At 44.2% G+C, this 114030-nt stretch carries 128 protein-coding genes, 2 riboswitches and 1 other annotated feature (2 of these 131 cut by a window edge); of the genes, 83 read left to right on the top strand and 45 right to left on the bottom strand.

Features of this window, described 5'->3' with window-relative positions; genetic code table 11:
• Window positions 1-765 carry the 5' portion of a TIGR04053 family radical SAM/SPASM domain-containing protein gene (locus tag ACTHPA_RS02885; RefSeq protein ID WP_440498553.1) on the bottom strand. The gene continues 372 nt to the left of window position 1, outside the view, so only the first 765 of its 1137 coding nucleotides appear in the window; the start codon lies at window positions 763-765; its stop codon lies beyond the left edge, outside the window.
• A gap of 220 nt (window positions 766-985) precedes the next feature.
• Between ACTHPA_RS02885 and ACTHPA_RS02880 the strand changes: the two genes are divergently transcribed.
• From ACTHPA_RS02880 to ACTHPA_RS02870, 3 genes are read left to right on the top strand one after another with little or no spacing between them, the layout of a single operon-like run.
• Window positions 986-1186, top strand: coding sequence for a PLD nuclease N-terminal domain-containing protein (locus ACTHPA_RS02880; RefSeq protein WP_440498552.1), 201 nt, complete (start codon window positions 986-988; stop codon window positions 1184-1186).
• On the top strand, window positions 1183-2085 hold the full coding sequence (locus ACTHPA_RS02875; protein WP_440498551.1) for an ABC transporter ATP-binding protein: 903 nt from the start codon (window positions 1183-1185) through the stop codon (window positions 2083-2085). The genes ACTHPA_RS02880 and ACTHPA_RS02875 overlap by 4 nt, the downstream gene beginning before the upstream one ends.
• Window positions 2082-2864: an ABC transporter permease gene (locus tag ACTHPA_RS02870; RefSeq protein WP_440498550.1), complete on the top strand. Its 783-nt coding sequence runs from the start codon at window positions 2082-2084 to the stop codon at window positions 2862-2864. The genes ACTHPA_RS02875 and ACTHPA_RS02870 overlap by 4 nt, the downstream gene beginning before the upstream one ends.
• Before the next feature lie 114 nt (window positions 2865-2978).
• On the opposite strand, the gene ACTHPA_RS02865 is transcribed toward ACTHPA_RS02870, so the two are convergent.
• Window positions 2979-3206, bottom strand: a complete 228-nt coding sequence (locus tag ACTHPA_RS02865) for a hypothetical protein (RefSeq protein WP_440498549.1) — start codon at window positions 3204-3206, stop codon at window positions 2979-2981.
• A 138-nt stretch (window positions 3207-3344) separates the two neighbouring features.
• On the opposite strand from ACTHPA_RS02865, the gene ACTHPA_RS02860 reads away from it, so the two are divergent.
• A complete protein-coding gene (locus ACTHPA_RS02860) occupies window positions 3345-3842 on the top strand; it encodes a general stress protein (protein WP_440498548.1) in 498 nt (165 codons plus the stop codon).
• Between the two features lie 49 nt (window positions 3843-3891).
• Here the strand turns inward: ACTHPA_RS02860 and ACTHPA_RS02855 are convergent, their stop codons facing one another.
• Window positions 3892-4092, bottom strand: a complete 201-nt coding sequence (locus ACTHPA_RS02855; RefSeq protein WP_440498547.1) for a CsbD family protein — start codon at window positions 4090-4092, stop codon at window positions 3892-3894.
• A gap of 207 nt (window positions 4093-4299) precedes the next feature.
• Here ACTHPA_RS02855 and ACTHPA_RS02850 point away from each other — a divergent pair, with 207 nt between their 5' ends.
• The gene (locus ACTHPA_RS02850) at window positions 4300-4695 is read left to right on the top strand and encodes a hypothetical protein (RefSeq protein WP_440498546.1); all 396 of its coding nucleotides are present in this window, start codon (window positions 4300-4302) and stop codon (window positions 4693-4695) included.
• A 44-nt stretch (window positions 4696-4739) separates the two neighbouring features.
• Here the strand turns inward: ACTHPA_RS02850 and ACTHPA_RS02845 are convergent, their stop codons facing one another.
• Together ACTHPA_RS02845 and ACTHPA_RS02840 are read right to left on the bottom strand one after the other, a co-directional pair.
• Window positions 4740-5558 (bottom strand): flagellin N-terminal helical domain-containing protein, encoded by an 819-nt coding sequence (locus ACTHPA_RS02845; protein ID WP_440498545.1) that lies wholly within the window; start codon window positions 5556-5558, stop codon window positions 4740-4742.
• 67 nt (window positions 5559-5625) lie between these two features.
• Window positions 5626-6657: a PQQ-dependent sugar dehydrogenase gene (locus ACTHPA_RS02840; RefSeq protein ID WP_440498544.1), complete on the bottom strand. Its 1032-nt coding sequence runs from the start codon at window positions 6655-6657 to the stop codon at window positions 5626-5628.
• Window positions 6658-6786: 129 nt separating this feature from the next.
• Here ACTHPA_RS02840 and ACTHPA_RS02835 point away from each other — a divergent pair, with 129 nt between their 5' ends.
• Genes ACTHPA_RS02835 through tatC form a run of 4 tightly spaced genes read left to right on the top strand, consistent with a single transcriptional unit; the run spans window position 6787 to window position 10364 of the window.
• Window positions 6787-7539, top strand: coding sequence for a gluconate 2-dehydrogenase subunit 3 family protein (locus ACTHPA_RS02835; protein ID WP_440498543.1), 753 nt, complete (start codon window positions 6787-6789; stop codon window positions 7537-7539).
• A 14-nt stretch (window positions 7540-7553) separates the two neighbouring features.
• Window positions 7554-9266 (top strand): GMC family oxidoreductase, encoded by a 1713-nt coding sequence (locus tag ACTHPA_RS02830; RefSeq protein ID WP_440498542.1) that lies wholly within the window; start codon window positions 7554-7556, stop codon window positions 9264-9266.
• Between the two features lie 18 nt (window positions 9267-9284).
• Window positions 9285-9482: a twin-arginine translocase TatA/TatE family subunit gene (tatA, locus tag ACTHPA_RS02825; RefSeq protein ID WP_060205402.1), complete on the top strand. Its 198-nt coding sequence runs from the start codon at window positions 9285-9287 to the stop codon at window positions 9480-9482.
• 12 nt (window positions 9483-9494) lie between these two features.
• Window positions 9495-10364: a twin-arginine translocase subunit TatC gene (gene tatC, locus ACTHPA_RS02820; protein WP_440498541.1), complete on the top strand. Its 870-nt coding sequence runs from the start codon at window positions 9495-9497 to the stop codon at window positions 10362-10364.
• Between the two features lie 67 nt (window positions 10365-10431).
• Here the strand turns inward: tatC and ACTHPA_RS02815 are convergent, their stop codons facing one another.
• Both ACTHPA_RS02815 and ACTHPA_RS02810 read right to left on the bottom strand, forming a co-directional pair.
• Window positions 10432-10629, bottom strand: coding sequence for a hypothetical protein (locus tag ACTHPA_RS02815; protein ID WP_440498540.1), 198 nt, complete (start codon window positions 10627-10629; stop codon window positions 10432-10434).
• Between the two features lie 138 nt (window positions 10630-10767).
• Complete coding sequence (locus ACTHPA_RS02810) at window positions 10768-10908, bottom strand: hypothetical protein (protein ID WP_440498539.1); 141 nt, start codon at window positions 10906-10908, stop codon at window positions 10768-10770.
• Between the two features lie 186 nt (window positions 10909-11094).
• Between ACTHPA_RS02810 and ACTHPA_RS02805 the strand changes: the two genes are divergently transcribed.
• From ACTHPA_RS02805 to ACTHPA_RS02790, 4 genes are all read left to right on the top strand, one after another.
• Complete coding sequence (locus ACTHPA_RS02805; RefSeq protein WP_440498538.1) at window positions 11095-12144, top strand: ATP synthase beta subunit C-terminal domain-containing protein; 1050 nt, start codon at window positions 11095-11097, stop codon at window positions 12142-12144.
• Window positions 12145-12242: 98 nt separating this feature from the next.
• Complete coding sequence (locus ACTHPA_RS02800; protein ID WP_440498537.1) at window positions 12243-12818, top strand: nucleotidyltransferase domain-containing protein; 576 nt, start codon at window positions 12243-12245, stop codon at window positions 12816-12818.
• Entirely contained in the window at window positions 12815-13342 is a 528-nt protein-coding gene (locus tag ACTHPA_RS02795) for a topology modulation protein (RefSeq protein WP_440498536.1), read from the top strand. Before ACTHPA_RS02800 ends, ACTHPA_RS02795 begins: the two co-directional genes overlap by 4 nt.
• A gap of 223 nt (window positions 13343-13565) precedes the next feature.
• Window positions 13566-13901: a L,D-transpeptidase gene (locus tag ACTHPA_RS02790; protein ID WP_440498589.1), complete on the top strand. Its 336-nt coding sequence runs from the start codon at window positions 13566-13568 to the stop codon at window positions 13899-13901.
• A 51-nt stretch (window positions 13902-13952) separates the two neighbouring features.
• Here ACTHPA_RS02790 and ACTHPA_RS02785 read toward each other — a convergent pair whose 3' ends face one another.
• Entirely contained in the window at window positions 13953-14270 is a 318-nt protein-coding gene (locus ACTHPA_RS02785) for a winged helix-turn-helix transcriptional regulator (RefSeq protein WP_440498535.1), read from the bottom strand.
• A 103-nt stretch (window positions 14271-14373) separates the two neighbouring features.
• On the opposite strand from ACTHPA_RS02785, the gene ACTHPA_RS02780 reads away from it, so the two are divergent.
• The 3 genes from ACTHPA_RS02780 to ACTHPA_RS02770 all read left to right on the top strand — a co-directional run bounded on the left by ACTHPA_RS02780 (window position 14374) and on the right by ACTHPA_RS02770 (window position 17066).
• Window positions 14374-15222, top strand: a complete 849-nt coding sequence (locus tag ACTHPA_RS02780; protein ID WP_440498534.1) for a VOC family protein — start codon at window positions 14374-14376, stop codon at window positions 15220-15222.
• Window positions 15223-15393: 171 nt separating this feature from the next.
• The gene (locus ACTHPA_RS02775) at window positions 15394-15960 is read left to right on the top strand and encodes a sigma-70 family RNA polymerase sigma factor (protein ID WP_440498533.1); all 567 of its coding nucleotides are present in this window, start codon (window positions 15394-15396) and stop codon (window positions 15958-15960) included.
• Complete coding sequence (locus ACTHPA_RS02770; RefSeq protein ID WP_440498532.1) at window positions 15957-17066, top strand: DUF4179 domain-containing protein; 1110 nt, start codon at window positions 15957-15959, stop codon at window positions 17064-17066. Before ACTHPA_RS02775 ends, ACTHPA_RS02770 begins: the two co-directional genes overlap by 4 nt.
• 62 nt (window positions 17067-17128) lie before the next feature.
• Here the strand turns inward: ACTHPA_RS02770 and ACTHPA_RS02765 are convergent, their stop codons facing one another.
• A complete protein-coding gene (locus ACTHPA_RS02765; RefSeq protein WP_440498531.1) occupies window positions 17129-18004 on the bottom strand; it encodes a helix-turn-helix domain-containing protein in 876 nt (291 codons plus the stop codon).
• 190 nt (window positions 18005-18194) lie between these two features.
• Between ACTHPA_RS02765 and ACTHPA_RS02760 the strand changes: the two genes are divergently transcribed.
• Window positions 18195-18347 (top strand): hypothetical protein, encoded by a 153-nt coding sequence (locus tag ACTHPA_RS02760; protein ID WP_440498530.1) that lies wholly within the window; start codon window positions 18195-18197, stop codon window positions 18345-18347.
• Between the two features lie 197 nt (window positions 18348-18544).
• On the opposite strand, the gene ACTHPA_RS02755 is transcribed toward ACTHPA_RS02760, so the two are convergent.
• Complete coding sequence (locus ACTHPA_RS02755) at window positions 18545-19663, bottom strand: RNA-guided endonuclease TnpB family protein (RefSeq protein ID WP_440498588.1); 1119 nt, start codon at window positions 19661-19663, stop codon at window positions 18545-18547.
• Between the two features lie 182 nt (window positions 19664-19845).
• On the opposite strand from ACTHPA_RS02755, the gene ACTHPA_RS02750 reads away from it, so the two are divergent.
• From ACTHPA_RS02750 to ACTHPA_RS02720, 7 genes are all read left to right on the top strand, one after another.
• Window positions 19846-20922: an AI-2E family transporter gene (locus tag ACTHPA_RS02750; protein WP_440498529.1), complete on the top strand. Its 1077-nt coding sequence runs from the start codon at window positions 19846-19848 to the stop codon at window positions 20920-20922.
• A gap of 189 nt (window positions 20923-21111) precedes the next feature.
• Window positions 21112-22299 (top strand): MFS transporter, encoded by a 1188-nt coding sequence (locus tag ACTHPA_RS02745; protein ID WP_440498528.1) that lies wholly within the window; start codon window positions 21112-21114, stop codon window positions 22297-22299.
• Between the two features lie 213 nt (window positions 22300-22512).
• On the top strand, window positions 22513-23628 hold the full coding sequence (locus ACTHPA_RS02740) for a GAF domain-containing sensor histidine kinase (RefSeq protein WP_440498527.1): 1116 nt from the start codon (window positions 22513-22515) through the stop codon (window positions 23626-23628).
• Between the two features lie 12 nt (window positions 23629-23640).
• The gene (locus ACTHPA_RS02735; protein ID WP_440498526.1) at window positions 23641-24288 is read left to right on the top strand and encodes a response regulator; all 648 of its coding nucleotides are present in this window, start codon (window positions 23641-23643) and stop codon (window positions 24286-24288) included.
• A gap of 189 nt (window positions 24289-24477) precedes the next feature.
• Window positions 24478-25206, top strand: coding sequence for an SDR family NAD(P)-dependent oxidoreductase (locus ACTHPA_RS02730; RefSeq protein ID WP_440498525.1), 729 nt, complete (start codon window positions 24478-24480; stop codon window positions 25204-25206).
• Complete coding sequence (locus ACTHPA_RS02725; RefSeq protein WP_440498524.1) at window positions 25206-26240, top strand: S-adenosylmethionine:tRNA ribosyltransferase-isomerase; 1035 nt, start codon at window positions 25206-25208, stop codon at window positions 26238-26240. The genes ACTHPA_RS02730 and ACTHPA_RS02725 overlap by 1 nt, the downstream gene beginning before the upstream one ends.
• Window positions 26240-26590 (top strand): VOC family protein, encoded by a 351-nt coding sequence (locus ACTHPA_RS02720; RefSeq protein ID WP_440498523.1) that lies wholly within the window; start codon window positions 26240-26242, stop codon window positions 26588-26590. The genes ACTHPA_RS02725 and ACTHPA_RS02720 overlap by 1 nt, the downstream gene beginning before the upstream one ends.
• A gap of 76 nt (window positions 26591-26666) precedes the next feature.
• On the opposite strand, the gene ACTHPA_RS02715 is transcribed toward ACTHPA_RS02720, so the two are convergent.
• Window positions 26667-26984 carry a CHY zinc finger protein gene (locus tag ACTHPA_RS02715; RefSeq protein ID WP_440498522.1) on the bottom strand — a complete coding sequence of 106 codons (318 nt, stop codon included), beginning with the start codon at window positions 26982-26984 and terminating at the stop codon, window positions 26667-26669.
• A 69-nt stretch (window positions 26985-27053) separates the two neighbouring features.
• On the opposite strand from ACTHPA_RS02715, the gene ACTHPA_RS02710 reads away from it, so the two are divergent.
• Window positions 27054-27332: a hypothetical protein gene (locus ACTHPA_RS02710; RefSeq protein WP_440498521.1), complete on the top strand. Its 279-nt coding sequence runs from the start codon at window positions 27054-27056 to the stop codon at window positions 27330-27332.
• Here ACTHPA_RS02710 and ACTHPA_RS02705 read toward each other — a convergent pair.
• A complete protein-coding gene (locus ACTHPA_RS02705) occupies window positions 27329-28039 on the bottom strand; it encodes a hypothetical protein (protein ID WP_440498520.1) in 711 nt (236 codons plus the stop codon). The two genes, ACTHPA_RS02710 and ACTHPA_RS02705, sit on opposite strands and share 4 nt — an antisense overlap.
• 97 nt (window positions 28040-28136) lie before the next feature.
• On the opposite strand from ACTHPA_RS02705, the gene ACTHPA_RS02700 reads away from it, so the two are divergent.
• The 7 genes from ACTHPA_RS02700 (at window position 28137) to ACTHPA_RS02670 (ending at window position 35290) form a co-directional block, all read left to right on the top strand.
• The gene (locus ACTHPA_RS02700; protein WP_440498519.1) at window positions 28137-29408 is read left to right on the top strand and encodes an acetyl-CoA hydrolase/transferase family protein; all 1272 of its coding nucleotides are present in this window, start codon (window positions 28137-28139) and stop codon (window positions 29406-29408) included.
• A 258-nt stretch (window positions 29409-29666) separates the two neighbouring features.
• Window positions 29667-31064: an MBL fold metallo-hydrolase gene (locus tag ACTHPA_RS02695; RefSeq protein WP_440498518.1), complete on the top strand. Its 1398-nt coding sequence runs from the start codon at window positions 29667-29669 to the stop codon at window positions 31062-31064.
• A 14-nt stretch (window positions 31065-31078) separates the two neighbouring features.
• Window positions 31079-31432: a rhodanese-like domain-containing protein gene (locus ACTHPA_RS02690; RefSeq protein WP_440498517.1), complete on the top strand. Its 354-nt coding sequence runs from the start codon at window positions 31079-31081 to the stop codon at window positions 31430-31432.
• A 177-nt stretch (window positions 31433-31609) separates the two neighbouring features.
• Complete coding sequence (locus tag ACTHPA_RS02685; protein ID WP_440498516.1) at window positions 31610-32431, top strand: ABC transporter permease; 822 nt, start codon at window positions 31610-31612, stop codon at window positions 32429-32431.
• Between the two features lie 4 nt (window positions 32432-32435).
• Window positions 32436-33224: an ABC transporter ATP-binding protein gene (locus ACTHPA_RS02680; protein ID WP_440498515.1), complete on the top strand. Its 789-nt coding sequence runs from the start codon at window positions 32436-32438 to the stop codon at window positions 33222-33224.
• Window positions 33225-33262: 38 nt separating this feature from the next.
• Window positions 33263-34336: an ABC transporter substrate-binding protein gene (locus ACTHPA_RS02675; protein WP_440498587.1), complete on the top strand. Its 1074-nt coding sequence runs from the start codon at window positions 33263-33265 to the stop codon at window positions 34334-34336.
• Window positions 34337-34537: 201 nt separating this feature from the next.
• The gene (locus tag ACTHPA_RS02670) at window positions 34538-35290 is read left to right on the top strand and encodes a DUF4184 family protein (RefSeq protein ID WP_440498514.1); all 753 of its coding nucleotides are present in this window, start codon (window positions 34538-34540) and stop codon (window positions 35288-35290) included.
• Window positions 35291-35304: 14 nt separating this feature from the next.
• Here ACTHPA_RS02670 and ACTHPA_RS02665 read toward each other — a convergent pair whose 3' ends face one another.
• Genes ACTHPA_RS02665 through ACTHPA_RS02650 form a run of 4 tightly spaced genes read right to left on the bottom strand, consistent with a single transcriptional unit; the run spans window position 35305 to window position 39153 of the window.
• The gene (locus tag ACTHPA_RS02665; RefSeq protein WP_440498513.1) at window positions 35305-36264 is read right to left on the bottom strand and encodes a DMT family transporter; all 960 of its coding nucleotides are present in this window, start codon (window positions 36262-36264) and stop codon (window positions 35305-35307) included.
• 12 nt (window positions 36265-36276) lie between these two features.
• Window positions 36277-37503 carry a peptidase T gene (gene pepT / locus ACTHPA_RS02660; RefSeq protein ID WP_440498512.1) on the bottom strand — a complete coding sequence of 409 codons (1227 nt, stop codon included), beginning with the start codon at window positions 37501-37503 and terminating at the stop codon, window positions 36277-36279.
• A gap of 37 nt (window positions 37504-37540) precedes the next feature.
• Window positions 37541-38200, bottom strand: coding sequence for a lysoplasmalogenase (locus ACTHPA_RS02655; RefSeq protein ID WP_440498511.1), 660 nt, complete (start codon window positions 38198-38200; stop codon window positions 37541-37543).
• Window positions 38201-38259: 59 nt separating this feature from the next.
• Window positions 38260-39153, bottom strand: a complete 894-nt coding sequence (locus tag ACTHPA_RS02650) for a LysR family transcriptional regulator (protein WP_440498510.1) — start codon at window positions 39151-39153, stop codon at window positions 38260-38262.
• 110 nt (window positions 39154-39263) lie between these two features.
• Between ACTHPA_RS02650 and ACTHPA_RS02645 the strand changes: the two genes are divergently transcribed.
• A complete protein-coding gene (locus ACTHPA_RS02645; RefSeq protein ID WP_440498509.1) occupies window positions 39264-40259 on the top strand; it encodes a YeiH family protein in 996 nt (331 codons plus the stop codon).
• A 124-nt stretch (window positions 40260-40383) separates the two neighbouring features.
• On the top strand, window positions 40384-41025 hold the full coding sequence (locus ACTHPA_RS02640) for an HD domain-containing protein (RefSeq protein WP_440498508.1): 642 nt from the start codon (window positions 40384-40386) through the stop codon (window positions 41023-41025).
• An 88-nt stretch (window positions 41026-41113) separates the two neighbouring features.
• Here the strand turns inward: ACTHPA_RS02640 and ACTHPA_RS02635 are convergent, their stop codons facing one another.
• Window positions 41114-41344 carry a DUF2187 family protein gene (locus ACTHPA_RS02635; protein ID WP_440498507.1) on the bottom strand — a complete coding sequence of 77 codons (231 nt, stop codon included), beginning with the start codon at window positions 41342-41344 and terminating at the stop codon, window positions 41114-41116.
• 354 nt (window positions 41345-41698) lie between these two features.
• Here ACTHPA_RS02635 and ACTHPA_RS02630 point away from each other — a divergent pair, with 354 nt between their 5' ends.
• From ACTHPA_RS02630 to ACTHPA_RS02600, 7 genes are all read left to right on the top strand, one after another.
• Window positions 41699-41962 carry a metal-sensitive transcriptional regulator gene (locus ACTHPA_RS02630; RefSeq protein ID WP_440498506.1) on the top strand — a complete coding sequence of 88 codons (264 nt, stop codon included), beginning with the start codon at window positions 41699-41701 and terminating at the stop codon, window positions 41960-41962.
• 76 nt (window positions 41963-42038) lie between these two features.
• Window positions 42039-42518 (top strand): DsrE/DsrF/DrsH-like family protein, encoded by a 480-nt coding sequence (locus tag ACTHPA_RS02625; protein WP_440498505.1) that lies wholly within the window; start codon window positions 42039-42041, stop codon window positions 42516-42518.
• Window positions 42519-42533: 15 nt separating this feature from the next.
• Window positions 42534-42830 carry a rhodanese-like domain-containing protein gene (locus ACTHPA_RS02620; protein WP_440498504.1) on the top strand — a complete coding sequence of 99 codons (297 nt, stop codon included), beginning with the start codon at window positions 42534-42536 and terminating at the stop codon, window positions 42828-42830.
• 50 nt (window positions 42831-42880) lie between these two features.
• A complete protein-coding gene (locus ACTHPA_RS02615) occupies window positions 42881-43450 on the top strand; it encodes a sulfurtransferase TusA family protein (protein ID WP_440498503.1) in 570 nt (189 codons plus the stop codon).
• A gap of 28 nt (window positions 43451-43478) precedes the next feature.
• Window positions 43479-44606: an MBL fold metallo-hydrolase gene (locus ACTHPA_RS02610; protein ID WP_440498502.1), complete on the top strand. Its 1128-nt coding sequence runs from the start codon at window positions 43479-43481 to the stop codon at window positions 44604-44606.
• Between the two features lie 29 nt (window positions 44607-44635).
• Window positions 44636-44866 (top strand): sulfurtransferase TusA family protein, encoded by a 231-nt coding sequence (locus tag ACTHPA_RS02605; protein ID WP_440498501.1) that lies wholly within the window; start codon window positions 44636-44638, stop codon window positions 44864-44866.
• 53 nt (window positions 44867-44919) lie between these two features.
• Window positions 44920-45693 (top strand): sulfite exporter TauE/SafE family protein, encoded by a 774-nt coding sequence (locus ACTHPA_RS02600; protein ID WP_440498500.1) that lies wholly within the window; start codon window positions 44920-44922, stop codon window positions 45691-45693.
• Window positions 45694-45795: 102 nt separating this feature from the next.
• Here the strand turns inward: ACTHPA_RS02600 and ACTHPA_RS02595 are convergent, their stop codons facing one another.
• Entirely contained in the window at window positions 45796-46323 is a 528-nt protein-coding gene (locus tag ACTHPA_RS02595) for a DUF4871 domain-containing protein (RefSeq protein ID WP_440498499.1), read from the bottom strand.
• A gap of 181 nt (window positions 46324-46504) precedes the next feature.
• The gene (locus tag ACTHPA_RS02590; RefSeq protein ID WP_440498498.1) at window positions 46505-47128 is read right to left on the bottom strand and encodes a glycerol-3-phosphate acyltransferase; all 624 of its coding nucleotides are present in this window, start codon (window positions 47126-47128) and stop codon (window positions 46505-46507) included.
• 428 nt (window positions 47129-47556) lie between these two features.
• Window positions 47557-47672: riboswitch (SAM riboswitch) on the top strand.
• Window positions 47673-47793: 121 nt separating this feature from the next.
• Between ACTHPA_RS02590 and ACTHPA_RS02585 the strand changes: the two genes are divergently transcribed.
• Window positions 47794-49086, top strand: a complete 1293-nt coding sequence (locus tag ACTHPA_RS02585) for an O-acetylhomoserine aminocarboxypropyltransferase/cysteine synthase family protein (protein ID WP_440498497.1) — start codon at window positions 47794-47796, stop codon at window positions 49084-49086.
• 53 nt (window positions 49087-49139) lie between these two features.
• Entirely contained in the window at window positions 49140-50126 is a 987-nt protein-coding gene (locus ACTHPA_RS02580) for a homoserine dehydrogenase (RefSeq protein WP_440498496.1), read from the top strand.
• Window positions 50127-50173: 47 nt separating this feature from the next.
• Here ACTHPA_RS02580 and ACTHPA_RS02575 read toward each other — a convergent pair whose 3' ends face one another.
• Window positions 50174-51691, bottom strand: a complete 1518-nt coding sequence (locus tag ACTHPA_RS02575) for a BCCT family transporter (protein ID WP_440498495.1) — start codon at window positions 51689-51691, stop codon at window positions 50174-50176.
• Window positions 51692-51957: 266 nt separating this feature from the next.
• Window positions 51958-52188, bottom strand: a complete 231-nt coding sequence (locus tag ACTHPA_RS02570; RefSeq protein ID WP_440498494.1) for a helix-turn-helix domain-containing protein — start codon at window positions 52186-52188, stop codon at window positions 51958-51960.
• A 102-nt stretch (window positions 52189-52290) separates the two neighbouring features.
• Here ACTHPA_RS02570 and ACTHPA_RS02565 point away from each other — a divergent pair, with 102 nt between their 5' ends.
• Window positions 52291-52593, top strand: a complete 303-nt coding sequence (locus ACTHPA_RS02565; RefSeq protein WP_440498493.1) for a DUF2512 family protein — start codon at window positions 52291-52293, stop codon at window positions 52591-52593.
• Window positions 52594-52709: 116 nt separating this feature from the next.
• On the opposite strand, the gene ACTHPA_RS02560 is transcribed toward ACTHPA_RS02565, so the two are convergent.
• Window positions 52710-53195 (bottom strand): QueT transporter family protein, encoded by a 486-nt coding sequence (locus tag ACTHPA_RS02560; protein WP_440498492.1) that lies wholly within the window; start codon window positions 53193-53195, stop codon window positions 52710-52712.
• A gap of 6 nt (window positions 53196-53201) precedes the next feature.
• Window positions 53202-53246: riboswitch (PreQ1 riboswitch) on the bottom strand.
• A gap of 127 nt (window positions 53247-53373) precedes the next feature.
• Here ACTHPA_RS02560 and ACTHPA_RS02555 point away from each other — a divergent pair.
• The 4 genes from ACTHPA_RS02555 (at window position 53374) to ACTHPA_RS02540 (ending at window position 58035) form a co-directional block, all read left to right on the top strand.
• A complete protein-coding gene (locus ACTHPA_RS02555) occupies window positions 53374-55548 on the top strand; it encodes a YhgE/Pip family protein (protein WP_440498491.1) in 2175 nt (724 codons plus the stop codon).
• Between the two features lie 104 nt (window positions 55549-55652).
• Window positions 55653-56654, top strand: coding sequence for a hypothetical protein (locus ACTHPA_RS02550; RefSeq protein ID WP_440498490.1), 1002 nt, complete (start codon window positions 55653-55655; stop codon window positions 56652-56654).
• Window positions 56655-56671: 17 nt separating this feature from the next.
• Window positions 56672-57085, top strand: a complete 414-nt coding sequence (locus ACTHPA_RS02545; protein WP_440498489.1) for an SRPBCC family protein — start codon at window positions 56672-56674, stop codon at window positions 57083-57085.
• A 71-nt stretch (window positions 57086-57156) separates the two neighbouring features.
• Window positions 57157-58035 (top strand): DMT family transporter, encoded by an 879-nt coding sequence (locus ACTHPA_RS02540; RefSeq protein ID WP_440498488.1) that lies wholly within the window; start codon window positions 57157-57159, stop codon window positions 58033-58035.
• A 13-nt stretch (window positions 58036-58048) separates the two neighbouring features.
• Here the strand turns inward: ACTHPA_RS02540 and ACTHPA_RS02535 are convergent, their stop codons facing one another.
• The 6 genes from ACTHPA_RS02535 to ACTHPA_RS02510 form a co-directional block, all read right to left on the bottom strand.
• Window positions 58049-58939, bottom strand: coding sequence for a lysostaphin resistance A-like protein (locus tag ACTHPA_RS02535; RefSeq protein ID WP_440498487.1), 891 nt, complete (start codon window positions 58937-58939; stop codon window positions 58049-58051).
• 30 nt (window positions 58940-58969) lie between these two features.
• The gene (locus ACTHPA_RS02530; protein ID WP_440498486.1) at window positions 58970-59530 is read right to left on the bottom strand and encodes a hypothetical protein; all 561 of its coding nucleotides are present in this window, start codon (window positions 59528-59530) and stop codon (window positions 58970-58972) included.
• Window positions 59523-60380, bottom strand: coding sequence for a hypothetical protein (locus ACTHPA_RS02525; RefSeq protein ID WP_440498485.1), 858 nt, complete (start codon window positions 60378-60380; stop codon window positions 59523-59525). Before ACTHPA_RS02525 ends, ACTHPA_RS02530 begins: the two co-directional genes overlap by 8 nt.
• Before the next feature lie 181 nt (window positions 60381-60561).
• On the bottom strand, window positions 60562-62208 hold the full coding sequence (gene metG / locus ACTHPA_RS02520; protein ID WP_440498484.1) for a methionine--tRNA ligase: 1647 nt from the start codon (window positions 62206-62208) through the stop codon (window positions 60562-60564).
• Window positions 62209-62261: 53 nt separating this feature from the next.
• Window positions 62262-62521: a binding site (T-box leader), on the bottom strand.
• Between the two features lie 54 nt (window positions 62522-62575).
• Entirely contained in the window at window positions 62576-62755 is a 180-nt protein-coding gene (locus tag ACTHPA_RS02515) for a hypothetical protein (protein WP_440498483.1), read from the bottom strand.
• Between the two features lie 59 nt (window positions 62756-62814).
• Window positions 62815-63264 (bottom strand): hypothetical protein, encoded by a 450-nt coding sequence (locus ACTHPA_RS02510; RefSeq protein ID WP_440498482.1) that lies wholly within the window; start codon window positions 63262-63264, stop codon window positions 62815-62817.
• Window positions 63265-63824: 560 nt separating this feature from the next.
• On the opposite strand from ACTHPA_RS02510, the gene ACTHPA_RS02505 reads away from it, so the two are divergent.
• The 3 genes from ACTHPA_RS02505 (at window position 63825) to ACTHPA_RS02495 (ending at window position 68039) form a co-directional block, all read left to right on the top strand.
• Window positions 63825-64514, top strand: coding sequence for a response regulator transcription factor (locus ACTHPA_RS02505; protein WP_440498481.1), 690 nt, complete (start codon window positions 63825-63827; stop codon window positions 64512-64514).
• 156 nt (window positions 64515-64670) lie between these two features.
• Window positions 64671-66878, top strand: coding sequence for an ATP-binding protein (locus ACTHPA_RS02500; protein WP_440498480.1), 2208 nt, complete (start codon window positions 64671-64673; stop codon window positions 66876-66878).
• A gap of 126 nt (window positions 66879-67004) precedes the next feature.
• The gene (locus ACTHPA_RS02495; RefSeq protein WP_440498479.1) at window positions 67005-68039 is read left to right on the top strand and encodes a potassium channel family protein; all 1035 of its coding nucleotides are present in this window, start codon (window positions 67005-67007) and stop codon (window positions 68037-68039) included.
• On the opposite strand, the gene ACTHPA_RS02490 is transcribed toward ACTHPA_RS02495, so the two are convergent.
• On the bottom strand, window positions 68008-68658 hold the full coding sequence (locus ACTHPA_RS02490) for a CPBP family intramembrane glutamic endopeptidase (protein WP_440498478.1): 651 nt from the start codon (window positions 68656-68658) through the stop codon (window positions 68008-68010). The genes ACTHPA_RS02495 and ACTHPA_RS02490 overlap by 32 nt on opposite strands.
• Before the next feature lie 190 nt (window positions 68659-68848).
• Here ACTHPA_RS02490 and ACTHPA_RS02485 point away from each other — a divergent pair, with 190 nt between their 5' ends.
• Window positions 68849-69151, top strand: a complete 303-nt coding sequence (locus tag ACTHPA_RS02485) for a hypothetical protein (RefSeq protein ID WP_440498477.1) — start codon at window positions 68849-68851, stop codon at window positions 69149-69151.
• A 71-nt stretch (window positions 69152-69222) separates the two neighbouring features.
• Entirely contained in the window at window positions 69223-69687 is a 465-nt protein-coding gene (locus ACTHPA_RS02480; protein WP_440498476.1) for a DinB family protein, read from the top strand.
• Window positions 69688-69736: 49 nt separating this feature from the next.
• Here the strand turns inward: ACTHPA_RS02480 and ACTHPA_RS02475 are convergent, their stop codons facing one another.
• Entirely contained in the window at window positions 69737-70570 is an 834-nt protein-coding gene (locus ACTHPA_RS02475) for a TetR/AcrR family transcriptional regulator (RefSeq protein WP_440498475.1), read from the bottom strand.
• 99 nt (window positions 70571-70669) lie between these two features.
• Between ACTHPA_RS02475 and ACTHPA_RS02470 the strand changes: the two genes are divergently transcribed.
• Together ACTHPA_RS02470 and ACTHPA_RS02465 are read left to right on the top strand one after the other, a co-directional pair.
• The gene (locus ACTHPA_RS02470) at window positions 70670-73756 is read left to right on the top strand and encodes an efflux RND transporter permease subunit (protein ID WP_440498474.1); all 3087 of its coding nucleotides are present in this window, start codon (window positions 70670-70672) and stop codon (window positions 73754-73756) included.
• Between the two features lie 156 nt (window positions 73757-73912).
• Window positions 73913-75724, top strand: coding sequence for a mechanosensitive ion channel (locus ACTHPA_RS02465; protein ID WP_440498473.1), 1812 nt, complete (start codon window positions 73913-73915; stop codon window positions 75722-75724).
• Between the two features lie 214 nt (window positions 75725-75938).
• Here the strand turns inward: ACTHPA_RS02465 and ACTHPA_RS02460 are convergent, their stop codons facing one another.
• From ACTHPA_RS02460 to ACTHPA_RS02440, 5 genes are all read right to left on the bottom strand, one after another.
• Window positions 75939-76571: a response regulator transcription factor gene (locus tag ACTHPA_RS02460; RefSeq protein ID WP_440498472.1), complete on the bottom strand. Its 633-nt coding sequence runs from the start codon at window positions 76569-76571 to the stop codon at window positions 75939-75941.
• On the bottom strand, window positions 76549-77592 hold the full coding sequence (locus ACTHPA_RS02455; protein ID WP_440498471.1) for a sensor histidine kinase: 1044 nt from the start codon (window positions 77590-77592) through the stop codon (window positions 76549-76551). Before ACTHPA_RS02455 ends, ACTHPA_RS02460 begins: the two co-directional genes overlap by 23 nt.
• On the bottom strand, window positions 77589-78290 hold the full coding sequence (gene liaF / locus ACTHPA_RS02450; protein ID WP_440498470.1) for a cell wall-active antibiotics response protein LiaF: 702 nt from the start codon (window positions 78288-78290) through the stop codon (window positions 77589-77591). Before liaF ends, ACTHPA_RS02455 begins: the two co-directional genes overlap by 4 nt.
• 325 nt (window positions 78291-78615) lie before the next feature.
• Window positions 78616-79251 (bottom strand): PspA/IM30 family protein, encoded by a 636-nt coding sequence (locus ACTHPA_RS02445; RefSeq protein ID WP_440498469.1) that lies wholly within the window; start codon window positions 79249-79251, stop codon window positions 78616-78618.
• Window positions 79252-79264: 13 nt separating this feature from the next.
• Window positions 79265-79618: a lmo0954 family membrane protein gene (locus tag ACTHPA_RS02440; RefSeq protein ID WP_440498468.1), complete on the bottom strand. Its 354-nt coding sequence runs from the start codon at window positions 79616-79618 to the stop codon at window positions 79265-79267.
• 199 nt (window positions 79619-79817) lie between these two features.
• Between ACTHPA_RS02440 and ACTHPA_RS02435 the strand changes: the two genes are divergently transcribed.
• From ACTHPA_RS02435 to ACTHPA_RS02385, 11 genes are all read left to right on the top strand, one after another.
• Window positions 79818-80966 (top strand): thiolase family protein, encoded by a 1149-nt coding sequence (locus ACTHPA_RS02435; protein WP_440498467.1) that lies wholly within the window; start codon window positions 79818-79820, stop codon window positions 80964-80966.
• Window positions 80967-81234: 268 nt separating this feature from the next.
• Window positions 81235-82002, top strand: a complete 768-nt coding sequence (locus ACTHPA_RS02430; RefSeq protein ID WP_440498466.1) for a 3-hydroxyacyl-CoA dehydrogenase — start codon at window positions 81235-81237, stop codon at window positions 82000-82002.
• A 12-nt stretch (window positions 82003-82014) separates the two neighbouring features.
• Window positions 82015-83163, top strand: a complete 1149-nt coding sequence (locus ACTHPA_RS02425) for an acyl-CoA dehydrogenase family protein (protein ID WP_440498465.1) — start codon at window positions 82015-82017, stop codon at window positions 83161-83163.
• A 108-nt stretch (window positions 83164-83271) separates the two neighbouring features.
• Complete coding sequence (locus ACTHPA_RS02420; RefSeq protein WP_440498464.1) at window positions 83272-84894, top strand: long-chain fatty acid--CoA ligase; 1623 nt, start codon at window positions 83272-83274, stop codon at window positions 84892-84894.
• Between the two features lie 205 nt (window positions 84895-85099).
• Window positions 85100-86383 carry a DUF4139 domain-containing protein gene (locus ACTHPA_RS02415; protein WP_440498463.1) on the top strand — a complete coding sequence of 428 codons (1284 nt, stop codon included), beginning with the start codon at window positions 85100-85102 and terminating at the stop codon, window positions 86381-86383.
• 346 nt (window positions 86384-86729) lie between these two features.
• Window positions 86730-87341 carry a DedA family protein gene (locus ACTHPA_RS02410; protein ID WP_440498462.1) on the top strand — a complete coding sequence of 204 codons (612 nt, stop codon included), beginning with the start codon at window positions 86730-86732 and terminating at the stop codon, window positions 87339-87341.
• Between the two features lie 3 nt (window positions 87342-87344).
• Window positions 87345-88172 (top strand): undecaprenyl-diphosphate phosphatase, encoded by an 828-nt coding sequence (locus tag ACTHPA_RS02405; RefSeq protein ID WP_440498461.1) that lies wholly within the window; start codon window positions 87345-87347, stop codon window positions 88170-88172.
• A 241-nt stretch (window positions 88173-88413) separates the two neighbouring features.
• The gene (locus ACTHPA_RS02400) at window positions 88414-89115 is read left to right on the top strand and encodes a response regulator transcription factor (RefSeq protein WP_440498460.1); all 702 of its coding nucleotides are present in this window, start codon (window positions 88414-88416) and stop codon (window positions 89113-89115) included.
• On the top strand, window positions 89105-90448 hold the full coding sequence (locus ACTHPA_RS02395; protein ID WP_440498459.1) for an ATP-binding protein: 1344 nt from the start codon (window positions 89105-89107) through the stop codon (window positions 90446-90448). Before ACTHPA_RS02400 ends, ACTHPA_RS02395 begins: the two co-directional genes overlap by 11 nt.
• A gap of 58 nt (window positions 90449-90506) precedes the next feature.
• A complete protein-coding gene (locus ACTHPA_RS02390; RefSeq protein WP_440498458.1) occupies window positions 90507-91238 on the top strand; it encodes a PepSY domain-containing protein in 732 nt (243 codons plus the stop codon).
• An 87-nt stretch (window positions 91239-91325) separates the two neighbouring features.
• The gene (locus tag ACTHPA_RS02385; RefSeq protein ID WP_440498457.1) at window positions 91326-92150 is read left to right on the top strand and encodes a PepSY domain-containing protein; all 825 of its coding nucleotides are present in this window, start codon (window positions 91326-91328) and stop codon (window positions 92148-92150) included.
• Between the two features lie 88 nt (window positions 92151-92238).
• On the opposite strand, the gene ACTHPA_RS02380 is transcribed toward ACTHPA_RS02385, so the two are convergent.
• A complete protein-coding gene (locus ACTHPA_RS02380; protein WP_440498456.1) occupies window positions 92239-93273 on the bottom strand; it encodes an AI-2E family transporter in 1035 nt (344 codons plus the stop codon).
• Window positions 93274-93474: 201 nt separating this feature from the next.
• Window positions 93475-94209 carry an MBL fold metallo-hydrolase gene (locus ACTHPA_RS02375; RefSeq protein WP_440498455.1) on the bottom strand — a complete coding sequence of 245 codons (735 nt, stop codon included), beginning with the start codon at window positions 94207-94209 and terminating at the stop codon, window positions 93475-93477.
• Window positions 94210-94303: 94 nt separating this feature from the next.
• Here ACTHPA_RS02375 and ACTHPA_RS02370 point away from each other — a divergent pair, with 94 nt between their 5' ends.
• Window positions 94304-94546: a glutaredoxin family protein gene (locus tag ACTHPA_RS02370; protein ID WP_440498454.1), complete on the top strand. Its 243-nt coding sequence runs from the start codon at window positions 94304-94306 to the stop codon at window positions 94544-94546.
• A 226-nt stretch (window positions 94547-94772) separates the two neighbouring features.
• Here the strand turns inward: ACTHPA_RS02370 and ACTHPA_RS02365 are convergent, their stop codons facing one another.
• Entirely contained in the window at window positions 94773-95855 is a 1083-nt protein-coding gene (locus ACTHPA_RS02365; RefSeq protein WP_440498453.1) for a CdaR family transcriptional regulator, read from the bottom strand.
• Between the two features lie 130 nt (window positions 95856-95985).
• Here ACTHPA_RS02365 and ACTHPA_RS02360 point away from each other — a divergent pair, with 130 nt between their 5' ends.
• From ACTHPA_RS02360 to ACTHPA_RS02315, 10 genes are all read left to right on the top strand, one after another.
• A complete protein-coding gene (locus ACTHPA_RS02360; protein ID WP_440498452.1) occupies window positions 95986-97122 on the top strand; it encodes a glycerate kinase in 1137 nt (378 codons plus the stop codon).
• 3 nt (window positions 97123-97125) lie between these two features.
• Window positions 97126-98472 carry a GntP family permease gene (locus ACTHPA_RS02355; RefSeq protein WP_440498451.1) on the top strand — a complete coding sequence of 449 codons (1347 nt, stop codon included), beginning with the start codon at window positions 97126-97128 and terminating at the stop codon, window positions 98470-98472.
• Between the two features lie 242 nt (window positions 98473-98714).
• Window positions 98715-99182: a flavin reductase family protein gene (locus tag ACTHPA_RS02350; protein ID WP_440498450.1), complete on the top strand. Its 468-nt coding sequence runs from the start codon at window positions 98715-98717 to the stop codon at window positions 99180-99182.
• Between the two features lie 156 nt (window positions 99183-99338).
• Window positions 99339-100886, top strand: a complete 1548-nt coding sequence (locus ACTHPA_RS02345; RefSeq protein WP_440498449.1) for a 4-hydroxyphenylacetate 3-hydroxylase family protein — start codon at window positions 99339-99341, stop codon at window positions 100884-100886.
• Window positions 100883-101734, top strand: coding sequence for an alpha/beta fold hydrolase (locus ACTHPA_RS02340; protein WP_440498448.1), 852 nt, complete (start codon window positions 100883-100885; stop codon window positions 101732-101734). Before ACTHPA_RS02345 ends, ACTHPA_RS02340 begins: the two co-directional genes overlap by 4 nt.
• Window positions 101727-102434: a carboxymuconolactone decarboxylase family protein gene (locus ACTHPA_RS02335; protein WP_440498447.1), complete on the top strand. Its 708-nt coding sequence runs from the start codon at window positions 101727-101729 to the stop codon at window positions 102432-102434. Before ACTHPA_RS02340 ends, ACTHPA_RS02335 begins: the two co-directional genes overlap by 8 nt.
• A gap of 1 nt (window position 102435) precedes the next feature.
• The gene (locus tag ACTHPA_RS02330; protein WP_440498446.1) at window positions 102436-103122 is read left to right on the top strand and encodes a CoA transferase subunit A; all 687 of its coding nucleotides are present in this window, start codon (window positions 102436-102438) and stop codon (window positions 103120-103122) included.
• Window positions 103106-103762 (top strand): 3-oxoacid CoA-transferase subunit B, encoded by a 657-nt coding sequence (locus tag ACTHPA_RS02325; RefSeq protein WP_440498445.1) that lies wholly within the window; start codon window positions 103106-103108, stop codon window positions 103760-103762. The genes ACTHPA_RS02330 and ACTHPA_RS02325 overlap by 17 nt, the downstream gene beginning before the upstream one ends.
• Window positions 103743-104858 (top strand): muconate/chloromuconate family cycloisomerase, encoded by a 1116-nt coding sequence (locus ACTHPA_RS02320; RefSeq protein WP_440498444.1) that lies wholly within the window; start codon window positions 103743-103745, stop codon window positions 104856-104858. Before ACTHPA_RS02325 ends, ACTHPA_RS02320 begins: the two co-directional genes overlap by 20 nt.
• A 27-nt stretch (window positions 104859-104885) precedes the next feature.
• Entirely contained in the window at window positions 104886-105677 is a 792-nt protein-coding gene (locus ACTHPA_RS02315; RefSeq protein WP_440498443.1) for a dioxygenase family protein, read from the top strand.
• 285 nt (window positions 105678-105962) lie between these two features.
• On the opposite strand, the gene ACTHPA_RS02310 is transcribed toward ACTHPA_RS02315, so the two are convergent.
• Entirely contained in the window at window positions 105963-106181 is a 219-nt protein-coding gene (locus tag ACTHPA_RS02310; protein ID WP_440498442.1) for a hypothetical protein, read from the bottom strand.
• 70 nt (window positions 106182-106251) lie between these two features.
• Between ACTHPA_RS02310 and ACTHPA_RS02305 the strand changes: the two genes are divergently transcribed.
• The 5 genes from ACTHPA_RS02305 to ACTHPA_RS02285 all read left to right on the top strand — a co-directional run bounded on the left by ACTHPA_RS02305 (window position 106252) and on the right by ACTHPA_RS02285 (window position 109289).
• Window positions 106252-107319 carry a hypothetical protein gene (locus tag ACTHPA_RS02305; protein WP_440498441.1) on the top strand — a complete coding sequence of 356 codons (1068 nt, stop codon included), beginning with the start codon at window positions 106252-106254 and terminating at the stop codon, window positions 107317-107319.
• A gap of 21 nt (window positions 107320-107340) precedes the next feature.
• A complete protein-coding gene (locus tag ACTHPA_RS02300) occupies window positions 107341-107628 on the top strand; it encodes a YciI family protein (RefSeq protein ID WP_440498440.1) in 288 nt (95 codons plus the stop codon).
• 82 nt (window positions 107629-107710) lie between these two features.
• A complete protein-coding gene (locus ACTHPA_RS02295; protein ID WP_440498439.1) occupies window positions 107711-108034 on the top strand; it encodes an ArsR/SmtB family transcription factor in 324 nt (107 codons plus the stop codon).
• Window positions 108018-108716, top strand: coding sequence for an SRPBCC domain-containing protein (locus ACTHPA_RS02290; protein WP_440498438.1), 699 nt, complete (start codon window positions 108018-108020; stop codon window positions 108714-108716). Before ACTHPA_RS02295 ends, ACTHPA_RS02290 begins: the two co-directional genes overlap by 17 nt.
• Window positions 108717-108743: 27 nt before the next feature.
• Window positions 108744-109289, top strand: a complete 546-nt coding sequence (locus ACTHPA_RS02285) for an HAD-IIIA family hydrolase (protein ID WP_440498437.1) — start codon at window positions 108744-108746, stop codon at window positions 109287-109289.
• A 21-nt stretch (window positions 109290-109310) separates the two neighbouring features.
• On the opposite strand, the gene ACTHPA_RS02280 is transcribed toward ACTHPA_RS02285, so the two are convergent.
• Window positions 109311-109745, bottom strand: coding sequence for a hypothetical protein (locus ACTHPA_RS02280; protein WP_440498436.1), 435 nt, complete (start codon window positions 109743-109745; stop codon window positions 109311-109313).
• 140 nt (window positions 109746-109885) lie between these two features.
• Here ACTHPA_RS02280 and ACTHPA_RS02275 point away from each other — a divergent pair, with 140 nt between their 5' ends.
• Complete coding sequence (locus ACTHPA_RS02275) at window positions 109886-110446, top strand: carbon monoxide dehydrogenase (protein WP_440498435.1); 561 nt, start codon at window positions 109886-109888, stop codon at window positions 110444-110446.
• A 103-nt stretch (window positions 110447-110549) separates the two neighbouring features.
• Here the strand turns inward: ACTHPA_RS02275 and ACTHPA_RS02270 are convergent, their stop codons facing one another.
• From ACTHPA_RS02270 to ACTHPA_RS02250, 5 genes are all read right to left on the bottom strand, one after another.
• Entirely contained in the window at window positions 110550-111257 is a 708-nt protein-coding gene (locus ACTHPA_RS02270) for a hypothetical protein (RefSeq protein ID WP_440498434.1), read from the bottom strand.
• 31 nt (window positions 111258-111288) lie between these two features.
• A complete protein-coding gene (locus ACTHPA_RS02265) occupies window positions 111289-111834 on the bottom strand; it encodes a hypothetical protein (RefSeq protein ID WP_440498433.1) in 546 nt (181 codons plus the stop codon).
• A 220-nt stretch (window positions 111835-112054) separates the two neighbouring features.
• Window positions 112055-113065, bottom strand: coding sequence for an LCP family protein (locus ACTHPA_RS02260; RefSeq protein WP_440498432.1), 1011 nt, complete (start codon window positions 113063-113065; stop codon window positions 112055-112057).
• On the bottom strand, window positions 113055-113582 hold the full coding sequence (locus tag ACTHPA_RS02255; RefSeq protein WP_440498431.1) for a sigma-70 family RNA polymerase sigma factor: 528 nt from the start codon (window positions 113580-113582) through the stop codon (window positions 113055-113057). The genes ACTHPA_RS02260 and ACTHPA_RS02255 overlap by 11 nt, the downstream gene beginning before the upstream one ends.
• A gap of 206 nt (window positions 113583-113788) precedes the next feature.
• A protein-coding gene (locus ACTHPA_RS02250) for a class I SAM-dependent methyltransferase (protein WP_440498430.1) crosses the window boundary here: on the bottom strand, window positions 113789-114030 show its final stretch. The gene runs 508 nt beyond the window's last position; the window shows 242 of its 750 coding nt (coding positions 509-750); the start codon falls outside the window, past its right edge — the gene reads right to left on this strand; its stop codon occupies window positions 113789-113791.

The following is a 114030-nucleotide window of genomic DNA, read 5'->3' as shown; positions in this document are numbered from 1 at the left end:
TTTACTTTCTGCATTTTGTTCTTCCTGTAGGAATACGCGCCGGTAGTGCGGAGCCTCGGTCGTTTTTACTCCATAAGGCATTGTTTGTTGTATTTGATACAACCATTTCATCACCTTCTCATGTTCATCAGCACTGATCATATCTTTTTCTTGGCCTCGGCCTGTCGGTACGAGGAAAAATGTACTCCAAAGAACAGCTCCCATATCTTTCACTTTTTCGGCAATTGCTTCGAGATCATGAAGATTGTAATTAGAGATTGTTGTATTCACTTGTATCGGGATATTCAGTTCTTTTAAATACTCGATTCCTTTCATCGTCCGATCAAAGGAACCTTTTGTTCCCCGGAAATGATCATGGATCTCTGCGCAGGAGCCGTCCAAACTGAAAGCCCAGCGCGATAATCCGACCTCCTTCGCTTTACGAATTGCTTCACGTGTCACTTTTGGTGTGGCGCTAGGCGTCATCGATACTGGAAGGTTTTTTTCTTCGATTGCATACTTGGCGAGTTCAAACAAGTCAGGTCTCATTAAAGGATCGCCGCCAGTAAACACAAATAACGGATTATCCATTAATGCGATTTCATCAATCAGCTTTTTCCCCTCTTCAAACGACAATTGCCATGGATTTGGTTTGTATTGTGCTTCAGCACGGCAATGCAAGCATTTTAAGGCGCAAGCACGAGTCACTTCCCAAATGACGATGAAAGGATACTTATTATAGTCCCTTCCATGTTGAATTTTTCGATCCTTGAATAAAAGGTTCATAAATAGCACTCCTATTTTATAGTTGTGACTTTTTGATTCATAAGATGAGAAGGATTTCTTTCCCCACCATCATAAGAGAAGGGAACACGGCTTGCTGTGATATTCGTCACATCTAGTTAGTCAAAACGGGATCTTCAAAAAATAATCGGATTTTGTTATGTACAATGTATAACAGTGGTGTTATACTTAGTGTATAACAAAGGGAGAGGTTGTGACATTCATGTCTGAGCTTGAAAACATACCTTGGAATCTTATTTTGCCGATACTTGTACTTCAATTGATCTTGATGGTTGTCGCTCTAGTTGATGTCATAAGGCATCGGCGGACGAATGGACCGTTCATCATGTGGATTTTCATTATATTGCTAGGGAACATTATCGGATCAATTTTGTACTTCATTTTTGGGAGGCGGCAAGAATGACGCAATTGCTGCAAGTGAATGATCTAACAAAGATATATGGAAGTCATAAAGCTGCAGAATCGATTTCATTCGAATTGGAGGCAGGAACTTCAACAGCATTGATCGGTCCGAATGGGGCGGGAAAGACGACGACGCTTTCCATGCTTGCTGGACTTGTTACGCCAACAAGTGGTTCGATTTTATTCAGGGGGCAGACGAAGTCGGATATACGGTCTTCCATCGGCTACCTACCTCAATATCCAAAGTTCTTTCCTTGGTTGACTGCCCTGGAATTCACGGAGATGGCTGCCGTGTTGAGCGGAGTTGAAAAAAGGCAAGCATTGGCGGAAGCGAAGAAGACGCTCGAGTTTGTCGGCCTTGGAGATGCTATGAAGAAAAGAACTGGAACGTTTTCTGGAGGGATGAAGCAACGGCTTGGATTGGCACAGGCGATTGTCCATGGACCTGAGCTGCTCCTGTTAGATGAGCCAGTATCAGCTCTTGACCCTGTTGGACGAAGGCAAGTGATGAACTTGTTGAAGGAACTCCAACAGAAAACGACAATTTTATACTCAACCCATATTTTGAACGATGCAGAAGAAATGACAGACCAGCTGCTATTCCTTCGGAAAGGTGTCCTTGTCGAAAATGGATCGCTGGATTCCATCCGAGAGAAATACGCCAACCCACGTATTCTTATCGAGTTTGGATCAGTCGAAGAAGCAGAACGGTTTACTGCATTGTCACCATGGAAAGTTAAAGCGGAAAAGAAGCAAGTGTCCATTGATGCTTTGAAGGAAGAGATAGGTACGTCTGAAGTTATCGCATTACTGCATGCAGAAACCCTTCATATTCGGAAGGTGGAATTGCAAACGGCAAGCTTGGAAGAAATCTTCATGAAAGTGGTGATGGGGGAATGAGCAGCTTCAATGTATTGCTACGCAAGGAATGGCGTGAAAATGTCCGTAATTTCAAGCTGTATTGGATTCCAATCGTGTTTGTCATCTTTGGAGTGCTCGAGCCGATCACGAATCATTTCCTTCCTGAAATTATGAAGAGTGTCGGCAACTTGCCGGAAGGGACAAATTTTGCATGGCCGGAATTCCGAGGGGAAGATATTTTCGTCTCATTGATGAGCCAATACCAGACGATCGGCATCCTTGTTATCATCCTCGCTTTCATGGGTTCCATTTCAGGTGAGCGAAAATCCGGTACGGCAACGCTTCTATACGTGCGTCCAATGTCGTTTGGACAATATTTCCTTAGTAAATGGGTAGTCGTCAATGCAATTGTATTAGCTAGCGTTTGGTTAGGTTTTTTCGCGGCGTGGTACTATATTCAAATTTTATTCAATTCAGTGTCGGCAGGGGAAGTCTTTACGTTTTTAGGGACATATAGTTTGTGGTTGGTTTTCGCTGTGACAGTCGTTCTTGCATTCAGTGCTTGGACGTCTACGGGAGGGGTTGCCGGGCTATCTATCTTAGTCCTGCTCGTTTTCCAAATCATCGACGGAGTCGTCGGCGCATATTGGACAGTGACTCCTTGGAAGTTGAGCACATATGCATCATATGCATTCAGCGCATCTGGAGATCAATCAGCCTATTGGATGAGTGTAGGGTTGACGGTTGCCCTTATCATTTTGTTGATCCTTTTTGGGATGTATATGTCGAAAAAGAATGCAGCAAAGACATTAGTATAACAGGAATTAGACAGGGTATAATTGAAGTTTACTGACATTTCCCGGGGAATATCGACAGGTGACGACAAAAGTAGAGGATTGGAATTTCACAGATTCCACCTCTACTTTTTGTGTTTATTTATATTTTTCTTCGCTGGACGAACTGCTTTTTGTTTTATGGTGATGTTCTTCCTCATATTCTTCCAATCTTACATCCTCTAATGGAATTGGATCGACATTTTGCATATCCTCGTGCATATCGTAGATGCTTTCCTTGTCAGTCGGCAAGTTTTCCGGATTGTCCATGAATGAGCCTTTGGCGTCTTTCCGATCCTCTGAAGTAAAAGGTTTTTTCTTATCCAATGAAAGCACTTCCTTTCTGTTCTTATTCTATTCACGCGATTCATTGAGACTAAACATGGCGCATATTTCATAGAAAGGTGTTTCCCGTGGATTCTAAGGGTAGAGTAATGAAAACAAAGGAAAAAAGGAGTGTTTAATTTGGAGAAAAGATACGTTGGTACGTTGAACAAAATTGACGCGGCATTGTATAAGATTACAGAACTGACCTCTCAAGGCTATTCAGAAGACCAAATACACGCCGTCGCAAATACGGATGACGATTTAGCACAATTGCGCAGGCAAACGTTTGTCGCCTTGGACGGGAGGGAAGAAGAGAACTTTCTTGATCGGTTCAAGGGGATGTTTATTGACGATCAGCCGAAGCAGCAAAGATTATTCGAAGAGATGGGCTTCTCTAAACAGGAAGCAGAAACCATTTATAATGAAATGAAAGATGGAGGCATCGCGATTTTTGTCGATAATGTCGAACCAGATGTATCGATTGAGGGACGTGGAAGTGGAGAAGTCAAGGACACAGAAAGAGATATAAGAGCAACAATGATCGATAGGGAAACTATGGTGCCCGCTGATGATATAGTAGAGCCGAAAGATGAGTATGGAGACTCTGTTCCACGAATCAACACCGACAATTTATAATGAAGGAAGGCTGTCTTCCAGATTAGGAAGGCAGCCTCCATGATACCTTTTAACGCTTCTGATTCTTGTAATTGCCAAAACGATCCTTGAATTCGCCGACTTCTTGTTGTGCTTCACCTTTCAATTTGTCCAATTTGCCTTCCGCCTGCAGCATTGCATCATCCGTCGCATTACCATATTGGTCTTTTACTTCACCTTTGACCTTATTGACAGTACCTTTGATCTTGTCTGAATAGTTGTTGTCTTTCATAATAAAAACCTCCTTAAAGAGTAGTAGTTTTTAAATACCCGATAGGGAAAAAGGCAAACGTAAAGAGAGGAATGACACGAAATTTTAACCTGACAAGAGTGTAAAGTCCTTGTGAATTATGTCGAAAATTTGGTTAAACTTACCTGTCCCCATATTTCCTGGCTTTATATAATAGAGGCATACATAGCATTTCTTGGAGGAGATGGAATGATAAGAAAAGGTCGTTTTGCGGTTTGGAACGGTAAAGAATATCCCATCGTATCCCAACGACGCACATATTATTTGCAATCCGATAATCCGAAAGATAAGGAAATAGGGTTTGTCGAAATGGATGCGAACGGACATTTTTTCAAGGAAGTTAGCACTGATGAATTGGCAGACGCTTATGAAGTGTTTCCCTATGCGATCCTATCAGGTTATCGCTTTGCTTTGGAGAGTTATGAGCAGGAGAGCGGCATGGCGATGCTTGTGACGAATAATCCGTTTGCTCAAAAGAAAGTTGCAGTCAGCCCTTATGGCAAAAATGAATTTCGAATTGATCTTCCGATAGAAGAAGTCACCATCTTGGAAGACTGCGTTCCTATTTTAGGATTTGAGAAGTGAAGAACAGGCTGTCTGAAAGTTGAAGTTTCTTATCGGACAGCCTGTTACGAGTGTTTCAGCAGCTGAAGGACGGATTGAGCCTGTTGCATATGCAAGGAGAGGATATACTGGCTAGCTTGCAGAAGAATATTTGCTTTCGTCAGCGCCATCATTTCTTTAGCGATATCAACATCCCTAATTCGTGACTCGGCAGCAGTCAGATTTTCTTCCATTGTAAGTGCATTATTATAGCTGTGTTCCAACCGATTCACATAAGCGCCCATTTTGGAACGTTCGGATGAGACGGTCTGAATGGCTTTATCCACTGAAGCTATTGCTTTGTCGGCATCCTCCCGGGTGGCGATAGAAGCATTCGTCAGTGAAAGAGCGTCAATACCCATATTACCAATAGAAAATTCGATCGATTGTCCAGCATTCGCTCCTGCTTGTGTTTTGAATGAAGAACTCGACCCATCAAGCAACTTTCTCGTATTGAATTCCGTATCTGTCGATGTGCGTTGAATCTCTTTTTTAAGCTCCTGGAATTCCTGATTGAGCAACTCACGATCAGCTTCCGTCAATGTGTCGTTTGCTGCCTGAACACTTAGTTCCCGCATGCGTTGAAGCATAGCGTGAGATTCATTCAACGCGCCTTCCGCCGTCTGAAACAATGAAATACTATCTTGGATATTACGCTGTGCCACTTGCAGTCCGCGAATTTGAGCGCGCATCTTTTCAGAAATAGCCAAACCAGCGGGATCATCTGCGGCTCTGTTGATGCGCATACCGGAAGAGAGCCTTTCCATCGACCGCATAACTTGATTATTATGCATAGTCATATTGCGAAGGATATTCAACCCCATCGCATTCCAATTACCGAGCAATTATATCCTCCTTTCTTCTTATTATTTATATCGGAATATTTCAGAAAAATTTAAGAACTATTTACGCTTATTCTAAAATAACCGTCATCTCGTGCGAGCCGATTTTATAGAAAATGTCATCCGATTCGGTTGGATTCCCACGGCCATCCGTGTTATTTGTAATGAAGAACAGCGATTCACCGTCGGAATAGATGTCTCGAATCCGACCGTATCCATCGATTTTGTCTATAATTTCCATACGATCGGGATCGATCACCAATATTGCTTTCCCCCGTAGCGCAGCGACATAAAGCAAACCGTCGTGAAATGTCATCCCTGATGGGGCCCAAGTTTCGTTCGCCCCCGAAGTAAGCAGAGGGGAATACATGCCTTCCTTACTTTCATTTCCTTCAATTTCCGGCCAACCATAATTCCCGCCTTGCACAATCTTGTTTATCTCATCATTTGCTGATTGTCCATGCTCTGAGGAATAAAGTTCACCTTCCGAATTCCAGGCGAGTCCTTGTGGATTCCGATGCCCCATGCTAACAATGTTGAAACTACCATCTTTTTGTATTTTTACAATTTTTCCGTTGGGTAATTCGGGATTTTGTGCATTTTCAGGAGTTGCTCCGTCACCAATCGTGGCAAATAAAGTTCCTTCCGGTGACATGGCAAGTCTCCCTCCATGATGGACTGGTCCCGACTCGATTCCGTCCAAGAGGATGTCCGTCTCCCTCCACTCCCCTTCCTCATACTGCAACCTGACAATCCGATTGATAGGAGCTCCCGCAGAGTCGTACGTGTAGTACGCATAGGCGAGTCCAGATTCATCAAAATCATCCTGAAGAACAAAACCGAGCAACCCAGCCTCTGCGGCATCCGAAAGCGGTTCGGAGAGATGCACTTCTTCACGTATCATACTGCCATCCGCCTCAACCTTCACAATCGTCCCATTCCGTTCTGTAATGAAAAAACGATCGCCGTCTGAATCAATGGACCAAGGGGATTCTAATTTTGTAGCAAGTTGCTGTGTAAGAGTGGTAGAGGTAGTCGTTTGTTTGTTCATTGAACACCCCGCCAATATGATCAACATGAAAACAAATAATAAACGCTTCATTAGAAAAACCTCCTTCCAAAAGATTTGTTTTAAACAATATATCGTAATTGGATAATTATTGCTCAACTTGTATGAAACACATAAGAAGACGGACATGCTAGATGACATATACAGGGAGGAGGAAACAATATGGCTGAAGAACAAAAAGGTTTGTCGAGACGCGATTTCCTAAAAACGACAGGAATCGCCACTGGAGCATTGGTAGGGGGAGGATTGATTGGAGGTCTTGTTGGTTACAACGTCAATAAAGACGGCGCAAAAACGAAAAGCGGAACGCAGAATGCGGAAAATCACGATGTAACATCGGTCAAAGGCTTAATGTTCTTTACGAATCATGCTGATTTCAATGTGCTTTCCCAGGCTGTTGAGCGAATATTCCCGGAGGATGATCTCGGACCGGGAGCTATCGGACTTGGCGTGCCCTATTTCATAGACAACCAATTGGCAGGAAGTTATGGCAACAATACACGGGAATATATGCAAGGCCCGTTTTTTGCTGGAGAAGCGACACAAGGCTACCAGAGCAGGCTGACGCGTGCCGAGATGTTCAGACAAGGAATTGCCAAGTTTGAGGAAGAGGCACAAAAACGCTATCAAAAGCCGTTTGTTGAGCTGGATGGAGGTCAAATGGATGAGATCCTCACTGCATTCCAAAAAAATGAAGTGGAGATGAAGGGCGTTTCATCTGAATTCTTTTTCCGTGTTCTTCGGCAAGCGACATTGGAAGGGGCATATGCTGACCCGATCTACAACGGAAACAACAATATGGACGGCTGGAGGATGAAAGGATTCCCAGGCCACCAATTTGCGTATATCAATATGATTGAAGATGAAAAGTTTCAAAAGATCGAACCAAAATCAATTAGTACGATGCAACACTGACGGAGGGATAACAAGTGGCAAAAACATTGGATAAAGTGAATGTCGTAACAGTCGGAGTCGGTTGGATGGGAGGCATCATCGCAGCTGAATGTGCGAAGGCGGGAATGAAAGTACGCGGTTTGGAAAGAGGGAAACCGCGGAGCACGGCTGATTATCAAATGATACATGACGAATATCGTTATGCAATCCGCTATGAGTTGATGCAAGATTTGTCGAAGGAGACCATCACATTCCGTAATCACCGCAAAATGCGCGCGCTCCCGATGCGGCAGTTGGGTTCATTCCTCCTTGGTGAAAATCTCGGTGGTGCTGGAACGCACTGGAATGGCCATACGTTTCGCTTCTTGCCGTACGATTTTCAAATTAAGACAATGACCGAGCAAAAATACGGGAAAAACAAACTTTCATCAGATTACTTGCTGCAGGATTGGGGCGTCACATACGACGAATTGGAGCCATATTTCGATAAATTTGAAAAGACGGCAGGCATATCGGGAGAAAATACAAATCCTTTTGCGGGTAAACGTTCGAATGAATTTCCGACCCCTCCGATGAAAAAGACTCCGATTCTGAAAAAGTTTGAAACTGCCGCTTCATCCTTGGGCTATCATCCATACATGCTGCCTTCAGCAAACCTCTCAGAGGCATACGAAAACCCGGACGGCGAGACAATTGCTGCTTGCCAATATTGTGGGTTTTGTGAACGGTTCGGCTGTGAATATGGGGCAAAAACATCACCTGAAATTACTGTAGTACCGACAGCAATGAAAACAGGAAACTTCGATGTGACATTCCACGCCAACGTCGTTGAAGTCCTGAAATCTGGCAATAAAGTGACTGGAGTCAGGTATGTGGATACGCAATCCGGTGAGGAGTTCATCCAACCTGCTGATGTCGTCGTCTTGACAAGCTATGTGATGAATAATGCAAAATTGCTTATGGTATCAAAAATTGGTGAACAATATAATCCCGAGACGGGAAGAGGAACTTTAGGCAAAAACTATGGCTATCAAATTTTGCCGGGCGTGACTGGATTTTTCGATGAACAGATGAATGTGTTCATGGGTGCAGGAGCTTTGGGCATGACGATTGATGACTTCAATGGCGACAGCTTTGACCATTCGGATCTTGATTTTATCCATGGGGCGAGCATTTCACTTACGCAAACAGGTTATAGACCGATTCAGACAAACCCTGTTCCGCCGGACGTACCAGCTTGGGGAGCTGAATTTAAAAAGGCTTCAATTGAGAATTTTACTCGCATGTTATCGATTGGCGGCCAAGGAGCTTCCATGCCACATAAAGAAAACTACATGTCGCTTGACCCTGACTATAAGGATGCATACGGTGTGCCGCTATTGCAGCTGACGTACAATTTCACCGAGCAGGATCGGAATATGCATAAGTACCTTACAGACAGGATTGCGGAAATTATGAAAGAGATGGGTGCGAAAACTGTAGTTCCTGGAAACCCGATTTCTGACTATGACATAGTTCCTTACCAAACGACACATAATACGGGTGGAACAATTATGGGTTCGGATCCCGCAAACAGTGTTGTTAACACATATTTGCAACATTGGGATGCGGAAAATCTGTTTGTCGTCGGAGCGGGGAACTTCCCGCATAATGGCGGTTATAACCCGACAGGCACAATCGGAGCATTAGCATATCGCACAGCAGAAGCCATACAGAAATACAGCAAAACGGGAGGCTCTCTCGTTTAAGAAAGGGAGAATTTCGCTATGAGTTTAGCGAGTATCGGCGTACCGGGGTTAATTATCATCTTAGTCATTGTCCTCATCCTATTCGGACCGCGCAAACTACCGGAAGTCGGGTCAGCAGTAGGCAAGACGTTGGCAGAGTTCAAAAAGTCCGCACGCGACATTTTGGATGATGAGGAAGTCAAAAAGGAACCTTCGAATAAAACGGATCATTCATAAGTAGGTGGAGACATGGATCCTTATGGTGATCACCAGCGGAAAATTCTTAGCCCGCTTGATAAAAAGAATAGGACGGAACAAAATCAGTTAGTTGGTGAAGGAGAAACGGAGAAAGTGGTTGTGGTCGAAGCCGAGACTACAAAAGAGATGGCGGCAATGAAAGCAGAGGAAACGATAAGTGGAGATCCTCCGCTAGTCGAACATCTCACTGATTTGCGCAAACAGCTCATTAAAAGTGCAGTCATATTTGCAACTTTTTTTATCGGTGTATTCGCGACAGTCAATCTATGGTTTCCTATTGTTACAAGAGGGCATGAGTTGATAGTCCTTGGACCGATGGAAGTTGTCGTCTTTTACATGTCCATCTCGACCGCATTAGCATTTGGTCTGTCGCTGCCGTTTCTTTGCCACTTTTTGTGGCAATTCGTTAAGCCGGGTCTTAACCCGAAGGAGACACAGTTTTTAAGTCTCTATTCACCCATCATGTTCTTCTTGTTTCTAGGTGGTTTGGCGTTCGGCTACTTTGTCGTCAATCCGTTGAGCTATAGCTTCCTCATATCACTAGGAGCGATGAACTTCAATGTGATGGTGTCAGCCCAGGAATACGCCAAATTTCTGCTAATGACAACGATGCCGATCGGCCTCTTGTTCGAGCTGCCGATCGTCGCCATGTTTTTAGCCGCAATCGGTGTATTGACAGCTGATACTTTGCGAAAAGTGAGGAAGTGGTCATACTTGACCTTGGCCGTCGTCTCCGCGCTGATTACACCGCCCGACTTCGTCAGCCAACTTATCGTCCTCATTCCGATGATCTTGTTGTATGAGGCTAGCATTTTCATCGTTCTCTACATGGAAAGACGTCATGTCGCAGTTAATGAATAATTATTTTCGGCAAAAAGGAGAGGCCGCACTCGTAAATGCGCCCTCTCCTTTTAGTGTTTTACTCGATTTAGCTGAAAAGACCGCCCAGTAATCCTTTGTTCCGACCATTGGAAGTGGTCGTGGAAGTGCGGGAGCTTTTATCGCCTCTCATCGGTGTAGATCCGAATGACTCAAATTGCTTAGATAGTTTGCTTCTCGCATCCTTGTTTCTCATTAAATACGCTGCACCTAAACCGAGAGCGGCGATTGCCATTTTATTTTTCATAATCGTTACCTCCTAATTTTTTGCTTATAGTCTACTTTCCCGATTTGAAAGAGCCTAAACTACGAGTTTTTTAGCTCCATTATCAGTATTAAAAAAACGACATCCAAAAGGATGCCGATTTTCCCGTGAGAAAGATTTTTATGAACGCATTGATCCATTTTTTGAGGTGAATGGTTCTGCGAGCGATTCGAACTGCTTCATCAGCTTTCCTCGGACATTTTTATTCCTCATGAGAAACGCCGCTCCAATTCCTAATGCCGCTATTGCCATCTTATTCATAAAAACGTCACCTTCCTCACATTGGTTTTTGGATCATAGTTAAGATTCCCTACTTCGTGATTTCTATCCACTTAAAAGGAATTCAGTAGATCTCTTCTTGTTTGAAAAATAAATTACGTTGAAGAGTAATTTATTGTTGCTTTAGGGTGTAAAATAAATTACTATACAAAGTAAGGGGTGAAAAATATGGAAAGAGACAATCTTCGATTAAATGTTTCATTATTGAGGAGAAAAGTGCCGAACTTGACGAGCGCCGCCAAAGCAGTCGGTCTTCGGCCAGCAACCGTTTCGAATTTGTGTACAGGGAAGATTTCTGTGGGGAAGTCGGAAGTAAGAACGCTTGTGGCACTTGCGGATTTGGCGGAGTGCAGTTTGGATGAATTGATAATTCGGGGGGAGAAGATTGAAATGATTGAAACGAAAATTAAAGCATTGGATTTATTTGCACCATTAGCGAAAGGCGGGACAGTCGGACTGGTTGCACGGAAACAAATGGGTCAACTTGTTGTAATGAGTGAATTATTTTATCGGCTAAAGAGCGAGGGCTATACGACATTCCTGTTAATGCCCGAGGGGAATTATCCTGAGTTGGAAGATATATTGGAGAATGTAGACGTGACGACGAAAACTATTGACGAAACGTATGAGAGAATGGCAGCTCTCGGCCTTGAAAAGGAAATTGCGTTTGCAGCAGACAAAAGTCATGTAGTAGCTGGTGGAATTTATGAGTTGCAAGAGCGCTTGCAGCAAATCGGAATGGAAGCTGTCACTACGTTCCTATTGGATTTAACGGGAGAGGCAGTGGACGAGGAGCTTCCATACGGCCCACTTGAAACGCTTTGGCAGTTCGACGCCGATTTGGCGGCAAGGCACCGATATCCGGCAGTGAACCCGATTGCTTCCACTTCATCTGTACTGGAAGGCTCACATATGGATCAAAACCATTTCTTCATTCAACAGAGAGCACAAAAGCTTTTACGGCGTTACCGGGAATTGCGTTCACTTGTTGCTGTAGGCGGGGAAGAGAAGCTGCCGGCTTCCGAAGCGCAAACGTATAAAAGAGGAGAACGTTTGGAATCGTATTTGACTCAGCCGTTCTATGTAGCGGAAGAGTTCACGGGGCAAAAGGGAAAATCCGTTAGTCTTCAGGATACTTTGAAAGATGTGCAGGCTATATTGGATGGGGCATTTGATTCCCAAGATGTTGAAAGTTTAAGCTTTATCGGGAAATTGTAAAAATAGTTTGAAATAATATCGGTGTTCAGATAAAATGAGGTTTACGAGGAGTGACTGTGTCGCTCCTTTTTTCGCGTTAATTTATGAGGGGGATGAAAATGTTGCGCTCATGTCGAAAAGTAGCAGAGTGGATGAGTGGCTATAAACGTCCTTGGGGAATTGCGGGCGGTTGGGCAATTGATCTGTTTGTGGGGGGCCAAACCCGAGACCATTCCGATATCGAAATTGCCATCCTTCGGGAAGATCAACATGAGATGCGTGGGGCATTAGCCGATTGGTCCTTTCAAAAAGCGGTGAAAGGGAAGCTCTTGGAGTGGGGATCGGAGACATTGAAACTGCCGATCCATGAATTGCACGGCGTTAACCGAACAGGGGAGCACTTGGAAGTACTATTGAACGAAGTAGAAAATGACCAATGGATATTTAGACGAAATCCGGCAATTGCTTTCCCCAGCTCAACACTATTGTTAACTTCCAAGGAAGGCATTCCTTATTTGCATCCGGCAGTCGTTCTTCTATATAAATCGAAAAATCCGCAAGAGAAGGATCACGCTGATTTTCATGCTGTGAAGGACTTGCTAAGTGAAGAAGATCAGCAATGGTTACAGCATTCACTGAAGATTCATGTCCCAGACAATGAATGGGTATCCCAATTGCGAGGAATGGTGGAATGAACCGAGTCATGGTCATTGGCGTTTCAGCAGGAGTAGGAAAGTCTACGTTCGCACGCGCGTTAGGGAAGTTGACCAAAATTGGGGTCACTCATCTTGACCGATTGTATTGGAAATCTGGCTGGGTCGAAGCGCCGGCTGAAGAATTTTCATCGGCACAACGGGAAATTGTCAAACGGGATCAATGGATAATCGAAGGCAATTACACATCTACTATTGATATTAGGGAACCGCATGCTGACACGGTCATCTACTTGGAACTTCCATTGCGAGTCTGTCTTTATCGGGTCGTCAAACGACGGATTCAATATCACGGAAAAACTCGAGAAGATCTGACGGAAGGTTGCCCTGAAAAAATAGATTGGGCATTCATCAAATTCATCTTAACTACGTACGGTAGGCGAAAGAGGAAAATGCTTGAACGAATGCAGCGTTACGCAAATGAAGGAAAAACGGTCCATTATTTGAAATCATCTGCACAAATTCAAGGATTCTTATCAACCTTTTCTAAAGGAGAAGTAAGATGAAATTGGCGGGGCGTCCAAAACAAGTCGTTTCGCGACCAAAGTAGTCATCTATGCGTCCAAAGCAGCTATCTATGCGTCCAAAGGGAATCCCCCTGCGACCAAAGTTCGCATGAAGACGTCCAAAGCTGCCCTTCCCACGTCCAATGTAAGCTCTCAAGCGCCCAAAGCATACGGTTTCCCGCAAGTATCTTATAAGAACAAATCTTTTTATTAAGGCGGGAAGCTGATGCGTTGGGTTGATGTTTCTATCAGTAAACACGAATTAAAGCTGTATGAAGGAAAGAAACTACTGAAAAAGTATCCGATCGCCGTAGGGAAGATGTTGACGTCTACACCACAGGGGACATTTAGGATTATTAATAAACAGCTGAATCCAGGAGGACCGTTCGGTGCATTTTGGATGGGGCTATCTAAACCTCATTATGGAATCCATGGGACCAATAATCCTTCATCCATCGGGAAAAATGTGTCGCATGGATGCATCCGAATGCATAACAAAGATGTCTTTGAGCTGTCATCCCTCGTGTTGCTAGGAACTACGGTAAAAATCCATAGATGAATAGCCGGTTGCTCAGTTCAGTTGAGCAACCGCTTTTCGTTGAAAATTATCCTATTCCTCGATTGTAACCCATTCCTTCGACCACTCTTCAATCTCTTTCATGATCGGCGTCAATGATTTCCCTTTCTCCGTCAAAGAGTACTCAATACGGACTGGCGTTTCAGGGAATACTTCACGAACGACGAAGCCACGCTGCTCCAAATCCTTTAACCGTTCTGTCAATGTTTTCCCGCTCACTCCCAATTTTTCAGTCATCGTGCAGAAACGCTGTGGACCGGACATGAGCTGATATAAAATCAAAGCGGTCCACCTTTGGCTCAATATAGACACGGCTTTTTCGAAGCGAGGACAAAGCTCGAATTCATTCATATGCCAAAATCCTTTCGTATAAAAATCAATAGTTGTTGACAAAGTATAGTATAACATATAAAGTTAGTTACATAAAGTAATTTACTTACCAGGAGGTATAAATATGAAATTTCATCAACCACCACATATATATACAGGGGAAGTCGTTTTGAAAGTGACGGACCTAGACAAACTAACAAGTTTTTATACGGAAACTATCGGATTCCGCATACTCGAAAAAGGGGATAACCGAGTTGTATTAACAGCAGATGGTCAAAAACCATTGCTTGTCCTCGAACAACCGGAGCATATTTTTTCGAAAGAGGCAAGACGTACAGGTCTTTACCATTTTGCCCTATTGCTGCCGACGCGTGCAGATCTCGGAAAAGCAATCAAACATTTTTCAAGGAACGAAGTGCGTCTTGGAGCTTCCGATCACCTCGTGAGCGAAGCGCTATACTTATCAGATCCTGATGGAAACGGAATTGAAATTTACCGCGACCGGGAACCGGAAGCATGGACATGGCAGGACGGTTTTGTTGGAATGAGCACAGACCCGCTTGATGCAAGAGCGGTTGTTGAAGCAAGTGGAAATGAAGAATGGGATGGTCTGCCTGTGGGCACAGTCATGGGACACGTCCATTTGCACGTTGCGAATCTCGCTGAATCGCAAGCTTACTACGAAGCGCTTGGATTTGAAGTAGTTACTCCTTATCCACAAGCATTGTTCATGTCTACAGGTAAATACCATCATCATATTGGAATGAATACTTGGAACGGGGCAGGCGCGCCTCGTCCGTCCAAAGAAAGTGCCGGACTCGAAGCGTTCACACTTGTATATCCTGAGCAATCGACATTAGATGCGGCGATCGAGAGGATCAAAGAGCTTGGTGCAACTGTTGAATCAGCAGCAGAACATTTTGTGACAGAAGATCCGGCAGGAAATGGAGTTTTCTTGCGCATTCACCAATAACATTTGAGGATTACTATGAAATAAAACAATAAAAGAAATCGATTCCCACGCTACAGGGAATCGATTTTTTATATATAAACTAGAAAAAAGTAATGTGCATATGAGAGATAAAATTTTTTGGCTCGTTGTATAGGGTGTAAAAGCTTTTACAACAAATAAGGGGAACTGCAAATGAAATCTACTAGTGAAAATTTTATACGTCGGTTGCAGAAACATAAAGAAGATGCATTGGAATTCATCATCGATACATACTTGCCATTGATAAAAGGCATTACGCACAAAGTGCTATCGCCACTTGGAAATGAAGGATTAGTGGATGAATGTGTCAACGATATCTTTCTGTCGATCTGGGACAATGCGGACAAATTCCGCGGGGATTCAACAGATTTTAGGAAATGGATTTGCGCGATTTCAAAATACAAATCAATTGATTATTATCGCAGGGCAACGAAGCGAATGGAAGTTACCTCCGAACATATGGACATGAATGTCGAAATGTCGGTGGAAGACGAATTAATCAGAGTGGAAGACAAAACTGAACTGATTAAGCTAATCAACCGACTGGAACCGCTCGATCGAGACATCTTTTTAATGAAATTTTTCTTAGGTTACAAGACGGCGGATATATCCCGAAAAACCGGCTTAAGCATAACGGCGATTGATAACCGGGTGTTCAGAGGAAAAAAGAAACTGTTTAAAGAGGCACAAAGTTTGAGTGCGGGAGGCTTTGTATTATGAAAGAAAAAGATATTTATCAACTGCTAAATGAACTGGATATTGATGAAAAAGATGTTGAGGAAATAGAAGTTAGCGATTTTGATAAGGCAAAAGTGAAAAAGGAAATAAAAATGGCACTACGTAAAAAGAGGAAGAGGCATAGTTGGAAAATGAAAGTCGCTGCAGCTGTCGCTGTAGGTGGTTTATCAGTATCCGCGCTTGGCATTGCCTTTCCGGCCTATGCGGGGAATGTACCTGTTATCGGCGATATTTTCAGGTTTCTGGACAATGGGAGAACAGGAATCTACGATAATTATCAGGAATATTCAAGTACGGTTAATATGATGAAGGGAAGTAACGGCGTTAAAATCACAATTAATGATGCGATTTATGATGGGAAAACCGTTTTATTGACCTATTCAATCGAAAGCGAGCGGGATTTGGGCGATCAACCGCTTATCGACGGCTATTTGGATATAAAAGAAACGAGTGGGGGTTCGGGAAGCGACCAGATTACAAAAGTTGGAGAACATCAATATGTGGGCTTAATTACGGGCAGCAGATTGGACGAGAAGGACTTGGATACTGTGAGAGTGAAATGGAAAGTGGATAGCATTTCAATTGACGGCACAGGAGAAAAGGTCAAAGGGAACTGGAACTTCTCTCTTTCTTTACAAGCATCCGAAAATGAAGTTCAGCTTGTTGATCAAGGGACAGAAAAAAATGGTGTTACTGTATCCGTTGATAAAATAACAGTTACACCGATGTCTTTCATTGTGTATTACGATCAATTGGTCTCCAAAGAAGTCCTCGATAAATGGCATGGGATCGATGTGGAAATCGAAATTAAAGATAACTTGGGCAACCATTACGCGGGCGATGGAAATGGCGGCTTCGGTCAGGAAAATCATATGCGCTGGAGCAAGACGTTTAAAAAGCTTGATCCCGATGCGACGAAGCTTATTATTACGCCTTCAGCCAGATTATTTGAATATACATCTGAGAATCATGGCGGCGTCGAGATTACGAAGAACGGAGAAACGAAGGTCATCGCCACACCAACGAAAGAAGGAAAAGGTAGTGAAGAGTTTCAAATGGATGATATTGTTGTTGATTTGGTAAAATGAAATTCGGGAATACAACATACGGAAAAAATGGACCGTTGGCTTCACAGCCTTGGTCCATTTTTCTATTCTTCAAATGATAGGTTCACTGGTTCATCCAGTAACTCGGGCATTACTTCCAAATTTGTGGTGGATGAAGATTCCGGGGCTTCTTCGAATTGAAATTGATTCACCCATAGCTTTCCTTTCCCTTGCAAAAGCACTCCAAACGAGATGGTCTTGCTTTCGGATGGAACGTCAAGGACAAGTGAATAATAATTCCAATCGAGCGTCCCTTGGAGAGGGCGATTGCTCATATTATCGAATTGCAGCACATCTCCTAATTGATTGTCGATGCGCATCCATGCGCCAGCGAATTGTTCTACGTCTTCACATTTGAGAAAACAAGATAACTTCACCCGTTTGCCAATATACTTGTCTGCTTTAAATTGCTGCATCATCGTTGCAAATTCTTCATGTCCCGTCACAAATTCTGACTGGATGTATCCAGAAGCTTTTCCTGTATGTACAACCTGCCGATCAATCCCCATCTTGAAATGATTCGGGTGACTTCCGCTTAAAAACCAGCCTTTCATTACTTGCATAAAAAATTCCTCCTCTTGTTTGATTGTAACGCTCCTCATAATCCTTCGATATTCACCTGGTGCTAAATGGTATGTTTTCTTAAACGCTCGGCTGAATGCTTCTTGGGAGCTGAATAAAGCGTTAAGGGCAATATCAAGGATCCGATCATCCGAGTGGATTAATAAAACAGCTGATGCTGCCAGTCTTCGTGTGCGAATGTATTGATCCACACTCATATGCAAAACAGATTGAAACATCCGGTGAAAATGAAACTTTGAATAGCCGGAAAAACTAGCTACATCCGCCAGTTGGATGTCCTTGTGTAGATTTTCTTCAATCCATTCAACAGTTCTTTGGATTATCTGTTCGCCTTCCATGAACTCATCCCCCTTTAGCACAAGTATAGCGCGGGTAAGTATACGCGTTTTGATAAAAATTGCGATTCTCCCAATTCCAAACCGCAATTTCAAATCAAAATAAACATCATGATTGTTGGTATCGTTATGGAAAGACAAATGAGGAGGAATACTTATGTGAAACGTCAACATCGTGATTGGAAGTTTATTAATGGCTTTACTTGTCGTAGGAATGCATAATCTCGTCCAATTTGTGTTCACGAAAGAAATGCCAAGTTTATTGGAGACGAGAAAAATAATTTTATTTGTAATCGTATTTATTAGCTGCATCGGATTATCAAAGAAAGAGGCTAGCAATAAGTAGTATTACTAACAAAATGATTGTAGATAAATGAAACTTCTTTTCGACACCGAACGTAATTAACCGTATACGTGAACTACCCACCACTTAACGCTTTGCGGTTGAAGTGTAGGCTTCTCGACTTATCGCCGCTTTTACTAGCCAACGAAAACTGACCGAGCTAACCCTCTTGTTCCAAAAGTTTGGTTTTTGTTTTGACTTCATGGTAATGCTAACATCAATTCCCCTTCATTTCTGATATTGATAGCGGCATTCCAATCCCGATCGATAACGAATCCGCAATCGCAATTGAACGTTCGTTCGGAAAGGTGTAAGGCAGCATTTACATGACCACAGGCCGAACAGGTCTTGGATGAGGGGAACCATTTGTCGATCTTGATGAGGTGCTTGCCTTGTTCATCTAGTTTATAACGTAGGAATGTTGTGAACATCCCCCATCCATTGTCGGTAACGCTTTTGCCGAAACGGAAGGCCTTCGACATTCCCTTCATATCAAGATCTTCGATGACGATACAATCGTATCTATTCACCAATTTCCTTGATGCTTGGTGAAGAAAATTTTTTCGTTGGTTTGCCACTTTTTCGTGGAGTTTGGCGACTTTGACTCGTTGCTTTTTCCAGCGGGAGGAGCCTTTCATCATGTTGGACAATTTTCTTTGCTCTTTTGCCAGTTTTTCTTCTGCCTGTCGATAGAACCGTGGATAATTGGCTTTCTTACCCTCTTCGCTCTCGACAAAAAGTCCATTCATGGCAAAATCCAATCCGATGACATGGTTGATTTCTTTTTTGCCCGGATTGTGTTCGTACTTTGTGAGTATGGAAATATGGTACTTTCCAGTGGCTGAACGGGAAATGGTGCATGACTTGATGACATGATGAGATGGGATTTCGCGATGCTGTTTCATTCTAAGGGGTGTGAGTTTCGGTAGTTTGATGTGGCCATCCAGAATCTTGATATTTCCGTTGACCATGTTGGTCGTGTAGGATTGTTTCGACTTGCGATGCTTGAATTTTGGATACTTCGACTTGCCTGAGAGGAAATTGGAGAACGCCGTTTGCAGATTCAACTGGGCGTTGGCCAGTGCCAGGCTGTCAACCTCCTTGAGCCACTCAAATTCTATTTTGTATTTGGCGGGCGTCGGAAGCTTCTGCTTCCTCAGTAATGCCTTGTTGTCTTTGAATTTTTCATAGGTTTCCTTGCGTTCTGCCAGCATTTTATTGTAGACAAATCGAACACATCCAAATGTCCTGACCAAAAAATCTTCCTGCTCCTTTGTCGGGTAGATTCGAAATTTGTATGCTTTATTTGCCACTCCAATCACCTCATTTCAGATTGGGAATACCTGTTCCTATTATATCGATCAAAAGAGGTGTTGGCTAGGGCCAACCGAAATTCATCTCGCTCTTACGTTGGGATTCACCCTTCACACGCTCGAAGAGGGAGACTTCTTTCGGAAATCTGTTAAACTATTAGTAACTGAACGGTAAAGGACGTGGGAAATTGACGAAGAAGTTATGGTTCCAAGTTGGCGTAGGGATCTTGTTATCAATATTAATCATTAAATATTTCATGGAAATCAGCTTCATATTCGCGCCGATTGTCATCATTATTAAAGCAATAATCTTACCTTTGCTACTTGGCGGGGTGCTCTATTACATGACCGAACCGATACAACGTTTTTTGGAAAAACGGAAAATTCCTCGTTGGGGAAGCATTTTGATCATCTTGGCGGGTCTCATCGTTGTCATTGCAATCTTCATCTCCATCATAGGTCCACATGTGTCAAAACAGGTAAATACTCTCGTTGAAAATGCACCGACGTTGGGTAAGGAATTTGAGAATATGAAAGATATATTGCCTCAAAAAGAAGACTTGCCTGAAAGTCTGCAAAAATCACTCGACAGTGCTGCGGATTCGCTTCAAACAATTGCAGTGAATTTTGGAAAATGGGTCGTTCAGTTTTTGCAATCCTTCTTCCAAGCTGTATTTCTGCTCGTGTTGGTGCCATTCTTCTTCATTTTCATGCTGAAGGACCATGAGAAATTTGCACCGATCATCTATAACCTGTTCAGCGGCGAGCGCCGTGATTGGGTGAAGAAGACTTTGAGTGACATCAACAATGTTCTTCGTTCTTATATCCAAGGCCAGTTTCTGATCAGTGCTATCCTTGCGTCACTCATATTGATTGGATACATGTTTCTAAAATTAGAATATGCATTGTTACTTGCGATTTTTGCGCTATTCATGAACTTGGTGCCGTTCATCGGACCATGGATTGCTGTGACACCGGCATTGATCATCGCCTATATACAAGACCCTAAGCTTGTCATTGGCGTTGCAATCGTTACACTTATTGCCCAGCAGATTGACAGCAATCTCATCACACCGAACGTCATGGGCAAATCGCTCGACATTCACCCGCTCACCGTCATTACTATCATTCTGGCAGCGGGCAACATCGCAGGCTTCGTCGGCATCATCGTCGGAGTGCCTGTGTACGCGGTCTTGAAGGTGATTGTGCGGAATATTTATGAGCAGCGCAGGAGTATCAAAGACGCTGCTACGAAGAATGTGTAGGGATATGTAAAGCAGATGGAGGAGTTCCTTCATCTGCTTTTTTCATGGTGAATTATTGGGCGGTTGCAACAGGACAACTTATTCCTTTTAAGGGTAAGGAACCTTCAAAACTAGTATTTACACAACTGTAAGCAACAGATTTCGAATGGTATAATGAGAGCAAATAGGCTGACGACTGGATGTGGGAAGATGCAACCTGATGGCTACACAATAAGAGATCTTCAATTTTGGAAAATCGTGCTCGGCTTAGGGTTTGCCTCGGTTTTCATCTTTGCATCGATGTATTCAATGCAACCACTCCTTCCTTTATTTACAACAGAATTCGGCATTTCGGTTTCGTATGCAAGTATGGCCATGTCGATGACGACGATTGGGCTTATTGTTGGGCTCATTGTTCTAGGTTTCTTCTCAGATCGAAATGGCCGTAAGGTATACGTATACCTATCCCTGATTGGATCAGTCATTCCGTTTCTCATTATCGCAAACACGGAATCCTTCCTTCTTATTGTTATCCTGCGTTTCGTGCAAGGTTTTGCGCTCGCCGGCGTACCGGCTGCGGCACTCGCGTATATTAGCGAGGAAGTACATAAGAATTTTACAAACATCGCAACTGCGCTCTACATATCTTTCAACAGTTTGGGAGGCATGGTCGGTCGATTCATGACGGGTTTCATAGCTGAACAGGCTTCGTGGCAAATGTCTTTATACATCCTCTCGATTTTCGGAATGGTGCTATTTATCGTCCTACTGCTAGCTTTGCCGAAATCAAGGAATTTTGTGCCAACTGATACGACCTTCTTAAAAGATATTGAGGGGATTGTATTTCATCTAAAAAATCCAAGCCTGCTCGTCGTCTTCGGCTTAGGCATCATCCTTCAATTATCATTCACAGGAGTATGGACGTATTTACCGTTTCATCTGATCGATCCACCGTATTCACTATCTCTTGAAACAATTTCATACTTATATTTGGCGTATGGATTCGGGGTCGTCGGTGCTCCGCTTGCAGGGTGGCTCTCCGGCAAGTTCGGTCTTCGTAATGTCAGGTTTGTAGGAATCGTTTTACTCGTTTTGGGCATAGGAGTGACAGCATTTTCGTCTCTTATCGTCACTATTATTGGCCTTTGTATCGTCTGTTTAGGGTTCTTCACTGCTCATTCCTTGACGGCTGCATCTGTCAGCAAGGAAGCGACGCATCATAAAGGCAGTGCAGCAAGCCTTTACTTAGTTTCTTATTATATTGGTGTAGCAATGGGCAGTACGTTGCTCAGCCCACTGTATGGGTCGTTCGGATGGGGTGGACTCGTTGCATTTACTGCAATACTGCCGATTGTTTATGTGGGGATGATCCGTTTAAAGCGAATGAAAAAGGCATAGTGAATAAAAACAGGGCAGTCAGTGATTGAGGCATGTCCTGTTTATTCATTTACTTTAGACAAAGACCAACTTATACGGATCGGTTGAGTAGACAGCAATTCTATAACACCGAAAACGAAAGATTTCAGAGGGTATATTCAGCAAAAGTATGGGGCGGGTAGATTCATGGAGTGATATTATGTAAATTATATATAAGAGGATGGAGGCGCTGCTATGCATCCAACAGAATTTTTGAATGTCCGATTGTTAAAGGAAATTGCTGAGTTTATAAATGAAGAAACTGAAATAGAAGCGATGTTATCCGGCGCCCTTCGAAAATTCATAAATGGAACAAACTTCGAAACAGGTTGGATATTTTTCATTTCTGACAACGGTAAGCAACAGCTAATTGTCAATGAAAATCTGCCTGAAGCTCTTGCTCAAAATAGATGCAGCCAATTGAAAAATGGGGGCTGTTGGTGTGTATCCAAATATCGTGAAGGCAAGTTGGAGAAAGCGTCAAATATTATTGAGTGCCAACGTATTGAAAACGTGATTGCTGCAAAGATCGGGGATAATGGAGGGATTACACACCATGCAACGGTCCCGCTCCAATCAGGTCAAGAACGCTTTGGGTTGGTGAATGTCGCTGCATCGAATACGGTTATTTATTCTAAAGGAGAGCTCGCATTGCTCGAATCACTTGCATTCCAATTAGGATCAGCGATTAAACGGATTCTCTTAACGAAACAAGAGCAGGAGATGGCCTTATTACAAGAGCGAAATCGTTTAGCGAAGGACTTGCATGATTCAGTTAACCAGCTTTTATTTTCCGTGACATTGACGGCAAGAGGCGGAGCAGAGATGACTGCCCAAGCTGAAATCAAAGAGACATTCAAGGAAATCCAGAACTTGTCGCAGGAAGCATTAAACGAAATGAGGGCTTTAATATGGCAGCTCCGTCCAAGTGGACTTGAAAGCGGGTTGCTAGAAGCAATCAAAGGATACGGGGAAATGTTAGGTTTATCCGTACAGGCTGCTGTATCCGGTGTCATTAACATACCGTCACATGTTGAAGAGGCGTTATTTCGTATTTCACAGGAAGCGTTGAATAATATCCGAAAGCATGCTGGTGTCCCTGTCGCCGAAATATTTTTGAATGTAACAAAAACCGATGTATTGCTCGTCATCAAAGACGATGGTCATGGATTTTTACTCAATGACGGAATCCGGCTTTCTTCAATGGGTTTACAAAGCATGAAAGATCGTGCGAAGAATGCAGGGGGTTCGATAGAATGGGACAGCGAAATTGGGAGAGGGACAGAAATATTAGTCCGGATACCATACTGAGAGGTGAACGGAATGATAAAGGTATTAATCGCGGATGATCATCACGTTGTTCGAAGAGGGTTGCTATTTTTCTTGAAAACGCAGAAAGACATCCAAGTGGTTGGTGAAGCGAAAAACGGAAAAGAAGCGATTGAATTAACGGCCGAACTTCGACCTGATATTGTACTTATGGATTTAATGATGCCTGTAATGGACGGGATTCAAGCAACAAAGCATATAAAAGATAGTTTTCCGCGAGTTGAAGTACTCATATTAACAAGTTTTTCCGATCGAGATCATGTCATCCCGGCTATCGAAGCAGGAGCAGCGGGCTATCAGTTAAAGGACATTGAGCCAGACGAGCTTGTTATGTGTATTCGACAAATTATGCGAGGAGAAAACACAATTCATCCGCATGCAACAACGCATCTAATGAAGTTAAGGGCACAAAAGGAAGTACCGCCTCATGTGCTTAACCCACTGCCCCCCCGTGAACAGGATGTGCTAGCAGAGCTAACGAAAGGTAAAAGCAATCGGGAAATAGCATCTTCATTATTCGTGTCCGAAAAAACGGTGAAAACGCATATATCCAATATTTTTCCAAAGTTATTCGTTCAGGATCGAACGCAAGCAGTGCTGTATGCAGTAAAATATGGTTTGACTGAATCGAGTGGTGACTAAATAGGAAAGAGCTTTCGTTGAGTGTAAATCGAAAGCTCTTTTTTGTTGGAAGAGAGGTGTTACTTCATTCAAAAGTCGTATACATATCTCCTCTTTTTTTAGTAGGAGTTTTCAGTCGTCCTTCCGATGCCTCTAGTGCCCTTTCTCCCTACAATAAATGCAAGAACAAAAAAGAAAGCGGGAGATTGTATGAATACAAAACCGGTAGTTATGATTACAGGAGCTTCTAAAGGTCTTGGTAGGGCATTGACTATAGCATTTGCAAAACAAGGAGCACGACTTGCCATTTATGCAAGGGGAGAAGAACTGCTGCGCAAGGTGGAACTAGAAGCACGGGTCCTTGGGGCGGAAGTGGTCGCAATAAATGCTGATGTTTCCAATGCGAGGGATGTCGAACGTTTCGTATCAATTGCGCAAGAAGCGTATGGAAGGGTTGATGTATTAATAAATAATGCATCCTTATTTGGGCCAGGTCCTACACTGTTAGCGGATTATCCGGACCATAATTTTGAGGAAGTGCTTCTGGTGAATACGATGAATCCATTCCTTGTCACGAAACGTGTATTACCAGGCATGTTAACTAGGAATAAAGGGAGAATCATTAATATAACTTCAGAAGCGGGAAAAACGGGATTTGCGGAGTGGGGGGCTTACGGTATTTCCAAGTTCGCAGTAGAGGGATTAACACAAACATGGGCTGATGAACTGCATGAGACGGGGGTTAGTGTCTGCATGGTTGACCCTGGAGAAATGGATACGGAGATGCATGAGATAGCCGTTCCGGATTGTGATTATGAATTAGTGGACCCGAATGATGTAGCGAGCGTCTTTGTATCTATTGCGCTGAATGAATCCATAGAAGTAAATGGAATGAGATTCGAGGCACAATCCTTTTTAAATGAAAAGAGGGACATTTGATGATGACAGATACTCGTCCCTTCCAAGTGCCCGCATATTTAAATGCGAATACCCCTGCAGAATATAGAGGAAGTGGGCGGGACGATGTCCGTTTATTGGCTCTCGATAGAATTACAGGGGAAAGTTTTCATCACCATTTTTCCGAACTGAAATCCATTTTGCGTGAGGGAGACTTGCTTGTGTTAAATAATAGTCGCACCCTTCCGGCAGTGTTAAAGGGAAGAAAGGGAGAGCGACCGATTGAAATTCGACTATCCCGTAAAGTTACCGACCAAGAATGGGAAGCACTCATTATAGGAGATGTATGTCTGATAGGGGAAACGATATATCTTCCCGGAGAATTAACAGCGACTATTATAGGGAAAGGAAACGAGTCCCCTTTAGTCATTCTTTCTTTTTCGAAGAGTGGGTTGGATTTATATGACGCAATTTATCAATACGGGGAGCCGCTGCACTATGAATATATTAAAACCCCATGGCCGTTAGAGATGTACCAGACTGTGTATGCTTCGGTGCCGGGTTCCGTGGAGATGGCATCAGCAGGAAGAGCCATTTCCCATAAGTTGCTATATACATTAAAGCAAAAGGGAGTCGAAATCGCTTATCTGCAGCTGCACGCCGGATTAAGTTATTACGGGAATGACCGCTGGCCGAATCCAACGAACCATGTTGAAGCATTTTGCATTCCGGAAAAGACCGCAGAATTAGTAAACAAAACGAAAAGAAATAACGGACGTGTCATCGCCGTCGGAACAACAGTCGTTCGAGCACTTGAAACTGCGGTTACTAGCGATGGCATGGTTGAAGCGCAGGAAGGGGCAACATGTCTTTATATTCAAAAAGGATATACCCTAAGAGCTGTGGATGGGCTGTTAACAGGTTTTCATGAACCGGAGGCAAGCCATCTGGATATGCTTAGTGCTTTTATTGAAGAGGATATTCTTATGAAGGCTTATAAGGAAGTATTGGCAGATGGATATCTTTGGCATGAGTTTGGTGACATGAATTTGATCCTGCCGATGGGAGAAAAATGATGAAGTGGCATCACGGCGGAATTGAAGTTGGAAGTTTACAAGACTCCATTCATTTTTATGAAAGTATGTTTGATTTGAAAATGGAACAACGCTTGATGTTGAACGGCGAAAAAATTGCCTTTCTGAAAAATGAACATATAAGAATCGAATTAATCGAATCAGAGAACATTTCGGTTTTAGCCAATGTCGTCCATTTGGCATGGCAAGTCGATGACATTGAGGAATGGATGAAGAGATTGGACGGGAAAGGGCTATTTCCTTCAGAGGGCCCTTACAAGCTTAAAAATGGCTGGATAGCGGTTTTTTATGAGGGGCCTGATGGTGAGGTGATCGAGCTGGTACAGGTGTGAAGACATTTACTTAAATGTGTGCAGAAATGATTGAGGAATGTATACGCAAATCGTATACATTCCGTAAACCTTGAATTTACACTTCAAAATACAATCTCTTATGTAACCCGCAACCAGGATTAAATTTTGAGTTGCAAGATGGACATTTGTAAAGACATGATAGATACTCATTTATCGTCAATTCATGTCCACAACAACCACATAAAATGGCTTTTTCGTCAAACTTCTTTTTCGGCCAAACTTTTGGGCTTCTACACCCGGACTCTTCATGACATTGGAAGCACGGATAATAAGTTTTACAGCAATAAAACTTGATTGCGATAATATCGAGCTTGGAATGATAATGTGTACACCGCGTCTCGCTATCTATAACATTACCTGACACATGTATCATTGATTCCCCTCCTCAAAAATGAATAAATAAGATGCTCACGGAAATCCTTTATAAAAAAGGACTGATTCCATGTTTACCGAATATCCGACCATCCATACAAACATGTGGGATGCAATTTGGGCAGTACCGGTTGTTATATTGATTGTATTAGTGGCTAAATGGCTGTTTCGTGTAAAGTCGAGCTGGTTGTCTACTGTTGCAACAATAGCTGCTTTGATATTATCCGTGTTCATCAGCCACCGTGGTAATTTGGCAGCAGGCATATTTATGGGGGTTTTCTATTCAGGCGCTGCAATTGGTGTCATTTATTCAGTAAAGCAGAGTTATTTGGCATATCGCGCAGGTTAGTTTTTGAGCGGACAAAATCCGCATTGCATTAACCCCGGAACGTCTTTCGAAAAACAGCAGGTCGTCCGGATTGTCGTATTCAGCAGTTCGGATGGCTCGCTTCCTTTTAAATATTTTGCGAATAAAGAGTGACGTGCAATCTCTTTCCATGTTTCGTCATTTTTTAATATATCCAGATCGTTTCGTGCTTCTTCAGCTGTGCTCGGGTCGCACAGCATGACATGATACTGCCATAGTAAAAAGCCAAAAATGTTCTCCCAAAGAGTCAGTGGAGAGACAGAGGTGACGGTTCGGATTTGGCGTATGACTTTGTCAGCTAACAGTAGAATTTTTCGGATGACATCCCGATGTTCGTTCTCATGCACCTCTTGCCAGTCTCTTTCTTCGACAAATGTACTCACTGTTCGATTTCCATACTCCTCAATTGCTCCGAAGCTCATCTCCGTTGTTTCGCCATTCCATATTTCGTCATAGGTAGCCAAGTTATACAACTGCATGTTGATAAACATTCCAACACGTCGCATGAAGAAAGAAGCCGCGACTGTCAAATTCGGGCTTCCGCTCACAGTTAGTACAGCTCGAATGCAATCTTCTGTTTTCTCATTATCGAGCAGGTCTTGTAAAGTGAATAGAGGGTGTTTCGGGTAATTTATGTAAACACTATAACTATTCAATTGTCTAATTTGATCGTTTGTTAATTTTGTCATGCCTTTATTATAATTATTCTCGCACTTTTCAACAAGTTGAGCAGACTCTTCGTCTATACTATACTGATGTCAATACATCAACAGGGAAGTGTGACATATGACAAAGCGTTTAGATCCGACTGAATTTATTGGATTGATTGAAAAGGATGCAGATATCATTATTCCTCTTTCAAATGGCGAGCCGCATCGTTTGTTGGATTTGCTTGAGGCGTATTATGAGAAATTGCATAATGTCAAAGTGCATCAAATGTTAGCACTACGTGAACGAGATTATATAAACGGAAAAATGAAAGGTCACCTTTCACATATTTCTTACTTCCTAAGCGGGGCGACGAGGAAAGCTTATTGGGAAGGGCATGTCGAGTTAATCCCAAATGTGTTTCAGGAAATGTATAGATTGCTGCAGAAAACGGCGAAGAAGCCAATGGTGATGGCAGCCGCTTCGCCGATGGACGAGCATGGCTATTTTTCGCTTGGCACAAATGCGGATTATGCAGCAGAATTTATCGGGGAAGCTCCTTTTGTCTTAGAAGTGAATAAGCATATGCCGCGCACTTTTGGGGCAAATCAAATTCATATTAGTCAAATTGCCGGTTTTATTGAAAATGATGTGCCATTGACTGAAGGGATTTCGCCGATAATAACGGAGAAGGATCAGAAGATAGCTGAGTATATTACTAAGGATATCCAAGATGGAGATACGCTGCAAATCGGCATTGGGGCGATTCCGAATGCCGTCATGAAAATGCTAAAGGACCGGAAGCATTTAGGCATCCATACGGAAATGCTGACGGACGGCATTGTTGATCTCGTTGAGACAGGCGCAGTGGATGGAATGAAAAAGTTGTCTCATAAAGGGAAAATCATTGCGACATTTGCTTTCGGCTCTCAACGTTTATATGACTTCCTGAACAATAACCCTTCGGTAGAGTTCTTGCCGGTAAGTGTTGTCAATGATGCATACGAAATTGCAAAAGAAGATCATATGGTGTCGATTAATGCGACGACAGAAGTCGATTTATATGGTCAATGTGCTTCCGAAACCGTCGCTGGCCGTTATTATTCATCTAGTGGCGGTCAGGCAGATTTTGCAAGAGGGGTTCGCTTGTCGAAATACGGCAAAGGGTATGTGTGTATGCATTCGACAGCAAAAAACGACATGATTTCGAGAATCAAGCTGAATTTGTCACCAGGCTCTGTAGTAACAACATCGAAAAACTATGTGGACAATGTGGTAACGGAATACGGGATTGCCAGATTGCATGGGAAGTCGTTGTCTGAGCGGGCAGAAGCATTGATTAGCATCGCACATCCGAAGTTTAGGGAAGAATTAATGCAAGAAGCGAAGGAATTTGGATTAATTAAGTAGGGGAGGAGCTGAATATGGCTTCTCTTTTTTGTTTCGTGCCCATAGGGGGGGAATTCTGGTTGAATTGTCGTTAATCGGCGATTATTGGTTAAGTGGTGATAAAATCTTTCTCAATGATGATAAAAGCTGCATGGGTGGTGATAATCTTTATTTAAGTGGTGATAAACCTCTTCTAAGCAGTGATAAACAAAATTGTTGCATTCCGTATACCCCCGGTGGTATATTGGATTCATATCAAAAATACATGGAGGGGTATAAATGTATTTCAAATCATTTACAGATGAAAAGTTAGCGCAAAATGCTTATTTAATTGGATGTCAACGGACGGGTGAATCCATCATTATCGATGCCCCCCGCCATTTCGATCATATATTGGAAGCGGCTGAAAAAGAAGGTCTGCGTGTTACTGCGGCGGCAGATACACATATCCATGCCGACTATGTCTCCGGCGCACGGCAGTTGGCTGTTCAGCATGGAGTGAAGCTATATTTATCGGACGAAGGCGATGAAAATTGGAAATATCGATTTACTGATGGAATCGATGTTGAACTCGTAAAGGAAGGCACAAAGTTCTCAATTGGAAATATCGATTTTGAAGTGTGGCATACACCGGGACATACGCCTGAAAGCATATCCTTCTTATTGACAGACAGGGGTGGCGGTGCGACTGTTCCAATGGGTATCTTTACTGGGGACTTCGTTTTCGTCGGTGATGTCGGTCGACCGGACTTGCTTGAAAAAGCGGCTGGCATCGGAGGAACTGCTGACAGCGGCGCGAGGGATATGTACCGATCCATTCAGCGCTTTATAAATCTGCCCGATCATCTTGTCGTTTGGCCAGGACACGGTGCAGGTTCGGCTTGCGGGAAATCACTTGGAGCGGTTCCGATTTCAACGGTCGGCTACGAAAAGCAATCTAACTGGGCGCTGCAAATAAACGATGAAGAAAAATTTGTCGAAGAACTTTTGAAAGAACAACCGGAGGCACCGGTTTATTTCGCGGAAATGAAGAAGTTAAATAAGGAAGGCCCGGCAATTTTGAATGATGAAAAAGTGAGGATTCTTAAAACGAGCGAGGAACTTGTAAAACTTACAGCAGAAGCACAAGTTTTTGTCTTGGATACGCGGCCTGCCAAAGTTGTTGCGGAAAAAGGCCTCCTCAAAGGGGCTATCAATATTCCGTTCAATAAATCATTTACCAACTGGGCTGGTTGGTTGGTGAAATACGATGAAAAAATTGTCGTCATCGCGGAGAATGGTGAACAGGAAGAAGTGCAAAAAACATTACAATCCATCGGGCTCGATACGATCATCGCATTCGCCGATCCAGCTCTGCTCGAGGGCGAGGACCTCGTGACATATGAAACGTTGCCCGTTTCAACTTTCATTAAAGAAATGGGAGATGAAGATGCGTTTGTCATCGATGTGCGTAATGATAGCGAATGGAATAATGGTCATTTGAACGAAGCGGAGCATTTATTCCTCGGCAAATTGCGTGAAGTCGACATTCTGGCAAACAAGAAATTGCTCGTTCATTGCCAAAGTGGGGCGCGATCAGCAATCGCTTCCAGTATTTTGAAAGCGCGCGGCTTTGAAACAGTAAAACATATGGAGGGTGGGTATAATGCCTACTCTGCTGCACAATCCACAAACTGAAGGGGAGAGCATCCATGGAATGGATCATCATCATAGCAATTGTCGCGTTTTTCACATGGCGCATGATGCCGTCAAAAGGCGTCAAAACAATATCGACTGAACAATTGAAAGATGTTTTGAAAGACAAATCAAAGCAATTTATCGATGTCCGAACACCGGCAGAATATAAAGGACGTCATATTCATGAATTTAAGAATATACCTTTAAACTTGTTGAAGTCCAAGTTGGATAAACTCGATAAGGATAAAGAAGTGGTCGTCATTTGTCAAAGCGGCATGCGCAGTTCACAAGCTGCAAATATGCTGAAAAAATCAGGCTTCACGAATGTTAGTAACGTCAGAGGCGGAATGAGCGCTTGGCGCGGTTAATTGAATAAAGCAAGAAAGCATCTAGCTGTCAGAAATGGCGGTGGGATGCTTTTTTTGTTGTGTTTATATACTCGCGCTAACATGCGCCGATCTTAGTTCATTCGCTAAAATCCTCCTCATCTGCCCAACCAAACCTATAGGCATACACATACTATTGTTATGAAGAGGTGGTGAACGTTGAAAAAAGAGAAGGCGACTATTGGACGCGATCCGTATGAGATTGAGCAGCGGGAATGGAAGCAAAGACAATCGAAGGAACGATATAAGCAGCTATTGACGATCGCTTCGCCAATCTTCCTTTTGCTGTTGTGGGAAGTGATGTCGAGGACAGGGATAATGGATATCCGGTTTTTCCCGCCGCCATCAGCCATCTTAGGCACATTTGTCAAAATGATCGCGAATGGGGTAATGGTGGATCATATTGGGGTTTCCTTATATCGGATCTTTGCAGGATTCCTTGCGGGCGTCATACCGGGCGTAATCATCGGTTTGCTGATGGGGCTGTATTCGCCGATCCGGCATTTCGTTCAGCCGATCGTCATGGCGCTTATGCCAATTCCAACGCTTGCATTGTTGCCGATCATCATCATCCTATTTGGAATTGGTGACTTGTCGAAAGTTGTCACGATTGCGGGAAGCGTGTTTTTCCCTGTTGTCATTAATACGGCGGCTGGTGTCTTGAATATCGATCGAATTTATTTGGACGTTGCAAATAACTATGGTGCCGGTAAGATGCAGTTCTTCTTCAAGATCGCATTGCCTGGCGCGTTGCCGGTCATGCTGGAAGGGATCCAGATGGGGCAGGCGATCGCTTTGCTTACGATCGTTGCCGCAGAAATGATGGGAGCGACTTCAGGAATCGGGTATTTGATCTGGACGTCGTATAAGGCATTTCTGTTGCAGGAAATGTACGTCGGACTCATCCTCATTTCATTTTTTGGCTATCTCTTCTCCTTGATGCTTCGCGGTCTTCAGAAAAAGTTGTTACCTTGGAGGTGATTGGGTGAGGAAGAAGGCGAAAATTGAAATCAGGAATTTGACGAAAGCATTTTATAAAAAACAATCGAGTGTAACAGCTCTCGACGACATTTCCCTCTCGATTGGAGAAGGGGAATTTGTCTGCATTGTCGGACCGAGCGGTTGCGGTAAGACGACCTTATTGCGTATATTGGCGGGGCTTGAACAGCCTAGCGTCGGTGAATTCGAAATCCGGTCGGAGCAGGAAGGACGCCCTCTCCAATCGATGGTATTCCAAGAACGTGGAGTCATCCCTTGGCTAACTGTGAAGGATAATGTTTCCTTTGGGCTGAAAATGCGAAAATTGCCGAAGGACGTCATTGAGGAGAGGACGGAGTATTACTTACAAAAGACGGGGCTTGACCGGTTTGCACATCTCTACCCGAAAGAATTATCAGGGGGGATGAAACAGCGGGTGAGCATTGCCCGTGCATTCGCGAATGACCCTGAAATCCTCCTTATGGATGAACCGTTCGCCGCGTTGGATGAACAAAATAAATTCATCCTCCAGGAAGAATTGCTCTCCATATGGTCGGAAACGAAAAAGACAGTGATTTTCATAACACATAGCATTGACGAAGCATTGTTGCTGAGTGATCGGATTTTGCTTATGAGTGCGCAGCCCGGGAAAATCATTCAGCAAATTAGAATCGACACACCGCGACCGAGGACGATGGAAGATATCCGGAAAGATCCAAAGCTTGCGGAGCAGTTTGTCGATATTTGGAAGCATTTGCAAGATGAAGTGCAACGGTCAAGGAAAGAGAATAGATGAAATGGGGAGAAAAGGTGAAAGGGTTCAAGTATGGTTGGATGATGATTTTGGCTGCCGTGCTCTTACTTGTCGGAGCATGCGCCAAACAAGAGCCCGCTCCAGAAACAAAAGTGGAAACACCACCTGGTGATACAGTCGTTGAGACGCCGTCCGGGGATTTGGCGCCACTTGATAAGCGGGTGAAGGTGTTGATTGCCGAAGACGGTGCAGCTTCTGGGGCAGGATTCTATATCGCAAAGGAAAAAGGATATTTTGAGGATTACAATATTGAAGTGGAATTTGCTGATTTTGCGAATAGCGATGACATGCTGCCTGCACTTGCAGCCGGTGAAGTCGATATTGCGGGCGGCGTCTCGACCGCATCATTTTTTAACGCCATTGCACAAGGCATCGACGTTCGAATCATTGCGGATAAAGGACATAATATGCCGGGCAAATCGTATTTCACCTTCGTCATCGGCAACCATATGGTAGATGAAATTAAAGATTATCCTGATTTCCGCGGGAAGAAGATTGCCGTGTCTTCCAGAAACTCGATTGATGGATATATTTACGAGGAAATGTTGAAACATGCAGGATTAACTGAGGAAGACGTAGAGTATGTCCATATCGCGGATTTCGGTTCGATGCTTGGCGCGATTGACTCCGGGACAATTGATGCTGCGCTGAATATCGAACCGCTTATTGCACAAGGGGTAGCAAAAGGCTTCCATGTCCGCTTCAAAGATGCAACCGACTATGCGCCTGAATCACAGATTGCGATGGTTCTCGCTTCGCCAAAATTCATGGGTGAGGAAGAAATTTCATTGCGCTTCATGGCAGCATATTTGAAGGGTGTCCGGGATTACAACGACGCGTTCTTTAAAGGAGAAGGCAAGGAAGAAATCGTCGACATCATGGTGAAGCATACGGCGTTGAAAGATCCTGAGCTATGGGATAAAGTGAATGTCACCGGCCTCGATCCGGACGGAAAGATGTTCGTGGATGATATTAAGAAGCAATATGAAACGTATAAAGCAAACGGAGCGATATTAGGTGATATTGATTTTGATAAAGCCGTCGATACTTCATTAGCAGAGGAAGCTGTGGAGATTATTGGGGAGTATGAATGAGTCAAAGATAGGTAATTCCGCTATCAAAAGAAAAAAATAATAACTGGCGATGGCGTCGGGTTTCCAAGAGTCTGTAAACTTGGAAACCTTTTTGTGTTGTGAGGCGTATGATTAGTAGTGGAGAATATATAGAATTGGAAAAAACCATTATTGAGTTTTGCAGTCAATAATACTAATTAAGCATTTGGGGGAGTTCATTATATGCCCTTAACGTTCGCTCACCCGGCAGCAGTCTTGCCTTTTTCGAGAAACAGCAAGTATGTTAATTTCTTAGCATTGGTTTTAGGAAGTATGTCGCCTGACTTTGAGTACTTTCTCAGAGGAAAACCATCTGGTGAGATTGGTCACACATTTATAGGATTTGTAACTTTTAATCTTCCAGTTGTCGCGGTTGTTTATATAATTTATCAAGCATACATACATAGAACTTTGTTTAGTCATTTGCCATTTTTCCTACAAGACACCTGTACTGAAAAGCCAAGTTCTTCTAAAGCGTTAAAGGCTGTAGTTTTTCTCTACTCAGCTCTTTTTGGCATGCTGACTCATATAGTCTGGGATTCGTTTACGCACATAAATGGTTTTATGGTGAATAAATTAGCGGTGCTTACATATACCCTTCAAGTTTTCGATAGGAATATCCCTGTTTACAAATTCCTGCAACACGGAAGCACGTTCGTCGGCATATGTGCCATTGTTCTATATATGTGCTATCGAACGGCGAAGTATAATGGTAATAAGGGTAGGGGGATAAAACCTGTGCAAAAAGCTTTATATTGGGGCTGTATTACTTTATTGTCATTATTATTTTTCAGTTTATGGTATTCCATTGATCCAGTCACTATTGAATTGTACGGTATTATCGTTGTCCGAGTTATAGATTCGGTGTTAGTCAACTTGTTAATTGTTTCGTTGTACTTCAAATATTTTTACAGACGAAAAAACGCTCTAATTTGAGCGTTTTTTAATCTCTAAACGACAGGTATTTTACTCTTCGCAACTGACGTCTGATAGCTATGCAATCCCATCCCAATAATAATCACCAATATCCCAATCAAAGAAAGTGTACCGGGCAGCGCAATATGTAAAATGATCATTTCACCGATCATCGCGAAAATGAGCTCGGTCGATTGCGTCGCTTCCACAGCAGCGAGCTTGCCTTGGTCATGTTGGACTAGGTCGGTCGCCATGAAGAACAGCGTCGTTGCGATAACGCCTGAGCTAACCGCAACTATCAACGACTGAATGACTTGGTTCATGGAAGGCGGTCCGACAGTGAACATCGCATAAACAGCAAAACCGATCCAAACCGGAATGGTCATCAACGTCATCGCCAGCACTCTCTGAAAGGTATCAAGCCTTCCTTGCAATAAATCCATCATCTTTCGGTTGCCTAACGGGTAGGCGAACGCCGCCACGACAACGGGAAGGATACCTAGCCATAAAGTGCGTGTATCGACACTGTTGGCGTTCGGAATTTGAATTAAAATGACACCAGCAAAAATGATTAAAGTAATGAGCAACGAAACTAAGGGGATTCTCTGCCGAATCTTCTTTTCCCCTTCTTTAGTCTTCACAATAATGACGAATAACGGCGCCAACAGAACGCCGGCAACAATCGTCAATTGCCATGTCCCCGCAAGGAGCCAACCTGGGCTATATGCCGCGGAAAACGTGAGGGGTGCATAAAAAAGGACGAAAGCAACGACGCTCCAACCAAAAAAGGGAAGTGGCTTCGAGGCCATAGCCTTGCCTGTATCCCGAAGCCCTTTACGATAAGCGACGATGGCAATCAAAAACGGAACCATGAAGAAATAACGGAGGGAGGCGCTCCATAACCAGCTGCCTCCCGAAATTTCCATCGACCGATTCAATACAAACGTCACCGCGAAAAACAAAGATGACAGTATACCTATCCAAATAGCTTTCACAGTGAGGCCCCCTTATGCGCGTTCTTCGAAGAGCTTTACAGCCTCGATGATGACATTCGTCGCCTTTTCCATATTGTCGACGGAGATGTATTCATATTTACCGTGGTAATTCTCGCCGCCCGTAAAAATATTCGGCGTCGGCATGCCCATGTAGGATAGTTGCGCCCCGTCCGTACCGCCGCGCACTGGCACGATATCCGGCTTGATGTCGAGTGTTTTGAATGCATCCGAAATAATATCTACGATTTCCATGACAGGCTCAATCTTGTCACCCATATTGTAATATTGATCATTCAGTTCAAGCTCTACAGCATTCTCGCCGTGCTCTTTTTTCAATTGTGCCGCCGTGTCGACAAACAGCTGTTTACGTGCTTCAAACGTCTCGCGGTCGAAATAGCGGATAATATAATGCAACTCTGTCTTCTCGACTGAACCTGTCATATCCGCCAGATGAACAAATCCTTCATATCCATCCGTCACTTGCGGGATTTCATCCGCAGGCATTGCCGCTTGGAATTGGTTTGCAATCAGGATCGAGTTCACCATTTTGTCCTTCGCAGAGCCTGGATGCACGTTCGTACCGTGGAATGTCACTTTTGCTCCTGCTGCATTGAAGGTTTCATATTGCAGTTCGCCAAGAGGTCCGCCGTCCATTGTATACGCATATTTCGCACCGAATGTCTTCACATCAAATTTATGTGGTCCGGAGCCGATCTCTTCATCAGGCGTGAAGGCGACACGCAGTTTGCCATGTTTAATTTCAGGATGTTGTATTAAAAATTCCATCGCCGTCATGATTTCTGCAATTCCGGCTTTATTGTCAGCGCCTAACAACGTCGTGCCATCCGTTGTGATGAGAGTATGGCCAACATAATTTTTCAACTCGGGGAATGTGGAGACGGACATTATTGTCTTTTCATTCAACTGGATGTCATTGCCGTCATAATTGTCGACTCGCTGAGGATTGACGTTTTTACCCGTATAATCGGGCGCAGTGTCGACGTGCGCCAAAAAGCCGATTGTCGGGATATCCTTATCCGTATTAGCAGGAAGTGTGGCAAATAGATAGCCGTTTTCGTCTAGAGTGATTTCTTCCATGCCGATTTCAGCAAGCTCTTTTTCAAGCACATGCAGCAAATCCCACTGGCCCGCTGTAGATGGAGTGGATGTGCTATTCTCGTCTGATTGTGTATCGATTTTTGCATAACGTGTTAGACGTTCAATCAATTTTTCTTTCATTCCAATGACCTCCAGTTAGTGTAAAGCGTTATTTCCCTTATCTTATCAGATTGTTTCGATTCACGGAATACTTGACGACCCGACTGCCGATGCTTGCTGCAATGAAGACTTGCGCTGCATAGTACGTCACCATGACAAATGCGTCCCTGTAGGGAATATCTACGACAAATCGGTCGATCGCCAGCACCGAATCGGAAAATATAAATAGCAGCGCTCCGGAAATAGCAAGCTTCAACTGGGTACGAATCGCCATCCAGCCCATCGTCAAAATGACTGCGATATAAGCGAGGATAGCCACCCCAAGAATTGATTCGCCATTAGCAAATTGTGAGCCGGCAATCCAGATGGCCATGCCCACACCGTATAGCAACAGCAAACTTGCCGCCCATTTCGGTATATGTTTGCGGCTTGCAGAATTGAAAGCAAAGATGTAAAAAAGATGTCCAATGAAAAATGTAATTAGACCTGCCATGAACCAGTAGATAACCCCATCTGCAATCATGCAAATGAATAACCCCGCAATAATGATTCTTTTATAGGTATGTGAAATAAGTGACGGCGTCATCGCAGCGAATATGATAATGAGTGCCATAGGAATTAGCTTCATGAAAATCTTGAAACCGACCGGATCGGGTGGAATTAAAAATATATAAAGGGCGCCCATTATGATAATAGCTGTCAATACGATATTCCTCACTGCTTATACAGCTCCTCTCCTCCTTTTCACTTCGATAGGGGGACGTGGAAATCCTTCTGTTAAAGCGTCGTTAATAATTTTTTGGTCCGCAAGATATCAATGAAAACTTCAAGCGCCTTTGTTTGGAAAGGGGTGCTTGTCACAATGGAAAATTTGCGGCGGTAGGGGAGCCCTTTGACATCCAGCATTCGTAAATCGCCGTTTTTCAATTCTTTCTTAATCGACCAATGAGAAAGCAGACTTATACCGAGGCCTGCCTCTACAGATTCTTTGATTGGTTGAGTGCTGCTGAAATTCATTAGTTTACTCGGTGAAATCCCTTGCTGCTCAAATAAATTATCCATCGCTTCCCGTGTGCCGGATCCATGCTCACGGACAATCCAAGTTTCTTGCTCCAAGTCCGTCATTTCGAGAGATTTTCCTTTTGTTGAAAGCGGGTGGTCAACTGCACAGACGATTACCATAGCGTCCTCAGCAAAATCCTCTACGATGAGTCTTGCAGTATTGAATTTTCCTTCAACGATGCCGATATCGAGTTGATGGCTTGCGACTAAATCAGCGACAGTTGCTGTATTGCCGATTGTCACTGTCGGTTGGATATCGGGATAAGTCTGCTTCAAATTGGCAATAATGCGTGGCAGCACGTATTCGCCGAACGTATAACTCGCGCCGATCGACAAAGGACCGCTTGCCTTATTCGCTAGATCATCGACAAGATTTTGCATTTTCGAATACAGAGCAAGGATTTCCTTTGCGTGGTGATAGACGATTTCCCCTGCTTTGTTCAGCCGGACGTACTTATTCGTACGCTCTAGCAGTCTTGTCCCGATTTGTTCCTCGAACTGCCGGATATATTGGCTTACTGCCGGCTGGGTCATATGATGCTCTTCGGCGGCGCGTGAAAAGCTTTCTTTTTCCGCTACCGTTACAAATACTTGAAGTTGCTGGTCCATCTTCATCACTCCTTGCAATTAATCATATCATTTTACTTATCATAAACATTATTATAATTTATTTTACTTATGAAGTTCTGCATATTACGCTTACATAGGAGGTGGTATAGATGAATCAAAAGAACAGCAAATGGTTTGCGGGAATCGCTTTCACATTTTTTATTGCATTATTAGGTTTTTTATTAGCGAAAGTACCCGGATTTAACCATATCGGACAATTGGCAAGCGCAATCATAATTGCTGTCGCATACCGGCAATTATTCGGATACCCGGAAATGCTTCGCGCTGGCATTACATTTTCATCGAAAAAGTTGCTAAGGCTAGCGATCATTTTATACGGATTGAAATTAAATATAGATGTCGTTTTCCGCGACGGACTCGGCTTGCTGGCACGTGATGTGCTCGTCATTGCATTTGCCATCGGGCTTATGGTCCTTCTTGCCAAGTGGCTGAAGGCGGATAAAGATATTTCCTTACTGCTTGGAGTAGGGACGGGGGTATGCGGAGCTGCGGCCATCGCAACGGTTGCGCCGATCATCAAGGCGAAGGATGAAGATACCGCAATCGGGGTCGGTATCATCGCCATGCTTGGGACCGTGTTTGCAATTGGCTATACAGTATTGCGACCGATTGTACCATTGCTCCCAACTGAGTATGGCATCTGGTCGGGCATGAGCCTCCATGAATTGGCGCATGTCGCAATCGCCGCGGCTCCTGCGGGAGAAGATGCGCTTGCCATTGCATTGCTAGCGAAACTCGGAAGGGTATTCTTATTAGTCCCGTTATGCTTCATTTTCATTTATTTTATGAAGCGCAAAAGCAAAGGCGAAGAAGAAGGGCAGAACAAAATCGAGTTCCCATGGTTCCTTATTGGGTTCATTCTGTTAAGCGTATTTGGAAGTTATGTTTTAGGTCATTCAATACCTGTGTCTGATGAAGTGATGACAGGAATTAGTACAGTGACAACATGGCTATTAACTGCTGCCATGGTCGGTCTAGGCTTAAATGTCAGCTTGAAGGATCTGCGTGAACGCGCGATGAGGCCATTGATAGCGGTGACTATCACATCAGTCTGCTTGTCTGTTTTGGTGTATTTTATTCTATAAAATTATGGGCGTCTTTTCCGGAATAGGAATAGGCGCCTTATTTGATGTGAATTCCTTACATGCATAAATTAGATGAAATAAGGGAAAGTATTGATAATGCCTACTGTAGAAAGGTGAGATTAGGATGGGTGTACATCAATATTTTAAAAGCTTATCTGATTTAGAACAAATTATTCGTTGTCCAGGCAAGTTCAAATATCAGCATCATTCCGTTGCCAGCCATTCATTTAAGGTGACAAAAATTGCTCAATTTCTTGGAACGGTTGAAGAAAAGGCTGGGCAGAAAGTTGATTGGAGAATCCTATATGAAAAGGCATTGAACCATGACTACGCGGAACTTTTTACTGGAGATATAAAGACACCGGTAAAATATGCTTCAAAGGAGTTAAAGCAACTGTTCAGTGAAGTAGAGGAAGAAATGACAAGAAAGTTTGTAGAAAAGGAACTTCCATCTGAGTTTCAAAATATTTACTTAGAGCGATTTAAGGAAGGTAAAGATGAAACATTGGAGGGTCGCATTTTATCTGTAGCTGATAAAATTGATTTACTTTATGAAGCTTTTGGTGAAATTCAAAAAGGTAATCCAGAACCATTGTTTATAGAGATATACGAAGAAGCATTAAGAACAATATTGTTGTTTCAAAATATGAACTGCGTAAAATACTTCCTCGACCATATACTGACGGATATGCTCAGCGAACGTTTTACTGAACATGGGGAGTTATCGGGCATTGCAATGCGGATAATTAAAGAATGTAATAGTTGAAAGACTTACATAAAAGTCGTCATTTCTAAAGAAATTCCAAAAGAAAAAGGGCACTCCCTGGTAGAGATGCCCGTCTTTTACGTATAGATTAGACTACGGAGTAGTTCTTGTGGGAAACAACGGTGAGATTGGATGCGACACCGATTCGGTCTGCATCTTCCTCCGAAATCTTAACGATGACTGAGTTCTCAAGAATTTTTTGTATCGTTCCATTCACCTCATAATCATTGCGAACGAACGAAATTTCCTCATCGATATGACGAGCTGCGACAAAATCTGAAACAGGTTTTTCACTGCGTGGAAAAGCCAATCTGATCACTCCTACTGTTCATTCTCATCATTATTCTTAATAAAAAAATGCTTGGGCATGCCCAAAGCAATCGAATCGTGATGGAAAACAACTAGTTGAAAACGATCTCTATTAAGTTGTCTATTATTATTGTATCATAAATTGTCGCACTTTGCAGAAAGCATGATTTGCTTGGGTATATCGCTTGCAGCAACTTTACGGTGTGCGAGTCGACGATCCTGATATGAGCATAACTCCGGGAAATCGCGCCATAACCTGTTTGAACTCAAGCATAACCTGCGCCAGAAATCATAAACACTTGACATTATACCTGCAGGGGTATACAATCAGTCTTGTAATCAACGAGAAAGGAGCTGAACGCAGTTGGAATACGATGATAAAGTCATTAATCGATTAAAAAGAATCGAAGGCCAGATTAAAGGGATTTTGCGGATGATCGAAGAAGGAAAAGACTGCAAAGAAGTCGTTACACAATTGTCTGCTTCCCGTTCTGCGATTGACCGTACAATCGGCGTCATTGTCAGCTCAAATATCATTGCATGTATGCAGAATATTGATGAAAGCAATTCGATGTCCCAAGAGGATATTGTGAAAGAGGCGGTTGATCTTCTCGTAAAGAGTCGCTAAACAGTTGACTCTTTTCTTTTAAAGGTTTATTATACCCCTACGGGTAATGGTAATTTAGAAAGAAAGGATGATTGTGTTGTCAGAAACGAAAAAGACGACCATTGTTTTGTTCAGTGGAGACTACGACAAAGCAATGGCTGCTTATATTATTGCAAATGGAGCTGCGGCTTACGATCATGAAGTGACAATCTTCCATACGTTTTGGGGATTGAATGCACTCCGTAAAGAAGAACAGGTTCCTGTGAAGAAAGGGTTCCTTGAAAAGATGTTCGGGAAAATGATGCCTCGTGGTGCTAATAAAATGGGCATCTCGAAAATGAATATGGCTGGAATGGGACCAAAAATGATTAAGCACGTCATTGAAAAACATAATGCGATGACGCTTCCCCAATTGATTGAACTGGCGCAAGAACAGGATATTAAACTTGTCGCTTGTACGATGACAATGGATTTGTTAGGTCTTCATCAAGATGAATTGCTAGATGGGATTAACTATGCAGGGGTAGCTGCTTATTTAGCTGATGCACAAGATGGCAATGTAAATTTATTTATCTAAATAGGAGGAAACAATATGAATGAATTGACAGCAATAGAAATCGAAACAAAATTATCCGCTGGGCAAACGCTGAATATTATTGATGTTCGTGAAGTCGACGAAGTAGCTGAAGGTGAAATTCCTGGTGCGATCAATATCCCTCTAGGATTGTTGGAGTTCCGCATGAATGAACTAGATAAAGCAAAGGAATATATTATGGTTTGTCGCTCCGGCGGACGCAGCGGGCAGGCAACGAAGTTCTTGGAAAGCTACGGATACCGAGTAGTAAATATGACTGGCGGTATGTTGGCTTGGGAAGGTCCTACTGAGTAATTTTTTTATGCAGAAAAATATACCCCCATCGGTATTAGGAGTGACGGAAAATGATAAAAGCGGATCACATAATCGATGCAAAAGGATTGGCATGCCCTATGCCAATCGTCAAGACGAGAAAAGCGATGAAAGAATTGGAACTCGGGAGTGTTCTTGAGGTCCAGGCAACCGATAAAGGTTCTACCGCCGACCTCAAAGCTTGGTCGGAAAGTTCAGGACATCAATTCTTAGGTACAACTGAAAAAGATGGAGTGCTTACCCATTATTTACGAAAAACTGAAGGACAGGAAAAAGAGGAAATGAGTTATCCTCATGTTATTTCTAATGAAGAATTGGAAACTGCACTTTCGAACCGAAAGGAGATTGTTTTATTGGATGTCCGTGAAACTGCGGAATTTGCTTTCGGCCATATTCCAGGCGCCCAATCGCTTCCGCTTGGTGATCTAGAAAAATCTTTTAACGAATTAGATAAAGAAGCTTCTATCTGCATTGTTTGCCGATCAGGCAATCGAAGCGACATGGCTGCACAAAAACTTGCTGCAGCAGGATTCAAGAACGTAAAAAATGTTGTACCCGGCATGAGTGGATGGAAAGGTCCCATTGAAAAATCTGTTCAATAACGCACTTACCTAGATAGGAGGAGATAGTATGTCAGTTACACCGATGACGGCTGCAGAGGTTGCAAAAAAGGTGATCAATAAAGAGAACTTCTTTATTTTGGACGTCCGTAATGAAGATGCATTCGCCGATTGGAAAATTGAAGGGGAAAATATTCAACATTTGAATATCCCGTATTTCAATCTATTGGACGGTGTGGAAGAGAGTCTACATCAAATCCCGAACGATCAAGACGTCATCGTCGTCTGTGCGAAGGAAGGCTCTTCAGTTTTCGTCGCGGAAATGCTTGCTGAAGAGGGACGTGATGTTTCCTACTTACAAGGCGGCATGAAGGCGTGGAGCGAATATTTGGAACCGGTGAAGGTGGGAGACTTGAAGGACGGCGGCGCGATCTATCAATTCGTGCGCATCGGAAAAGGATGCCTTTCTTACATGATTGTGTCGAACGGTGAAGCTGTCATTGTAGATGCGACAAGAATGACGAATGTCTTCCTAGATTTCGCAAAACAATTAGACGTGAAGATTACGCATGTGCTCGACACACATTTACACGCCGATCATATTTCTGGCGGACGTAAGCTTGCCGAAGCCGTGAATGGAACATACTGGCTGCCGCCTAAAGACGCGACAGAAGTTATGTTTGCATACGAACCGTTAGAAGATGGCCAAGTCATAAAAGTCGGGAAATCGAAAATCGATATCCAAGCACTATATTCACCGGGCCATACAATCGGCTCCACTTCGTTTATTGTCGATGAAGCTTATTTATTGTCAGGAGATATATTATTTATCGATTCAATCGGGAGGCCAGACCTTGCAGGGTTGGCGGAAGATTGGGTCGGCGATCTGCGGGAAACTTTGTATAGCCGCTACCGCGAGTTGGCGGAGGATCTTCTTGTTCTTCCAGCGCATTTCATGATTATCGAAGAATTGAATGACGACGGAAGTGTGTCCAAGAAGTTAGGGAAGCTTTTTGCGGATAACCACGGTTTGAATATTGAGGATGAACAGGAATTCCGTCAATTAGTGACAGGAAACTTGCCGCCTCAACCGAACGCATACCAAGAAATTCGACAAACGAACATGGGCAAAATTGCTCCTGATGAAGAAACACAGCGTGAAATGGAAATTGGACCGAACCGTTGCGCGGTACGGTGACAAATTAATTATAAGGAGAAGATGACAAAATGGACGTAAAAAAAGTATTAGACGCAAAAGGGTTGGCATGCCCAATGCCGGTAGTACGTGCAAGGAAGACAATGAAAGAAATGGAAGTAGGAGAAATTATAGAAATTCAAGCGACTGACAAAGGCTCGGTTGCTGATTTGACAGCATGGGCAAAATCAAGCGGCCATAAAATGATTGACCAAAAAGAAGAAGCAGGCGTCTTCATGTTCTGGATTAAGAAAGCTGAATAAAGGGTGGGGGTATCTAAACAGATACCCTTTTCCTAATTAGGGAGAGTGATTTTATGGATATGGCATTTATTGTTACAATTTTTCTCATTGGATTTATAGGGTCCTTCATTTCCGGCATGGTCGGAATTGGTGGATCAATCATCAAATATCCGATGTTATTATACATTCCGCCATTGCTCGGAATTGCCGCATTCTCTGCACACGAAGTGTCAGGAATCAGTGCAATCCAAGTGTTCTTCGCGACGATATCCGGAGTGTGGGCGTACCGGAAAGGCGGATATCTCAACAAGACATTGATCATTTATATGGGAAGCGCGATTTTAGTCGGAAGCTTTATCGGAGGGTATGGTTCCAATTTGATATCGGAAGGAATCATCAATCTTGTGTATGGCATTTTGGCGACGATTGCGGCCATCATGATGTTCATTCCGAAAAAAGGTTTGGATGATATCCCTGCCGATAAAGTCGTTTTCAATAAATGGCTTGCAGCTGTACTTGCTTTCGTTGTTGGGATTGCTGCCGGCATCGTCGGAGCTGCCGGTGCTTTTATTCTAGTTCCGATCATGCTCGTCGTCTTAAAAATCCCGACACGCATGACAATTGCAACGTCACTCGCCATCACATTCATCTCATCGATTGGCTCGACGGTAGGGAAGATCGTGACCGATCAAGTTCTTTACGGACCAGCCGCCGTTATGATTGTAGCGAGCATCCTCGCCGCTCCACTAGGGGCAAAAGCGGGACAGAAGATGAATACGAAAGTATTGCAGGGCATATTAGCGGTATTGATTTTAGGGACGGCTGTGAAGATTTGGTTGGATTTTTGATGGTATGAGGATTTTAGCTTCATGGGCAGTGTTTTACTCACATAACAACCTCACAAAGAGATAGAGGAAATCTCTCCGTGAGGTTGTTGCAATTTAGATGAGTTAGACTTCCAATACGTTTACAACAACTTCTCCGAATAATTTATCGCCAATATAAACTTCTAACTTCCATAGACCCGGTGTTGGAAACTCCATATTTGATGGAACGTGTGTAGTAGCTCCATTGTTAGGGCTTATTCCAACTTCCGGATATTCCCAAACCTTTTCACTATGAGACGTACCTGCATCTCTAATAAGGATTTTGTGTTCTTCTCCTTTTTCGTTAATACCGATAACTTTTAATTTCCCACTGAATTCTTCTTTCTCCCCCCAAAAATGCCACATATATTTATTACCCTTTTCTGCAATAATTGGTTGGGCTTCGGCTTCTCCAACTTTTCCTGAACCAATTAAAAAACCTAATTTCTCTTCCTCTCCGATTAAGATATACGTGCCTTTAGTGTCATCACCGAAAGTAACCGGAATTTCAAAAGTTGGACTAACATCCCATTTCTCTTCAACAGCTTTTGTTTCTTCTGAACATCCTACTAACATTGTTGTCAGTAATAATCCTAAAATAACTTTCTTCATAATGGCCTCCTTTTGTCGCTGGAACATGATTACATATATATTAACATGTTATTCTGATAAGTATAAAAATAAGACGATAGACCAAAAAGACGAATTCCTAATAGGATTCGCCTCTTAAAATACCTTTTATTTCACTATGTTATCCTTCTGAATAGAATTACGTGCTCATTCATTCCAAATTCTATTTTTTCTTGAATGATGCGCGTATTCGCGTCTCTGTACCTTCACGGATCCGTTTGAAGTTTTCAATATGCTTCCAGATCGCCATTAAGAAAAGCAAAACAGCGACGAGGATCGCCCACATGTTACCTACTATAATTGACATTGTTAAAAGAGTGATATAAAGCATGATGACTCCGAAAACAAGTACATCCGTTATGAGTGCCACAAGAATGAACAGGATAAACCCGGCGAGCCCAAACCGCCAATCAATCGCAAATAGTACGCCGATTACAGTTGCAGTGCCTTTCCCGCCGTTGAATTTCATATGGAAAGGGAAGTTATGGCCGAAAATAACTGATGCACCGGTAATAAATAATAGCAATGTGATTTGTTCCGCGGAAAGACCAAAATGATCGGCAAGTAATCGAATTGCGATGACCGCAAAAATCCCTTTTCCGATATCAATCAATGCAACGAGTGCGCCATACCGTTTTCCGAGAACAATCATCGCATTCGAAGCCCCAGCATTTTTCACACCGGTCTCTTTCAAATTAACCCCAGAAATCCAGCGTGCAACTGTCGAGCCATGCAGGCAACCGACCAAATATCCACAAACTAGGGTAGCTAAAATCCATAACGTCATAAGAATCCCCCAAAATTAGTATATTGATATGAACCAACGTCCAAGGTAGGATGAATCGCGTCCAAAGAAGCCTTCTTCGCGCTCAAGAATCCACGCATGCGCTCAAAGAGTCTGCACCTGCGCTCAAGAATCCTCACATGCGCTCAAAGAGTCCGCATCCGCGCTCAAGAATCCACGCATGCGCTCAAAGAGTCCGCATCCGCGCTCAAGAATCCACGCATGCGCTCAAAGAGTCCGCATTTGCGCTCAAGAATCCGAATCCGCGCTCAAAATATCCATCCACACAAACCCATCCGGTGGCCTGACTACTAAAATTATTATAACATCAGAGACAAAGCGCAAGTTTCAGAAAAAAATAAATTCACCCCTTGACTTTTCGAAAAGAGTCTCCTATACTGTTCAACAAGATGAAAAACTGAATACCCAAACTCTTATCAAGAGCGGCGGAGGGACTAGGCCCTGCGATGCCCGGCAACCGGCAAGTGACGAACTTGCAAAGGTGCTACTTCCTACAGATTCGTGCAAACGGTCTGAAAGATAAGAGGAGGAATAAGCGAAAGCGTAACCCTTCTCTTAGCGAAAGGGGTTATTTTTTTTATTCCAAAAACCCCCAACGCCTCCGCATTGCCTTTTCATCTTACAAAAATCCACTGGAGGTAATACAAATGACAAAACTTCAACCTGAAACTCTTCTTTTACACGGTGGCCAAAAGCCGGATCCTATTACAGGTTCTCGTGCTGTGCCGATCCACCGTACTACTGCTTTCGTTTTCCGCGACACTGAACATGCCCAAAACTTATTCGGCTTGCAAGAAGCAGGCAATATTTACACAAGAATCACGAATCCGACCGTTGCTGTCTTTGAAGAAAGAGTTGCACTTTTGGAAGGAGGAACAGCAGCTGTCGCTCTTTCTTCCGGTATGGCGGCTATCGCCTTTTCCATTTTGAACATTGCTGGAGCAGGGGACGAAATCGTAGCTGCGGGCAACCTATACGGTGGTACGTATAATCTATTCGCCGTCACGCTTCCTCGCTACGGCATCAATGTGAAATTCGTCGATGCAGAAGATCCTGAAAACTTCCGTGCTGCGATAACGGACAAAACAAAAGCGGTCTTCGCTGAAACGATCGGGAACCCGAGCCTTCAAGTGCTCGATATCGAAGCGGTCGCAAACATTGCGCATGAGAATGAAATCCCATTCATCATCGATAACACATTTGCATCTCCATACGGATCGAATCCAATCGAGTTCGGGGCGGACGTTGTCATTCATTCCGCGACGAAATGGATCGGCGGTCACGGAACGACAATCGGCGGTGTCGTTGTAGACGCGGGGAAATTCGACTGGACGCGAGGCAAGTTCCCGGGCTTCACTGAGCCGGATCAAACATACAACGGACTCCGCTACGGCATTGACACTGCGGCGGCTGCATTTGCGACGAAGCTACGTGTCCAATTACTGCGCGATTTCGGACCTTGCCTAGATCCAGACAGTGCATTCAACTTCCTGCAAGGACTTGAGACACTTCATTTGCGCGTAACACGCCATAATGAAAATGCAGTTAAAGTGGCTGAGTTCCTGAAATCTCATCCATCCGTCGAGTGGGTGACATACGCCGGTTTGGAAGATCATCCGACGTACGAAAATGCTAAGAAATACTTGAAAAATGGCTTCGGTTCGATCATCGTCTTTGGAATTAAAGGCGGCCGTGAAGCCGGTCGCAGAGTAATCGACAATATTACGTTATGGTCACACGTAGCGAATGTAGGGGATGCAAAATCTCTAATCATCCACCCAGCTTCGACGACACATCAGCAATTGTCTGCTGAAGATTTGAAAAAGACAGGAACGCCGGAGGAACTGATCCGTCTATCTGTCGGACTTGAGTCTACGGAAGATACGATTGCAGACCTCAAGCAAGCAATCGAAAAAGCTGCGCCTGTCGGAGTTCGATAATAGAGCGTCATTGATTGTTACAATAATAAACCAAAGTTAAGGAGGGTGGTATAATGCCGTCAATTAAAGTGGCCATACTCGGTTTTGGTACGGTCGGTGAAGGTGTGTATAGAATCCTGCAGGAGAAGCGGGAGGAGATTAAAGAGAGCACTGGTTTCACAGTTGATGTCGTATCCATCCTTGTGAAAGACAAGGCGAAAAGACGCAAGCCGATTCAAGGAGCAAAATTCACAGACGACATTCAGGAAATATGGAGTAATCCAGAAATCGATGTTGTCTTCGAAGCAATTGTCGGGGAAGAGCCTGCCTATACGTTTTTGTCGGAAGCGATTGAGAAGGGCTGCCACATTATTACTGCGAATAAAAAGATGTTCGCCAAACACGGACCTGCTTTACTGAAACATGCAGGGTTCCGCAATGTGCAAGTCGGATTCGAAGCGACAACAGCTGGAGGCGTCCCGATTATTCGGACAGTGACAAATCTTGTTGCAGGCGACCGCATTAAACGGATTCAAGGTATTTTAAACGGGACGTCAAATTTCATTTTGACGAAAATGCGTAAAGAAGGTTCTTCGTTCCAAGCAGCTCTCTTGCATGCCCAGAAAAACGGGTACGCGGAAGCGGATCCTGCGGATGACGTGGATGGTACGGACGCGTTCCGCAAGCTGATGATTTTAAGCTCGCTCGCTTTCGGCAGACAGCCCGATTGGGAGGACGTACCAGTTATCGGAATTGATCATTTGGAGTCAATCGATATTATCGATGCATCCAAAGGTGATCTTCGCTATCGTCATGTAGCTGATATTTGGAAGGACGAAAAAGGGAAGCTGCAAGCAACGGTAGGGCCAGTTTTAATCGGGGCTGATCATCCGCTATTCAGTATAGACGGTGTCGACAACGCAATCATCGTAGATACCGAATATCTAGGACCATTAACTTTGGTAGGTCCTGGTGCCGGCATGTATCCAACAGGAAGTGCAATGATTGCAGACTTGTTGCATATCATTCGTCAACATGAATCGGTCCTAGTACTAAACTAAAAAGTGGAGGAGGAATCTTAGATTCCACCCTCCACTTTTTGTATTTATTACACAATGTCATTTACTTTCTTTTTCCTTGGCCGCTCACTTTTTGGCCGTTCACTTTGCAATGCTTTGATCAAGGAAACGATCATCAGCAGCATAATAAATGAGAACGGCAAGGCGGCAATGATGATGGTGTTCTGCAATGCTGTCAATCCATTTACAGAGAGCAAAATGACCGCAATGGCAGATTGGATAACACCCCAAATGATCTTCACGTTATTCGGCGGGGTCAAAGAACCATACGTGGACTGCATGCCTAATACAAACGTTGCTGAGTCTGCGGACGTGATGAAGAACGAAGCAATTAGAAGAACCGCGACGACTGATATGAAGAATGACCATGGCATCGAATGGAACATTTCAAAAATCGTTAATTCGGTATCTGCTTTCGCTAAGTCTGCAATCCCTTCACGCTGCATATTGATGGCGGTTGTTCCGAAAGCTGAGAACCAGAAAGCGCTCAAAATGGTTGGCGCCAACATGACTACAACCATGAATTCTCGGATTGTTCTTCCTTTCGATACACGCGCGATGAACATGCTGACGAACGGTGCCCAAGAAATCCACCAAGCCCAATAGAAGATAGTCCAATCTTCTAGCCATTCGCGATGAGCATCGTTCAACGGTGCCGTACGGAAACTCATCGAAACGAGGTTGGCAAGATAGCCTCCAATTGAATCAGTGAACACATTGAAAATAAGTAAAGTCGGTCCAACGATGAGGACGAAGCCTAATATGGCAAGGGCAAGAACCAGATTTGTATTCGACAAGTACTTAATCCCTTTGCCAAGCCCCGACCAAGCCGACATGACAAAGAGTACTGTGACGACTGCAATTATAATCAGTTGTGAAGAGAATCCGATAGTAAAGCCGAAAAGATAATCCAGCCCTGCGTTAATTTGAACAGCACCGAAGCCGAGAGAAGTGGCAACGCCAAAAGCTGTTGCAAATACGGCAAGAACATCGACGAGGACACCCCATGGTCCCTCCATTTTTTTACCGAAAATCGGCTTCAATGTTGCTGAAATTAACCCCGGTTCTCCTTTGCGGAATTGGAAATAGGCAAGTGCAAGACCGACAATTCCGTACATCGCCCATACATGCAATCCCCAATGGAAGAATGTGTAGCGCATCGCTTCTTTGAAGGCTGCGTCTGAATTTGGTTCGGCCGTCGCTGGATTAATGGCGTAATGGGATAATGGTTCAGCTGCCCCGTAAAAGACTAAACCGATACCCATACCTGCGGAGAATAGCATTGCAATCCAGGTGATTGTCGTAAACGATGGACGGTCCGTGTCTTGGCCTAAACGCACTTTTCCAAATGGACTAAAGATGAAGAATAGGCTAAGCACAAGAAGAAATGATAGCAGTAGCATGTAATACCATCCGAATGAAGATGAAACGAAGGATTTTATGGAAGTTGTGACGGCTTCAAAACTTTCCGCCGCAGTCACTCCGTAGCCGACCGCCAAGATGATCAGGCCAATTGTTATATAAAATACATTTGATATTTTTCGCATGTTTCCCCCTATGGATCATGAATTTTTGAAACGACTACATACTATACCAATCATATAGCAGGAAAGCAAAAGGGGTGAAAAAGTAAACACGTACACAAATAGCTTGTTTTATTTTTTTATAAATACGTATAAGGTGCATCCTATAGGTGTCCAGTAGGAGTAAATCGAAAATTGCGGATTGTGAATCCGGTTTGGGCTGAATGAAAAAATTGTGTCTTTCTGACTAGAACACATCCCTGTTTTCATTTTACCCTTGTTACCGACTTTTAATCCTCGTCTTTAATATCAAGATCTGGAGGCAACGGTTCACTCAAATAGTCTTCAATCTGCCTTTTTAACGTTTCGAGCTGATTAAAATAAGTGCCAAACTGACTTTGATTAATAAGGTATTGATCGCCGTCGTGCACGGATCGTATGCGTCCTGCCCAAACGTACTTCCGAACTTGCTCAATTGGCATCCCTAAATATTCTGCAGTTTCTTCAATTGTCATATACATACCAAAACTCTCCTTCTGTTTTCTTTACATTATAAACGAATGATACTTTGCATGTATTTGGGCAGTTTAAAAAGTAATAGACGAATGGAGGTATTGATCATTTTGAACGAAGAATCTAACGTGAACCATGGAAGATCTATTTTAATAAAAGCAATATTGATTTTCCCGATTTTATGGATTGTTTTAACATTGTTTAACGGTGTTTCTTTTTGGCACTCAACCATTTTAGGAATCGCTTTATTAGTCATTTCCTATTTAGGCGATATGATGTTACTCCCGAAAATAGGCAATATGGCTGCGACAATTGGAGATGTGTTGTTAGGGTTTATCGTTTTATGGGGGGATTACATTTGCTTGGATATACGGATTCTATGGGAGAAGCATTTTTTGCAGGGGTACTCGTAAGTATAGGGGAATACTTTTTTCATTCTTGGCTTTTGAAAACGCATTTCGGCAGCACATATTTAGATGAAGCGTAAGAAAAAAACGAGGGTGGCATTATGTAATGCCATCCTCGTTTTTTATATGAGTTTGCTGAAATTGAGCCGTTTATCCAAAGCGACCATAACAGGAATGCCAACTGCCATGACGACGAATTCGCCAACAGCGACAAAGAGCCATGTTAGTAAGAAAGGAAACTCCAATGCGATGTTCAATTCCCAAGCTATGAGGAACATCGTAAACGTGAAGACAATTGTATTGAAAAACATCCGTCGGTATAACCCGTCGATGAACTTGGCGGATAGGATTGTAATCGACAGGGCGAGTACGGATTGCCCGACCCCGAATACAAGATCAATCGGTCCAAGTTCGGAAAAGAACATGTTGGCGATAAATACGCCTAGAACGACACCGACGATATATTTTTTATTGAACACAACGAGATGATTGAACATCTCAGACAAGCGGAACTGGATGTTTGTGAATCCGAACGGGGCAATCAAAAACGTCACAGCAACATACAACGCAGCGATAATACCGCTCGTTGCCATCATTTTTACTTTCATATTCATTTCTCCTTAGTTTTTTTTCGTGGGAGGTTCGCGAACCACGTGGCAAAAAGCCTGCCTTTCAGTCTATCATAGGACTATTGAACGTTCAAGAGCCGTTTTATATGGCAAGCTGATTTCCCTTGAAAACGGGTATGCTATTTTCAAATGAATGATTGTTGAAAGAGGGAGCGATATGCGAAAGAGCTGGTCCATTTTCATGACTGACGTTAAGAATATTAGCCATAACTGGGTCGCGGCTGTGTTGATTGGCGGACTCATTTTTCTTCCATCCTTGTATGCATGGTTCAATATTTATGCGACATGGGATCCTTATGGTAAAACAAGTCAACTGCCGGTCGCCGTCGTCAATGAAGATGTCGGAGCGGACGTACGAGGTGAGCATATCGATGTCGGCGTGCAGCTTGTTGATACGTTAAAAGGAAATCGGGATATGGATTGGCAATTCACCACTCGTTCAAAGGCGATGGAACGGATTGAGTACGGGGATTATTTTGCGGTGTTAATTATCCCGCAGGATTTTTCGGTGAAGCTCAGTTCCGTCATTTCCGATCATCCCGAGAAAGCGGAGATCGATTATTATGTGAATGAAAAAATCAATTCCATTGCCCCAAAAATTACTGAAAAAGGTGCAAGCGTCATTGTCGATAGAGTGAGCAGGCAATTCATTTCGACGGTGAACGGCGTCATTTTTGATCAGTTTAATCGGCTAGGCATTGAGCTTCAACACGATATGCCGGATATCGAAAAATTCGAGAACTATATTTTTAATATGGAAGAGCAACTGCCCCAAATTCATGATTTGCTGAAAAACACAACACGAGATGCAGTGTCAGCACAAGACTTGATTCATAAAGCGCAATTGAAAATGCCGACAGCAAAACAATCGATTGCAGATGGATTGACGACGGTGAACCGTACATTGACCTTTTTGGATAGTGCGGAAGCTAGGCTGAATGAAATTGCACCTAAGGTGAATAGTGATTTGCAACGCGCGTCTGCAATTTCGAAGGAAACGAACGAGTTTTTAGGAAAAGTGAGTAACGTCAAATTGGATTTTACAGAAATTGACCGTGTGAAAGAACAGCTAGATACTAAAATGACGGAGACAATCCAGAATATTGGATCGGTGGAAGCGGATCTCCGGTGGTTGCAAGATGTAGCAAGCAACGAAGAACAGCCAAATGTGGAGCGGCAAGAGAGATTGCAAAATGCGCTCGACAAGACGACGGACTTACAAAATTTGCTGGAAGAAGTGCAAACGAATGCTAACTCGCTTAATGGATTAGTTGAAGGTAGGCAACAGCAATTGAAGCAAACATTGGTAGATTTAGAAAGGTTATCAGAGAATGCAACCGTACGACTTGATCAGTTTCTTGATGAATATAAAAATACAATCGAGCCAACCGTCATCGCAGAAACAGCACGCGCCAAAAAAACGCTCCAACAGGCTAAATCGTTGCTGACGTCAATACAATCGACTGTCCCTGAGGTGGAGCGCATTCTGGCAAGTACCTCTAAGCATATAACTGAGGGAACCGAGTTGTCGGAAAAAGCATTGAACGAGTACCCTTACATCTCGGATAGAGTGGGAAATCTTGCTGACAAAATTCGTACCATCCAAGGTGAAACGGACATTAATGAAATTATCCAGTTGCTTCGGAATGATCCGCAAGCGGAGCGCAGCTTTTTTGAGGAACCGATATTGTTAAATGAAAATAAATTATTCCCTATCGAAAATTACGGAACAGGCATGACGCCATTTTACACTGTGCTTGCTATTTGGGTTGGCTGCCTACTTCTCATCTCCCTTCTTGCTACGGATGCTGAAAATGTGGATGGGATGAGCAGCAGACATATTTACGCAGGGCGTCTATTTACATTCCTCGCTATCGGTCTGCTCCAAACTCTTATCGTTACAGTCGGCGATCTCGTAATCCTTGGTGTTCATGCAAAGGATCCAGTCTGGTTCATCGTTTTCGGACTATTCATCAGTACGGTGTTCATGATATTCGTCTACACGCTCGTCTCTTTATTCGGAGATGTCGGAAAGGCGCTTGCGATCATCATGCTCGTTCTGCAAATTGCCGGTTCCGGCGGCACATATCCAGTTGCGCTCTTGCCGAGCTTTTTCCAATGGATCAATCCCGGCCTCCCGTTCACATATGCGATTGATTTAATGAGAGAAGCAGTCGGCGGCATTGTTTGGCAACGGGTCATAACGGACATCGCATTTCTGTTCATTACAGGAATCGTCTTTTTTTTAGTAGGCATCTTCCTGAAAAAGATCGTGAACCGGAAAACCCATCAATTGTTAAAAAAATCACGGGAATCGGGGCTGTTTCATTGAAGGGGGACATCACATCAGTTGATTTCCAACTATTGAAACAAATTAGTCGTTAAGAACGTACCAATAAAGGAAGTGTCGTATTGATAAATATAGGGGGATTGGGAATGAGGAGGCTATTGCTAGGAAGTGTATGCTTGGTCGGTATACTGAGCGGGTGCACGGACCAGACAAACGCAGATCAGACAACTGAAATTAATGAACTGAAAAAGCAAATCGAGCAAATATCATCAGAAAAAGATTCTCTTATTAATACGTTAGAGAAGGAAAAGAGAGCGCTCGAGCTAGACTTGAATCAACAAGTGAGTAATGATTACTCGATGATTGAAGCAAAAGATATTGAAAAATATCCACAAACGCTTTATAAGTCAGCTACTTTGGACATGGATGGGGATGGCGAGGAGGAAGTAATCGAATTATACGTGAATGCAGGCAAAACGGAAAATGGGGTCTTTGCTTGGGATGATGGACAGACCTGGTTGTTAGTAGTGAAAGACGGCGATAAAACCTACCCGCTTTTTGATGACTTTGTTCAGCTCGGTTCGATTGATTTCAGTACGACAAGACTTGATAGGAAACCGGGAATCGTGATGATTATGAGGTCACATTCTGATAGAATAGTACAGAAATTCTCATACGACAAAAATGAAAATGGATATCAGAAGGAAACCTTTTATAAGAAAGAAAATATAAATGATCAGTATAACCAGCCAGCCTCCTATGCCTTTTTCAACGATGCATATGAATTAATGGACATGGCATTTACAACTAAAATGTTGCCGGTTCTAGAAGCTAGTGAGAATACTCTTCAGGACAATGAGGAGAGAAGGGCGATCATGGAGCCGATTTTAGAAGATGCTTTTAATGCTGAGCGATTGCTGGAGATGGCCTCGGAGTTGAATCGGGAGCTGAATGTTTCTTTAGATGACACGATAAACATGTTGAACCAACTAATCAACAAGCCGCCGACAGCTGAGCAAATGAATCAATTACAATCAATTCACGATGTGTTCAAAGATATCGAAACAGAAGATATAATAATGAAGGAAGAGAATCAGATTCATCCTGAGATTCGAGAGTTGTTTCAAAGGATTGATTTCATTCGTTAAATTAAGGAGAGAACCCAATGTCTACAACAGAAATTAGAAAAAACATCATTATCAATGCACCAATCGAAACGGTTTGGCCGTACGTCTCAACAGCAGAAGGAATCGGCGCTTGGTTCATGCCCAGTGATATGGAACCAGTAGAAGGGAAGGAGTTCACTTTGCAAGCGGGTCCATGGGGAGAATCACTATGTAAAGTAACTGAAGTCCAACCGCCAAATCGTCTCTCATTCGACTGGGGAAAAGACTGGCAAGTTCACTTTGAATTGAAGGACATCAATGACCAAACTGAATTGACCTTCATTCATGCCGGTTGGGAGGATGGCAAGCAAACGGAGTTCGGCGAATCGCATGATGTCGTTCGGCCGCGCATGTCCGGAGGCTGGGATGGGCTATTGGCGAAGCTGAAAAAAACGATAGAGTCAAACAACTAAATAATTGTGAGAATTCATACACCCTCCTTCAATATCATGATATATTCAATATATTGGGGGAGGGGATTTCTTTGTCACAACGCATAGCATTCATAGTTGTCCTACTAGGGGCGGTGCTCTGGGGGACGACCGGCACTGCGCAAACTTTCATGCCGCAAACGGTCCATCCATTGGCGGTAGGAGCCTCGAGGCTTGCGGTCGGCGGCTTCACATTGCTCGTCATTATGCTTATTCTCCGGAAAATCGATTTTCGAGACTGGCCGTGGAAAGCAACGATTCTTTCAGCATTGGCAATGGCGGTTTTCCAATACTGCTTTTTCACGTCAATCCGGCTGACGGGGATTGCTATCGGAACGGTAGTTGCAATCGGAAGTGCACCGATGTTTTCCGGGCTCATTGAATTGTTGTTCCTAAAAAAGCGTCCGACAAAAATATGGCTGACGGCAACATCCCTTGCCATTATCGGTTGCGTCTTATTGTTTTCGAATAAAGAAGGGCTCGTCGTCAATCCAATCGGCGTCTCGCTATCTTTATTCGCAGGACTTTTATTTGCATATTATACTTTATTCAACAAGGAAGTGTTGGAGAAAGCGGATGCAATCCCTTCTGTCGCCGTCATATTCTCGGTGAGCGCAATCATGCTTATGCCATTCCTTTTCATCTTCGAAACGGAAGGATTGCTCACTATTCCCGGCATATCTACAATGATTTACCTCGGAATTGCGACAACAAGTGTAGCATATATCCTGTTTTCCACCGGATTGCGGCATATCCCTTCGTCATCCGCCGTGACACTTTCTTTGGCCGAACCGTTAACCGCCGCTATTTTAAGCGTAATCGTCGTAGGGGAAAGGCTGGATCTTGTTTCATGGAGCGGAATCGCCCTACTATTAGGCGGAATCCTCGTTTTGACGTTTAGTGGGCGAAAAGAGAAGGCTGCCATTCAATAGGCAGCCTTCAGGTTTACTCCGCTTTCATCTTCACATACATCCTCGTCGCGAAATACCCAAGAATAATAAGCAACGTTGCCAAAAGGCCGCCTTCCAATCCGAACGCGCCGCCAGTCAGCCAAGCATTCCCATCTTCCACCGACACATTATAAATCCCATGTGGCGCAGTTCCGCTCACTGCAAATCCAAAAACATTCCCTTGAAAGTAATTCCACGTAATATGATAGCCGATTGGCAGCCACAAGCTCTTTGTCGCGTCAAACATATAGGCGAATAAAAGGCCGACCAATGCGATATTGACCAAGCCCAATACGCTGACATTCGGATTTGTACCGTGCACCAAACTGAAAACGACAGCAGAGACAACATACACCAGCCATTTCGGATTCCCGCGGCTCTCCATCGTCGACATGACGTACCCTCTAAAAAACATTTCCTCAAAAAAGCCGACGAGAATGAATAGAACAAGAAACGATAATGCATACACTGAAAACTCGGGATCCGTGAATGAGTTAAGCATTATCACATTACCGGAAACCAATAGAATAAAGAAAATGATAGCGATGGACACAGCTCCGAGCAAGAGGCCGAAACCTAAATCTTTCAGCGACCCTCTGAAGCCCAACTCTTTCAACGTTCCTTTATTGACAAAACGCCATAGCAACACCGTTGCAAGCATTCCGCCAACTGTCCCGCCGCCTTGGGTTAATAGAAAAATCCAAGGATGTCTGTTAAAGGCGGCCATGATATCCATATCGTAATTACCGTCTTGAAACGGGAAATCGACAATTGCGAGCAAAACTCCTCCAGGCAGCGCGAAAATTTGCTGTGCGATGAACATCGACGCGAACGCCAAAAAGATCAGCCATCCCGCGCGAACTTGGTTTGAATTGTTTTTGAACAAATGATAACCTCCATTCTAATCAAATATATGCTAAATAGAATAATCGATTCGATGATCTTTAGGTGAAACGCGTCGAATAGCACCGATCAATAGTAAAAACAGAATATCCATGATAAGAACACCGATTGTTGAAATTAAGGATAAAGCGATCCACCCATCGCCTGCTATATTCATTGAAAACGATAGGAGTGCCAAGGTGAAAAGATGAATAGTAATGTAAAATTTATAAGTGTTTTTCGTCCGATGCTGCAGCGCATGATTGCCAACCATTTTCGCTGCGTCAATTAATATATTGAATAAATAATAGGTAATCACCAATTTAAGTACTAATAGAAGGGTCCCATAAGCGGTCCATCCGGTAGGCAACGTGGTATCGGATAGATTCACAAATACAGAAGGCAAGGATATGAACATTCCTAACAATCCAATAGTCATCGCCTTTTTCGCTTTCGGAAAAGCATCCACTAGCCTAGAGCAGCCCGCGTAGATTAAATAATATCCGAGAGGATCCATCAGTAGGTCAATCATGACATGAAGCCGGAAGAAAATGAGAAGGTAACCCCAAAACATATAGCGCAATGCTTTATTCACCTAAACCCCTCCCAGTCTTCTCCTCGATGATTCGATTGACGTCGTCCTGTGTTAAATACGGAAACAAATTGTAGTGAGTGTAGTTCGTGAATGGTTTTCCTTCCGTAGTTGTTCCAGATATACGGATGGCGAAAGCAAAAGGGTTCACGAAACTTTTTTCTTTAAAATTGACTCTCAATGTCACAGATTTATCTTTTTCCAAATGAATTGGAAGCTTAAGGGAATCCAGCGATTGCTCTGTTTGTTTTCCGCTGATCGTGAAGTTGAATCGGTCTTCGATCGGTTCATTGAAAGGGAAGTCGATCTTCTCGATTGCCAACGTCTCTGTTGCTCGGAATGTATCCCAACTCGAACCGTCATTGCTGCTTCCGCTAGATGGTTGCTCCAACGCTCTAGTATCGTCATTCTCATAGTACTGCTGTGGATGGACGATCACTTCCCCGATGGACGCGGTTGATGATCTTCCGTCTGAATAAAACACAGCCATTTCATTGAATGACTGTATCTCTGTATTATCGCTGAACGACCGTAATTTGACGTTTATGCTTCTCAGCTCTTGATGTCTATAAGTGTCGATTGCATGAGGAGCGGTGGTGCTCGTAAAGAAATAGTCGCCTTGCGGAAAGCCTTCGACATCACCTAATCTTATGTAATTGATATGCGAGTGATCGTTTTTATTCGCTAAGTAAAAGAAGGTGACATAGTTATGGTCTTGTTCATCTGTTGTCGTTTCCAAATAATGATCCAGAAAAATGGGCTCTTCCAATTGTTTCGAATGTGCATATAATGAATTCACAATCCAGCTGATTGCAATAAGTCCAAGTGCCGCCCAGAAATAACGTTCTTTCACAGCCATCCCCCTTCCAGCCTTTTCCTTTGTCTGTTTATTGTCTCAAATCAAGTGGAGGAATGCACTTGTTTATTGAAAATTGTGGAGGAGGGGAGTTTATCACTACTCAGCTTATCTTTATCAACGTTCAACCATTTAGTAGGCAATCAAAAGCCCTCTCAAAATATGAGAAGGCCATAAATCATACCTGTTTTGAAGATTGCTCCTTCAGCCGCTCCAATTCAACATCGATTTGCCCAACATCAATTCGTTCAAACAGCGGCTTCACATATGCCAATGTCAATTCTCCGAGTTCGATTTCCTTCCATTCGGGTTTTCGCAGTTTAAGCATCGTTTGCACATCCTCACTTGAAAACGGTAGGAAAGGGGAGAGGAGCTGGGCTAAGTTTGCAATAATATATACACATGTTGCCATCGTCCGTGCACATGCCGCTTCATCCTCATTGATCTGAATCCAGGGCTTTTCATCGTCGAAGTATTTATTAGCTCGTCGAATGAAATCGAAAATCGTTTCGATCGCTTCTTTAAAATGCCCCGTCTCGATGCGCTCGCCGACAATGCGGTAAAGCTGCACAACGGTCTTTTTAATTTCTCCATTAATCACTGCAACGGGCACAACCCCGTCAAACGACTTATCGATAAATTTCAACGTCCGGTTCACGAAATTCCCGTATGCACCTAGCAGCTCCGAGTTATGGCTATAAATGAACTCCCGCCACGAGAAGTCGGCATCCCGGTTTTCCGGTGCATTCGCGGTCAAAAAATACCGTAATGAATCGGGATGATAACGTTCCAAAATATCCGGCACCCAAACTGCCCAGTTTTGACTCGTCGACAATTTTCGCTTCTCCAAAGTCAAATATTCATTGGAAATGACATGCGTCGGCAATGCGTCCTCTTTGCCAATCCCCATTAGAATGGCTGGCCAAATAATCGTGTGGAAGGGGATGTTGTCTTTGCCGTGCACATAGTAGGAGACTGTATCTTCATTCCAAAACTCTTCAAAATTGGTGCGGTTCAATGCGGCCCACTCCTGGCTCGCGGAATAATAGCCCGTCACCGCCTCGATCCACACATACACTTTCTTATCCTCATAGCCTCTGACAGGAATGCCGACACCGTTCGCCAAATCCCTTGAAGCGGCACGGTCACGAAGGCCTTCCCGTAAGTAACGCTCAGATTGATGGATCGCGTTTTCCCGCCATCTTCCTTCAGCTTTCGCATCCGTAACATATTGTTCAAGTTCATCTTGAAAAGCGCTTAATTCGAAATAAAAATGCTCTGTCTTCCGAACGGTAGGTTCATTCCCACAAAGCTTGCATGTGCGCTCCGTTAAATCAAGCGGATCTAAAATGGAACCACAATTGTCGCATTGATCGCCACGCGCTCGGCTTCCGCAATATGGGCAAATCCCTTCGACAAATCGGTCGGGAAGAAAACGCTCGTCAAACTCACAATATGTTTGTTCCACTTCCTTTTTGAAAATAAAACCGCGGTCCAATAACGTTAAAAATACATTCCGGACAACTTGATGATGAAACCTTCCGTCTGTCCGCGTGTATATGTCGTACGAGAATCCCAATCTCGAAAAACAAACTATAAATTCCGTATGGTAACGGTCCGCAATTTCCTTAACAGACACTCCTTCGGCATTCGCCCGTATCGAAATAGGAGTCCCATTGCAATCACTTCCCGAAGCGTAAAGAACCTTCTCACCTTTCAACCGGTAATACCTCGCCAAAATATCCCCCGGCAGCAATGCTGCAATATGTCCAAGATGCAGCGACCCATTCGCATACGGCCAAGCCCCTCCAATGAATACACTCATGTAATTTCCTCCTCTGAATAAAATAAAAAACCCCGTCCCTATCGATAAAAACCGATAAGGACGGGGTTTATAACCCGTGGTACCACCTTACTTCACAACTAGCTAACGCTAATTGCCTTCAAAAGTACACGCCAAAAAAGCGTTATACTTTGACGTGGATAACAAGCGCCAACTCTCGTCGCATCCTACTAGTCCAAAGACGTTCAGTGCGCGGCTCAAGGATCATGTTCAAAAGATTTGTCCGCTTCATTTCCACCGTCAGAAGCTCTCTAGGCGACATCCTCTTTTTACTTTTCCCTCTCATTGCCTTTAGTAAGATGTAGTTGAAATGATTATAGTCGTTTGATTCGGAGAAATCAATAAGTATTTACCAATTCGTAGGCGGGCGCTTTTGGTCGGTTCGGTCTTCTTCCGTCTTGTTGTTTTTATTTTTCACGTTGTCGTTCTTCCCGATGACGTCCATATCATCAGGACTAATATCGAATCCATACCCAAATTCCTCACGATCCAGCGTATTGCCTTTTTTGATTTTCTTTTCTTTTGCCAAGTCAGTTCACCTCCCGTATATGCAAAGCTTGTTCAACTGGGAGATGATTATTCATTCGCTTACTCCTCTTTCACCGACAATAAAAACGCATAAACCGCTTCACCTTTCACATCGTCACTCCATATCGCTTTGACGGACATGAAATACCTTCCTTCGACCGTGGGCACTTTTGCTGTGTCGCCGTTCACTTCCACAGTTGTTGTTTCGCCGTCTTTATGGATGAGCACTTCATATGCATTAGGTTGTGGGAAATCCTTTAACTCAGGAGTCACAGAGAGTCGAAATCTAATTTCCTCCCCAGGCTTAACTTGATTGGCGCGTTCATGTTCTAACATTTCCTGTGCAGGCGTCGGCTTCAATGAACACTTTTTATCCGCAGATTCCCAGCAATGCTTGTCATAAGACATCCAAACACTGTCATTGTCGTAGTATGCTTGAAGGTCGGGTTTAAAAGTGATTTCAGCCTCCTCCTCATTCTCCACCTCGGTCGTTTGAGGCGAAGGAGCCACTATTTCTTCTTCATCTTTTTCATCATCGCAAATGGTTGCGTCCCCTTGGGCGCCTTACCAGCCATTCCAATACTTCGCCGTTCCGAAAATAGTGTCCAATGAACTTGCAGTCATTACAAAAAACTTTGCATTCTCCTTTTCGAATGGATTGATAGTGTTGGGGGTGGCAAGTGCGGTCGTTTGGGCAGCGATTGCTGTTGTATCGGTTGTGCAATATCGATTTGCTCGGTAGGGAATATGCGTTGCTGCTCATCAGGGGATACTGATGAGCAGCTTTTTTACGTGGAGGAGAGTTTATCTCGGGTGTGCAAGACGTTATCACCGACTTGACAGAGTTTATCACCGACTCTCAGGCAGTTATCACCGACTTTCATCGGTTTATCACCGCTCAGGGCTAGTTTATCACCACTCATACCGACTTTATCACCACTAAACCATTTACCAGACACAATCTTAAGCCTAACAACAGCCATCTTAAGAATTTCTTCATAATTCCCATCATGAATTGTTAAGATTTAACCATTACAATTGGTATCATAGAGGAAAGCGAGGTGCGGATGATGGCTAAGTTCACAGTGCTCGTGGCGGATGATGATAAAGAGATCCGCGATGGGATTGAGATCTATTTGAAAAATGAAGGTTATAGCGTGTTAAAAGCGGCGGATGGGAAAGAGGCGCTTGATTTGCTCCAAACGAATGAAGTTCATCTGCTTATCCTCGACATTATGATGCCGAACATGGATGGGATTACGGCGACATTTAAAATCCGTGAGATGCAAAATATTCCGATCATCATGCTTAGCGCGAAGGCGGAGGATACGGATAAAATCCATGGATTGTCTGTTGGCGCGGATGATTATGTGACGAAACCGTTCCATCCGCTTGAGTTGATGGCTCGCGTCAAGTCGCAACTGCGGCGGTATGTCCAGTTCGGTACATACGAGGGCCAGAAAAAGATTGAGATTGATGGATTGGCGCTCGATGAAGATGCAAAAGAGTTATCGGTCGATGGGAAACCGGTAAAGCTGACGCCAATCGAATACAAGATTACAGAATTGCTTATGAAAAACGCGGGGCGTGTGTTTTCAATAAATGAAATTTACGAGCGTGTATGGAATGAAGAAGCGTATAATGCGGAAAATATTGTGGCGGTCCATATCCGTAAAATTCGCGAGAAAATCGAAGCGGACCCAAAAAATCCGAGATATGTAAAGGTGGTGTGGGGCATTGGATACAAAATCGAGAAGTGATTGGAGTATAGTTTTTTCAGTTTTCTCCATTTGCATTGCAGTCGTCACTATTGGATATTGTTTCCCTCACATTCTCGACATGATTGAAAGCGGCTGGGAACGTTCTTCGCGGGCAATCGCTTATTTCACGCGCATCATTAGAGGGGGCACAGCCTGATGAAAAATAAAGTACTTCTACTCATATGGGCTACGCTTGTTACGATTGTGCTGCTCGCCAGTCTTTCATTTGCAAGACAAGGAACGGGGTTATTCGGAAAGGGCTTTTCCGATTCTGATGATATGAAGTGGCGGTTAGACGAGTTTTATGATGTGATTGGTCCTTCTGTTCTAAATCCAATCAACATAGAAGAGGCGAAGAAGAAAATTACAGTATCCGATAGCGAAATTGAAGAGCATCAGACTCGTTATGGCACATTGGCAGACCAGCTCGCTAATATCCATGATCAATACGCACAAAGAATTTTCGATGCAAAAGAAGCTAACAATGACTTATTAAGGCAGACGTTGATTGAAGAACGGGATATGAAATTGGAAGATATCCGAAAGAACTTTGAGGAAGATGGCCATGTAGAGGCGAAAATCCGTAAAGAGAAAGAAAAGGTTTTAGAAAATTATTTAAAGGAAATAAAAAACAAATCCTATTCATTACATGTCGCCTATGAATTAAAGAATGTAGATACTGGTGAGACGTTTTCTTATGGTGATATTTCGAAGCCTGCTGTTTATAAAAAGAGCTTCAATGAAAATAGTCACTACTTCAAGGCGAACTCATTACCGGGACGCTATTCAGAATGGACAACGCCTTATATTAATTATTACGAAGATGCTCATGTTTCCGATGAAGAAATAACTGCCATGGCAAATCCCGTGCAGTCTTTTGAAGGAGTTGTCATCGTTCCGAAGGCGGCCTTTGAAAAAGGCGGTGCTTTATATGCCCAATATAAGGATTTCAACAGGGGCAAATATGGCATGTATGCTTTTTGGGTCCTTGGCTTGCTGGCGCTCATCTCCTTATTAACAGGCATGAGATTTCAGAAGGAATGGGTAACCGGAACACCGATTGCAGATTGGTATTCTGACGTAAAGATCGATGTAAAAGTAGCGGCGTTTTTCATGTCAGCGTTGATTTTATTGGAATTCATCAATGGCGAGTCCTACAATCTGCTGAACTTCTTTACGCAACAAAGGCTGGAAAGCTGGGTTATTTGGCTCGGCACCTTCTTTATTGCCGGTGTCCTCATGACAGCGTTGCTTGCATTTCAGCTTGTGAACAGTGTGGAACGATGGAAGCGGGAAGGTGTATTGGCGAAGGACATAAAAAACAGTTTCACGCTCCAATTCTTTAGAGCAATCCGTGAGATGTTCCTGAAAAAGTCGATCGGCGTTCAGTCGTTCATCCTGCTTATCGGATTTTTCTTGGCGGGAATCGGATTTGTTGGTATGTTCATGTATGGGGTTTTCTTCATCATTTATATTTTTTGTGTCCTGTTCCTTGGCTTGCCAGCGCTTTATATTTTTATCCGACGTTCTGCTTACTTGAATCGGATTATCATTGATACAGAAAAAATGGCTTCGGGGCGTCTGAATGAAGACATTAAAATCGAAGGCCGCTCACCACTTGCCGATCACGCCAAAAATTTGAACAATCTTCGAGAAGGCGTGCGGGTGTCCATGACGGAGCAGGCGAAAAGCGAGCGGCTGAAAACGGAATTGATCACGAATGTGAGCCACGATCTGCGTACACCGTTGACATCGATTATCACGTACACCGATCTTTTGAAAGATGAAACAATTACACCGGAAGATCGTGCGAAATATGTCGACATTTTAGATAAGAAATCGCAAAGGCTGAAGACGCTCATCGAGGATTTATTCGAAGTGTCGAAAATGGCGAGCGGCAATCTGGAACTGCATAAGCAGCGTGTCGATTTGACGCAATTGCTCCAACAAGCACTTGCTGAGCATGCGGAAGACATTGCTGAGTCGGGACTCGATTTCCGGACGACGCTTCCGGACGATATGCTCGTTGCTTATGTGGACGGCCAAAGATGGTGGCGTGTTCTCGATAATCTGATTGTGAATGCGATTAAATATGCATTGCCGGGCACCCGCGTTTACTTGACGCTCAGAAAAGTAGGAGAGTCAGCAGAGTTCATCGTAAAAAACATTACGAAATATGAACTCGGTGAAAATGTCGATGAACTGTTCGAACGCTTCAAACGTGCAGATACATCGCGTCATACTGACGGCTCTGGCCTTGGTTTAGCCATCGCGCAATCAATCGTCGACATGCACGGCGGGACAATGAAAATCGACTTGGACGGGGATCTGTTCAAGGTGACTGTAACTGTGCCGGTAAAATAAAGAATCCGCATGCAATGCCAAGAAATTGGTGTGCATGCGGATTTTTCATTAATAATCATGGATAGGTTTACAACCGACCAAGCAAAGGAATAGAAATAGAAAAACTTTTATACGGAGGTGGCCGGTTTGTATAGCCGATGGATGGATTTGGATAGGCGATATAAGCGGGTCATTTTTTTGATCAGCATAACGGCGCTTTTGCTCGTTGTGGCGACAGTCGGATTCATGTTTCTTGAAGATTTATCTCCTTTCAATGCCTTTTGGATGACGATTATTTCCGTAATGACAATCGGTTATGGAGATATTTATCCGACAACGCAGGAAGGCCGTTGGTTTGCGCTCTTTCTTGTGCCGCTAGGAGCAGGAATTGTGACGTACGCATTAGGCGTGGGGGCTTCCTATTTTATTGAACAGCAATTATCGAATAGAGTGTGGGTGAGAAGGATGGAAAAACAAATTGCTAATGTAAATGATCATATAATCGTTTGTGGGTTTGGGCGCGTCGGGAGGCAAGTGTATAAGCAACTGAAGGAGGAAGGTGTTCAGATTTTATTCATCCATGACAATGAAAGTGATCTCATGGAAGTTGTCGAACCGGGCACTTTACGAATCATCGGTGATCCGACTGACAAAGCCATATTGCTGCAAGCGCGCGTCGGTCAAGCGCGTGCCCTTATTACCGCGCTCTCCAATGACGCAGATAATGTGTTCATCACATTGACTGCTAAAAGCATCAATGAGGATATCGTCATTGCAGCACGTGCTGAACGGGATGACTCGCAAGATATATTGGAAAAAGCGGGTGCGACAAGTGTCATCAACCCTTCCATCATCGGGGGAAGGGAGTTGGCGATGTCCATCATCAAACCGAACGGAACCGACTACATTAACGATCTGATCCGCTCGGAGAAAAAAGACTTCATGGTAGGGGAAGTAGTTCTAGAAAATACGGAACCGTGTATCGGAATGACAATCGAGGACGCGAACCTGCAGAAGCATTTTGAAATCACCCTCGTCGCGATTTTACGAAATGAAGAACTGCTAAGCAACCCGGATCTGAGTGAGAAGTTCCAGAAGGGAGATACGCTGATCGTCATCGGCAACCCGAAAAAAATAGAGCATTTCCGTGTCAATAAAAATAAAGGATATACACCCCGATAAGTAATATGCCGACATCTGCAAACATATGTATGATCCAAGACGGCAGGATTGTACGGCATTTTTCATTCACCAACTGAAAGATCAGACCGCCTGCCCAAAGACCTCCGACGGCGAGCATTAAAATAGGAAGCGTAAACCAAGGCAGGAAAATCGCGATATGGTAAATAGCGAAAAAGAACGACGGCAGGATGAACCGCGTTTTGGACTGGCCAAATAAGTTTGGCAACAATCCTCGAAAAAAGAATTCCTCAATGACCGAGTTTCCGATCAAAATATAAAGCGCGATGAACGGGAATACTGTAGGTGTGATTCCGGATTGCAGTAAATCGTCCCGCAAGGAAGCAATGTCGATATGCTTTTGCAATAAAAGGAAAACACCGATGATGAGCACCATGATCGATATTCCTAAAATGAAAGCAAGTCGTAAGCTCTTTCGATCCGCATTTTGAAACCGGAGAAACGGAAACTTAGTCGCACGGAAAAGCAGCAAAGGGATTGCGAGAAATAGTATGACCTTCGCTACAGTTTTAACACCATATGATACACCAACACTTTGCTCAATCCATAATAAAAGCAAAATGCTCAAAATAGGAAAGACTGCCCCGAACCATTTTTGCATACAATCACCCCGCGCAAAATTCTCGATTGTTTTCTATGTAACTTTGACGAAATTAATAGGCTGATGTTCCCTTTGTAAATTTATTTCGAAAAAAGAGGTTTGTGCATAAGCGGTGAAGGGTATAGATAAAAACCACCTCTCGCCACGCGCGGGATTTCCGTGTTTGATGAGAGAAAAAGGAGGAATCCATATGACAATCGTTGATGGTAAATATCCGAATAAAAAGGACTTGGAACCGAAGATCCTGCATCCTGGAAAAGGAGTAGGACCGACACATGAACTGCCTTTAGCGGATCCTGCCGACTCGAATTGGACAATTGAATTTCGCAAAAACGCGCAAGACCGAACGGGCATGGACGACCCATCCGCTTATAATGAAAATAAGCCACTTGTCAATGAATTCCGGTTGATGGATGCACGGGAATTCAATAATGAGACCCGTGAAAAGTGGAACAGCCAAAAGAGGAATGACAAACCAATAGATTTAACGTAATAGCGGACTCCTAACTTAGGATGTCCGTTTTCCTTTTTCTTTAGTAATATGGAGAAAAGGGGGAATGGGATTTGGAAACGATTGAACAATTAAAAATGGCAAGAATGTACACGATAGGGCGATTATCGCAGACGAAGGAAGATGCGTGGGATCAGCAACCTAACGGGTTCAATAATACGGTCCATTGGAATGCCGGTCATATTTATATTACGTTGGAGCAATTCACTGCAAAAGCTTTACCATCCTACGAACCACAACATGGTGAATGGGGCACATTTTTTGGAATCGGTACTAGCCCTGCCAATTGGGAAGGGCAAGTCCCTTCGAAGGAAGAATTGCTTGCCGCTCTACAGGAACAGTTGCCGCGTGTAGTTGAAGCGTTGGAAGGCAAGCTCGGAGAAGTCCTGCCTGAACCGCTTAAAATTGGAAACATGTTGACGATGGGGACAGTCGATGCTGTCATTCAATTCTCATTATGGCATGAAGGTGTGCATGCCGGCGTCATTCATGGCTTGAATCGGGCGATTGGGAAATAAATAAATTGAAACGCTTTGCCAGCTGTAATAGCTGACAAAGCGTTTTTTTTTAATTCATTGCAAAATGCTTTCGCAGTAAATAAGCGGCCCATTTGCAATGCGGATGGTCTTGGATGTTGCCCAATAACCCCTTAATGATTGCCGGGTGCAGCGTTGGTTCTGACAGTTCCTGCCTCAATAGAAGTAACGACTCTTTTTCAATCGAATCTTCCATCTCTTCGATATTCTTATCCACAATCTCAATAATTTGCTCTAAAGAAGGCTCTTCATTTAAAGGTTGATCAATCACCTGTATCAATTCATCGGTAATGAAGAAAACCGTCATGTTTTTTGCAAGTAAATTAGTTTTTTCGACAAGTGATCGGACGAGCGATTCCATGTCGATCGGTAATTTATAAATCATGAACAGCTCTGAATAAGTGCTCATGAAACCTTTGATGCAAAACAGTAAATCATATTTCAGGTCATTGGACCGTTCTCCATATAAACGCTCAATCATTGATAAAATCACTTTTTCAAGAGATTTATTATAATGATGAAGTTTGGAAAAAAGCTCTTCATTGAAAGGTTGTACCGGTTCCTTCATAAGGAGTTTGGCAAAATCAGAGTGTTTATTGAAAGATTGAAACGTTGTGTAATAGAAATTGTATAATAAATTCTCTTCGCCTTCTTCACTGACCACCAAGTCAATATCGGCGGTAAACTGTCTCATAAAATGATCAATCAAACCAACGATCAACTCGTCTTTCGACTTGAATGATAAATAGAAAGCACCTTTAGAAATGCCGCAATGATCAGTTATCTGTTGAACGGATGTCGCTTCGAATCCTTGTTTTGCAAATAGCTCCAAAGCTTTCTCCATAATAAGTTGTTTTTTTGCCATATATACGAATCGCTCCTAGTATTTCATTTGACAATTGACCGACCAGTCATTAGTATAAATAATTGAGTCGAAACTGTCAATTAAGGGGAAGGTGTAAGGGTGAAAGGCTTAGTCAATTTTGTTTTAAAGAATAAATTAGCAGTATGGTTACTCACCATTATTATAACGGTGTCAGGTGTTTATTCGGCAACACAAATGAAAACAGAGACATTGCCGGATATTTCGATACCATACTTAATGGTCATGGGTGTCTATCCAGGTGCAACTCCGGAACAGGTTATGGAAGAAGTCTCGGTCCCTATCGAGAGGGCAGTAGAGAACTTAGATCATGTGAAATCTGTCTACTCCAATTCATTTTCCAATATGTCTAGCATTCAAGTGGAATATGATTACGGCATAGATATGGACGAGGCGAAGCGTGCATTGGCGTCTGCGATGGATTCGTTGACTTTGCCAGAAGGCGCGCAGGAACCAGTCATTACTGCAATTAGCATGAATATGATGCCGGTCGTTGCGTTAAGCGTGAGCAGTACGTCGGAAGATATCGTTGAATTGACTTCAACAGTTGAGGATATATTGCTTCCTAAAATCGAAAAAATTGATGGCGTTGCGTCTGCAACGATTTCTGGTCAGCATATTGAAGAAGTAGAGCTAACGTACAATGAAGAAAAAATGGCTCAATTTGGTTTGCAGGAAGACTCTGTAAAGCAAATGATTCAAGCGAGCAATATGGAAGTGTCGCTCGGCCTTTTTGAATTTGAGGAAGGCGAGGAAGCTGTCGCTGTCGATGGGAAGTTCATGACGATTGATGAGTTGAAGGGCATGCTTATCCCTGTCACACCGTCAGAAGCGAATCCATCGCCATTTGTGAAGCTTGGCGAAATCGCATCAATTGAAAAAGTCGGCAAAGTGAAGTCCGTTTCACGTACAAACGGTAAAAATGCGATCGCGATTCAAATTGTCAAAGGACAACGCGCAAATACGGTCGATGTCGTAAACGACGTGAAGAAGTTAATGGAAGATGAAGAAAAAGCGATAGATGGCTTAGTTATCGACGTATCACTTGACCAAGGAGAACCGATTGAGAAATCCGTTTCGACGATGGTTGAAAAAGCGCTTTTCGGTGGTTTGATAGCAGTATTAATCATCTTACTTTTCTTGCGTGATTTCAAATCGACGATCATTTCCATCATTTCAATCCCGGTTTCCGTCTTCATGGCGCTTATGATTCTCCATTGGATGGATATTACGCTTAATATTATGACGCTCGGCGCGATTACAGTCGCAATCGGCCGTGTTATCGATGACTCCATTGTCGTCGTGGAAAATATTTATCGGCGACTTCATTTGAAAACGGAAAAACTTTCGGGTCGCGCGTTAATTCGCGAAGCGACGATTGAAATGTTTAAGCCGATCATGTCTTCGACGCTCGTCACAGTTGCGGTATTTGCGCCGCTTATCTTTGTGGGTGGTATGGTCGGAGAGTTGTTCATGCCGTTCGCATTGACGATGTCGTTTGCACTCGGTGCTTCATTGCTCGTCGCAATTACAATCGTCCCGGCATTGTCCCATTTCCTGTTTAAGAAAAAATTATATGGCGAAAAAACGGAAAGCCGCCATAAAGAAGCCGGCAAAATGGCGAACTGGTATAAAGGCGTTTTAAGTTGGTCGCTGAATCATAAAATCATTACGTCGATCATTTCTGTCGTTCTATTGGCTGGCAGCTTAGGGTTAATGCCATTAATCGGCTTTAGTTTCTTAGGCAGTGATGAAGAAAAAGTCATGTATATTACGTATACACCTGCCACGGGCGAACTTCAGGATGAAACGTTAGAAAACGTTGAAGTCGTTGAAAAGGAAATGTTGAAACGTAAAGATATAGACATCGTTCAATTATCTATTATGGACAGTGCCGACCCGATGACTGCGATGATGGGCGGCGGCTCGAATGGTGCGCTCATGTATCTTATCTTTGATCCGGATATGGAGGATTTCCAAGGGGCTCGTGCAGAGGTTGAAGATTATGTATTCAACATCGGCCAGTCCGGAGAATGGAAAAGCCAAGATTTCAGTTCTATGGGTATGTCCACAAATGAAATCAGCTACACGTTTTATAGTGAAGATTTAAGCAGCCTGAAGGAAGCAGTTCAGCAAGTTGAGGAAGTCATGGGAGAGAATAAAGGCATTGAGGATGTCTCTTCAAGTGCTGAAGATGCATACGTTCAGTACACATTGAAAGCAACACAAGACGAATTGCTGCAGTATGGATTGACGACTGGGCAGATCATCATGATGCTTAACCCGTCCAGAACACAGGAAGTTGTCACGACGGTCGGAAAAGATCGCGATGAATTGGAAGTTGTCGTGAAACAGAAGGAAGCTGAACAGCCGAAATCGATTGATGAAATGCTGGAACAGGAAATTCCTACGGCAATGGGCACGACAATGAAGCTTTCCGACTTAGTGAAGGTCGAAGAAGGATCTACATTTAATACATTATCCCGAAGCAAAGGACAATATTATGCCACTGTTTCAGGGAAACTCGTAGACGCGGATATTTCGAAAGCTACTTCCGAAGTCGACAAAGCAATTGCCGAATTGGATCTGCCGAAAGGTGTGGCAGTAGATACGGCCGGTGTCGCAGCTGACATGGAAGAAGCATTTACGCAGCTTGGTATTGCGATGCTTGCAGCGATTGCGATTGTTTACTTCATCCTCGTTGTAACGTTCCGTGAAGGTGTCGCACCGTTTGCGATTCTCTTCTCGTTGCCATTTGCAGTTATCGGTTCATTCGTCGGCTTGCTAATCGCAGGCGAAACGATTTCCGTTCCGGTCATGATGGGTCTGTTGATGTTAATCGGTATCGTTGTAACGAATGCCATCGTACTCGTAGACCGTATTATCCGGATGGAACGTAGCGGATTGAAAATGCGTGAAGCAGTACTCGAAGCGGGCGCTACGCGTTTACGCCCGATCCTTATGACAGCAATCGCTACAATCGGTGCTCTCGTTCCATTGGCGATCGGTAATGGGGCAGGGGGCGGATTGATTTCGAAAGGTCTCGGCATCACTGTTATCGGCGGTTTGGTCAGCTCCACATTATTGACGCTGATCGTCGTGCCGATCGTGTACGAAATCCTATCGAAAATGTTCAAGAAAAACCGTTTAGATTTGGAAGAGGATTAATAAGAGCAGAAGAAGGAGCAGAATCTTGTTCCTTCTTCTGTTTTTTTGTATGTAAATCTTACGTTTTCTTCCAAGGGTAATAGACTTATAGGTTTAGACGTCCACGTTTATAGGAATAGTCCTAAATAGACTATCTAATTGAATGGAGGACACGGAATGTTTAGAGATATGTATTTTGCCAATATGCTAAGCTGGCTGCCCGAATTGATTCTTGGGTTGCTCGTCTTGCTGATCGGCTTTTTCATTGCAAAAGCAGTGGAAAATGCGGTGCACAAACGTTTGAAAAAATCTAGAGTCAACGAAAGGCTCGATGTCAAAGAAGGAAAATGGAATGTGGAAAAGATCATCAGCAAAGTCTTCTTCTTCGGAATCCTTCTATTAGCATTCCTTCTCTTCTTTAACATCATGAATGCATCGATGATCGCTACACCGTTCATGACGATGTATTCAGGAATCGGCGGAGCGATCCTGAGCATCTTGAAAGCGGGGCTCATCCTGCTGTTGGCTTGGGTTCTTGCACTGATTGTCAAAAAAGTGATTTTGGCAGTCGGCGGCAAGATGAAGCTCAATAAGTACGTGGCGAAAGTGGGGGGATCCCCAGATGAAATCGACAAGTCGAAATGGGTTGAGACGGCTGCGAATATTGCGTTTTATGTCGTCTTGCTCTTATTCGTCCCGGCCATTCTTCATGCGCTCGGCCTAAGTGGAATTAGCGGCCCATTTGAAGGAATGCTTGCGAGCTTCATGCATTTCATTCCGAAGCTAGTCGGGGCGGCATTGATATTTGCAGTTGGATGGGTTGTCGCGAAAATCGTCCGTACGATTGTGACGAAGCTGCTTGAATCGGTTGGCGTCGACCGATTTTCGCATAAGCTGAAATCAGGCTCGAATGGGACAAGTATTTCGGGCATTATCGGCACGATCGTTTTCGTTCTGATCATGCTGCCGGTGACAATTTCTGCCTTGGAAGTTTTAGATCTCGAAGGGATTTCGCAGCCAGCAATCGCTATGTTGAACGACATTATGACGATGCTGCCGAAAATCGCAGTAGCCGTATTACTCGTACTAGTAGGCATCTACTTGGCGAAATGGGTTAGGAAAATTGTTGTTTCCTTATTGGATAACCTTGGTGTCAATTCGATTTTTGGAAAGATCGGTGTGCGTTCGAACGCGTCCATGCCTACTTTCTCGCAAATTATCGGCGCAATTGTCCAAGTCGTGATCATTTTGCTATTCGTCGTTGAAGCGCTTCAAATTCTGAATTTGAACTTCATGGTGACGCTTGCTACAGGCATCTTTGCATACTTGCCGATGGTCGTCGCAGCTGTCGTTATTTTGGCGATCGGCTTCTGGCTCGCAAACCTTGCCGAAAAATTCGTCGGCAGCATCATGACGACACAATCAGGTGCTCCACACGTATTGCGCTACGTAGCAAAATACGCGATTCTGGCGTTCGCATTCTTCATGGCGTTAAGCCAGCTCGGCATTGCTCCAGCAATCATCAATGCAGCATTTATCCTCATTCTAGGAGGAGTTGCATTGGCGTTTGGACTTGCATTTGGTTTAGGTGGACGTGAGCATGCTTCCCGCTATTTGACGAAGATGGAAAGCAGTTTGCAAAATGCGGATGTTTCCAAAGAGAAGTGGGAGCAGGAGAAGAACGAGATGAAGCGGGAAGCGAAGCAATCCGTGAATAAAGCTCAACAAGCTGTAGACAAAACATCGAAGGAAGATCATATACCATCAGTCGGCAATGGCAGCGACTATCCGACCGGCAAGGATTATGAACCGCGGACAGGCAACACACCATCTGATGAACTGCCATTATCCGATCCGGCAGATTCGAATATGACAGATGCGTTCGACGAAAACGATCCAACGAGAACGAACGAAGCAAACAGAGACGGTTACAATACGACGGATCCGGGCGAAGACTACCCATTCGATCCGAACCGCGGAAATAAATAAACGTAAAACCTGCCCCATCTATCGGAAATCCGGTGGTGGGGCAGGTTTTTCTTGCTTGTATGGAAGTTATGGCGCAATCTCCGCAAGTTATGCTAATCTTGTTACTTAGTACCTATAGTCAGCTTTCTCCTTTCAATCGAAGTTTTCCATTTCGGATAAAAATTAAAGTGTAAATAAAAAACCGCACGCCATTTCCGGGCACGCGGCGCTTCCTTCAATCAACAAGATCGTTTTTAAACGCATAAATGACGGCCTGCGTTCGATCTTGCACTTCGAGCTTCGACAACAGATTGCTTACATGTGTTTTCACCGTTTTCAAGGCGATGAACAAATCATCTGCGATCTCCTGGTTCGTTTTTCCTTTCGCCAATAAAAGAAGGATCTCCAATTCCCGCTCCGTCAGATCATCATGGAGACGGTGACCGTTGCCGGATCGCATCTTTTGCATCATTTTCGACGTCACTTCCGGTTCCAGCACAGTTTGGCCCTTCAGCGTTTCACGTATGGCTTCTGCAATCCGCTTGGCATTCGATGTTTTCAATATGTAGCTGATTGCGCCGGCTTCAAGAGCCGGATATACTTTGTCATCATCAAGGAAGCTAGTAACAATGACAATTTTCGCTTCCGGCCATTGTTTGATGATTTCAGCAGTCGCCTCCGCGCCGTTCATTTCCGGCATGACCATGTCCATCAAAATGATATCTGGCCGCAAGGAGAGCGCCTTTTCGACAGCTTCCTTCCCGTTGACCGCTTCATCGACAACCTCCATATCGGGTTGTGTCTGCAAATATGCCGACACGCCGATCCGCACCATTTCATGATCATCAACCAATAGAATCCGAATCATCGAGTTCATCCCCCTTTTTTGTCGGCAATTTCACTTCCACAATCGTACCTTGCGAAGGGACTGATACGATCTTGCACGTGCCGCCGATCTCGATCGCCCGTTCCTTCACGTTTTGCAATCCATACGAACCGCCTTTGCCGTCCGACTCCTCGAAGCCGACCCCGTTATCTTGTACACGGAAAATGGCGAGACCATCACGTTCGACAAACAAGACATCGACTTCAGTTGCTTGCGCATGGCGGAGTGTATTTGACAACGTTTCTTGCGCAATCCGGAATAGATGGTCCTCCGCACCTTTAGATAGAGATACTTCTTCCAAACGATACCGGATGTTGAACGAAACCTTCTCTTTCAATTCGACCAATAAATCTTCAAGACCTTCTGCCAGTGATTTATCATTCAAAGCAGCTGGCCGCAAATGAAGCAGTAATGCCCGCATTTCGAGCTGAGCCTGCTGCACCATTTTCTCTACTTGTAAAAGCGGCTTTTGCACTTCCTTTTCGTGCTCCCGCTCGTTTATGGCGGACATGAGCATCGAAGCGGCGAACAACTGCTGGGAAACGGAATCATGCAGCTCTCGGGCAAGACGCTGCCGTTCTTGTATGATCTGCTCCTGTATTAATTTATCTTGCGCCTCCGCGCGTTCATCTGTAATTCGCTGTAAACTTTTCCGCTGTGTCGTCAAAATATTGGACACGTCTTCAAGTGTTCTATCAATCTTAGGGGAAAACGATTTAGTGATTTTTACAACCTCATCGTGTTGAATCAACCCTGTCAGCTGCTCTTCGATCGCTTTCTCCTTAGAACGGCCGATACCGCTCATCCAGCCTGCAATGATCGAACCGAGCGCAATGCAAGTGAAAATGATCCAGGCGCCTAACGGAACGCTCGCATATTGGATTGCATAGAAGAATAGCCAACTTTCATTCAACGGAACATCGACAAGGGAATAGAAGTATAATGCCGCAATTCCGATGAAAATGAACGATAAGAAGAGGCTGCGGCCGAAAAAGTTTTTCATTTCCGCACCACCTCAATATCTCCGATCCACGTAGAGAGGGAGATGATCAGCTCCGCTCGGTCTCCGATGTCGGTATCATAGCCATCTTTATAATGAAGCGTTTCATTGATCATCCGCTTTGGACTAATATCGAGAATCCGCGCTTCGCCGAACAGTGTATTGTAATGGATGCGTACAGGGATTTCATAAGGAAGGTCAATTTTAATGCGCCCAAAACCTTGTCGGATGGCGATGAAAGACGTCCCTTTCGGAAGAACCGTGTCGGTCACATCGACATGGATATCCCCGAAAAAACCTTGAATTTGCACATCCTCCCATTCATATGAGGAAAAGGGGGATGCCTGCACGGAAAACCATTTATTTTTCCAAATGCCGTTTGGCGTCTCCTTTTGAAACTCCCTCAGCGGGCGCATCATCTGCTCCGCGGGCATTCCTTTCCACAAGTGGAATAACACATAGACGAACCCGGCAAGCAATAGCGTGCGTAAGCTCCATAATGTCATCAGCGCCATGATAATGAAGAAAACCCCTAAAAAAGTCATCCATTTTGAGCGCCTTTTAAAACCGAAATACGTAAATCCGGCACCGAGAAGGAGGAAGATGATGTTCCCATTCGATAGGAAAGTAGCCTCTATGAAGACAAGCGAAAGAAACGCCACAATCCAGAAAGTCATCTTATTCGTATCCATTTGTTTCATTGTAATGCCCCCTTCTTGATGTCAGATGTAAGAGGGAAGGCGGATGCCTTCCCTGTTTAGCAAGTGATCATAAAACTCTGTGGGTGATCATAAATCCTTGCGAGTGATCATAAATCCTTGCGAGTGATCATAAATCCTTGCGAGTGATCATAAATCCTTGTGAGTGATCATAAATCCCTGTGAGTGATCATAAAACTCTGTGAGTGATCATAAAACTCTGCGAGTGATCATAATCCCCAATGAGTGATCATAAACCCCTGTGAGTGATCATAAAACTCGGCAAGTTTTCATAAATTCCCGCAAATGATATACATGCACTTCTATATTACACAATTTCCGTTTTGTTTGCGGTACTTTTTTCAAGCAATTCCAATCTTCTTTCCATTGATGATACTTCATACTCGCGGTTGATCTTGCCGCCGAGATTTTCGATATACGCATTCATTTCCTCGACGCTTGAAACTTGCTTGTCGCCATTTTCAGGCGAGATGAATTGATCCATGCGGCGATGGGCGCGTGTGACGTTTTCTTTTCCCATCAATTGCAGCTGGCGGACTTTCATATCTTTCACTTTATGTTTCATTTCCTCAAATTTCCGTTCCAACGCGAACATTTCCTCAGAGGATTGCGTAATGCTTGCTGCTAAATCCGTTGCCCGAGTTTCGTATGCATGGATTTCATCTTCGGCGAATGCGACCAAATCCTCTTCACCAGTCGAGCGGGCAAGCTCAGCTTGACGACGTCGTTTCTCTAGCATCGCCTCAGCTTCCGAGAATTCCTTTTCAAGAGCGACTTTCAATTTCCCTTGGCGCTCCAACAGCTTGCCGACCGATTCAGTCTGCTTTTCCGCTTCCTTAATATATTGGTTCAACATCGCAATCGGATTTTTCGCTTCCTTTTTATCAAGCACGGAATGCAAATCCGCTTGCACCGTATATTTCAATCTGTTCCATAAACTCATTGTAGTTTCCTCCTTATTTTGTAATTTCATCCCATTGACGTTCGAAGTTGACGAATGGATCATCGGAATACTTAGCTTCAATTACATTGTCATCTTTACGGTCATTCCATTTACGCCATACATAGTAGACACCGAGCAAAGCAATGATGCCGATGAATGCAGGGACGTTTGAAACGGCTGTCACCAATCCGATGAGCAAAACAACTCCCCAGAACAGTTTCAGGAATGTGGAGTCACTCTTCCTGTAATAATGGAAGCCTGCAAAAGCAATCGCGCCGGAAATAGCTAGTGCCAAAATCGATCCTAAGTTTGCGAGAACAACGATTGCTGCCACTATGCCGAGTGTCGCTAAACCAATTTTTTTCATATTGTTGTTCCTCCTTTCGTTGTATCTACATCTTACAATGGGAATCGTCTCGTCCAAACGGGCGCAATGCGGATATTCATCTACGACTTGAGACTGATTCCGTCCTAGGGACCTTGAAAATGCTATGGATATTGATAGCGCTTTCCTGTAAGCTATAACTATATGAACTATCAATCAATTCAGAGAACGGGGTGTCGATATGAGAGAAGTGGTCATTGTCGAAGGGGTGCGGACAGCTGTCGCAAGGCGGAAAGGCGGCTTTTCGGAATATCGTCCGGATGAGCTCGCGGCAGTCGTACTTGAAGAACTGGTGGCACGCGCGGGAATCGACAAAAGCGAAATAGAAGATGTCATTTTAGGCTGCGTCACGCAGTCGGGTGAACAAGGGGGCAATATTGCGAGGACTGCCGCTTTAATTGCAGGCTTTCCCGTCCACGTGCCGGGTGTCACAATCGATCGGCAATGCGGATCGAGCCAACAAGCCGTCCATTTCGCCTCACAAGCGATTGCTTCAGGGGATATGGACATCGTCATTGCAGGAGGAGTCGAAAGCATGACGAGGACGCCGATGTTTTCGAATATGGGGGACGCCAAACCGAGTCCGAAGCTGACGGAGAAGCATGAAATCATCAACCAAGGATTATCCGCGGAACGCATTGCGAAACAATGGGGACTGTCACGTGAAGAGCTCGACCGTTTCGCATACGAAAGCCATCAGAAAGCGATCCGGTCCATTGAAGAAGGCAAATTTGATGACGAAATCGTGCCGGTTGCTGTGAATCACGTCGATGGTGAAGTGGAAACCGTTGCAAGAGATGAAGGCCCGCGTCCAGATTCAACGCCCGAAGCATTAGCCGGCCTGAAAACGGTATTTGATGAAGATGGCGTCATCACCGCCGGCAATGCGAGTCAAATGAGCGACGGTGCGTCCGCTGTCTTGCTTATGTCCAAGAAGAAGGCGGAGGAGCTCGGGTTGAAGCCGCTTGCGCGGATTGTCGCGCGGACGGTTGTCGGTTCTGATCCGACATTGATGTTGACTGGTCCGATTGAGGCGACAAAGAAGGTATTAGTGAAGGCGGGACTTTCAATTGAGGACATGGATATATATGAAGTGAATGAAGCATTTGCCCCAGTGCCGCTTGCATGGTTGAAGGAAACAGGCGCGGATCCTGAAAGGTTGAATCCGAACGGAGGAGCGATTGCGCTCGGTCATCCGCTTGGCGCTACAGGAACGAAATTGCTCGTGTCGATGGTGAAGGAACTGCAGCGTACGGGTGGGCGATACGGACTGCTCGCCATTTGCGAAGGGATGGGAATGGCGAACGCAACAATTATTGAACGTTTGTAGCTTTCAAAAGCGAAGGTGACTGTTTAGCCCCGACAATTAGGGCGAAGATGTGCTCGTAACGCTTTGCTATTACTCGCAAACGCCGTTCTTCGTAACAGCGTTCGCTGGAAGGCTTGATCACAAGGCGCTCTTGCCCTTGTGCGGAAGGCAGTCTAAAACCGTCGCATCCTGCGACAACGACTGCATGACCCGCGTCGTGCGGGCCTAAGCGACTCGAGGGGCTGGTCACCGTAGTCTGGATGGAATCGATCTAAAGGGGGATGAACGAATGGAAATGCATGAAATCATAGCGATTGTCACAGGGGGAGCTTCCGGTTTAGGGGAGGCGACGACTCGGCGGATTGTATCGGCAGGTGGGAAGGTCGCCATTTTCGATATGAATGAAGAACGTGGAAAGGCGTTAGTCGACGAGTTGGGAGACAATGTTTTATTCCTAAAGACGGATGTGACGAGTCCGGACAATGTTGAAGCGAATGTGGCGGAAGCTGTGTCCGTATTCGGAAAGGTGACTGCCGTCGTCAACTGTGCTGGCATCGCGACACCAGGGAAAGTTGTGTCCAAAGGCGGTCCGATGGTACTTGACCGTTTTGAACAAGTGATTCGTGTCAATTTGACAGGAACCTTTAATGTAATCCGGGTGGCGGCTTCCGCCATGATGGGCAATGAACCAAACTCGGACGGTGAGCGGGGAGTCATCGTAAACACTGCATCCGTGGCGGCATTCGAAGGGCAGATCGGACAGGCGGCTTATAGCGCATCGAAAGGCGGAGTCGTCGGAATGACTTTGCCGATTGCCCGAGAATTCGCTGGATACGGCATCCGTGTCATGACAATTGCACCTGGACTAGTTGAAACGCCACTCTTCGCGGGACTACCGGAGCCTGCACGCAATGCGCTTGAGGAGTTGACGTTATTCCCGAAACGGCTTGGTCGTCCCGAAGAATACGCGCGGCTCGTTGAAAGCATATTCACGAATCCACTATTAAACGGGGAGACGATCAGGCTGGACGGAGCAATCCGGATGCAGCCGAAGTGAGGGGGTAGTTTGATGGCGCGTTATCGATTTGAAACAGATGAACATGTCCTATTCAGGGAGACGCTTCGGAAATTCCTGTCGAAGGAAGCGGTTCCCCATTATGAGGAATGGGAAAAGAACCGGCTCATTCCTGTCAGTTTTTGGCGGGAGCTCGGGGAAATGGGGTTTCTATGTCCGCAAGTGGAGGAGCAGTATGGCGGTCTTGGCCTTGATTTCAGCTTTGGGGTTATCATCGGGGAAGAGATGGAGCGGGTCGGCGCGGGCTTGACGGGGGTAGGCCTGCATAATGACATCGTCGTTCCGTACATCGAATCGTACGGGATGGAAGAACAGAAGAAGCGTTGGCTTCCGGGGTGCATCACCGCTGATTTTATTACAGGCGTAGCAATGACGGAGCCTGGAACCGGTTCGGATCTCGCTAACATTCGGACGACTGCCATCAAAGACGGCGATCATTATGTCGTAAATGGGCAAAAGACGTTCATTACAAACGGTGTGAACGGGAATTTGTTCCTCGTTGTCGTTAAGACGGATCCACAAGCTGAGCCGAAGCACCGAGGCATCAGCCTGCTCATGATTGAGGAAGGGTTGCCCGGGTTTACGAAAGGGCGGAAGCTTGATAAGGTCGGCATGCACTCGCAAGATACCGCGGAGCTTTACTTTGAGGATTGCCGAGTGCCCGTCGGCAATTTGATTGGCGGAGAAGGGAAGGGCTTCGGCTGCTTGATGGAGAAGCTCCAGCAGGAAAGGCTGCTTGTTGCGTTGTCTGCACAGACCGCTTCGGAAGATATGCTAGAAATGACGCTCGACTATGTGAAATCTCGGGAGGCGTTTGGCAAGCCGATTGGTTCATTCCAAAATACGCAGTTCAAACTTGCGGAAATCGCGACGAAAGTGGAGCTCGGAAAAGCGTTTCTTGAATCGCTCATCGAAGATCACCTGGCCGGTAAGGACGTTGTGACGAAAGTGTCTATGGCGAAATATTGGATTACCGAAACAGCGCGCGAGATTTCCGGGGAATGCATGCAGCTGCATGGGGGATACGGCTATATGGAGGAATATAAAATCGCACGAAGGTATCGCGATATTCCGGTCGCTTCGATTTACGCCGGGACGAATGAAATTATGAAGATGATTATCGCGAAGAATATGGGGCTTTAGGAGGGAATAGCAGAAAGCCTGTCCGCATATGATTGGGTGGACACAGCGACTGCAGGGAATGGTTGTACATGTTTCACACTATAAAAGCGCAAAAGGGGAGCGATTCAAATGATGCAAACACCATTATTACTGTCATCGTTCATTAAAAGAGCTGAGCAATTTTTTCCGAACAAATTGATCATCTCTCGTACGGGACCGGATACGATTCATCGTATTCCATACAGTGAATTTGCGAAGCGGACGAGGAAGCTGTCGAACGCCTTGACGAAACTCGGGATGAAGCACGGAACGAAAGTTGGAACCTTCGGTTGGAACCATCATCGCCATTTGGAAGCGTACTTCGGTGTACCGAGTACAGGCGCGATCCTTCATATGGTGAATATTCGCCTGGCGCCGGAGCATTTGGCGTATGTCATCAACCATGCAGAAGATGAGATCATGCTTGTGGATGATAATCTTTTTCCTCACTTCGAAAAGCTCGCACCGCTTCTAAAGACGGTGAAGCATATCGTCATCATGGGCGATAGCACGGATGTGCCGGAAACGACGCTTGAAAATGTTCATTCCTATGAAGCGCTGCTAGCGGAGGCATCGGATCAGTATGACTATCCGGAAGACTTGGATGAAAACACACCTGCCGGAATGTGCTATACGTCAGCAACGACGGGCAATCCGAAAGGGGTCGTGTACACACATCGGGGTATCGTCCTTCATAGTTTTGCACTCGGATTGGCGGATGCGATGGGACTGCGTGAAAGCGATGTCATCATGCCAGTCGTGCCGATGTTCCACGTCAATGCATGGGGGATGCCGTTTGCCGCAGTTTTCTACGGTTCGACGCAAGTGCTTCCTGGGCCAGGCTTTAATCCGCAGCTATTGCTAGATTTGATTGAGCAGGAGAAAGTGACGTTAACGGCAGGGGTGCCGACGATTTGGCTTGCAGTTTTGAAAGAGCAAGAGCAAAATCCGCGTAATCTTTCAACGCTACGTGGAATTGTCAGCGGCGGTTCAGCATCGCCGAAAGGCTTGATTCGTGCATTTGAAGAGAAGCTCGGTGTACCGTTCTACGTCGGATACGGGATGACTGAAACGTCGCCACTCGTCAGTTTGTCGGTCTACACATCCGGCATGGAGGACTTGCCGATGGATGAACGGATTGATATCCGGGCGTTGCAAGGATTGATCATGCCTGGGCTTGAAGTGAAGGTTGTTAATGAAGACGGCGAAGTGCCGTGGGACGGCAAGACGATGGGCGAACTTGCGGTACGCGGTCCTTGGATTGCGAGCGAATATTACAAGGACGACCGGACGGCGGAGGCGTTTAAGGACGGATGGCTCTACACGGGTGATATCGCCGTCATGACAGATATCGGTTATTTGAAGTTGATGGATCGGACGAAGGATTTGATTAAGAGCGGAGGAGAATGGATTTCGTCCGTAGATTTGGAAAATGCTCTAATGACGCACGAAGCCGTGTTCGAGGCGGCTGTAATCGCGGTTCCACACGAAAAATGGGTGGAACGGCCGCTTGCCTGTGTCGTCTTAAAAGAGGGCAAATCGGGGGACGACTCGATGAAAGCTGAGTTGCTTTCCTATTTGGAAGGACAATTCGCGAAGCTGTGGGTTCCAGATGATGTCGTATTTTTGGATGAAATTCCGAAAACATCCGTCGGCAAGTTCTTGAAAGCGTCCTTGCGCGATCAATTGAAAGGCCATGTGTTGGAAGTGTGAAATGAGGCCATCCGCTTTTTCTGAGCGGATGGTTTTTTGATGGCGTGGTGATAAAGTGCCGAGAGTCGGTGATGAATTTCCTCAAGGCGGTGTTAAACTTTATTCCACTCCGCCGCATTAATTCCACGAGAAAAGGGAATAGCGTATAGGGAGCATATGCAATGGAAAGTGGAAACGAATGTTCAAACAAATAGGAGGTTTTACTATGCTGAACCGAATTCCGAAATCCCAGACGACTGCCTGTTCCCTTACCGTTTACAATGATGGCTTTGCGCTAGTGAAAGATACACGTTCCATTCCACAATGTGACGAAAATGATTCCGTCCATTTTGTTGGAGTGTCGAGGAAGTTGAAGCCCGACTCCATCATTGTCGAGGGTTTGGATGTATCGGAGCTTGTTTATGAATATGATTTAATGGATGAATTAAGGATCTTTGAAAGGTACTTAGGCCATGAGCTGACAATTAGAGATCCGTATGCCAAACAGGATCGGAAGTATACATTGCTGCGCGGAAATGGTCCGATCGTCTTGCAGGATGTGGAGACGAAAGAGCTTATTATCAATCCGAAAGGCGAGCTGCGATTCCCGGAACTGGAAGGCGGGAATCATGTGGAGCCGACGCTCGTTTGGAAAGTTGCCGAGCAGCGAAGCGACGAAGTTTGTGTATCGTATTTGACGGGCGGTGTTTCGTGGGAAGCGGATTATGTCATTTCCATGCATGGAGATCGTTTCGACTTGTCGGGTTGGCTGACGATGAAAAATTATTCGGGTGTCTCTTTTAATGATGCGACGCTTCGTCTCATTTCTGGTAAACTAAGCAAGGCTGGCAATGAAAACGAAGAGAAAAGTGCTGAACTGTCGAGACGCGAACAACACAAAACGGAAGCTTTTTCTGATTTCCATACGTACACGTTTCCGCGGGAAATCGATTTGGAAGATCGGCAACAAAAGCAGCTCCGCCTACTGTCATCCGCCAATTCAAAAGCACGTGTCATTTATGAAATTAACGAACAGACATCGAATCCAGACATCTTCATTGAATTTGATAATACGGCAGAGAATGGACTCGGTTTTCCATTGCCGGCAGGCGTTTTTAAGATGTACCGGACAAATCCGGATGATGGCAGTGCGGAGTTCATCGGTGAATATGCGATTAAGCATACAGAAGTTGGTGAAAAAGTCCGTTTGAAATCAGGAGAAGCGTGTGACATCGAAGTGACTGCCAAGAAGTCGGGCAAGTATAAGGAAGGTGGATACGAGTACACCGAATACGAATATAGCATTTGCAATACGAAAGGTACACCGGTCGAAGCGGTCATCCGTCAACAAGTTCCAGGTCACTTATGGACGGTGGCTGAATCGACGCATGAATGGCAGAAGAAGCGAGATAAGATTTTGCTGCCTGTCGAGGTGCCGGTCGGGGTCGAGGAAAAAGTGAAGTTCACAATCCGTCACGATCGAGCTGCAAGGAGGACAATTGGTTTTTAACGAATAATATTTCAAGTCATGCATATATCAAGAAAATGTGGAAAACACCTGTAGTTGGGGATAAAACCGGCGTTCAGGTGTTTTTTTATTCACATGTGGATAATATTCAATCAAAACACTTCATTTTTCAGAAATTATAAACATATAAACAGTTTTACCCACAGTTTTCAGTGCATAAGTCCACTTCGCCATACTTATCCACCACCATTCCATTCATATTCTTCTATTTTCACACGTACAATCCAACAGGAAAGATTGAAACTTCCAAGTCGATATCGACGTCTCATAAAGACGTCTGATAGAATGGACATGTAATTGAATTTTTTCAGCAGGCAAGGAGAGTGCAATGGAAAACTGGATAACGGAATTCATTGGAGAGCACGGATATTTCGCAGTTTTATCTCTGCTTTTAATAGAAAACTTATTTCCTCCAATTCCATCGGAAATCATTTTAACCTTTAGTGGATATGCAACAGGTTTTACAACGATGACGAGGATGGGTGTCATCATCGCTGCCACAATTGGTGCAGTCGTCGGTGCGATGATTCTATATAGTGTCGGCTTGCTCGTTGATGTAGCTAGACTTGAGAAGTTTGTTGACCGATGGGGTCGTTGGCTGCGGCTATCGAGAAAAGATTTACGCAGAGCCGAAAAATGGTTTGAAAAGTATGGTCCTTGGACAGTGTTCTTTTGCCGTCTCGTTCCGCTCTTGCGTAGTCTGATTTCCGTTCCTGCTGGGATGGCACATATGAATTTCCTGCTGTTTATCACATTGACAACGATCGGAAGCTTAATTTGGAATACGATTCTTGTTACAATAGGTTTTGCGGTCGGTGAAAATTGGGAATCGATCGTTCATTATATGGACGTCTATTCTAATATTGTTTACGCACTATTAGTAATTGGCGGAATCGCGGTTTGTATCGGGTATATCCGATTCCGTAGAAAGAGGGCATAGTGGATGGATTTATTTGAATTAGTAAAGGCGTTGATCCTTGGATTTGTTGAGGGGATGACGGAGTTTGCGCCGGTTTCCTCGACAGGACATTTAATTATCGTCGATGATATGTGGTTGAAGTCGGAGGAGTTTCTCGGCAAATATCCGGCAATCACATTTAAGATCGTTATTCAACTAGGATCAATTTTAGCTGTAGTCGTTGTATTTTGGAAGAGGTTGCTAAGCCTCGTCGGACTCTATCAGGTGGACGACAAAAAGATGGGCAATCGATTTAACTTGCTGCATGTTATTGTAGGTATGCTTCCTGCAGTCATTTTTGGATTTGCGTTCAAGGACTTGATTGATGATTATTTATTCGGCGTCGAGACGGTCATTTTCGCACTTGTCGCTGGGGCACTTCTGATGCTTGCGGCAGACAAGTTCGGACCGAAACGACCGAAAGTGCAAACATTGGACCAGATTACATATCGGCAGGCATTCACTGTAGGGCTTGTCCAATGTTTATCGTTATGGCCAGGATTTTCACGGTCAGGTGCGACAATTTCCGGAGGCGTCCTGTTTGGAATGAACCATAAAACCGCAGCGGACTTCACGTTCATCATGGCGGTTCCCATTATGGCGGGTGCAAGTCTCGTATCGGTCTTGAAAAACTGGGAGTATATGTCGATGGATCATCTTTCATTTTACATCGTCGGTTTTCTGAGCGCATTTGTATTCTCGCTCATTTCAATCCGCTTCTTCTTGAAGCTTATTTCGAAAATTAAGCTAGTGCCGTTCGCGTTATACAGAATTTTTCTAGCAATCATCTTAGCGGCAATCGTATTTTTATAATGCTTAGTAAGGCAAGTAGCAATAGCTAGGAATTTCCACAGCCTGATTGAAAACGCTTGCCAGCCTAGGCGCGAAGTGGAGCGAATACGCGAATAGAACTAAAGTTCATGAGCGGACGAGCGAGACGAGCAACAACGGATGCGAGCGTTTGTCAACAGGCTGTACGACTCTTTAATGGGTCGTTTTTTTATTATCAGAACAATTTTCTGCTACACTAAAGGAAAAAGTGGTGGTGATGAACTTGAGTGAGCATATTTTGATTGTTGAAGATGAAGAAGCAATCGCGCGCGTTCTTCAATTGGAGCTTGAGTTTGAAGGTTATTCGGTCGGCGTCGCTCATACGGGCACAGATGGCCTTATTAAATTCAGAGAGCAGGAGTGGGATCTTGTGCTACTGGATCTCATGCTGCCCGGCATGAACGGGTTGGACGTGCTGCGGCGAATTCGAGCGGCGGAAGACGGTACGCCTGTTATTTTATTGACAGCGAAAAGCGATGTGGAAGATAAAGTGACGGGGCTCGACTTAGGAGCGAATGATTATGTCACGAAGCCATTTGAAATCGATGAATTGCTCGCTCGTATACGTTCAGCTCTACGGATATCCCAAAAGAGAACGATTGTGAAAGATGAATTTCTTCATGAGTTTGCAGGATTGTCAATCCATGAGCAGTCCCGTGAAGTGAAGCGGAATGGCGAATTGATCGATTTGACGCCGAGGGAATATGATTTATTACTTCATTTGATAAGACATCCGAAACAGGTACTTTCGCGGGAACAGTTGCTAGATGCGGTTTGGGGCTTTGACTATTACGGCGACACGAACGTAGTTGACGTCTATATCCGGTATGTCCGAAAGAAAATCGATCAACAGAATGAGCCTTCTCTCATTCAAACGGTCCGGGGTGTCGGGTATGCATTAAAGGAACCGGTCCATGAAACTTAAAAAGAAGATATATGTCTTTTCGACTCTTTTAATGTTTATCCTTCTCGTGCTCGCGAACATTCTAATCTATTTTCTTTTCGAAAGGATGTCCCATAACACGGAATATGAGCAGTTGATTGGCAGGGCTAAGGAACTGACCTCGGCATTGAGCAAATTGGAAACTGAGATGGATGCTGACATTCTATTACGTGCATTCATTCCTGCTAATGGTGCCATTTCTATCGTAGACAGCAATAATAAGCCGCTCATTAATGTTCAGTCTTTAGCTGGACTCGGAAAAGTCGGCGGCGATGTGAGTCCAAGCAATTCATATACGATTGACCGATTCGAAGGTACGGAAGCGCTATCCATTTCGATGCCGATCATATGGCCGACAGGTGAAGTTGTCACAATGAGAATGACACAGTTGCTGACAGACGTTGAGAAAAATATGCAGGTTCTGAAATATGTTTTGATTGGTGTTACAACATTTGCAATGATCCCGATCACCCTTTCTAGCATGACACTCGGCAGGATTGTAACACAGCCTATCGAGAATCTAATAAGGGCGATGGATAGAAGCAGGCAATCGGGTACGTATGAAAAATTGACCGGCGTAGTAAATGGGAATGACGAGCTGGCGAAAATGGAAAGAACGTTCAACGAGATGATGGAGCAATTGGAACAAAACTATATGAAGCAGGAGCAATTCGTCTCGAACGCTTCCCATGAATTAAAAACGCCGTTGACCGTAATTGAAAGTTACTCCCGTTTATTGGCAAGGAGGGGTTTCGAGAATCGGGAAGTCGTCGATGAAGCGCTAAATGCAATTATTTCTGAAACAGGCAGGATGAAAGAGATGATTGCACAGATGCTCGAGTTGGCGAAAAGTAGTGGTTCCGAGTTGTTTGAATTTGCTGAGGTTGACTTGACGCAATTGTTGGAGGCTGCAGTTAAGCCGTTAAGACAGGCATATGGAAGAGACATTGTGATTGAGGCGGCAGGACCCGCAATCGTCGAAACGGATGGGAAGTTCGTGAAGCAGCTGCTGTTCATACTCCTTGACAATGCGCGGAAATATAGCGATCGAGAAATTTTCACTTCTATCGTTGACAAGGAGTCTGAAGTGGAAGTTACCGTTAAGGATTTTGGAAAAGGAATTCCCCAAGCGGATTTGCCGCATATTTTTGATCGTTTTTATCGAGTGGAATCGGATCGTAGCCGTAAGACGGGCGGAACAGGGTTGGGACTTTCCATTGCGAAGGAAATTGCTGACGGACTTGGTGCTGCACTAACAATTGAAAGCGTCGTAGACATGGGGACGGTTATTCGGGTTTTGATTCCGAAAAGGTGAGGCTCTCAGTGAATTTTAATGTTAGGACGGTAAGATGAAAGAAAGGAGGGTTTTCTGCATGAACATATGGAAAAAGCCTTGGTTCATCCCGATCGTTTTGACAATCCTCATAGTCGTTGCGGGGCAGTTGTATACGGCGGGTAAGCTGACGAAGGCTGAGACCTTGCCGGAACAGGAAATACGATCCCAATTATCGATGATTTACGGTGGGAAAGTGCAAGAGCTTATGTTGGATGGATCTATATATAAAGCGAAAGTATCAAAAGCAGGGGCTGAATATGATGTGGAAGTCGATGCCGGAACGGGCAAAGTCCTTTCACTTATTCAAACGAAAGAGTCAACGAATACCGATATCGTGATGGAGACAGATGAAGGGGGAAAAGCCCAAACTGTTGAGGTATCGCCTGATGAAAAAGGCAATGCGGATAGCGAGATAACGAATGAAGCGGATAATAAAGCTGCAGACAGCAAAGTGACGGATAAGGCAGAAGGTAAGACGGAAGTGCCGAAGCAAAATACAAATGAGGCACCTAAGCAATCTAAGCCGGCAAATCAGGAAAAGCCGCAGAAAACGGTTTTCATCTCTGAGCATGATGCGGAAAAGATAGGATTGTCCCAATTACCGGCTGGTATGATCGGCGAAGTCGATGACGTGGACTTTGTAAATTCAACTGATGGCGGCTATTACTTAGTACAAATCGAGATTGACACGGAAGATGACATGGATGAAGTAACGTATCAAATCCATGCGATTTCCGGCAAAGTAATAACGGTCACTTGGGATGAGTGATTCTCATCGAATTCTAATAATCCTCTCAATGTCCTCTCATCTTCGCGGGGTACTATGAAGATAGAAGGAAATAGGAGGAGAACAAACATGAAAAAGTGGATGCTGATTCCAGCGATGGCTGGAGTTGTAGCAATCGGTGGCGTTGCGTTGGCAGATGACTCGGTGCCAAGCGTTTCAAAGCAGGCAGATAAGATGATTTCATTGCAGGATGCGAAACAGATCGCCACTGACAGAGTGAAAGGCGGCGTCGTGACAGAAATCGAGTTGGATAAAGACGATGGCTGGTACCATTTTGATGTGGACTTGAAAGATGAAAAATACGAATACGATTTAGAAGTGGACGCATTCACGGGAGAAATCACCAAGTTTGAAAAAGAAGTAGAAAAGAACAGCAAGCAAGCAGGGTCCGGCAAGGTGATGACGAAAGAGGAAGCAATCGCTCTTGTGAAAAAGAAAGTAGTTGGGACAGTCAAGGAGATTGAGCTTGATACAGATGACGGTCGTAAAGAATATGACATTGAAATGAAAGACGATCATTTCAAATACGAAATTGAAATAGATGCAGAAACAGGAGAGTTCTTGAAATTCGAAAAAGAACGGTACCGGAGCGCGAAACTAGCACAGCCACAAAACAAAGTAAAAGCGCAAACTGAAAAGGTAGCGGCTTCTACACTACAAGTTGTTGAACCAACAAAAGAAAAGCAAGCTGTGAAACAAGCTGACAAAAAGACATTGCTGACGAAGGAGCAAGCAATCTCCATCGCCAAGCAACATGCAAGTGGTGTCGTAACTGATTTCGAGTTGGATGACAATGTCTATGAAATCGAGATGGAAGACGGCGACATTGAATACGACCTGGAAATCCATGCCTACACAGGCGCAATCCTTTCATTTGAACGGGATGATGATTAAGTAACTGAAGCAATTCGTCAAAAAACATAAAAACAGAGCCGGTAGCTGCCATACTACCGGCTCTTTTGTTGCATTTCTACTATTCCCGTTAGATTTCTTTATTAAATTCGGAAATCTGTTCCGGTTCTTTGTTTGTCACATCGAGGATGTCCAGCAGGAAAACAAATACCGGTATCCCGATAATTAGTCCCCAAACGCCAAAGAAGTTCTGTGAAAAAATAAGAACGATGAACGTATAAAACACCGGTAAATCCGTTTTGGAAGACATAAGCTTCGGATTTAAAATATATGCCTCGATAGCATGAATGACCATGATTGCAATGAGCAAGTAGACGACAGTTAAATATCCGCCGATTGTAAATCCGATAAGTGAAAGCGGTATTAGTGAAATAATGACGCCCGCAACAGGAATGAGCCCTAGGAAGAAAATCATGATGGCCAATCCGATAATTTGCGGGAAGCCAAGCACCATTAATACGATGACAGTCAAAATAGTATTAATAAACGCGATAATGAACTGCGCTTCGATTACTTTACCGAATGTACGGGAAAATTTCTTGCCGAAAAATTCAATTTCAAAATAGAATGGGGCAATCTTACTGTTCTTAAATTTATTCGTGAATTCTATTAAACGTGGTTTTTCAAGAAGGAAAAACAAGCTCAAAATGATGGCGATAAGTACTTGAACGCTCGTTTTACTAATATCCGTAAACGATTTTAGTAAAAACGAAAATCCGTTTTCCACATAACCTTTAATTTGTTCGCTGGAAATAATAGATTCGAGAAAAACAAGCAATGGATTGTCATGCGATTGTATGGAGAAGCTCGTAATTTGTTTAATAAGCTGGCTAATTTCCATTGTGATAATAGGTAAATATTTGACGAGGCTAATAGACAAAATACCGACTATCAAAGTATAGAGGAGTATCACGGTCAACTTATGATTTAACCGCAGACGTTTACCTGTAAAATCGACAAGACGATTCATTAAAAACGAGAAAATAAAGGTGAGCAAGATTAAATTCATCATACTCCGTACACTGTAGAGAATTAAAATGATCAAAGCGAAAATAATGATCCGCTTCACTTCTTTTTTTCGGAATAAAGCCGATATCGAATCCATATAAGCAAGTACCTCTCATATCCAATTAATATGCAAAATTTGAACCTTTACTAATAGTATCCACTTGTCATAAAAAGATTACAAGTAGGAAACCTCTCATTTTTACTAGTATACGTGACTTTTTGTCATTCTATAAGTCAATTGGAAAAAATCCTTTGCTTTATGGTTAAAATTCCTTTGAATTTATGCAAAACGTTCCTATTAAACTTCGTATTCCTTCCCGACGACTGCCAATTCAGCATGTCCTTCATATACTCCTTTTGCCGCATCTAAAATATCTTCAGGATTTCCGTGCAAAGGTAGATGTGTCAGCACCAATCGTTTCGCACCCGTCATTTTGGCAAGTCGTCCCGCCTCGCTTCCCGCCATATGCCCCGGTGCTTTCCCGAGATGCTCCTCGTACAAGTTCGCCTCGCTAATTAAAAGGTCTGTTCCGCTCGCAAATTTGACGAGTTTGTCACTCCATTCCGTATCAGCTGTCAATGTGACGGAACGGCCGTCTACCTTGAACTTCATTGCTAAACAATAGACGGGGTGGATTGTCTCGCAGAATGAAACTTCAAAAGGCCCGATATGTACAATATCCGTTTCTTGTATAGCAACGCCGATTGTCTGTTCCTTATGCGATAGCTGTGCAAAATGCTCTTCGTCTCGATCATGTGCGTAAATCGGCAATACAGTAGACGGTTTTCCGAGATAGTAGTTAATGAGCCTACTATATTGCAGGCTGCCGATGTCCGCGATATGATCCGCGTGATAATGGCTTATAACAACTGCATTTAACTTTTCCAACGGTACATAATTTTGCAAGGAAGCAAGAACGCCGCTGCCGCAGTCGACGAGGCAATGAAACCTGTCATGTTCAATCAAAAAAGAGGATGTGGCCCCGTTCGCTTTCGGATAGCCGCCCCAAATCCCAACTGGAATTACTTTCATTTTTACCGCACCTCCGTGAAATCCATTTGTTTGCTTTCATACCGGCTAGGGTATATTATGCTAAGTGTAATCAAAAAATAAAGGAGAGATGAAAATGTCGAATTCACCTATAGCTACAGTGTACACTACGAGTACTTGCCCATACTGCACAATGATGAAAAATTATTTGGATGAACAAAATATCCCATATCGTGAAGTGAACGTGCAAGCGGACGAGGAAGCTGGCCGCAAGCTTGTAGAAACGACAGGCCAAATGGGAGTTCCACAAACTGAACTAAACGGTAAATGGATCCTAGGCTTTGACACAGAAGCTGTCCAAGCAGCTTTGAAAGGGTAAGTGATTTGAAAAAGCCCTTTCTTGCTATCAAATCATGCTCAATCAAAACTTCTGAAACATGTTATCCGAAAATATGTGTCGGCCATATTGCGCTCTTCCTCACAGGAGTTTTTCTTGTAATTATGGAGCTAATGAACTGAAAAAACCCTCATCGACCTGAAAACGTCGATGAGGGTTTTTACATGTAAATGGGAATCCTATACATGAGAACTGTAAAATTCCCTTTTTAATCACTCCGCACTAGCAAAGCAACTTGGAATAGGACTGCATCGCGGAATCGGGTAGGGTCCAATGATGTCAGCTCCTTCACTTTCCGCAACCGATAGGCCAGTGTATGACGGTGGATGCCAAGAGCGTAAGCCGTTTCACCGATTGCTTGATCATGCTCGAAAAATGTTTCCAACGTTTCTATGAGCTGCTTGTTCACTCCGGCTAAAATTCGGTCGGCAAAGCTTTCCTTCAATTGGGACGGGCAGCTTTTCAAAAGGGTGATCAGTTCGATGTCATCATAGTAGTAATGGATTAGCTCATTCGAATGCCCGTACTGGATTGCGTATTTTGCTGTTTCATACGAATGGGAGATGCCTTCCAAGTTTTTTACAGGCAACCCGACGCCGATTTCGACGGAGGAATTCTTTTGGAATAAAGCAAGGATTTTCTGCAGCTTCAATTCAAGCAAGGACATTTTCACGTCGGACAGAACGATGAACAACTCATTCAATTGTGAATGTCCGATCAGGGCCGTATTTCTCTCGAACTGCTCTTCCATCGTTTCAATTAATCGTTGAGGAGATTCAGGCAAATTATTTGTTTGCACTAAGAGCGTCAAATAAGGTTCGGTCATATTGAATTCCAATAAGGCAAGCCGGTCGATGACAATCGGTGAAAGGGGGCCGCTGTCGATCAGCTCTTCAAAAACGAGTTCCTTGATCTTCCGCTTCCATTCCGACTCCGATGTAATGAGTGCTTGGTGGACCATCATTTCGGTCGTCAATTGAACGAGCGTCGCAATGTCGTTTAATTCTTTCGGATTGCCGGTAATACCGATGACGCCGATCAATCGGTCCTTATAATAGATGGGCATGTTTACGCCAGGCTTTGCTCCATGCCAATCCAATATATTCTCATCATCTATCCAAAGCGGTCGTCTCGTTTTAGCGACATGTGCGGCCCCTTCATGGATGCGGTCGATGCGCTCTTTTTCGCCGGAAGCCAAAATCATTCCATTCGTATCCATCACATTTAAATTCCTGTCCAACCTGAACATCGTTTGTTCCACTATTTCTTCTGCTAGCTTCTTCGTAATCAAGAAACCACCCCCATGTATAAAAAACAACTTTATTTCCACGTGAAACTTATACACCAAGTATAATGTATTTTTGTTTTCAAAACATATAATTAAATGAAAGCGTTTTATTAATTTGTAGGAGGTGCTTTGCATGAAGGTGATTGTAGCACCTGATTCATTCAAAGGAAGTTTAACGGCTATTGAGGCAGCCGAGGCGATGGCTGCAGGTATACATGATGTCGATCAGGACATAAGAACGGTACTATTGCCGGCAGCTGATGGAGGAGAAGGCACGATGAGGAGTTTGGTCGATGCGACAAAAGGGACATACGTGTCTGTAACTGTGGAAGACCCCCTCGGCAGACCAGTTCCCGCGACATATGGCATTCTTGGTGACGGCGTGACGTGCGCGATTGAAATTGCCGAGGCTTCTGGACTTATGAGACTGCAAGAAAATGAAAAGAATCCGCTAATCGCATCAACTTACGGAACCGGTGAATTGATCGGCCATGCATTGGACAACGGCTATCGAAAATTCATCATCGGCCTAGGAGGCAGCGCGACGAATGATGGAGGGGCAGGAATCCTCCAGGCGCTTGGCATGCGTTTGTTGAATAAAGAAGGAATTGAACTGCCGAAAGGGGGAAGCGGACTCAAGCATATTTGCTCAATAGACAATGAGAACTGGGATGAACGGATTGCGGAAAGTAAATTTTTAATTGCGAGTGATGTGAAAAATCCATTTGTCGGTAGTGAAGGTGCATCTGCTGTTTTTGGACCGCAGAAGGGGGCCTCTCCGACGGACGTGGACGAACTTGACCGGAATTTGCGGAAATTTGCGGACGCGATTGAAAAAGAAACGGGAATTGTCCTTCATACAAAGGAAGGAGCAGGTGCTGCCGGAGGAGCAGGAGGCGCGTTCCAAGCGTTCTTCAATTGTGAAATGCGGCAAGGAATCGATGTTGTACTCGAAGCGATCGATTTTGAGCACCACGTGAAAGATGCGGATATGATTATTACCGGCGAAGGGAAAACCGATTTGCAGACACTTTCCGGAAAAACACCGTTTGGCATTGCAAAAGTGGCGCACCGTGAAGGAAAGCCTGTCATTCTTATTTCAGGGGCTGTGGATGAAGAAAGCCGCGATGTATTGACGCCGTTGTTCACTGAGGTCCATGCGATCATGGATGAGAGTATGACTGTGGAAGACGCCATTGCGAATGCTTACGACCATTTGCGAAGAAAAACAAAAAAGGTAATGGAGTTCATTACTGAAAAAGGGGTGTAGGGAATGTTAATTACAATGATTGTGTTAAGTGTTGTCCTTATTGTAGTACTGACAGCTGTTTTTAAGGTTCATCCGTTTTTATCATTATTAGCTGGTGCATTTTTTGTCGGAATTACAACAGGCATGCCGCTGTTGACGGTCGTTGAAAATGTGAACGAGGGCTTCGGAGGATTGATGAAGGGAATCGGACTTGTCATTGTTGCGGGTACGATCATCGGCGTTATTTTAGAGAAATCGGGCGCCGCGTTCAGGATGGCGGAAGTCGTGCTGCGCTTGATCGGGGAGAAGCGCCCGCAATTGGCGATGTCCGTTATCGGATATATCGTTTCGATTCCGGTTTTCTGTGATTCAGGTTTTATTATTTTATCCAGCTTAAAGAAAGCATTGGCGAAACGGGCGAAAGTTGCAATTGCATCAATGGCTGTTGCGCTCGCGACGGGGCTCTATGCAACGCATACATTGGTACCGCCGACACCTGGGCCGATTGCTGCCGCTGGTAATATCGGCGCGGAAGGCTATTTGGGTACTATAATTTTAATTGGCCTTTTCGTTGCCATCCCGGCGGTCGTTGTCGGTTATTTATGGGCAGTGAAGGTCGGATCGAAAATTTCGGTTCCGGAAGATGTAGAGGATAACGGTTTAGACTATGATGAAATCGTCAAGTCATTCGGCCAAATGCCGTCGACGTTCAAAGCATTCCTGCCGATTGTTTTGCCTATCGTTCTGATCGGAGTTGGGTCTGTCGCGAAGTTGACGATGGAAGAAGGCGGTTTTAACAACTTCCTTCAATTTCTAGGGGCACCTTCAGTAGCACTGTTATTTGGAGTCTTGGCAGCATTCCTACTGTTGCCGAAATGGAATGAAGAGACATTGACGAAGTGGATCGGGGAAGGTTTGAAGGAAGCGGCTCCGATTTTGCTTATCACAGGTGCGGGCGGCGCATTCGGGAAAGTCATTTCGAATTCGGGTGTCGCTGATTTAATCGGTGGGATGAACTTCGATGCATTGGCAGGTGGTGCATTCTTCCTACTCGTTCCATTCATCATCGCGGCGGCGTTAAAAACAGCACAAGGTTCGTCAACTGCTGCCTTGGTCATCACTTCTACTTTAGTTGCTCCGTTGCTTCCGGCGATGGGGATTGAAGGAGCAGTTCCATTTGCTCTTGTCGTTATGGCAGTTGGCGCAGGCGCAATGACAGTAAGTCACGTGAACGACAGCTTCTTTTGGGTCGTCACGGAGTTCAGCGGAATGAAAGTGACGGACGCCTACAAAGCGCAAACGATGGCTACTTTGCTGCAAGGCGTAACTACGATTGTCGTTACGATGATTCTTTGGATGATATTAGTGTAATGAAAGCGCTGATTCCTTTCGGGGAATCGGCGTTTTTGCATGGGTCGGTGATAAAGTGCCGAGAGTCGGTGATAACCTCGCCTGAGTCGGTGATAAAGTGCTAAGAGTCGGTGATAAACTCCCGAGAGTCGGTGATAACCCCGTTCAGCATATGCCGTGCATTCCTATGCATATAGTAAATGCAAGAGTTGTCCATTTGTGAAAATGATTATTATAAAAACAACTGGAAAGGAGATGAACAGATGGGAGAATCGTTGATAGATATACGGGAGCTGCGCAATTGCTTTGGACGGTTTGCGACAGGAGTGACCGTCGTGACATGTACGCATGATCAAGGGAAGCATGGGTTGACAGCGAATTCCTTCACGTCGGTTTCGCTTGATCCGCCGCTTGTGCTTGTGTCGGTGGATCGACGGACGAAAGCGTTGCCGTATTTAAAAAACAATCGTTTCACAATCAATATTCTACGGGAGAACCAGCAAAATACGGCATTGCATTTTGCAGGCAGGCCACAAACTCCCGAACCGTTCGAATGGGATGGCATGCAGATCCAAGGTTCGCTCGCATATTTGGAATGTGAGCCATGGGCGGAGTATGACGGTGGCGATCATGTTTTATTTGTTGGGAAGGTTGTGCGATTTGATTATGAGGATGGAAATCCGCTTGCCTTTTACAGCGGGAAGTTCACGAAAGTGGCACCTCAACAATAAAGTGGAAGGCTTGTTTGTCGGCAAAAGATACTGCCGGGAAGCGAGCCATTTTTTTTTCGCTGAGGCAGGGGAACTATATTCTTTTCATTCACATCGGCATTTTTCCCATGAGATAGGCATACGTATAGGTGTAATGGGACAAGAAGGAGTGAATACATGCCAGTTGAACAGGAAAAGAAGACGGTATTACCATTGACCGGCAAGGAGTATTTGGAAAGCTTGAAAGATGGCCGGGAAATATGGCTGAATGGCGAGAGGGTAAAGGATGTGACGACGCATCCGGCTTTCCGGAACGCTGCGAGGTCGATTGCGAGGCTGTACGATGCGCTGCATGACGAAAAGACGAAAGAAGTACTGACAGTCGAGACGGATACGGGGAATGGCGGCTTCACACAGAAATATTTCCGTGTGGACAAGAGTACGCAGGACTTGTTGGAGTCGCGCGACGCGATTGCGCAATGGGCGCGCCTGACGTACGGGCAGATGGGAAGGTCGCCGGATTACAAGGCGGCATTTCTAGCGACGCTCGGTGCAGATCCGGATTACTACGGGAAGTATGCGGACAATGCACGCCGATGGTACAAAGAAGCACAGGAGCGGAATTGGTATTTCAACCACGCGATCATCAATCCGCCGGTGGACAGGCATAAGCCGCTTGAGGCGGTGTCCGATATTTTTGTCCGGGCGGTAGGGGAGACGGAGCAAGGGGTCATCGTCAGCGGAGCGAAAATGGTCGCGACCGGATCTGCATTGACGAACTACAATTTCGTCGCCCATTACGGCGCTGCCCCGATCACAAAAGAGGAGTTTGCACTCGTCTTCGTGGCGGCGATGGATACGCCTGGCGTAAAGCTTGTGAGCCGTGCATCGTATGAAATGAATGCAGCAGTCATGGGAAGTCCGTTTGACTACCCATTGAGCAGCAGGTTCGATGAAAACGACTCGGTCCTCATTTTCGACAACGCGCTCATCCCTTGGGAAAACATCATCATTTATAAAGATGTAGAGAAAGTGAACAGTTTTTTCGCGGATAGCGGATTCCTGCATAGATTTACATTCCATGGTGTAACGAGGCTCGCTGTTAAACTTGATTTCATGTCAGGTTTATTGCTGAAAGCTGTCAAGATGAACGGTTCCGACCAATTCCGCGGCGTCCAAGTAAACGTCGGCGAAGTGATTGCTTGGAAAAACATGTTCTGGGCATTGAGCGATGCGATGGCGTTGAACCCGGATGAAGGGCGAAACGGGACGAAGCTGCCGAATTTGAATTACGGGCTTGCATACCGGATGTTCATGTCCGAAGGGTGGCCACGGGTGAAGGAAATCATCGAAAATGTTGTCGCAGGCAGCCTGATTGCACAGCCATCAAGTTCAAAAGACTTCCAAAATCCAGAGCTCCGTCCATTGTTGGAAAAACTGTACCGCGGTTCATATGGCGTAGGAGCCGAGGAGAAAATCAAACTCATCAAATTGCTGTGGGATGCGATCGGAACGGAATATGGCGGCAGGCACGAACTATATGAGCGCAATTACTCCGGCAACCACGAAAATATCAGACTGGAAAGCCTTGTCGTCGCCAATATGAGCGGGCAGGCAGACAAGTTCGAGAAGTTCGTTGAGGAATGCATGAGCGACTACGATTTGAACGGCTGGACGAATGATACATGGATTAATCCGGATGATGTGAGCTATTTAAAGAAATGACAAAGAAAATGTACAAAGTAGAACTAGAAGGGCGCCATCTACAAATCGTCGATTATCCAGGCGAAAAGGGGACGATCATCGCGCTTCACGGATTGACCGGAACCCATAAGAACATGCTTCATTACGCACAAAGCCTACGTGGAGACTATCGGTTCATCGCATGCGATCTAAGGGGAAGAGGAGATAGTTCGGGGATGGATGACGTCCCCTCCATCTTCTCCCACGCTGAAGACGTTGAAAAATTGATCGGCGTTTTGGGAATAAAAAACCCGATTTTGCTTGGCCATTCAATGGGAGCATTTGTCTCTGCAATTGTGGCAAGCGAAATGCCGACCGTAAAAGGACTCATCTTGCTGGATGGCGCAGCACGGATGTCAGGACGCCAACATGATATTGTCAGGCCATCGCTTGGAAGGCTCCGCAAGACGTATGAATCGAAGCGGGCATATGTCGAAGAGCTGAAGCAGTTGTATAAACGGCTCGGTATCAAATGGACCGATGCAGTCCAGGAAATTGTGGAATACGAAATCCATGGGACGGGCAACGGATGGATGCACAAGTCTGCTTATGAAAACATCGAAGAGGACTTTGCAAGCTTCGATTTTTTTAACCCGATCGAAGTGATGGGGAAAATCACTTGCGAAACATTGCTTATTCAAGCGGACGGAGACATTGGACCGTTTCTGCCGTTCTTCATGGATGTTGATTATGAAGAGACGAAAAAGTATACATCAAAACTGTCAACATTCCGTTCGGATTCGAATCATTACACAATGGTCTTTGAGAAACGGGATGATATTTTGGCTGCAATCCGGGATTTCTTGGATGGGGTGATGTTGGATGAGTGACGGATTAACTTATTTCAAGGAAGTGTATGGTGCGGTTCCAGGATGGGTCGAAAAAATGCATACCTATCGGCCGGACGCGCTTGATCATTACACAAACTTGCGAAGCTCCATTATGGGGGACGGGCTTTTAACCAGTAAGGAAAAGGACCTCCTTCTTGTTGGGATCAATGCAGCAAGATGCTACGAGCGAAGCATGATCTATCATACGAAAGGTGCCATCGATGGAGGCGCCACCATTTCGGAGCTGGTCGAATACTTGCTTGTCGCGTACAGATATGGCGGACTCGAGTCGATGCAAACAGGCATCCAGTCCGTGAAGTATGCATGCTCTTTGAAAGGTTTGCCAGTGGGCCAGATGCCTTATGGAGTTTGCAATGAGCATATGTTAAGTTATTTCAATTCGATCCTAGATGAAGAGGATGCATGGTTTGTTTCGAACATTTTAAAAGCGCCGGAGGAACTTCGGAATGACTTGCTTCTCGTAAGAGGAGTCGTCAGTTCGAAGATGAAATCCCTCTTAATGGTTGGAATCCATAGTACGAGCCTTCAAGGAACTGAAGCCGGGAAATGGATGGAGCAAGCTCGAAAGAATGGGGCGACTGAAGGAGAATTGGCCGAAGTTGGTCTCATCTGCCTGTTGACCGCCGGAATTCCTGCATGGTTCGAAGCGAGCGATTCCTTGCGTGAAGGGGGCGGCTAATATGGCCATCGTCTATGAACGGGTTGAAAATGCTCTATCTCCAATTAAAAGCGGGATGACGATCATGGTAGGAGGCTTTGGCCTCGTCGGTGCGCCGCTTACTTTGATTGATGGCCTAACGAGGAAAGACGTCGATGGGCTGACAATCATAAGCAATAACCTCGGCGAAGCGGGTGAAGGGCTAGGGGTCTTACTCCGTCAACGAAAAATCCAAAAAGCGATCGGCTCCTACTTTACAAGCAACCGGGAAGTCGGTGAAGCGTATCAGCGTGGGGAAATCGACTTGCAGCTGTTGCCCCAAGGGACGCTTGCGGAAGTGATGCGTGCAGGTGGTGCCGGAATCGGGGGCTTCTATACGAAAACCGGTGTCGGGACAGAGCTCGCGCGAGGGAAAGAGGTTCGGGAAATCAATGGGGAACCGTATGTTTTCGAGCAGGCATTGAAAGCGGATGTGGCGCTGATCCGCGCACATAAGGCGGACACGCTCGGCAATCTCATCTATTATAAGACCGCCCGGAATTTCAATCCGGTCATGGCGACTGCCGCTGACCTCGTCATTGTTGAAGTGGATGAAATTGTCGCGGTCGGTGATCTGTCCCCGGAAGAAATCGTCACACCCCATCTATTTGTCGATCGGCTCCTTGTTGCGCACAAAATCCTGACGAAGGAAGGTGTCGTCCATCGCTAATGTTCAAGAATTGATTGCAAAGCGTGCCGCCCGTGAATTGATCGGTCCTTCCGTCGTGAACTTAGGTATCGGCATTCCAACACTCGTTGCGAAGTACATCGATGATGAACTCATCCATTTTCATACGGAAAACGGTCTGTTAGGTGTAACGGATGTTGAGGAAGAGGATCCGAACTTAGTGAACGCAGGGAAATTGCCGGTCGGCGAACGGGCAGGTGCTTCGTTTTTCAGTAGTGCAGAATCGTTCGGGATGATTCGCGGCGGGCATATCGATGTTGCGATTCTCGGCGCCCTTCAAGTTGATGAAAATGGACGAATCGCCAACTGGGCTATCCCGGGAAAAAACATTATCGGAGTCGGCGGCGCGATGGATTTGCTTGTAGGCGCAAAGAAAGTGATCGTGACGACTTCTCATTTGACGAAGGACGGCAAAAGCAAGCTGATGAAATCATGCACATTCCCGCTCACGTCAACTCGCAGCGTCGATATGATCATTACGGAATTGGCCGTTTTCACAGTCGTGAATGAACAGCTGATCATGACTGAGCTCATGCCGGGCGCTACGCTCGAGCAAGTGCGGGAAAGTACGGACGCGCTTTTTGTGGAAGGGGATTCCGCATATGAACATTCAAACGCTTGATGTCCTCATTGTCGACCTTCCGACGATCCGGCCGCACCAGCTTGCGATGCATACGATTGTCATGCAGACGATCATTCTCGTCCGTGTGACAGGAGAGGGTGGGCAGGAAGGCTGGGGGGAAGTCGCGACGATCGGCGGCGCTTCGTATTGTGCGGAAACACCGGAAGCGATCAAGATGAATATCGAAAAGTATATAAAGCCTCTCGTCATCGGGCGGAATGCAGTCCATTTCGATGCGATTTCATATGGTGTCAACAAGCATGTCGTCGGCAATATGTTTGCGAAGGCGGCGGTGGAAGCGGCGGTCGTTGAGCTTGCGGCGAAAGCCAGGGGGATTCCTGTCCACGAATTGTTCGGCGGGCAGATCCATGCGTCTTTGCCGGTCGCATGGACGCTCGCGAGCGGGGATACGCGAAGGGATATTGAAGAAGCGAAGGAAAGTTTGCATGCAAAACGGCATAATATCTTTAAGCTGAAAATCGGCATGGGTGATCCGAAACGGAATGTAGCCCATGTTCTGAAGATCAAGGAAGCTGTCGGTGACGAAGCGAGCGTTCGGGTCGATGTCAATCAAGCATGGGACGAGACGACAGCGATGTATTGCATCGAAGCGTTGGAGGATGGCGGCATTGATTTAATCGAACAGCCGTTGCCCGCCTGGAATAAGGAAGGGATGGCACGCCTAACGTCGAGGTTCCGTGTGCCGATCATGGCGGACGAGTCGCTTAGTTCGTTGGAAGAGGCTTATCAAGTAGCGAAGCATCGGGCGGGGAATGTGTTTTCCATCAAGCCCGCTAACGTGGGAGGTCTTACTGCGACGAAAAAGGTGGCAGCCATTGCGGAAGCGGGGGGCATTTCGCTATACGGTGGAACGATGATCGAATCGTCACTCGGCACTGCCGTATGTGCTCATCTTTATTCGACAATCCCTGAAATGAAGTACGGCACGGAGTTGTTTGGTCCGCTTTTATTCACAGACACGATTACAACAAATGCGATTACCTATGAAGATTTTCAATTGATAGTCCCGAGTTCTCCAGGCTATGGGATGGAGATGGATGTGGAGAAAATCTTCCATTACGCAAGGGATCTATAATAAAACAACGAATGAAAGGATGAAGAGATGAATCAAAAAGTGGTAGATGTTTACAATGGATTGGTCGTTAAATTCAAGGAATTAATACGGGAGCATGAGCTCGATCATAATGATTATCAAGCGCTCGTCAACTGGGCGGACGAACTTGGACGTGCTGGTGAAATACCGCTTTTCATGGACGTGTTCTTTGAAACACACGCCCTTCAGGAAATGTATAAAAATGTAGAGGGGACAGAGCCAACGATCCTCGGACCTTTCTATCTTGAAAATGCGAAGGAAATCGAAAATCCGGGCGTCATGCCGATGCGCGATGAAGAAAAGGGCGACGTGTTTTTCTTTAGTGGCACCGTCACCGACGTAGACGGCAACCCGCTGGCGAATACGAAAGTGGACGTTTGGCAGGCGGATGCGAATGGAGAGTACTCAGGTTTTGCTGAAGGGATTCCAGCCGAAAACTTGCGTGCGGTGCTCTTCACAGACGAGAACGGAAGATTCGAAGTGCAGACGGTCGTGCCAGGCGACTATTCGATTCCAACGAATGGCCCGACAGGCAAGTTCCTGACGTGGATCGACTCCCATCCATTCCGGCCAGCCCATCTCCACTTCTTGTTTAAGCCGCAAAATGGAGATCCGTTGATTTCCCAAGTATTCTTCGAAGGGAATCAATACTTGGACAACGATGTCGCAAATGGCGTGCGCGGAACGCTCATCACAAAATTGGAGAAGCATGGCGGAGCGGAAAAAGGGTTGGCGGTGGATTACTATACCGCTCATTTGGATTTCAAGCTGCGCTTACAGGATAAGCCTGTTTATAGTTGATAGATTAGTTGGCGATGCACACGGCGGGGGCTGTGTGCATTGTTTTTTTGTTGATTGACTGGTCCTTTAGTCAGGAGACAGGCAAACAGGTTCGATTTTGCGCAAAACAATCGCAGGTAGTCTCGCTGACAAACGATTTTTGGTCGAGTCGGTGATAAAGTGTATAGAGTCGGTGATAATGCCTCGAAAGTCGGTGATAAACCAGTTCAAGTCGGTGATAACACGCCGAGAGTCGGTGATAAACTCGATCGAAGCGGTAATAATCCATTCCTGCACTCATACTTTTCATTCCCCCTCAACAGCCACATCCCCAACATCAACTTTTTCCCCTGAAACTTTCTGAACATCCCGTAGATCCGGGTCGAACAAGAAAAAGAGTGAGAGGAGTAACACCCATATGCCTGCACCGATGAATAAATGGTTGACTGAGATTCCCCATTCGGCAATAAGGCCACCGGCAATGGCGAACCCAGGCATGAGGAACGTTGCAATAGCGCTATTCAACGTATAGACCCGCCCCCTCGTAAATGTATCCGAATTGGTGGAGGAGGTCCCGAGGGAAGAGTTGCAGCGGTTGATGAAGAGAGTGCTTGAATTGTGGGGGCAAGAAGGATGGCGGCCGATCGCGGAAGCAGAACAGCTGCTCAGACCTATTCTGAAAAAGAACATAACGGGCTATGAAGCAGCGAGAATGCATGAAATCTATGCCCGGATTTTGTACTATCTCTATCTTTTTGCAATCGACCTCTATAAAGAGATCGAGGATAATGATTGGAATGCATTCATAGAGAATGCGATGGAGCGCTATCGGGCATTGCAGATGGAATGGCGGATTGTCCGGTGCTATATCTTCTTGGCGGAAATTAAATTCGATCGGGCGGACTACCACGCGTCCATTGATCTTTTCGACAGGGGAATGGAAGAGTTGAACGTGATGGACAGCATCGAAACGAAATCGATGTATATTCAGCTTTTATCCGCTAAAGCATTTACTTTTGAGGCTTTGGGACAACATCATCAGGCGCATGAAATGCTCGATCAGGCAATTGATTTTGCACGTGCTCATATGGTGTTGGATAACTATTATCAGCTACTTAATGCCAAAGTATGGTTGCATTACGACCGGATGGAGATGGATAAAGCACGTGATTATGCGGAAGAAAGCTATCTATTTGCCAAACTGCTCAAAGAGGAAACGCTCCTATTCGAGTTTCGGCTGACACAAGTGTCCAGGGAAGAGTTTTTTGAGAAGAATTACGAAAAGGCTTTGCATGATGCTGAGCAGCTCATTCAGGACATCGAGGCATCGGGAAAATATCCAAAAGATTATAAGGGCGAATTCATCGTCTTGGCAAACAATATGTTAGCGAGGGTGCTGACGAAAGTGGGACGGTACGAAGAAGCGTTGTCTTTATTCAAAAAATACCCAATCAGCCTGCCGGAACGTGTGCAGCTAAGTCCTATAGACACTGCATTGCGTGTACTCTCTTCAAGCTACGAAGCGATCTGCCACTACCATCTTGGCGATTCGGACAAAGCGGAAAAGCTGGCGAGATCAACCGTCGACCGTCTGCACGCCATGCCTCATACGTCTCTTTACCACTTTGCGCGGGAGGTATTGGAGGAAGTCACGTCGAAGTAAACAGGAAGGGGAGGGGTTCGTATGAAGTTTGTCATTCATTTCACTACAGGTAAAGCATGGAAAGAAGGGAAACCACATTGGGAGCAGGGGCTTGTTCCTCATAGAGAATATGTGAGGAAAGCATTGGCGCAAGGTATTTTGATTGCAGGCGGACCGTTTATGGATCACACGGGCGGATTGATCATACTTGAAGTGGATAACTTGGAAGAGGCTAAGCACTTTGCTGACAATGATCCCGCGGTGATTGAGGAGAAATTTGAAGCGGCAATTTATCCATGGGAGCCTTTGGAAGGGATTTTTAATCAATAGTCTGATTTTTATTGACAATTGGATGTGTGGTTTACTATATTCTATATATAACCAAATGGCTATATGACATGGAGGCATAGACATGACGGATATTTATCGGGCAATTGCAGATCCGACACGAAGAAAAATACTAACTTTATTGTCGTTGCATGAATATACGCAGTCTGAATTGGTTGAGCGTTTTACCATTTCGCAGCCTGCCTTGAAAAAGCATCTTGCGATTTTAGTAGAAGAAGATTTAGTAGCGGAAAGGAAAGAGGGGAGGTATCGAGTTTACAGTTTAAAAAGGGAGAATTTCAAGAACCAGTATGAAAAGCTTCAACAGGAAATCGGAAGTATATTGGACAGCAAGTTGATGAAATTGAAAACGTATTTGGAGGGAGAAAGCGATGGAGAAAGTCATTGAATCAGTGAAAAGGGAGATTTTTGTAAAGGCCTCTCCTGAAAAGGTATGGAAGGCATTAACGGTTCCTGAAGAACGGAATCGTTGGGAAACGCGAAATTGTAAGCTGGATATCCGTATTGGCGGAACGGTTAGTCTCGATTACGGATGGGGTGTCAGCTATGTCGGTGCGATCGTTGAGCTTGAGGAAAACAGGAAGCTCACACTTGAAGGGGAAGATAAGGACCTTACCATTTGGACGATTACGCCGCAAGATGATGGATCTGTCGTGGAGATTGAATATACGGGCATCTGGTCGGGCGATTTCGAAATGATGCAAGCGGATAATATGGCATTCGGCACGTATCAGTTCATGAGAAATTTAAAAAGCATCTATGAAGGAAATGAAGATTTACGCTCGCACTTTTGGAGAAGTTGGATTGGCATTTTGCATCGGACGAATCCAAGCGGCAGTCCTGGGGCTAAAGTGGTGGAAATCCAACCGACTGCTCCTGCAGACGGATTAGTTGAGGTTGGTGATGTTATAACTCATGTTAACAGCCTCGAAACTGCTTCTTATGACGATGTGGAAATCATCGTTTCGGAAACAGAGCCTAACAAAAAGATTATGCTTACCGTAATGAGGGATGGCCGACAACTTGAAGTGGAGCTGATGACTGTTCCTTATGGGCAGACGGTGCAGTGATGGAAGTTATATGAAAGGGCGTGCCAAGTGGATAAGTTGCAGGCAGTTTTTATCGATCGAGATGGAACAATAGGCGGAACCGGACACTTCATTCACCCTAATGATTTCACACCCTATCCTTTTAGCAAAGAAGCTCTTGAACTTTTGAGGGATAACGGAATTAAGACAATCGCTTGTACAAACCAGCACCGAATTAGTAAAGGACAGGCGCACATCGAAGATTTTTACGATGAATTCATGGCATTTGGTTTTGATGATGCATTCATCTGTCCGCACGGCTCCTCGGAAGGATGCGAATGCCGCAAACCAAGTCCCGGTCTACTTCGGGAAGCTGCGAAAAAACATAGTGTAGATCTTTCGAAAACGGCTTTCATCGGCGATGTCGGGTCGACAGACATGTTGGCCGCTCACACAGTCGGCGCATTAAAAATTCTAGTTTTGACTGGGTGGGGCGAAGGTTCTTTAACGCAATACAGATATTCATGGTCTGACATTGAGCCGGATTATATCGCTGAAAACTTGTTGGATGCGGTGAAGTGGCTTACAAATATAGGAAATATTAAAAACGCCTAGGCATAGGCGTTTTTGTGTGGGTTAATGGTATTGAAACCAGACAAACCATCCTTTTTCCTTACTTTTAGCTAAAAAGATTTGCCCTTGAGCTAAGTCAGCTCCAGGAGCTTTTGGGAAATCAAGACGTACAAGCCATGACTTTTCAGCAATTTCATTACCACAAAAGTTTTTTGCCATTGCAAAGTAATCTTCTTCACTTTCAATGCCGACAGTACTAGGAAAGGGTTTGGCCGTCACAACATTCCATTTCGTATACATGTCGGGAAAATCATCTAATCCAGTTCCATAAGTTTTTGGTATCAACGTATGTAAAGCTACAATTACTTCTTTTCTATCCTTGATTGATGTTTGCATTAATTCGCTTAACACAGGACATTCTTTTGGTTGCGCGTATCCCTGAGTAGATAGAAAAAACAAAAAAGAAATAGCGATAACTAATGTAATTGTCATTTTCATTTGACTAAACCACCTCATCATTATCCTTCCCAACTATAATAAGAAAATCAGTTATTGGTCGAAAATTTCAGTGGAGAGGTTCATTGTATACTTTTGCTCCTTTTAGCAAACCTAATCTGAACAGAGGAGGGAATGATACAATGATCAAAAAACGTTATCTTTTGATACCAGCCGTCGTCGTAATCTTTCTTGCGAGCAAAGGAATCTATGCTGCTGAACAAAATTCACCACCTTCTTTCGATGATTTATATAAAGAATTCGGATATACATCCATTGAAGAGGCAGTTAACGAATTTGAAAACCATTTCCACTGCAAGGTGGAGTTACCCGAAATGGCACCACCGATTTCATTCACGCATCAATTCGGAAGGTTTTATGAAGATAAACGCTACAAGGCGAATGACAATCTTGGAATTATGTTTGTAAATGAAGACCGGAGAAGAAACGTATTCAAAATTGATATTCGGCCAGTTCATAATAAATTGATATTCGATGGCAGAGAGTATGTGCTTCAATATGGCGGCAAAGGCCTCTACATTGATTCCCACGATTTTCATTTTTATGTTTTTGAAAAAAACAACTTGCAATACTTGCTAGGCGTCCATCAAGAGACGGCTGACGTGGAGATGTCTGACACGCTGGCGCGGATCGCTGATTCTGTTAAAGAAATTCAGAGTGAAAATGAATGTGCGATTTATTGAAAGGCTGAATGTCAAGGGTTTTCGTCAAGTTCATCCTGTCCCACAACCACAAAAAAAGCGCGAATCCACGATGTTGATTTGCGCCAGTTATTTAAAGTCATATTCAGTTTCTCTCAATAAACATTTGGATTTCATCAGATACGATCGACGTATCCCATGGGCTCCAATAATAAGTTTCACCATCGAACTGCAAATAATATTTATAGGCAATTGGCTCATCAGTATAAAAAATCATTTCATAAAAAATTGGATCTCCGCTTCCTCTGTTTGGCTGGAAATTGGGATTCTCTTCGCTATTCACTAATAGTTGAAGAAAGCTATTAATTTTTACGCTCTTTGTCAATTTAGAAATCAATTTATTATTTGTCGTAGGATCAGTTTGGTAAATCTCGATCGTCTTGACTTTTTCTATTAGCATATCCTTAAAATGCCATTGGTAATCACTATCATCTCTTGAAAAGTAAACACTGTATCCATTTACAGAATGAGTATCCTTGACGGCTATTAAATGCGGATGATCCTTTATTTGAAAAATCTCGGTTCCCTTCTCATGGAAGGCGGCATCACCGTCTCTGATTTTATAACTTGGATTTTTCACATTGTCTGCCACTTTAAATTTTACCGTGCCAATCTTGTCTCCGATAAAACTTTTGTCGGCTAAAACTCCGGAATGAATTCCGTTGTATTCTTTTCCGTCAAAATGAATAAAATCAACCCAATCAATTACAATTTGACCACCAAAAGCTGATGGCCGGCAACCCGTTAAAAGTAGTACAATTAAAATAAAAACAAACAGACTCCGTTTCTTCATTGACACCAACCCCTTTTCCATTGACGAAAATTCAGGCGAGAAAGCGCTGTTTGCTTTTCATCCGATGTTGGAATGACAGAGTCGCCAAAAACACAGTTACTCCCCATAAGAACAATCCACCGTATGTAATAACATACACCCAGATGGCCATTCCTTCAGAGTATCCTTTTGGAAGCACTCCTAAAAATTGAAGAGCTGTCAAGAAGCTTATTAGAATCGTCAACACGCCAACTGACCATCCTGGTATGATCAAAAACCATTTTGGCAGTTTTTCTCCCCAGGAAGTAACAAATGCTAATGCAAATAAAGAGGCTAATACCGCCAAGATAGCTGTGAAGTCTATTCCATTGGAGTATAACGTATAAAGAAAAGCTGATCCTTGCTTTAATGAATCACCCATCTCTGCTATATCCTGTATAGCTTGTTCTGTAGCAAGTCCTATCGTCGATCCCCATGCCCAAAGCGATTTTATAATCGCATATGGCAACAGTGCTAGCGCTGCAACATAACCCCAACCTTTAGAATATATGTTATTAGATTTTTCTGATCCCACATATTGCCCATGTTTTAAACTCATACGACATGATCCTTTCTTGTGTAAGAAATAAATCTGACGTTTTCGCCAACTTCCCATTTGCTCGAATAGTAACATATGAATTTGAATCTTTCAATAACTTGAATAGAATTCTATTAACGATATGCCGCCAATAGTAAAAAGGTGCAAATCCATGTTATGAAGATGCACCTGTTAATTGAATTAAATAATGCCGCTATATAAATGAAACACCACTGACTATTTAGTTAAATGTGGTCAACTCTTCCGAAACTGCATTTAAAAATTCTTTCTCATATTTAATATAGTAAATCTCATCTATACTTGTATTTATCATTCCATCGATTAAAGATACCAATTGGATCGAGGGAAGTTCCATTTTATCGTCTACTAATTGTTCAACCGGGAAGTTTCCTTCTATTCTAATAAGTTGTTTTAATTGTGTTGGTGGCAGTACATTTATTGTTTGATTTATAAATGCATTCATAAGGTGTAATTGGTCTTCTTCGCTCAAGTTACTTCCCACTGTAGCATCCATCAGTAATGCCGCCATCTCTTCTCCATTTAAACGACGGGTTCCTTTTTCGAATTCAAATGCCACGGTAGATAGAGCTCTAACTCGAATATCTTCTTGTATGTCGAACTCTATACCATTCACAGAATCAACAATTGAAGAAAGGGTTTCCAAGTCAATAACAGCATGATAGTCAATTGGCAAATCAAATAGGGTAGAGACTGTTGTTCTCACATCTTCAGCACCACCGGAACTGTTAACATAAGCATGTGACAATTTATCATATGGAGTAGTTCTTTCATTATCCGAGATAAGAGCATAAGTATCGCGAGGGATAGATAGAACTTTCATCATTTTTTTATCTTTGCTATACGTAAGTAATAGGTTAATAGGGATTCTATTATCATCATCTTTCACAGTTAGTAAAGTGGTTACAATCTTATCTTCTTGAACTACTGATTCGTTTGCATTTGCATTACTTGCCGTACTTTCGTTGCTTTCATTAGCAATGTTTACAGAAGGGTTTGATGGAATAAACAAAAATACACACAAGCCGAGCGCTAATAAAGAAACTGTAAGGGGGGCGAGTTTTAACGAAGAAGGAACTAGAAACTTTTTTTGTGCATCATTCTTCTCCAGTCTATGAATTTGTTCAAATACTTCATTGCGGTCTTCTTTCGTAAATTTTAGATCTTGAACAGATGTATTATATAACTTATCTCTTAATCGTTTATCTTTCATTAAATCTTACCTCCTTTATCATCGGCTCTAATCTTTGTTTTGCTCTTCTTAATCGGGTTTTCACTGTATTGACCGGGATATCTAAAACTCCGGCAATTTCCTCTGTCTTTAACGTCTCATAGTAGTAGAGATAAACAACTTCCCGATACACTTTTGGTAGGGAAAAGATAGTATCTTTTATTTCTGCATTCTTGTATTTATTGATAACTGTTCTTTCTGTCGATGGTAATACTGACTTTGCTGTTTCATTTATAAAACTTTTGACTTGTACCATTTTGTAATTCCAGCTTTTTAAGTAGTCTTTGCATTCATTGATAGTTATACGGTAGAGCCATGTTTTTATTTGTGCGTCATGCCGAAACGACTCCAAGTTTTTATAGCATTTGATAAACGTATTTTGAACGATATCCTTAGAACTCTCCGTATCTTTCACATAAGAAAATGCCAATCGTACCAACTCATTACCGTATTCAATCATCACTTTTTCTAATATCAAATCTTTTTCTTTTCTATCCAATCGACTATCCTCCCCTTCAACCTACTTCATTTTTTGCTATTAGACGATTACCAAACCATAATAGGTTCAAAATTGTTTTTTTAAAAATTCATGGAATTAATATATAGGGACAATTATAGCTGAAATAAAAGGCCTGTATCTTAGATTACAAAGTAATCATACATACAGGCCTTTTAGTTATTCTAATTTCTCTACAAGATAATCGTTTACCGTTTCTTTCTACATTTAATAATCAACGTCGTCGGGATCATCTGCGCCTTCTCAAACGAATACCACCGATTTGCATGTCTTTCCCGATCTTCTTCCGTTAATGAAACGTCCTCGACGACCTTTTCAATTTCAAATCCACACTCGATTAATGTATTGATATATGTACTCACTTTATATTGCTGCATGATTGCAGGAGCGTGCCAAGCTTCGTGATTATAGGCACCTTCTTCATGATAGG

It is taken from the genome of Sporosarcina sp. SAFN-015, assembly GCF_051966875.1.
In the GTDB taxonomy this organism is placed as follows: domain Bacteria; phylum Bacillota; class Bacilli; order Bacillales_A; family Planococcaceae; genus Sporosarcina.
This window is presented reverse-complemented; position numbering and strand designations above follow the sequence as displayed.

Coding starts and splice junctions, on each gene's coding strand:
- ACTHPA_RS02880 (WP_440498552.1), top strand. CDS start 986: ATGTCTGAGCTTGAAAACATACCTTGGAATCTTATTTTGCCGATACTT.
- ACTHPA_RS02875 (WP_440498551.1), top strand. CDS start 1,183: ATGACGCAATTGCTGCAAGTGAATGATCTAACAAAGATATATGGAAGT.
- ACTHPA_RS02870 (WP_440498550.1), top strand. CDS start 2,082: ATGAGCAGCTTCAATGTATTGCTACGCAAGGAATGGCGTGAAAATGTC.
- ACTHPA_RS02855 (WP_440498547.1), bottom strand. CDS start 4,092: ATGAAAGACAACAACTATTCAGACAAGATCAAAGGTACTGTCAATAAG.
- ACTHPA_RS02850 (WP_440498546.1), top strand. CDS start 4,300: ATGATAAGAAAAGGTCGTTTTGCGGTTTGGAACGGTAAAGAATATCCC.
- ACTHPA_RS02840 (WP_440498544.1), bottom strand. CDS start 6,657: ATGAAGCGTTTATTATTTGTTTTCATGTTGATCATATTGGCGGGGTGT.
- ACTHPA_RS02835 (WP_440498543.1), top strand. CDS start 6,787: ATGGCTGAAGAACAAAAAGGTTTGTCGAGACGCGATTTCCTAAAAACG.
- tatA (WP_060205402.1), top strand. CDS start 9,285: ATGAGTTTAGCGAGTATCGGCGTACCGGGGTTAATTATCATCTTAGTC.
- tatC (WP_440498541.1), top strand. CDS start 9,495: ATGGATCCTTATGGTGATCACCAGCGGAAAATTCTTAGCCCGCTTGAT.
- ACTHPA_RS02815 (WP_440498540.1), bottom strand. CDS start 10,629: ATGAAAAATAAAATGGCAATCGCCGCTCTCGGTTTAGGTGCAGCGTAT.
- ACTHPA_RS02810 (WP_440498539.1), bottom strand. CDS start 10,908: ATGAATAAGATGGCAATAGCGGCATTAGGAATTGGAGCGGCGTTTCTC.
- ACTHPA_RS02805 (WP_440498538.1), top strand. CDS start 11,095: ATGGAAAGAGACAATCTTCGATTAAATGTTTCATTATTGAGGAGAAAA.
- ACTHPA_RS02800 (WP_440498537.1), top strand. CDS start 12,243: ATGTTGCGCTCATGTCGAAAAGTAGCAGAGTGGATGAGTGGCTATAAA.
- ACTHPA_RS02795 (WP_440498536.1), top strand. CDS start 12,815: ATGAACCGAGTCATGGTCATTGGCGTTTCAGCAGGAGTAGGAAAGTCT.
- ACTHPA_RS02785 (WP_440498535.1), bottom strand. CDS start 14,270: ATGAATGAATTCGAGCTTTGTCCTCGCTTCGAAAAAGCCGTGTCTATA.
- ACTHPA_RS02780 (WP_440498534.1), top strand. CDS start 14,374: ATGAAATTTCATCAACCACCACATATATATACAGGGGAAGTCGTTTTG.
- ACTHPA_RS02775 (WP_440498533.1), top strand. CDS start 15,394: ATGAAATCTACTAGTGAAAATTTTATACGTCGGTTGCAGAAACATAAA.
- ACTHPA_RS02770 (WP_440498532.1), top strand. CDS start 15,957: ATGAAAGAAAAAGATATTTATCAACTGCTAAATGAACTGGATATTGAT.
- ACTHPA_RS02765 (WP_440498531.1), bottom strand. CDS start 18,004: ATGGAAGGCGAACAGATAATCCAAAGAACTGTTGAATGGATTGAAGAA.
- ACTHPA_RS02760 (WP_440498530.1), top strand. CDS start 18,195: ATGGCTTTACTTGTCGTAGGAATGCATAATCTCGTCCAATTTGTGTTC.
- ACTHPA_RS02745 (WP_440498528.1), top strand. CDS start 21,112: ATGCAACCTGATGGCTACACAATAAGAGATCTTCAATTTTGGAAAATC.
- ACTHPA_RS02740 (WP_440498527.1), top strand. CDS start 22,513: ATGCATCCAACAGAATTTTTGAATGTCCGATTGTTAAAGGAAATTGCT.
- ACTHPA_RS02735 (WP_440498526.1), top strand. CDS start 23,641: ATGATAAAGGTATTAATCGCGGATGATCATCACGTTGTTCGAAGAGGG.
- ACTHPA_RS02730 (WP_440498525.1), top strand. CDS start 24,478: ATGAATACAAAACCGGTAGTTATGATTACAGGAGCTTCTAAAGGTCTT.
- ACTHPA_RS02725 (WP_440498524.1), top strand. CDS start 25,206: ATGATGACAGATACTCGTCCCTTCCAAGTGCCCGCATATTTAAATGCG.
- ACTHPA_RS02720 (WP_440498523.1), top strand. CDS start 26,240: ATGAAGTGGCATCACGGCGGAATTGAAGTTGGAAGTTTACAAGACTCC.
- ACTHPA_RS02715 (WP_440498522.1), bottom strand. CDS start 26,984: ATGATACATGTGTCAGGTAATGTTATAGATAGCGAGACGCGGTGTACA.
- ACTHPA_RS02710 (WP_440498521.1), top strand. CDS start 27,054: ATGTTTACCGAATATCCGACCATCCATACAAACATGTGGGATGCAATT.
- ACTHPA_RS02705 (WP_440498520.1), bottom strand. CDS start 28,039: ATGACAAAATTAACAAACGATCAAATTAGACAATTGAATAGTTATAGT.
- ACTHPA_RS02700 (WP_440498519.1), top strand. CDS start 28,137: ATGACAAAGCGTTTAGATCCGACTGAATTTATTGGATTGATTGAAAAG.
- ACTHPA_RS02695 (WP_440498518.1), top strand. CDS start 29,667: ATGTATTTCAAATCATTTACAGATGAAAAGTTAGCGCAAAATGCTTAT.
- ACTHPA_RS02690 (WP_440498517.1), top strand. CDS start 31,079: ATGGAATGGATCATCATCATAGCAATTGTCGCGTTTTTCACATGGCGC.
- ACTHPA_RS02675 (WP_440498587.1), top strand. CDS start 33,263: ATGATGATTTTGGCTGCCGTGCTCTTACTTGTCGGAGCATGCGCCAAA.
- ACTHPA_RS02670 (WP_440498514.1), top strand. CDS start 34,538: ATGCCCTTAACGTTCGCTCACCCGGCAGCAGTCTTGCCTTTTTCGAGA.
- pepT (WP_440498512.1), bottom strand. CDS start 37,503: ATGAAAGAAAAATTGATTGAACGTCTAACACGTTATGCAAAAATCGAT.
- ACTHPA_RS02650 (WP_440498510.1), bottom strand. CDS start 39,153: ATGGACCAGCAACTTCAAGTATTTGTAACGGTAGCGGAAAAAGAAAGC.
- ACTHPA_RS02645 (WP_440498509.1), top strand. CDS start 39,264: ATGAATCAAAAGAACAGCAAATGGTTTGCGGGAATCGCTTTCACATTT.
- ACTHPA_RS02640 (WP_440498508.1), top strand. CDS start 40,384: ATGGGTGTACATCAATATTTTAAAAGCTTATCTGATTTAGAACAAATT.
- ACTHPA_RS02620 (WP_440498504.1), top strand. CDS start 42,534: ATGAATGAATTGACAGCAATAGAAATCGAAACAAAATTATCCGCTGGG.
- ACTHPA_RS02615 (WP_440498503.1), top strand. CDS start 42,881: ATGATAAAAGCGGATCACATAATCGATGCAAAAGGATTGGCATGCCCT.
- ACTHPA_RS02610 (WP_440498502.1), top strand. CDS start 43,479: ATGTCAGTTACACCGATGACGGCTGCAGAGGTTGCAAAAAAGGTGATC.
- ACTHPA_RS02605 (WP_440498501.1), top strand. CDS start 44,636: ATGGACGTAAAAAAAGTATTAGACGCAAAAGGGTTGGCATGCCCAATG.
- ACTHPA_RS02600 (WP_440498500.1), top strand. CDS start 44,920: ATGGATATGGCATTTATTGTTACAATTTTTCTCATTGGATTTATAGGG.
- ACTHPA_RS02595 (WP_440498499.1), bottom strand. CDS start 46,323: ATGAAGAAAGTTATTTTAGGATTATTACTGACAACAATGTTAGTAGGA.
- ACTHPA_RS02590 (WP_440498498.1), bottom strand. CDS start 47,128: ATGACGTTATGGATTTTAGCTACCCTAGTTTGTGGATATTTGGTCGGT.
- ACTHPA_RS02585 (WP_440498497.1), top strand. CDS start 47,794: ATGACAAAACTTCAACCTGAAACTCTTCTTTTACACGGTGGCCAAAAG.
- ACTHPA_RS02580 (WP_440498496.1), top strand. CDS start 49,140: ATGCCGTCAATTAAAGTGGCCATACTCGGTTTTGGTACGGTCGGTGAA.
- ACTHPA_RS02575 (WP_440498495.1), bottom strand. CDS start 51,691: ATGCGAAAAATATCAAATGTATTTTATATAACAATTGGCCTGATCATC.
- ACTHPA_RS02570 (WP_440498494.1), bottom strand. CDS start 52,188: ATGTATATGACAATTGAAGAAACTGCAGAATATTTAGGGATGCCAATT.
- ACTHPA_RS02560 (WP_440498492.1), bottom strand. CDS start 53,195: ATGAAAGTAAAAATGATGGCAACGAGCGGTATTATCGCTGCGTTGTAT.
- ACTHPA_RS02555 (WP_440498491.1), top strand. CDS start 53,374: ATGCGAAAGAGCTGGTCCATTTTCATGACTGACGTTAAGAATATTAGC.
- ACTHPA_RS02550 (WP_440498490.1), top strand. CDS start 55,653: ATGAGGAGGCTATTGCTAGGAAGTGTATGCTTGGTCGGTATACTGAGC.
- ACTHPA_RS02545 (WP_440498489.1), top strand. CDS start 56,672: ATGTCTACAACAGAAATTAGAAAAAACATCATTATCAATGCACCAATC.
- metG (WP_440498484.1), bottom strand. CDS start 62,208: ATGAGTGTATTCATTGGAGGGGCTTGGCCGTATGCGAATGGGTCGCTG.
- ACTHPA_RS02505 (WP_440498481.1), top strand. CDS start 63,825: ATGGCTAAGTTCACAGTGCTCGTGGCGGATGATGATAAAGAGATCCGC.
- ACTHPA_RS02500 (WP_440498480.1), top strand. CDS start 64,671: ATGAAAAATAAAGTACTTCTACTCATATGGGCTACGCTTGTTACGATT.
- ACTHPA_RS02490 (WP_440498478.1), bottom strand. CDS start 68,658: ATGCAAAAATGGTTCGGGGCAGTCTTTCCTATTTTGAGCATTTTGCTT.
- ACTHPA_RS02485 (WP_440498477.1), top strand. CDS start 68,849: ATGACAATCGTTGATGGTAAATATCCGAATAAAAAGGACTTGGAACCG.
- ACTHPA_RS02475 (WP_440498475.1), bottom strand. CDS start 70,570: ATGGCAAAAAAACAACTTATTATGGAGAAAGCTTTGGAGCTATTTGCA.
- ACTHPA_RS02465 (WP_440498473.1), top strand. CDS start 73,913: ATGTTTAGAGATATGTATTTTGCCAATATGCTAAGCTGGCTGCCCGAA.
- ACTHPA_RS02460 (WP_440498472.1), bottom strand. CDS start 76,571: ATGATTCGGATTCTATTGGTTGATGATCATGAAATGGTGCGGATCGGC.
- ACTHPA_RS02455 (WP_440498471.1), bottom strand. CDS start 77,592: ATGAAAAACTTTTTCGGCCGCAGCCTCTTCTTATCGTTCATTTTCATC.
- liaF (WP_440498470.1), bottom strand. CDS start 78,290: ATGAAACAAATGGATACGAATAAGATGACTTTCTGGATTGTGGCGTTT.
- ACTHPA_RS02445 (WP_440498469.1), bottom strand. CDS start 79,251: ATGAGTTTATGGAACAGATTGAAATATACGGTGCAAGCGGATTTGCAT.
- ACTHPA_RS02440 (WP_440498468.1), bottom strand. CDS start 79,618: ATGAAAAAAATTGGTTTAGCGACACTCGGCATAGTGGCAGCAATCGTT.
- ACTHPA_RS02435 (WP_440498467.1), top strand. CDS start 79,818: ATGAGAGAAGTGGTCATTGTCGAAGGGGTGCGGACAGCTGTCGCAAGG.
- ACTHPA_RS02430 (WP_440498466.1), top strand. CDS start 81,235: ATGGAAATGCATGAAATCATAGCGATTGTCACAGGGGGAGCTTCCGGT.
- ACTHPA_RS02425 (WP_440498465.1), top strand. CDS start 82,015: ATGGCGCGTTATCGATTTGAAACAGATGAACATGTCCTATTCAGGGAG.
- ACTHPA_RS02420 (WP_440498464.1), top strand. CDS start 83,272: ATGATGCAAACACCATTATTACTGTCATCGTTCATTAAAAGAGCTGAG.
- ACTHPA_RS02415 (WP_440498463.1), top strand. CDS start 85,100: ATGCTGAACCGAATTCCGAAATCCCAGACGACTGCCTGTTCCCTTACC.
- ACTHPA_RS02410 (WP_440498462.1), top strand. CDS start 86,730: ATGGAAAACTGGATAACGGAATTCATTGGAGAGCACGGATATTTCGCA.
- ACTHPA_RS02405 (WP_440498461.1), top strand. CDS start 87,345: ATGGATTTATTTGAATTAGTAAAGGCGTTGATCCTTGGATTTGTTGAG.
- ACTHPA_RS02395 (WP_440498459.1), top strand. CDS start 89,105: ATGAAACTTAAAAAGAAGATATATGTCTTTTCGACTCTTTTAATGTTT.
- ACTHPA_RS02390 (WP_440498458.1), top strand. CDS start 90,507: ATGAACATATGGAAAAAGCCTTGGTTCATCCCGATCGTTTTGACAATC.
- ACTHPA_RS02385 (WP_440498457.1), top strand. CDS start 91,326: ATGAAAAAGTGGATGCTGATTCCAGCGATGGCTGGAGTTGTAGCAATC.
- ACTHPA_RS02380 (WP_440498456.1), bottom strand. CDS start 93,273: ATGGATTCGATATCGGCTTTATTCCGAAAAAAAGAAGTGAAGCGGATC.
- ACTHPA_RS02375 (WP_440498455.1), bottom strand. CDS start 94,209: ATGAAAGTAATTCCAGTTGGGATTTGGGGCGGCTATCCGAAAGCGAAC.
- ACTHPA_RS02370 (WP_440498454.1), top strand. CDS start 94,304: ATGTCGAATTCACCTATAGCTACAGTGTACACTACGAGTACTTGCCCA.
- ACTHPA_RS02360 (WP_440498452.1), top strand. CDS start 95,986: ATGAAGGTGATTGTAGCACCTGATTCATTCAAAGGAAGTTTAACGGCT.
- ACTHPA_RS02355 (WP_440498451.1), top strand. CDS start 97,126: ATGTTAATTACAATGATTGTGTTAAGTGTTGTCCTTATTGTAGTACTG.
- ACTHPA_RS02350 (WP_440498450.1), top strand. CDS start 98,715: ATGGGAGAATCGTTGATAGATATACGGGAGCTGCGCAATTGCTTTGGA.
- ACTHPA_RS02345 (WP_440498449.1), top strand. CDS start 99,339: ATGCCAGTTGAACAGGAAAAGAAGACGGTATTACCATTGACCGGCAAG.
- ACTHPA_RS02340 (WP_440498448.1), top strand. CDS start 100,883: ATGACAAAGAAAATGTACAAAGTAGAACTAGAAGGGCGCCATCTACAA.
- ACTHPA_RS02335 (WP_440498447.1), top strand. CDS start 101,727: ATGAGTGACGGATTAACTTATTTCAAGGAAGTGTATGGTGCGGTTCCA.
- ACTHPA_RS02330 (WP_440498446.1), top strand. CDS start 102,436: ATGGCCATCGTCTATGAACGGGTTGAAAATGCTCTATCTCCAATTAAA.
- ACTHPA_RS02320 (WP_440498444.1), top strand. CDS start 103,743: ATGAACATTCAAACGCTTGATGTCCTCATTGTCGACCTTCCGACGATC.
- ACTHPA_RS02315 (WP_440498443.1), top strand. CDS start 104,886: ATGAATCAAAAAGTGGTAGATGTTTACAATGGATTGGTCGTTAAATTC.
- ACTHPA_RS02300 (WP_440498440.1), top strand. CDS start 107,341: ATGAAGTTTGTCATTCATTTCACTACAGGTAAAGCATGGAAAGAAGGG.
- ACTHPA_RS02295 (WP_440498439.1), top strand. CDS start 107,711: ATGACGGATATTTATCGGGCAATTGCAGATCCGACACGAAGAAAAATA.
- ACTHPA_RS02290 (WP_440498438.1), top strand. CDS start 108,018: ATGGAGAAAGTCATTGAATCAGTGAAAAGGGAGATTTTTGTAAAGGCC.
- ACTHPA_RS02280 (WP_440498436.1), bottom strand. CDS start 109,745: ATGAAAATGACAATTACATTAGTTATCGCTATTTCTTTTTTGTTTTTT.
- ACTHPA_RS02275 (WP_440498435.1), top strand. CDS start 109,886: ATGATCAAAAAACGTTATCTTTTGATACCAGCCGTCGTCGTAATCTTT.
- ACTHPA_RS02270 (WP_440498434.1), bottom strand. CDS start 111,257: ATGAAGAAACGGAGTCTGTTTGTTTTTATTTTAATTGTACTACTTTTA.
- ACTHPA_RS02265 (WP_440498433.1), bottom strand. CDS start 111,834: ATGAGTTTAAAACATGGGCAATATGTGGGATCAGAAAAATCTAATAAC.
- ACTHPA_RS02260 (WP_440498432.1), bottom strand. CDS start 113,065: ATGAAAGATAAACGATTAAGAGATAAGTTATATAATACATCTGTTCAA.